The sequence below is a fragment of the Haemophilus sp. HN_Hi10 genome (assembly GCF_049821985.1).
Taxonomy (GTDB): Bacteria; Pseudomonadota; Gammaproteobacteria; order Enterobacterales; family Pasteurellaceae; genus Haemophilus; species Haemophilus influenzae_D.
Genome location: NZ_CP187495.1, coordinates 574,815 through 689,474 on the forward strand (window position 1 = coordinate 574,815; position 114,660 = coordinate 689,474).

At 37.8% G+C, this 114,660-nt stretch carries 114 protein-coding genes, 8 tRNA genes and 1 other annotated feature (2 of these 123 running past the window's edge); of the genes, 57 read left to right on the top strand and 65 right to left on the bottom strand.

The window, feature by feature from the left end; all coding sequences use genetic code 11:
- The 12 genes from glmS to ACPT8Q_RS02915 all read right to left on the bottom strand — a co-directional run.
- On the bottom strand, nt 1-1,246 hold the 5' portion of the coding sequence (glmS, locus tag ACPT8Q_RS02860) for a glutamine--fructose-6-phosphate transaminase (isomerizing) (RefSeq protein WP_021034388.1). It extends 587 nt beyond the left edge of the window; the window shows 1,246 of its 1,833 coding nt (coding positions 1-1,246); the start codon lies at nt 1,244-1,246; the stop codon falls past the left edge of the window.
- A gap of 108 nt (nt 1,247-1,354) precedes the next feature.
- Nucleotides 1,355-1,627: an HU family DNA-binding protein gene (locus ACPT8Q_RS02865; protein WP_005630954.1), complete on the bottom strand. Its 273-nt coding sequence runs from the start codon at nt 1,625-1,627 to the stop codon at nt 1,355-1,357.
- A gap of 138 nt (nt 1,628-1,765) precedes the next feature.
- Nucleotides 1,766-2,356 (bottom strand): YjaG family protein, encoded by a 591-nt coding sequence (locus ACPT8Q_RS02870; RefSeq protein WP_021034387.1) that lies wholly within the window; start codon nt 2,354-2,356, stop codon nt 1,766-1,768.
- Nucleotides 2,357-2,391: 35 nt separating this feature from the next.
- A complete protein-coding gene (nudC, locus tag ACPT8Q_RS02875; protein ID WP_021034386.1) occupies nt 2,392-3,186 on the bottom strand; it encodes an NAD(+) diphosphatase in 795 nt (264 codons plus the stop codon).
- A gap of 67 nt (nt 3,187-3,253) precedes the next feature.
- Entirely contained in the window at nt 3,254-3,850 is a 597-nt protein-coding gene (nfuA, locus tag ACPT8Q_RS02880; protein WP_021034385.1) for a Fe-S biogenesis protein NfuA, read from the bottom strand.
- Between the two features lie 75 nt (nt 3,851-3,925).
- Nucleotides 3,926-4,612: a ComF family protein gene (locus tag ACPT8Q_RS02885; protein WP_050948865.1), complete on the bottom strand. Its 687-nt coding sequence runs from the start codon at nt 4,610-4,612 to the stop codon at nt 3,926-3,928.
- Between the two features lie 358 nt (nt 4,613-4,970).
- Nucleotides 4,971-5,426: an IS200/IS605 family transposase gene (gene tnpA / locus ACPT8Q_RS02890; protein WP_050948866.1), complete on the bottom strand. Its 456-nt coding sequence runs from the start codon at nt 5,424-5,426 to the stop codon at nt 4,971-4,973.
- Nucleotides 5,423-6,766 (bottom strand): type IV pilus secretin PilQ, encoded by a 1,344-nt coding sequence (pilQ, locus tag ACPT8Q_RS02895; RefSeq protein WP_050948867.1) that lies wholly within the window; start codon nt 6,764-6,766, stop codon nt 5,423-5,425. Before pilQ ends, tnpA begins: the two co-directional genes overlap by 4 nt.
- Nucleotides 6,767-6,775: 9 nt before the next feature.
- Nucleotides 6,776-7,189 (bottom strand): pilus assembly protein PilP, encoded by a 414-nt coding sequence (locus tag ACPT8Q_RS02900; RefSeq protein ID WP_050948868.1) that lies wholly within the window; start codon nt 7,187-7,189, stop codon nt 6,776-6,778.
- Nucleotides 7,186-7,707, bottom strand: coding sequence for a competence protein ComC (gene comC, locus ACPT8Q_RS02905; protein WP_050948869.1), 522 nt, complete (start codon nt 7,705-7,707; stop codon nt 7,186-7,188). The genes ACPT8Q_RS02900 and comC overlap by 4 nt, the downstream gene beginning before the upstream one ends.
- The gene (locus tag ACPT8Q_RS02910) at nt 7,704-8,213 is read right to left on the bottom strand and encodes a hypothetical protein (RefSeq protein ID WP_050948870.1); all 510 of its coding nucleotides are present in this window, start codon (nt 8,211-8,213) and stop codon (nt 7,704-7,706) included. The genes comC and ACPT8Q_RS02910 overlap by 4 nt, the downstream gene beginning before the upstream one ends.
- Complete coding sequence (locus tag ACPT8Q_RS02915; protein ID WP_050948871.1) at nt 8,214-9,011, bottom strand: pilus assembly protein PilM; 798 nt, start codon at nt 9,009-9,011, stop codon at nt 8,214-8,216.
- Nucleotides 9,012-9,109: 98 nt separating this feature from the next.
- Here ACPT8Q_RS02915 and ACPT8Q_RS02920 point away from each other — a divergent pair, with 98 nt between their 5' ends.
- The 9 genes from ACPT8Q_RS02920 to ACPT8Q_RS02960 all read left to right on the top strand — a co-directional run bounded on the left by ACPT8Q_RS02920 (nt 9,110) and on the right by ACPT8Q_RS02960 (nt 16,890).
- Nucleotides 9,110-11,710 carry a penicillin-binding protein 1A gene (locus ACPT8Q_RS02920; protein WP_050948872.1) on the top strand — a complete coding sequence of 867 codons (2,601 nt, stop codon included), beginning with the start codon at nt 9,110-9,112 and terminating at the stop codon, nt 11,708-11,710.
- A gap of 76 nt (nt 11,711-11,786) precedes the next feature.
- The gene (locus ACPT8Q_RS02925; RefSeq protein WP_005652116.1) at nt 11,787-12,632 is read left to right on the top strand and encodes a 23S rRNA (adenine(2030)-N(6))-methyltransferase RlmJ; all 846 of its coding nucleotides are present in this window, start codon (nt 11,787-11,789) and stop codon (nt 12,630-12,632) included.
- 152 nt (nt 12,633-12,784) lie between these two features.
- On the top strand, nt 12,785-13,114 hold the full coding sequence (locus ACPT8Q_RS02930) for a YbaB/EbfC family nucleoid-associated protein (RefSeq protein WP_005629464.1): 330 nt from the start codon (nt 12,785-12,787) through the stop codon (nt 13,112-13,114).
- A 132-nt stretch (nt 13,115-13,246) separates the two neighbouring features.
- Complete coding sequence (gene recR / locus ACPT8Q_RS02935) at nt 13,247-13,849, top strand: recombination mediator RecR (protein WP_005641249.1); 603 nt, start codon at nt 13,247-13,249, stop codon at nt 13,847-13,849.
- A gap of 15 nt (nt 13,850-13,864) precedes the next feature.
- Complete coding sequence (locus ACPT8Q_RS02940) at nt 13,865-15,820, top strand: DNA topoisomerase III (RefSeq protein WP_050948873.1); 1,956 nt, start codon at nt 13,865-13,867, stop codon at nt 15,818-15,820.
- Between the two features lie 108 nt (nt 15,821-15,928).
- Nucleotides 15,929-16,270 carry a preprotein translocase subunit SecG gene (gene secG, locus ACPT8Q_RS02945; RefSeq protein WP_005691381.1) on the top strand — a complete coding sequence of 114 codons (342 nt, stop codon included), beginning with the start codon at nt 15,929-15,931 and terminating at the stop codon, nt 16,268-16,270.
- Nucleotides 16,271-16,294: 24 nt separating this feature from the next.
- Nucleotides 16,295-16,380, top strand: a tRNA-Leu gene (locus ACPT8Q_RS02950).
- Between the two features lie 153 nt (nt 16,381-16,533).
- Nucleotides 16,534-16,641 (top strand): integrase arm-type DNA-binding domain-containing protein, encoded by a 108-nt coding sequence (locus tag ACPT8Q_RS02955; protein ID WP_374955603.1) that lies wholly within the window; start codon nt 16,534-16,536, stop codon nt 16,639-16,641.
- A gap of 57 nt (nt 16,642-16,698) precedes the next feature.
- Nucleotides 16,699-16,890 carry a phage integrase central domain-containing protein gene (locus ACPT8Q_RS02960; protein WP_230304891.1) on the top strand — a complete coding sequence of 64 codons (192 nt, stop codon included), beginning with the start codon at nt 16,699-16,701 and terminating at the stop codon, nt 16,888-16,890.
- Nucleotides 16,891-17,104: 214 nt separating this feature from the next.
- Here ACPT8Q_RS02960 and ACPT8Q_RS02965 read toward each other — a convergent pair whose 3' ends face one another.
- The 7 genes from ACPT8Q_RS02965 to uvrA all read right to left on the bottom strand — a co-directional run bounded on the left by ACPT8Q_RS02965 (nt 17,105) and on the right by uvrA (nt 28,642).
- The gene (locus ACPT8Q_RS02965; protein ID WP_006996233.1) at nt 17,105-17,326 is read right to left on the bottom strand and encodes a sulfurtransferase TusA family protein; all 222 of its coding nucleotides are present in this window, start codon (nt 17,324-17,326) and stop codon (nt 17,105-17,107) included.
- Nucleotides 17,323-17,841 (bottom strand): hemerythrin domain-containing protein, encoded by a 519-nt coding sequence (locus tag ACPT8Q_RS02970; RefSeq protein WP_050948874.1) that lies wholly within the window; start codon nt 17,839-17,841, stop codon nt 17,323-17,325. The genes ACPT8Q_RS02965 and ACPT8Q_RS02970 overlap by 4 nt, the downstream gene beginning before the upstream one ends.
- A gap of 64 nt (nt 17,842-17,905) precedes the next feature.
- Nucleotides 17,906-19,054, bottom strand: coding sequence for a tRNA guanosine(34) transglycosylase Tgt (gene tgt, locus ACPT8Q_RS02975; protein ID WP_050948875.1), 1,149 nt, complete (start codon nt 19,052-19,054; stop codon nt 17,906-17,908).
- A 344-nt stretch (nt 19,055-19,398) separates the two neighbouring features.
- Complete coding sequence (queA, locus tag ACPT8Q_RS02980) at nt 19,399-20,490, bottom strand: tRNA preQ1(34) S-adenosylmethionine ribosyltransferase-isomerase QueA (RefSeq protein WP_050948876.1); 1,092 nt, start codon at nt 20,488-20,490, stop codon at nt 19,399-19,401.
- A gap of 124 nt (nt 20,491-20,614) precedes the next feature.
- Nucleotides 20,615-21,061, bottom strand: a complete 447-nt coding sequence (locus ACPT8Q_RS02985) for a hypothetical protein (protein WP_050948877.1) — start codon at nt 21,059-21,061, stop codon at nt 20,615-20,617.
- Nucleotides 21,062-21,154: 93 nt separating this feature from the next.
- Nucleotides 21,155-25,492, bottom strand: a complete 4,338-nt coding sequence (gene hap / locus ACPT8Q_RS02990) for an adhesion and penetration autotransporter Hap (protein WP_050948878.1) — start codon at nt 25,490-25,492, stop codon at nt 21,155-21,157.
- Nucleotides 25,493-25,810: 318 nt separating this feature from the next.
- Nucleotides 25,811-28,642 (bottom strand): excinuclease ABC subunit UvrA, encoded by a 2,832-nt coding sequence (gene uvrA / locus ACPT8Q_RS02995; protein ID WP_050948879.1) that lies wholly within the window; start codon nt 28,640-28,642, stop codon nt 25,811-25,813.
- Nucleotides 28,643-28,794: 152 nt separating this feature from the next.
- Here uvrA and ACPT8Q_RS03000 point away from each other — a divergent pair, with 152 nt between their 5' ends.
- Entirely contained in the window at nt 28,795-29,316 is a 522-nt protein-coding gene (locus tag ACPT8Q_RS03000; RefSeq protein WP_050948880.1) for a single-stranded DNA-binding protein, read from the top strand.
- Nucleotides 29,317-29,500: 184 nt separating this feature from the next.
- Here ACPT8Q_RS03000 and ACPT8Q_RS03005 read toward each other — a convergent pair whose 3' ends face one another.
- The 4 genes from ACPT8Q_RS03005 to bcp form a co-directional block, all read right to left on the bottom strand.
- The gene (locus ACPT8Q_RS03005) at nt 29,501-30,298 is read right to left on the bottom strand and encodes a TonB family protein (RefSeq protein ID WP_116967526.1); all 798 of its coding nucleotides are present in this window, start codon (nt 30,296-30,298) and stop codon (nt 29,501-29,503) included.
- Between the two features lie 9 nt (nt 30,299-30,307).
- A complete protein-coding gene (gene exbD / locus ACPT8Q_RS03010; RefSeq protein ID WP_005656183.1) occupies nt 30,308-30,751 on the bottom strand; it encodes a TonB system transport protein ExbD in 444 nt (147 codons plus the stop codon).
- A gap of 3 nt (nt 30,752-30,754) precedes the next feature.
- Nucleotides 30,755-31,207 carry a TonB-system energizer ExbB gene (exbB, locus tag ACPT8Q_RS03015; RefSeq protein ID WP_042594194.1) on the bottom strand — a complete coding sequence of 151 codons (453 nt, stop codon included), beginning with the start codon at nt 31,205-31,207 and terminating at the stop codon, nt 30,755-30,757.
- Nucleotides 31,208-31,349: 142 nt separating this feature from the next.
- Nucleotides 31,350-31,817: a thioredoxin-dependent thiol peroxidase gene (gene bcp / locus ACPT8Q_RS03020; RefSeq protein WP_042594196.1), complete on the bottom strand. Its 468-nt coding sequence runs from the start codon at nt 31,815-31,817 to the stop codon at nt 31,350-31,352.
- A gap of 100 nt (nt 31,818-31,917) precedes the next feature.
- Here bcp and dapA point away from each other — a divergent pair, with 100 nt between their 5' ends.
- The 3 genes from dapA (at nt 31,918) to hpf (ending at nt 34,069) form a co-directional block, all read left to right on the top strand.
- Nucleotides 31,918-32,814 (top strand): 4-hydroxy-tetrahydrodipicolinate synthase, encoded by an 897-nt coding sequence (gene dapA / locus ACPT8Q_RS03025; protein WP_050948882.1) that lies wholly within the window; start codon nt 31,918-31,920, stop codon nt 32,812-32,814.
- Nucleotides 32,815-32,925: 111 nt separating this feature from the next.
- Nucleotides 32,926-33,573 carry an outer membrane protein assembly factor BamC gene (gene bamC / locus ACPT8Q_RS03030; RefSeq protein ID WP_050948883.1) on the top strand — a complete coding sequence of 216 codons (648 nt, stop codon included), beginning with the start codon at nt 32,926-32,928 and terminating at the stop codon, nt 33,571-33,573.
- Nucleotides 33,574-33,745: 172 nt separating this feature from the next.
- The gene (gene hpf / locus ACPT8Q_RS03035; protein WP_005648863.1) at nt 33,746-34,069 is read left to right on the top strand and encodes a ribosome hibernation-promoting factor, HPF/YfiA family; all 324 of its coding nucleotides are present in this window, start codon (nt 33,746-33,748) and stop codon (nt 34,067-34,069) included.
- Nucleotides 34,070-34,231: 162 nt separating this feature from the next.
- Here hpf and ACPT8Q_RS03040 read toward each other — a convergent pair.
- The 4 genes from ACPT8Q_RS03040 to ACPT8Q_RS03055 all read right to left on the bottom strand — a co-directional run bounded on the left by ACPT8Q_RS03040 (nt 34,232) and on the right by ACPT8Q_RS03055 (nt 36,875).
- A tRNA-Ser gene (locus tag ACPT8Q_RS03040) sits at nt 34,232-34,321 on the bottom strand.
- A gap of 158 nt (nt 34,322-34,479) precedes the next feature.
- Nucleotides 34,480-35,376 (bottom strand): glycosyltransferase family 8 protein, encoded by an 897-nt coding sequence (locus tag ACPT8Q_RS03045; protein WP_032821899.1) that lies wholly within the window; start codon nt 35,374-35,376, stop codon nt 34,480-34,482.
- A gap of 174 nt (nt 35,377-35,550) precedes the next feature.
- Nucleotides 35,551-36,138 carry an RdgB/HAM1 family non-canonical purine NTP pyrophosphatase gene (gene rdgB, locus ACPT8Q_RS03050; RefSeq protein ID WP_042594202.1) on the bottom strand — a complete coding sequence of 196 codons (588 nt, stop codon included), beginning with the start codon at nt 36,136-36,138 and terminating at the stop codon, nt 35,551-35,553.
- An 11-nt stretch (nt 36,139-36,149) separates the two neighbouring features.
- Nucleotides 36,150-36,875, bottom strand: a complete 726-nt coding sequence (locus tag ACPT8Q_RS03055) for a 3-deoxy-D-manno-octulosonic acid kinase (protein ID WP_050948884.1) — start codon at nt 36,873-36,875, stop codon at nt 36,150-36,152.
- A gap of 76 nt (nt 36,876-36,951) precedes the next feature.
- Between ACPT8Q_RS03055 and ACPT8Q_RS03060 the strand changes: the two genes are divergently transcribed.
- From ACPT8Q_RS03060 to ACPT8Q_RS03075, 4 genes are all read left to right on the top strand, one after another.
- Nucleotides 36,952-37,995, top strand: a complete 1,044-nt coding sequence (locus ACPT8Q_RS03060; RefSeq protein WP_050948885.1) for a glycosyltransferase family 9 protein — start codon at nt 36,952-36,954, stop codon at nt 37,993-37,995.
- Between the two features lie 334 nt (nt 37,996-38,329).
- Entirely contained in the window at nt 38,330-40,480 is a 2,151-nt protein-coding gene (locus tag ACPT8Q_RS03065; protein ID WP_425622305.1) for a TonB-dependent hemoglobin/transferrin/lactoferrin family receptor, read from the top strand.
- A 75-nt stretch (nt 40,481-40,555) separates the two neighbouring features.
- The gene (gene hxuB / locus ACPT8Q_RS03070; protein WP_061671310.1) at nt 40,556-42,250 is read left to right on the top strand and encodes a heme/hemopexin-binding protein HxuB; all 1,695 of its coding nucleotides are present in this window, start codon (nt 40,556-40,558) and stop codon (nt 42,248-42,250) included.
- An 11-nt stretch (nt 42,251-42,261) separates the two neighbouring features.
- Nucleotides 42,262-45,018, top strand: a complete 2,757-nt coding sequence (locus ACPT8Q_RS03075) for a filamentous hemagglutinin N-terminal domain-containing protein (protein ID WP_061671309.1) — start codon at nt 42,262-42,264, stop codon at nt 45,016-45,018.
- 95 nt (nt 45,019-45,113) lie between these two features.
- Here the strand turns inward: ACPT8Q_RS03075 and folB are convergent, their stop codons facing one another.
- Nucleotides 45,114-45,470, bottom strand: a complete 357-nt coding sequence (gene folB, locus ACPT8Q_RS03080; RefSeq protein WP_005689448.1) for a dihydroneopterin aldolase — start codon at nt 45,468-45,470, stop codon at nt 45,114-45,116.
- An 81-nt stretch (nt 45,471-45,551) separates the two neighbouring features.
- On the opposite strand from folB, the gene plsY reads away from it, so the two are divergent.
- From plsY to rpoH, 5 genes are all read left to right on the top strand, one after another.
- Nucleotides 45,552-46,151 (top strand): glycerol-3-phosphate 1-O-acyltransferase PlsY, encoded by a 600-nt coding sequence (gene plsY, locus ACPT8Q_RS03085; RefSeq protein ID WP_061671308.1) that lies wholly within the window; start codon nt 45,552-45,554, stop codon nt 46,149-46,151.
- Nucleotides 46,152-46,191: 40 nt separating this feature from the next.
- Entirely contained in the window at nt 46,192-47,895 is a 1,704-nt protein-coding gene (gene narQ, locus ACPT8Q_RS03090) for a nitrate/nitrite two-component system sensor histidine kinase NarQ (RefSeq protein WP_005668889.1), read from the top strand.
- A 9-nt stretch (nt 47,896-47,904) separates the two neighbouring features.
- On the top strand, nt 47,905-48,930 hold the full coding sequence (murB, locus tag ACPT8Q_RS03095; protein ID WP_061671307.1) for a UDP-N-acetylmuramate dehydrogenase: 1,026 nt from the start codon (nt 47,905-47,907) through the stop codon (nt 48,928-48,930).
- Between the two features lie 23 nt (nt 48,931-48,953).
- On the top strand, nt 48,954-49,265 hold the full coding sequence (locus ACPT8Q_RS03100) for a DUF2322 family protein (protein WP_061671306.1): 312 nt from the start codon (nt 48,954-48,956) through the stop codon (nt 49,263-49,265).
- 147 nt (nt 49,266-49,412) lie between these two features.
- A complete protein-coding gene (gene rpoH / locus ACPT8Q_RS03105; protein ID WP_061671305.1) occupies nt 49,413-50,258 on the top strand; it encodes an RNA polymerase sigma factor RpoH in 846 nt (281 codons plus the stop codon).
- Between the two features lie 39 nt (nt 50,259-50,297).
- On the opposite strand, the gene dusC is transcribed toward rpoH, so the two are convergent.
- The 6 genes from dusC to gltX all read right to left on the bottom strand — a co-directional run bounded on the left by dusC (nt 50,298) and on the right by gltX (nt 55,300).
- Nucleotides 50,298-51,230, bottom strand: coding sequence for a tRNA dihydrouridine(16) synthase DusC (gene dusC, locus ACPT8Q_RS03110; RefSeq protein WP_061671304.1), 933 nt, complete (start codon nt 51,228-51,230; stop codon nt 50,298-50,300).
- On the bottom strand, nt 51,230-52,096 hold the full coding sequence (djlA, locus tag ACPT8Q_RS03115; RefSeq protein ID WP_061671303.1) for a co-chaperone DjlA: 867 nt from the start codon (nt 52,094-52,096) through the stop codon (nt 51,230-51,232). Before djlA ends, dusC begins: the two co-directional genes overlap by 1 nt.
- A 78-nt stretch (nt 52,097-52,174) precedes the next feature.
- Nucleotides 52,175-52,816 (bottom strand): orotate phosphoribosyltransferase, encoded by a 642-nt coding sequence (gene pyrE, locus ACPT8Q_RS03120; protein WP_061671302.1) that lies wholly within the window; start codon nt 52,814-52,816, stop codon nt 52,175-52,177.
- A 24-nt stretch (nt 52,817-52,840) separates the two neighbouring features.
- Entirely contained in the window at nt 52,841-53,557 is a 717-nt protein-coding gene (rph, locus tag ACPT8Q_RS03125) for a ribonuclease PH (protein WP_015701492.1), read from the bottom strand.
- A gap of 144 nt (nt 53,558-53,701) precedes the next feature.
- Nucleotides 53,702-53,777 (bottom strand) — tRNA-Ala (locus tag ACPT8Q_RS03130).
- An 80-nt stretch (nt 53,778-53,857) separates the two neighbouring features.
- On the bottom strand, nt 53,858-55,300 hold the full coding sequence (gene gltX, locus ACPT8Q_RS03135; protein ID WP_005668173.1) for a glutamate--tRNA ligase: 1,443 nt from the start codon (nt 55,298-55,300) through the stop codon (nt 53,858-53,860).
- 170 nt (nt 55,301-55,470) lie between these two features.
- Between gltX and ACPT8Q_RS03140 the strand changes: the two genes are divergently transcribed.
- From ACPT8Q_RS03140 to lpt6, 5 genes are all read left to right on the top strand, one after another.
- A tRNA-Val gene (locus ACPT8Q_RS03140) sits at nt 55,471-55,546 on the top strand.
- Nucleotides 55,547-55,589: 43 nt separating this feature from the next.
- Nucleotides 55,590-55,665 (top strand) — tRNA-Val (locus ACPT8Q_RS03145).
- Between the two features lie 58 nt (nt 55,666-55,723).
- Nucleotides 55,724-55,799, top strand: a tRNA-Val gene (locus ACPT8Q_RS03150).
- 52 nt (nt 55,800-55,851) lie between these two features.
- Nucleotides 55,852-55,927, top strand: a tRNA-Val gene (locus ACPT8Q_RS03155).
- A gap of 122 nt (nt 55,928-56,049) precedes the next feature.
- Entirely contained in the window at nt 56,050-57,705 is a 1,656-nt protein-coding gene (gene lpt6, locus ACPT8Q_RS03160; RefSeq protein ID WP_005694030.1) for a phosphoethanolamine transferase Lpt6, read from the top strand.
- Nucleotides 57,706-57,724: 19 nt separating this feature from the next.
- Here lpt6 and ACPT8Q_RS03165 read toward each other — a convergent pair whose 3' ends face one another.
- Genes ACPT8Q_RS03165 through ACPT8Q_RS03175 form a run of 3 tightly spaced genes read right to left on the bottom strand, consistent with a single transcriptional unit; the run spans nt 57,725 to nt 59,681 of the window.
- Nucleotides 57,725-58,534: a virulence factor BrkB family protein gene (locus tag ACPT8Q_RS03165; protein WP_050948897.1), complete on the bottom strand. Its 810-nt coding sequence runs from the start codon at nt 58,532-58,534 to the stop codon at nt 57,725-57,727.
- A complete protein-coding gene (locus ACPT8Q_RS03170) occupies nt 58,531-59,016 on the bottom strand; it encodes a YchJ family protein (protein ID WP_050948898.1) in 486 nt (161 codons plus the stop codon). Before ACPT8Q_RS03170 ends, ACPT8Q_RS03165 begins: the two co-directional genes overlap by 4 nt.
- Before the next feature lie 2 nt (nt 59,017-59,018).
- Nucleotides 59,019-59,681 (bottom strand): MOSC domain-containing protein, encoded by a 663-nt coding sequence (locus ACPT8Q_RS03175; protein ID WP_050948900.1) that lies wholly within the window; start codon nt 59,679-59,681, stop codon nt 59,019-59,021.
- Nucleotides 59,682-59,918: 237 nt separating this feature from the next.
- Between ACPT8Q_RS03175 and udp the strand changes: the two genes are divergently transcribed.
- Entirely contained in the window at nt 59,919-60,677 is a 759-nt protein-coding gene (gene udp, locus ACPT8Q_RS03180) for a uridine phosphorylase (RefSeq protein ID WP_048946731.1), read from the top strand.
- A gap of 224 nt (nt 60,678-60,901) precedes the next feature.
- On the opposite strand, the gene ACPT8Q_RS03185 is transcribed toward udp, so the two are convergent.
- The 4 genes from ACPT8Q_RS03185 to ACPT8Q_RS03200 are packed head-to-tail and all read right to left on the bottom strand — an operon-like array spanning nt 60,902 to nt 66,070.
- Nucleotides 60,902-62,218 (bottom strand): MFS transporter, encoded by a 1,317-nt coding sequence (locus ACPT8Q_RS03185; protein WP_005689473.1) that lies wholly within the window; start codon nt 62,216-62,218, stop codon nt 60,902-60,904.
- A gap of 55 nt (nt 62,219-62,273) precedes the next feature.
- The gene (gene menH / locus ACPT8Q_RS03190) at nt 62,274-63,017 is read right to left on the bottom strand and encodes a 2-succinyl-6-hydroxy-2,4-cyclohexadiene-1-carboxylate synthase (RefSeq protein ID WP_048946730.1); all 744 of its coding nucleotides are present in this window, start codon (nt 63,015-63,017) and stop codon (nt 62,274-62,276) included.
- 60 nt (nt 63,018-63,077) lie between these two features.
- Nucleotides 63,078-64,784, bottom strand: a complete 1,707-nt coding sequence (gene menD / locus ACPT8Q_RS03195; RefSeq protein ID WP_050948902.1) for a 2-succinyl-5-enolpyruvyl-6-hydroxy-3-cyclohexene-1-carboxylic-acid synthase — start codon at nt 64,782-64,784, stop codon at nt 63,078-63,080.
- Between the two features lie 14 nt (nt 64,785-64,798).
- Entirely contained in the window at nt 64,799-66,070 is a 1,272-nt protein-coding gene (locus ACPT8Q_RS03200) for an isochorismate synthase (protein ID WP_050948904.1), read from the bottom strand.
- Nucleotides 66,071-66,226: 156 nt separating this feature from the next.
- Here ACPT8Q_RS03200 and ACPT8Q_RS03205 point away from each other — a divergent pair, with 156 nt between their 5' ends.
- Together ACPT8Q_RS03205 and mtr are read left to right on the top strand one after the other, a co-directional pair.
- Nucleotides 66,227-67,441 carry a pyridoxal phosphate-dependent aminotransferase gene (locus ACPT8Q_RS03205; RefSeq protein WP_050948905.1) on the top strand — a complete coding sequence of 405 codons (1,215 nt, stop codon included), beginning with the start codon at nt 66,227-66,229 and terminating at the stop codon, nt 67,439-67,441.
- Nucleotides 67,442-67,559: 118 nt separating this feature from the next.
- Nucleotides 67,560-68,816, top strand: coding sequence for a tryptophan permease (mtr, locus tag ACPT8Q_RS03210; protein ID WP_074040246.1), 1,257 nt, complete (start codon nt 67,560-67,562; stop codon nt 68,814-68,816).
- A 125-nt stretch (nt 68,817-68,941) separates the two neighbouring features.
- Here mtr and ACPT8Q_RS03215 read toward each other — a convergent pair whose 3' ends face one another.
- The 7 genes from ACPT8Q_RS03215 to ACPT8Q_RS03245 form a co-directional block, all read right to left on the bottom strand.
- On the bottom strand, nt 68,942-70,309 hold the full coding sequence (locus ACPT8Q_RS03215) for an L-serine ammonia-lyase (RefSeq protein ID WP_021035711.1): 1,368 nt from the start codon (nt 70,307-70,309) through the stop codon (nt 68,942-68,944).
- Nucleotides 70,310-70,343: 34 nt separating this feature from the next.
- Nucleotides 70,344-71,582, bottom strand: a complete 1,239-nt coding sequence (locus ACPT8Q_RS03220; RefSeq protein WP_005660694.1) for an HAAAP family serine/threonine permease — start codon at nt 71,580-71,582, stop codon at nt 70,344-70,346.
- A gap of 222 nt (nt 71,583-71,804) precedes the next feature.
- A complete protein-coding gene (locus ACPT8Q_RS03225; protein WP_425622306.1) occupies nt 71,805-73,973 on the bottom strand; it encodes a heavy metal translocating P-type ATPase in 2,169 nt (722 codons plus the stop codon).
- A complete protein-coding gene (locus ACPT8Q_RS03230) occupies nt 73,948-74,154 on the bottom strand; it encodes a heavy-metal-associated domain-containing protein (protein WP_005666693.1) in 207 nt (68 codons plus the stop codon). The genes ACPT8Q_RS03225 and ACPT8Q_RS03230 overlap by 26 nt, the downstream gene beginning before the upstream one ends.
- An 85-nt stretch (nt 74,155-74,239) precedes the next feature.
- The gene (locus ACPT8Q_RS03235) at nt 74,240-74,446 is read right to left on the bottom strand and encodes a heavy-metal-associated domain-containing protein (protein WP_005666693.1); all 207 of its coding nucleotides are present in this window, start codon (nt 74,444-74,446) and stop codon (nt 74,240-74,242) included.
- Nucleotides 74,447-74,519: 73 nt separating this feature from the next.
- Nucleotides 74,520-74,726 carry a heavy-metal-associated domain-containing protein gene (locus ACPT8Q_RS03240; protein WP_005666693.1) on the bottom strand — a complete coding sequence of 69 codons (207 nt, stop codon included), beginning with the start codon at nt 74,724-74,726 and terminating at the stop codon, nt 74,520-74,522.
- An 85-nt stretch (nt 74,727-74,811) separates the two neighbouring features.
- Entirely contained in the window at nt 74,812-75,018 is a 207-nt protein-coding gene (locus ACPT8Q_RS03245) for a heavy-metal-associated domain-containing protein (RefSeq protein ID WP_012054944.1), read from the bottom strand.
- A 76-nt stretch (nt 75,019-75,094) separates the two neighbouring features.
- Here ACPT8Q_RS03245 and cueR point away from each other — a divergent pair, with 76 nt between their 5' ends.
- On the top strand, nt 75,095-75,481 hold the full coding sequence (gene cueR / locus ACPT8Q_RS03250) for a Cu(I)-responsive transcriptional regulator (RefSeq protein ID WP_005648963.1): 387 nt from the start codon (nt 75,095-75,097) through the stop codon (nt 75,479-75,481).
- 13 nt (nt 75,482-75,494) lie between these two features.
- Here cueR and metJ read toward each other — a convergent pair whose 3' ends face one another.
- The gene (gene metJ / locus ACPT8Q_RS03255) at nt 75,495-75,812 is read right to left on the bottom strand and encodes a met regulon transcriptional regulator MetJ (RefSeq protein ID WP_005631186.1); all 318 of its coding nucleotides are present in this window, start codon (nt 75,810-75,812) and stop codon (nt 75,495-75,497) included.
- Between the two features lie 247 nt (nt 75,813-76,059).
- On the opposite strand from metJ, the gene rho reads away from it, so the two are divergent.
- Nucleotides 76,060-77,322 (top strand): transcription termination factor Rho, encoded by a 1,263-nt coding sequence (gene rho / locus ACPT8Q_RS03260; protein WP_005629550.1) that lies wholly within the window; start codon nt 76,060-76,062, stop codon nt 77,320-77,322.
- A 53-nt stretch (nt 77,323-77,375) separates the two neighbouring features.
- On the opposite strand, the gene ACPT8Q_RS03265 is transcribed toward rho, so the two are convergent.
- Genes ACPT8Q_RS03265 through ACPT8Q_RS03280 form a run of 4 tightly spaced genes read right to left on the bottom strand, consistent with a single transcriptional unit; the run spans nt 77,376 to nt 81,122 of the window.
- Nucleotides 77,376-78,068 carry a prepilin peptidase gene (locus tag ACPT8Q_RS03265; protein WP_050948983.1) on the bottom strand — a complete coding sequence of 231 codons (693 nt, stop codon included), beginning with the start codon at nt 78,066-78,068 and terminating at the stop codon, nt 77,376-77,378.
- Nucleotides 78,065-79,285 (bottom strand): type II secretion system F family protein, encoded by a 1,221-nt coding sequence (locus ACPT8Q_RS03270; RefSeq protein ID WP_050948984.1) that lies wholly within the window; start codon nt 79,283-79,285, stop codon nt 78,065-78,067. Before ACPT8Q_RS03270 ends, ACPT8Q_RS03265 begins: the two co-directional genes overlap by 4 nt.
- Nucleotides 79,282-80,676, bottom strand: a complete 1,395-nt coding sequence (locus tag ACPT8Q_RS03275) for a GspE/PulE family protein (protein WP_005691826.1) — start codon at nt 80,674-80,676, stop codon at nt 79,282-79,284. The genes ACPT8Q_RS03270 and ACPT8Q_RS03275 overlap by 4 nt, the downstream gene beginning before the upstream one ends.
- Nucleotides 80,673-81,122, bottom strand: a complete 450-nt coding sequence (locus ACPT8Q_RS03280; protein ID WP_005691824.1) for a prepilin-type N-terminal cleavage/methylation domain-containing protein — start codon at nt 81,120-81,122, stop codon at nt 80,673-80,675. The genes ACPT8Q_RS03275 and ACPT8Q_RS03280 overlap by 4 nt, the downstream gene beginning before the upstream one ends.
- A 114-nt stretch (nt 81,123-81,236) precedes the next feature.
- Between ACPT8Q_RS03280 and ampD the strand changes: the two genes are divergently transcribed.
- The 6 genes from ampD (at nt 81,237) to ruvX (ending at nt 86,637) form a co-directional block, all read left to right on the top strand.
- Nucleotides 81,237-81,791, top strand: coding sequence for a 1,6-anhydro-N-acetylmuramyl-L-alanine amidase AmpD (gene ampD / locus ACPT8Q_RS03285; RefSeq protein ID WP_005691822.1), 555 nt, complete (start codon nt 81,237-81,239; stop codon nt 81,789-81,791).
- 631 nt (nt 81,792-82,422) lie between these two features.
- Nucleotides 82,423-83,322: a CNNM family magnesium/cobalt transport protein CorC gene (gene corC / locus ACPT8Q_RS03290; protein ID WP_050948985.1), complete on the top strand. Its 900-nt coding sequence runs from the start codon at nt 82,423-82,425 to the stop codon at nt 83,320-83,322.
- 22 nt (nt 83,323-83,344) lie between these two features.
- Nucleotides 83,345-84,874, top strand: a complete 1,530-nt coding sequence (gene lnt / locus ACPT8Q_RS03295; protein WP_076773244.1) for an apolipoprotein N-acyltransferase — start codon at nt 83,345-83,347, stop codon at nt 84,872-84,874.
- A 49-nt stretch (nt 84,875-84,923) separates the two neighbouring features.
- Nucleotides 84,924-85,661, top strand: a complete 738-nt coding sequence (rsmE, locus tag ACPT8Q_RS03300) for a 16S rRNA (uracil(1498)-N(3))-methyltransferase (protein ID WP_005691816.1) — start codon at nt 84,924-84,926, stop codon at nt 85,659-85,661.
- A complete protein-coding gene (locus ACPT8Q_RS03305) occupies nt 85,658-86,218 on the top strand; it encodes a YqgE/AlgH family protein (protein ID WP_005654097.1) in 561 nt (186 codons plus the stop codon). The genes rsmE and ACPT8Q_RS03305 overlap by 4 nt, the downstream gene beginning before the upstream one ends.
- The gene (ruvX, locus tag ACPT8Q_RS03310; RefSeq protein ID WP_050948987.1) at nt 86,218-86,637 is read left to right on the top strand and encodes a Holliday junction resolvase RuvX; all 420 of its coding nucleotides are present in this window, start codon (nt 86,218-86,220) and stop codon (nt 86,635-86,637) included. The genes ACPT8Q_RS03305 and ruvX overlap by 1 nt, the downstream gene beginning before the upstream one ends.
- 49 nt (nt 86,638-86,686) lie before the next feature.
- Here ruvX and rdgC read toward each other — a convergent pair whose 3' ends face one another.
- Nucleotides 86,687-87,595: a recombination-associated protein RdgC gene (rdgC, locus tag ACPT8Q_RS03315; RefSeq protein WP_050948988.1), complete on the bottom strand. Its 909-nt coding sequence runs from the start codon at nt 87,593-87,595 to the stop codon at nt 86,687-86,689.
- 65 nt (nt 87,596-87,660) lie between these two features.
- Between rdgC and proC the strand changes: the two genes are divergently transcribed.
- From proC to ACPT8Q_RS03335, 4 genes are all read left to right on the top strand, one after another.
- The gene (proC, locus tag ACPT8Q_RS03320; RefSeq protein WP_050948989.1) at nt 87,661-88,476 is read left to right on the top strand and encodes a pyrroline-5-carboxylate reductase; all 816 of its coding nucleotides are present in this window, start codon (nt 87,661-87,663) and stop codon (nt 88,474-88,476) included.
- Entirely contained in the window at nt 88,476-89,642 is a 1,167-nt protein-coding gene (locus ACPT8Q_RS03325) for a 3-phenylpropionate MFS transporter (RefSeq protein WP_005660002.1), read from the top strand. The genes proC and ACPT8Q_RS03325 overlap by 1 nt, the downstream gene beginning before the upstream one ends.
- 29 nt (nt 89,643-89,671) lie before the next feature.
- The gene (gene xerD, locus ACPT8Q_RS03330) at nt 89,672-90,565 is read left to right on the top strand and encodes a site-specific tyrosine recombinase XerD (RefSeq protein WP_050948990.1); all 894 of its coding nucleotides are present in this window, start codon (nt 89,672-89,674) and stop codon (nt 90,563-90,565) included.
- 171 nt (nt 90,566-90,736) lie between these two features.
- Nucleotides 90,737-91,024: a DUF5339 domain-containing protein gene (locus ACPT8Q_RS03335; protein ID WP_005656308.1), complete on the top strand. Its 288-nt coding sequence runs from the start codon at nt 90,737-90,739 to the stop codon at nt 91,022-91,024.
- A 51-nt stretch (nt 91,025-91,075) separates the two neighbouring features.
- On the opposite strand, the gene ruvB is transcribed toward ACPT8Q_RS03335, so the two are convergent.
- From ruvB to aspS, 6 genes are all read right to left on the bottom strand, one after another.
- A complete protein-coding gene (gene ruvB / locus ACPT8Q_RS03340; protein WP_011961739.1) occupies nt 91,076-92,083 on the bottom strand; it encodes a Holliday junction branch migration DNA helicase RuvB in 1,008 nt (335 codons plus the stop codon).
- Between the two features lie 7 nt (nt 92,084-92,090).
- Nucleotides 92,091-92,705, bottom strand: coding sequence for a Holliday junction branch migration protein RuvA (gene ruvA / locus ACPT8Q_RS03345; RefSeq protein ID WP_050948991.1), 615 nt, complete (start codon nt 92,703-92,705; stop codon nt 92,091-92,093).
- A 62-nt stretch (nt 92,706-92,767) separates the two neighbouring features.
- A complete protein-coding gene (gene ruvC, locus ACPT8Q_RS03350) occupies nt 92,768-93,340 on the bottom strand; it encodes a crossover junction endodeoxyribonuclease RuvC (protein ID WP_050847307.1) in 573 nt (190 codons plus the stop codon).
- 46 nt (nt 93,341-93,386) lie between these two features.
- The gene (locus ACPT8Q_RS03355; RefSeq protein WP_005662961.1) at nt 93,387-94,127 is read right to left on the bottom strand and encodes a YebC/PmpR family DNA-binding transcriptional regulator; all 741 of its coding nucleotides are present in this window, start codon (nt 94,125-94,127) and stop codon (nt 93,387-93,389) included.
- Between the two features lie 12 nt (nt 94,128-94,139).
- On the bottom strand, nt 94,140-94,613 hold the full coding sequence (nudB, locus tag ACPT8Q_RS03360) for a dihydroneopterin triphosphate diphosphatase (protein ID WP_050948992.1): 474 nt from the start codon (nt 94,611-94,613) through the stop codon (nt 94,140-94,142).
- Between the two features lie 21 nt (nt 94,614-94,634).
- A complete protein-coding gene (gene aspS, locus ACPT8Q_RS03365) occupies nt 94,635-96,401 on the bottom strand; it encodes an aspartate--tRNA ligase (protein ID WP_050948993.1) in 1,767 nt (588 codons plus the stop codon).
- A 218-nt stretch (nt 96,402-96,619) separates the two neighbouring features.
- Between aspS and ACPT8Q_RS03370 the strand changes: the two genes are divergently transcribed.
- The 8 genes from ACPT8Q_RS03370 (at nt 96,620) to priC (ending at nt 102,166) form a co-directional block, all read left to right on the top strand.
- Nucleotides 96,620-97,138, top strand: a complete 519-nt coding sequence (locus ACPT8Q_RS03370; protein ID WP_005688985.1) for an isoprenylcysteine carboxyl methyltransferase family protein — start codon at nt 96,620-96,622, stop codon at nt 97,136-97,138.
- 53 nt (nt 97,139-97,191) lie between these two features.
- Complete coding sequence (gene cmoA / locus ACPT8Q_RS03375) at nt 97,192-97,917, top strand: carboxy-S-adenosyl-L-methionine synthase CmoA (RefSeq protein WP_021035687.1); 726 nt, start codon at nt 97,192-97,194, stop codon at nt 97,915-97,917.
- A gap of 92 nt (nt 97,918-98,009) precedes the next feature.
- A complete protein-coding gene (locus ACPT8Q_RS03380) occupies nt 98,010-98,246 on the top strand; it encodes an antitoxin (protein WP_005656316.1) in 237 nt (78 codons plus the stop codon).
- Nucleotides 98,243-98,647: a type II toxin-antitoxin system VapC family toxin gene (locus ACPT8Q_RS03385; RefSeq protein WP_050948994.1), complete on the top strand. Its 405-nt coding sequence runs from the start codon at nt 98,243-98,245 to the stop codon at nt 98,645-98,647. The genes ACPT8Q_RS03380 and ACPT8Q_RS03385 overlap by 4 nt, the downstream gene beginning before the upstream one ends.
- Before the next feature lie 66 nt (nt 98,648-98,713).
- Complete coding sequence (gene gloA / locus ACPT8Q_RS03390) at nt 98,714-99,121, top strand: lactoylglutathione lyase (protein WP_005688980.1); 408 nt, start codon at nt 98,714-98,716, stop codon at nt 99,119-99,121.
- 73 nt (nt 99,122-99,194) lie between these two features.
- Entirely contained in the window at nt 99,195-99,884 is a 690-nt protein-coding gene (rnt, locus tag ACPT8Q_RS03395) for a ribonuclease T (RefSeq protein WP_021035684.1), read from the top strand.
- Between the two features lie 94 nt (nt 99,885-99,978).
- Nucleotides 99,979-100,100 (top strand) — a sequence feature (His leader region).
- A 97-nt stretch (nt 100,101-100,197) separates the two neighbouring features.
- Nucleotides 100,198-101,550, top strand: coding sequence for a Na+/H+ antiporter family protein (locus ACPT8Q_RS03400; RefSeq protein WP_050948995.1), 1,353 nt, complete (start codon nt 100,198-100,200; stop codon nt 101,548-101,550).
- A gap of 31 nt (nt 101,551-101,581) precedes the next feature.
- Nucleotides 101,582-102,166 (top strand): primosomal replication protein PriC, encoded by a 585-nt coding sequence (priC, locus tag ACPT8Q_RS03405; RefSeq protein WP_050948996.1) that lies wholly within the window; start codon nt 101,582-101,584, stop codon nt 102,164-102,166.
- Nucleotides 102,167-102,216: 50 nt separating this feature from the next.
- On the opposite strand, the gene ACPT8Q_RS03410 is transcribed toward priC, so the two are convergent.
- Both ACPT8Q_RS03410 and rne read right to left on the bottom strand, forming a co-directional pair.
- Nucleotides 102,217-102,306, bottom strand: a tRNA-Ser gene (locus ACPT8Q_RS03410).
- Nucleotides 102,307-102,461: 155 nt separating this feature from the next.
- Nucleotides 102,462-105,260 (bottom strand): ribonuclease E, encoded by a 2,799-nt coding sequence (gene rne, locus ACPT8Q_RS03415; protein ID WP_050948997.1) that lies wholly within the window; start codon nt 105,258-105,260, stop codon nt 102,462-102,464.
- Nucleotides 105,261-105,690: 430 nt separating this feature from the next.
- Here rne and rluC point away from each other — a divergent pair, with 430 nt between their 5' ends.
- The gene (gene rluC, locus ACPT8Q_RS03420) at nt 105,691-106,659 is read left to right on the top strand and encodes a 23S rRNA pseudouridine(955/2504/2580) synthase RluC (protein ID WP_050948998.1); all 969 of its coding nucleotides are present in this window, start codon (nt 105,691-105,693) and stop codon (nt 106,657-106,659) included.
- Nucleotides 106,660-106,749: 90 nt separating this feature from the next.
- The gene (gene hfq, locus ACPT8Q_RS03425) at nt 106,750-107,025 is read left to right on the top strand and encodes an RNA chaperone Hfq (RefSeq protein ID WP_005649254.1); all 276 of its coding nucleotides are present in this window, start codon (nt 106,750-106,752) and stop codon (nt 107,023-107,025) included.
- A gap of 95 nt (nt 107,026-107,120) precedes the next feature.
- On the opposite strand, the gene ACPT8Q_RS03430 is transcribed toward hfq, so the two are convergent.
- Entirely contained in the window at nt 107,121-108,077 is a 957-nt protein-coding gene (locus ACPT8Q_RS03430) for a sigma 54-interacting transcriptional regulator (protein WP_050948999.1), read from the bottom strand.
- Nucleotides 108,078-108,191: 114 nt separating this feature from the next.
- A complete protein-coding gene (gene mepM, locus ACPT8Q_RS03435) occupies nt 108,192-109,619 on the bottom strand; it encodes a murein DD-endopeptidase MepM (protein WP_076773247.1) in 1,428 nt (475 codons plus the stop codon).
- Nucleotides 109,620-109,789: 170 nt separating this feature from the next.
- Between mepM and znuC the strand changes: the two genes are divergently transcribed.
- The 5 genes from znuC to tilS all read left to right on the top strand — a co-directional run bounded on the left by znuC (nt 109,790) and on the right by tilS (nt 114,648).
- Nucleotides 109,790-110,596, top strand: a complete 807-nt coding sequence (gene znuC, locus ACPT8Q_RS03440) for a zinc ABC transporter ATP-binding protein ZnuC (RefSeq protein WP_050949036.1) — start codon at nt 109,790-109,792, stop codon at nt 110,594-110,596.
- The gene (znuB, locus tag ACPT8Q_RS03445) at nt 110,596-111,381 is read left to right on the top strand and encodes a zinc ABC transporter permease subunit ZnuB (RefSeq protein WP_005693761.1); all 786 of its coding nucleotides are present in this window, start codon (nt 110,596-110,598) and stop codon (nt 111,379-111,381) included. The genes znuC and znuB overlap by 1 nt, the downstream gene beginning before the upstream one ends.
- A gap of 88 nt (nt 111,382-111,469) precedes the next feature.
- The gene (gene accA / locus ACPT8Q_RS03450) at nt 111,470-112,417 is read left to right on the top strand and encodes an acetyl-CoA carboxylase carboxyl transferase subunit alpha (protein ID WP_050949001.1); all 948 of its coding nucleotides are present in this window, start codon (nt 111,470-111,472) and stop codon (nt 112,415-112,417) included.
- Between the two features lie 72 nt (nt 112,418-112,489).
- Complete coding sequence (gene pdxY, locus ACPT8Q_RS03455; protein WP_005630043.1) at nt 112,490-113,356, top strand: pyridoxal kinase; 867 nt, start codon at nt 112,490-112,492, stop codon at nt 113,354-113,356.
- The gene (tilS, locus tag ACPT8Q_RS03460) at nt 113,356-114,648 is read left to right on the top strand and encodes a tRNA lysidine(34) synthetase TilS (RefSeq protein ID WP_059358423.1); all 1,293 of its coding nucleotides are present in this window, start codon (nt 113,356-113,358) and stop codon (nt 114,646-114,648) included. Before pdxY ends, tilS begins: the two co-directional genes overlap by 1 nt.
- Here tilS and mutH read toward each other — a convergent pair.
- A protein-coding gene (gene mutH, locus ACPT8Q_RS03465) for a DNA mismatch repair endonuclease MutH (protein ID WP_059358425.1) crosses the window boundary here: on the bottom strand, nt 114,645-114,660 show its final stretch. The gene runs 656 nt beyond the window's last position; only the last 16 of its 672 coding nucleotides appear in the window; its start codon lies beyond the right edge, outside the window; its stop codon occupies nt 114,645-114,647. The two genes, tilS and mutH, sit on opposite strands and share 4 nt — an antisense overlap.

Genomic DNA, 114,660 nt, shown 5'->3' on the forward strand with positions numbered 1-114,660 from the left:
ACATTAATAACGCAGCTAGCTGTGTCGTAAATGCTTTTGTTGATGCCACCCCGACTTCAACACCGGCACGCGTCATAAATGCAAGATCTGATTCGCGTACGAGCGAAGATCCAGCAACATTACAAATTGTTAATGCTGCCATATAGCCCTTTTCTTTCGCTAAACGAAGTGCGGCTAAAGTATCTGCTGTTTCGCCAGATTGAGAAAGGGTAATCAATAAGCTATTTGGACGGGTAACAAATTTGCGATAACGAAACTCTGATGCAATTTCAACATCACAGCTCACGCCAGCCAAAGATTCAAACCAATAACGCGCCACCATACCTGCATTATAAGATGTGCCACAAGCAACAATTTGAATATGCTCAACTTTTTCTAAAATGTCTTTTGCACCATTTCCGATTGAATCGACAATCACATTTTCGTGATTGATACGCCCTTCCATTGTATTAATAAGTGCGGTTGGCTGTTCGTAAATTTCTTTCTGCATAAAATGGCGGAATTTACCTTTCTCTGCCGCGTCATTTTCAAGATTAGACTCGTGAATTTCACGTTTAGCCTTATTACCGTGAGTATCATAAATATCAACTGTACGACGTGTAATTTCTGCAATATCCCCTTCTTCTAAAAAGATAAAACGGCGAGTAACACTTAATAGCGCAAGTTGATCTGAAGCTAAGAAATTTTCGCCAATACCTAAACCAATCACAAGCGGACTACCAGAACGAGCTGCGACTAAATGTTCAGGATTACGACTATCCATTACCACCATCCCGTATGCGCCCGTGAGTTGTTTTACCGATTTCTGCACAGCCTCTAAAAGGGAATCCGTGCTACGCATTTCCCATTCAACCAAATGTGCGATCACTTCAGTATCTGTTTGCGATAAAAAGACATAGCCACGAGATTTTAATAATTCTCGAAGTTCTTCATGGTTTTCAATAATACCGTTATGTACTACAGCAAAAGTACCTGACGCATGGGGGTGCGCATTAGTTTCTGATGGTTCGCCGTGAGTTGCCCAGCGAGTATGTGCAATTCCCGTTCCACCAATCAATGGTTTTTCTGATACGGCTTCATCTAATGCTTTAACTTTACCTAAACAACGAATACGTTGTAATTCATTTTGTTTATTGATTACTGCAACACCAGCTGAATCGTAACCACGATATTCCAAACGATGTAAACCATTAATTAAGATTTCCGCTACATCTCGTTGCGCTACTGCGCCGACAATACCACACATAAGTCTTCCTTATTCATTCTATTACTAAGTTTGTTTTTACATTTGCCACGCTATACAATAAAAAAACCCTGCGTAATCGACAGGGCTTCATTTCATTGATGTTATCAATTATTTAATTGCATCTTTTAATGCTTTACCAGATACAAATGCTGGCACTTTAGATGCTGCGATTTGGATTTCAGCACCAGTTTGTGGGTTACGGCCAGTACGAGCAGCACGTTCATTTACTTTAAATGTACCGAAACCGATTAATTGTACAGGCTCACCTTCTTTTAGGCTTGCAGTAATTGCATCTAAAGTCGCTTCTAACGCTGCTTTAGCTTGTTTTTTGTTTAACTCTGCAGCGTTTGCAATTGCATCAATTAAATCTGTTTTGTTCATAAATTTGTACCTTCTGTTAAATAAAAATTTGATTCTTTAAAAGTATCTTTGCGAACTCGTCGCAAAAGCTGTGCAAAGGATAATCTAACTTGAGATGAATTAAAAGCATGATTTATAAAAATTGTGACAAATCTCACGTTATTGATGAAATTCTATACCAATGTTAGATATGCCCTCAGTCCGAATTTCATTTTTTAAAGCTAAAATTAATTCAATATCACGTTTTTCACATTCTTTAAGCAAACGATAAACTTGCCATTGCACATCAAGTTCTGTTTGAATATCTTCATTTTCTTTTAGCTCACTTTCTGACCAATCTCGTCCAGTTTCTGTTTCCAATAACGCTCTTATTGTTCCCAACGAAATTAAGCTTATTTCCACCGCCCTTTCTAAGGTTTCTCCCGCAATAATAGCGTGTAAAATTTCAGCTAAAGCCTGACAGGCATCTAATGCAGGCACAACACCAAAACTATCATAATCATTCACATCGGGAATAATGCTTTCTAATTTCTCCAACTGATTTTCAAAGTTGATTTTGACATCTTTAATTGTTAAATATTCCCACACCAAATTGAGAATATTTTGATACGTTTTAGCTTCAACGCTAAGCTCGTTCATTTGACAGAACAATTTAAAATTTGGTGCCATACGTTCACATAAAGCAGCCATAAAAGTAAGATGTTGCCAACTTTCTAAGTTTTCTAAGCGTTTATGAATCGGATTTCGCATCTTATTTCCTTAATTTATAAGAGTTGGAATATTTATTAATCGCGTTTATTTTCCGCTTTACAGAGTTCAAGCGTTGCGTGAATTAATTTACGAGCGATAGTACCTGTTGGCGGTAATTCTGGCAAGGGTTGATCATAAGAAAACCATTGTGCGTCATAAATTTCACTTTCCTGCAATGTTATTTCTCCGCTTTCATAATCAGCAAGAAAACCGACCATTTGAGAGTTTGGAAATGCCCAAGGCTGGCTACCAAAATAACGAAGATTTTTTATTGAAATCCCCGTTTCTTCAAAAACCTCTCTATTCACCGCTTGTTCAAATGTTTCCCCTACTTCGACAAAACCTGCAAGCGTCGTATATATTCCTCCGTTGGGACTATAATGTCGCTTATGATTTGCCAATAGAATTTCGTGACCACGACGAACCGCAACAATAATTGATGGGCAAATCACAGGATAAGTTCGATACCCACAGTGAGTACATTGCACTGCAAGTTCATCTTGAGTTTGTTGTGTTTTATGACCGCACTTTCCACAGAATTTATGGGTTTTCAGAAAATGATTAATTTCCACTCCTCGACTTAATATATAAAATTCATCCTCTGGCAGTGAAAGTAATTTACGCAAACTCACATATTCTCGTTCGTCATTTATTTGCTCTGCAACAAGCCACAAGGGATGATTTTTCCATTCTCCAATTTGCATTGCTTTCAATCCTTCCAAATCAATATCTTTAGCGATACCAAAAGGCAATTCATTATTCACTAAATACAGATTAGAACCTTGTGTAAGCAACCAATAACCAAAATCATCTTGTTGAAGTATTTTCATTTTTTCTCCATAAAAATAACCGCACTTTCAAAAGTGCGGTTATTATAAATCTTCTTTTTATAACTCACTAATAATAAGAATGTTCGCCACGTTGATGCTCGGTTATATCTTTTGCACCTTTTAATTCATTCGGGAATAGGCTAATAAGTTGTTTTTCTACGCCATCTTTTAATGTAACGTCCACCATTGAACAACCATTACAACCACCACCGAATTGTAAAATTGCGTAACCATCTTCAGTAATTTCAATTAAGGTTATGCGTCCACCGTGATTTGCAAGCTGTGGATTAATTTGAGTTTGAATGACATATTCAACACGTTCAATTAATGGCGCGTCATCAGCCACCTTACGCATTTTGGCATTTGGTGCTTTTAAGGTAAGTTGCGCACCAAGTTCTTCGGTAACATAATCAATTTCTGCTTCTTCTAAGAAAGGCAGGCTGACCTCATCAATAAATGCAGAAAAAGTGTCATATTTCATTTCAACATCACTTTCTTCCACGGCATTCGGTGGGCAATAAGATACGCCACATTCCGCATTAGGCATACCCGGATTAACGACGAAAATACGAATATTGGTTCCTTCTTCTTGGGTGTCTAAAAGTTTTCTAAAATGCGCTTGTGCGGCATCAGAAATAGCGATTTGCTGGGTTGCTTGTTCCATAATTATGTCCTAAATACTTGAGAGAAAGTATCGGAAATAATACGCTCATCGCGTTTTTTTTTCCAGTGCTTTATATTAAGCCCGTGCCAGTCCCCACACTTGGATCTCCTCCACACCTAATTTTCGCAACAATTTTGAGATTTCATTGAGTGTAGAGCCTGTAGTAATTACATCATCCACCAGCGCGACTCGATGATAAGGAAATTCATTTTTCAAAACAGCAAGAGAAAAGGCATTTTTTAAATTCTGACGACGATCTTTTGCACTCAAACCACGTTGAGTATGCGTATGTTTCACACGTTTTACGATATTGTTCAAATTAGGAATATCCAGCCAACGACTTAATTGCCGAGATAATAAATCAGCCTGATTATAACCCCGTCGCCACTGACGAAAATGATATAAAGGCACAGGAATGATTGCTTCTGGCAATTTAAGTTGATGCGTTCGCTTAGCATTACGCACCGCAAGATATAAAAGCCGAGCTAAAGTGCGGTCAATCCAAAATTGATTTTGAAATTTAAAACGATGAATTAACACTGAAAGTGGCTCAACATAATGCCCTATAATGACCATCTTATCCCAACTAGGTTCTTGTTTAAGACAATTTCCACAATGCTGCGCATAATATTGCAATTCCGCACCACAATGACCGCAATAAGGAAAAGATTTAATTTGTTTTTGGCAACCTGAACATAACCCATTTTTTGCGATATGAAGATTGCCACGACAGTGGATACAGCGAAAATTTAAAAAATTCATTTGAACCTTATTAGTGATTACTGCAACCTAGGGTAGGTACAAGTGCTACAGTGACCTAGGGTAGGTATACCCTAGGCTAATTGTAATGCTACCCCGTTGGGGTAGATATAAGCGTTCCCCAAAGGGGAACCACGATTACCATCACTAACCGTGGGTATACTTACCCACGGCTTACAAACCGAGGGTAGATATAAGCGTTCCCCAAAGGGTAACCACGATTACTATCACTAACTGTGGGTATACTTACCCACGGCTTACAAACCGAGGGCAGATATAAGCGTTCCCCAAAGGGGAACTACGATTACTATCACTAACCGTGGGTATACTTACCCACAGCTTACAACATTCCCAAAAACAACTAAACATTTCTCTCAAACCATTCTACGTTAAAATCTATTCCTTCACGTTGAAATAGGCTCTTCATTTCATCATTGAAATGGGTTTCTTTGTGATGCTGTTTTTGATTCTTAATATAATTAATAAGTTGATATTTATCACTGTCGCTATAAGTTAATGCGCAATATCCTACTGACCAAGCCGTAAATTCTGGAAATAATGGTTTATTTTCATCTAAAAAACGGTGTGTCGATTTTTTTAATTTACGAACAAATTCAGCTACTGAAATCGTTTGGTGTAATTCAACAAATAAATGTAGATGATCTGGCATACCATTAATTCGATGAAGTATAGAATGGTGTGATTTAACAAATCCCCAAATGTAATCATAGAGAATTTTCTCATTTTCTTCATTAATGGCATAAACACTGTCTTTTGTCCTAAAAACAATGTGATAAAACAAACGGCAGTAACTCATTGTAACTTTTTCCCCGCACTTTTTTGCTTCAACGCCTCTAACGTTTCTCCTGCTTTTAAAATATGCGGCGTGACAAAAATCACTAACTCACGTTTTTGATGTCGTTCGCTTTCTTTGCTGAATAATCGTTTAATAACGGGTATATCGCCAAGCAATGGCACCTTATCTTCGCTTTTCGTAATTGTGTCGTGAAACACGCCGCCAAGCACAATGGTTTCCCCATCTTTGGCAAAAACCTGAGTATTAATTTCTTGCTTATCAATAGAAACCACCTCATTTTGTCCATAAGAAACACGAGAACCTGGTGAGTTTTGGCTCACTAATAAATCAAGTAAAATATTGTTATCTTTAGAAATATGTGGTGTGACTTCCAAACCAAGCACCGCCTCGCGAAATTCCACAGATTGCGTATCGTTACGAGTATTGCTCACAATATAAGGAATTTCTGTCCCCTGTTTAATGCTTGCACTTTTCTTATTTGTGGTTAGTAAGCGAGGGCTTGCGATAATTTCCACATTATTTTCACGCTCTAACGCGCTTAATTCTAAATCGAGCAATCGACCATTAATTTTCGCGACTTGTAATGCTATCGAGCCAGCAGGTGTCGTCGTTGTCGCAAAATTTACATTAAGATTATCCGCAATATTTTCAAAGCTATTGCCGGATAAGCTGCCCGCTACACGCGCAGCATTTTCCGTTGGATTAAAAATCCCCCACCGAACGCCAAGTTCTTTCAAACTTTCGTCCGTAATTGTCACAATACGCGCTTCAATAGCGATCTGCTCAATAGGTTTATCCATTTCAGCAATTAGTTTTTTAATATTTTGCACAGAACGAGGTTCATCTTGAATCACGAGCAAATTACTACGATCATCAAAGGTAATGCTCCCAGCTGATGAAAGCAAAGAGCCACTTCCTGTCGTTAAGGACTTCATTAATTCAGAGGCTTTAGCAAAATGGAGTTTTACCGTGTGACTCATTAAGTGCGGTTCATTTGTAGTAAGATTTCCTGCAACTTGCCCTTTGCCTGATTGCCCTCCATTCAGATAGTAAATACCCTCATCTTTATTCAAAGTAAGCTTCTTACTTTTAGCGATTATTTGTAGTAAACGTGGCATATCAATATTATCTAATCTCAATGAAATATTACTTTCTAATGCTTCATCCATCACTAAATTCACATCTTGTTGAAAAGCCAACTGTTCCAATGTTTGGGCTAAAGGTGCTTGCGATAAACGAATAAAAAAACGTTCGTTATCAGTTTTGGGATTAGCAAAAACGATTAATGGCAAACAAAAACAGACTAAAAAATAACCGCACTTTAAAAAATATTTCTTCATAATCTTCCTTTAAAAACTTAATTTTTTCCATTCACTACTATCACATTGCTCTCCGAGCTTGCGCATAAATTGAACATTGTTTTGGTCGATTTTTTCTACAATATAGCCCTCTTGAGCCACATCAACACCCTCTAAAATGCTGTAAACTTGCAAACCTTGATCTTGCAATAATGCAAAGGCTTTATCTTTAGAAATCACTACCCCCACCAATTTTAAAGCATTCAAGGGAATTTCAGCCGCTTGGCGATTTTCATCCGCTCCGCATAGATTATTAGGTACATCTGAGGAAATTATTTCTGTCTGTTCCATTACTGTTTGTGCGTTATCAAACTGAGAACGGTTACGTTGTGTTTTATCGAAAGGATCCTGCCCCCAACTGCAATTTATAAAAAGCAATACAGTTAGGAAAAACCAATACTTCATTTTGTCTCCTTCTCTAGCTGAAAAATAATCTCGGTTTGCAATGGGCTGTCTTCGGGTTTCATAAATTGCAGCCGACTTACTGAAAGCTGTGACGTATTAGCTAAAAGTGCGGTTAAAAATGTCTTCGTTTTTTCAAAATGCCCAATAAGCTGTAAATGCAAAATGGGCTGTTGCCCCATTTCCCAACGTAAATGCTGAGATAATCCGTTGCGCGCAGCTAAACGTTGAATTTGTTTATTCAAAGGAATAATTTGTGCAGCCAGTTCTGGAGAAAGTTTTCGACTTTCCGATTGCTGCTGTAAAGAAGTTAAAATTTTCTGTTGATGTAGCAATTCCGAACTTTTTTTTGCTAATTCATATTCAGTTTCAGCAAAATGTTCACTAGCCTCGATATAATCTAAAACAGGGCGAAAAATCACCGCACTTAATAACAACAAAAAGGTTAAACTCTGTATATAAACAGGCTGACTTAGCCATTTGCCAAAAGGAGTAAAAGGATCGTTAAAAAAGGTTTTCACTTATCTTCTCCAACTTGTTCCACATCAAAGAGAAAATACAATGACTGTTGTTCAGGTTGAAACTGGCTTAATTTCACATTGGGAAAATGTTTCTTTAAAAATTGATGAATCAGTTCAAATTCTCTTTGATCTTGTGCGAGACCTTCCAAACTTAAGTTATGAGCATCTTGTTTAAATTTATTCAGTTCTCCTTGCTGAAAAGGTAATTCACTTAGCCGCTGTAAACTCTTTTTTACTTGCTCTTTAGGAATAGATGTCAAAATTTCGCCAACCTGCACTGCACTACGCAACTGTTCAATTTTCTTGGCGGTTTTATAAAGTTGCTGATTAAGTTGTTCAAAAGATGTTTGCTGCGCTTGCAGATCTTGTTTTTGTTGTTCAATTAAATTACTAAAAGCCAAAGTTAAATTAATAGCAAGCAAGATAAATAAAGCGATATAAAAAGCTAAACGACGTAAACGGTTTTGATGTTGATAAGTACGCCAAGGCAATAAATTCATCGACATTTAGTTATCTACTTTTTGTTGATATAAATCTTTTTGCCATAGTGCGTTGCCCAGTGCAATAAAAGGGAGTTCTGTTTCTACTCGCTGCCAGTGTTCTGGTAATGGCGTATGACTTGAGGGAATTTGATACACAAAAACTTGTTCAAGTTGCCCTTCAAAACGTTCGGTAAATTGTTCATAAAGTGCGGTCAAATTTTCGTGAGATTGTAAAATTTGCGATTGCTGCGATCTTTCACAAATCGCCAAACAATAGTCATCTTCTTGAAATAAAAATAAGCTATTTTCTGACCGCACTTGTTCATTCAACAAATACTGAAATGCACGCAAAATAGCATTTGACGCAACATCCAATACATTAATTTTAAATGGCTGAAAATCTTGCAAATAAGTTTGAGCAGTACTTTTACGAATTGCAGTAACGTCTAATCGAAAACCTTGCTTTAACGGGGTAGAACGATAATCAAACCATAATTCATCTAAAGAAATAGGCAGCTCTTTTTCAAGCACAAATTTACATTGTTGATGACATTCTTGCGCATTTAACACTTGTGGCAACATTAATACTTTCGACCAAGTTAAGTGAGCGGGAATGCTTGCCACAAACTGTAAAGGAAAGGTTTTCCCTTGATATTGTGTTTTTAGTTGTTGTAAAAAACGATTTTTAAAATCACGATCATTAACAAAAATTTGATAACTTTGTGGCTGTTCAAGATCATCAAACCACACAAAATCAAAATAACTCTGCTTACGATGAATGCCGATTTGTAAAGTGAGGTAATTTTTCAGGGAGAATTGCATATTCTTTCCTATTCTTTAAAGGCTGAATCTTTTATACTTAACAACTAAATCATAGGTCTCTTGACAAGAATATTCATTAACCAAGCGAGAATTTTACGATGCGGATCGCAAAATTAATATTAAGCACCCTATTAACTTTATGTATTTTAGGTTTAGTGGCTGGTGGAATGCTGTATTTCTACCTAAAATCGGAATTGCCCTCAGTAGAAACATTAAAAACCGTTGAATTACAACAACCAATGCAGATTTATACGGCTGACGGTAAATTAATTGGCGAAGTGGGCGAGCAACGCCGTATTCCAGTGAAATTAGCTGATGTACCGCAACGCTTAATTGACGCATTTTTAGCAACGGAAGACAGTCGTTTTTACGAACATCACGGATTAGACCCTATCGGCATTGCCCGTGCATTATTTGTCGTAGTGAGTAATGGCGGTGCATCACAAGGTGCAAGTACGATTACTCAACAATTAGCGCGTAACTTTTTCTTAACCCCAGAAAAAACTATTATTCGTAAAGCTCGTGAAGCGGTGCTTGCGGTAGAAATCGAAAATACCCTCAACAAACAAGAAATCTTAGAGCTTTATTTAAACAAAATCTTTTTAGGCTATCGTTCTTATGGTGTTGCAGCAGCGGCACAAACCTATTTCGGTAAAGCATTGAATGAATTGACCTTATCTGAAATGGCGATTATTGCTGGTTTACCTAAAGCACCTTCAACAATGAATCCGCTTTATTCGCTAAAACGTTCAGAAGAACGTCGCAATGTGGTGCTAAGCCGAATGTTAGATGAAAAATACATCAGCAAAGAAGAATATGATGCTGCATTGAAAGAGCCGATTGTGGCGAGTTATCACGGCGCAAAATTTGAATTTCGTGCTGATTATGTCACTGAAATGGTGCGTCAAGAAATGGTTCGCCGTTTTGGAGAAGAAAATGCCTACACCAGTGGTTATAAAGTATTTACCACTGTACTTTCAAAAGACCAAGATGAAGCACAAAAAGCTGTGCGTAATAACTTGATTGATTATGATATGCGTCACGGTTATCGCGGTGGTGCGCCATTATGGCAAAAAAATGAAGCCGCTTGGGACAATGATCGCATTGTCGGTTTTCTACGCAAATTGCCAGATTCAGAGCCATTTATTCCTGCTGCAGTGATTGGAATCGTGAAAGGCGGTGCTGATATATTGCTTGCCTCTGGGGAAAAAATGACCTTATCAACCAATGCAATGCGTTGGACAGGCAGAAGTAATCCTGTGAAAGTCGGCGAGCAAATTTGGATTCGTCAGCGTGCTAATGGGGAATGGCAATTAGGACAAATTCCCTCAGCAAATTCAGCATTAGTTTCTCTTAATTCAGATAATGGCGCGATTGAAGCCATTGTTGGTGGCTTTAGCTATGAACAAAGCAAATTCAACCGTGCGACACAATCCTTGGTTCAAGTAGGTTCTTCTATTAAACCATTTATTTACGCGGCGGCATTAGAAAAAGGCTTAACGCTTTCAAGCGTATTACAAGACAGCCCGATTTCTATTCAAAAACCAGGACAAAAACTGTGGCAACCGAAAAACTCGCCTGATCGTTATGATGGGCCGATGCGTTTACGCGTAGGATTAGGTCAATCCAAAAATATGATTGCTATTCGTGCGATCCAAACGGCAGGTATTGATTTCACTGCAGAATTTTTACAACGTTTTGGCTTTAAACGTGATCAATATTTTGCTAGCGAAGCCTTGGCTCTTGGTGCAGCCTCTTTCACGCCATTAGAAATGGCTAGAGCTTATTCGGTGTTTGATAATGGCGGTTTCCTTATTGAACCTTATATCATCGAAAAAATTCAAGATAACACAGGAAAAGAATTATTTGCCGCAAACCCTAAAATTGCTTGTATTGAATGTAATGATATACCTGTGATTTATGGCGAAACTAAAGACAAAATCAACGGCTTTGCCAATATTCCTTTAGGCGAGAATGCCTTAAAACCAACAGATGACAGCACCAATGGCGAAGAATTAGATCAACAACCTGAAACCGTGCCTGAATTGCCAGAATTACAATCAAATTTCACCGCACTTAAAGAAGATGCGATTGATTTAATGGCTGCAGCAAAAAATGCTTCGTCGAAAATAGAATATGCACCACGAGTCATTAGTGGCGAACTTGCTTTTCTCATTCGTAGTGCCTTAAATACGGCGATTTATGGCGAACAAGGTTTAGACTGGAAAGGCACAAGTTGGCGTATTGCACAAAGCATTAAACGTAGCGATATAGGCGGTAAAACAGGTACCACCAACAGTTCAAAAGTGGCTTGGTATGCGGGATTTGGTGCAAACTTAGTCACTACAACTTATGTTGGATTTGATGACAACAAACGTGTACTTGGGCGTGGAGAAGCGGGTGCAAAAACAGCAATGCCTGCTTGGATCACTTATATGAAAACGGCTTTAAGTGATAAGCCAGAACGTAAATTGACACTGCCGCCAAAAATTGTGGAAAAAAGCATTGATACTTTTACAGGTTTGCTTTCTCCAAACGGTGGACGCAAAGAATACTTTATTGTAGGTACTGAACCGACACGTACCTATCTTTCGGAAATGCAAGAGCGTGGTTATTACGTTCCTACAGAGTTACAGCAACGCTTGAACAATGAAGGCAATACGCCAACGCCTGCTGCACAACCAGAAGAACTCTTCTAAAAATAACCGCACTTTAGTGTGTAATAGGGCGAGTCTATTGGCTCGCCTTCGTTATTAAACAAATAAGGAATATATTATGCTAAGTTATCGTCACTCATTTCACGCAGGCAATCACGCCGATGTCTTAAAACATATCGTCTTAATGCTTATTTTGGAAAATCTTAAACTCAAAGAAAAAGGCTTTTTTTACTTAGATACGCACTCTGGCGTGGGGCGTTATCGTTTATCCTCAAACGAATCAGAAAAAACGGGGGAATATAAAGAAGGTATTGGACGCTTGTGGGATCAAACCGACTTACCCGAAGATGTTGCACGTTATGTAAAAATGATCAAAAAACTCAATTATGGTGGCAAAGAACTACGTTATTACGCGGGTTCTCCATTAATTGCTGCGGAATTGTTGCGCCCACAAGATCGTGCACTATTGACCGAGCTTCATCCTAGCGATTATCCAATTCTTCGCAATAATTTTAGCGACGACAAAAATGTCACCGTAAAATGTGACAATGGCTTTCAACAAGTCAAAGCAACGCTACCTCCAAAAGAACGCCGTGGCTTAGTGCTAATCGATCCGCCTTATGAATTAAAAGAAGATTATGATCTTGTCGTCAAAGCTATTGAAGAAGGCTATAAGCGTTTTGCCACTGGCACCTATGCGATTTGGTATCCCGTTGTATTACGCCAACAAACTAAACGTATTTTTAAGGGCTTAGAAGCAACGGGAATTAGAAAAATTCTAAAAATTGAGCTCGCTATTCGCCCTGATAGCGATCAACGAGGAATGACCGCAAGCGGTATGGTGGTAATTAATCCACCTTGGACATTAGAAACCCAAATGAAAGAAATTTTGCCTTATCTGACAAAAACATTAGTTCCAGAAGGTACAGGAAGTTGGACGGTCGAATGGATTACACCAGAGTAATTCCTCATTATAAACGCCACTAAATTTCACCGCACTTTATAGCTTAAAAGTGCGGTGAAATTTTCTGAGATTTTAAATAAATCCCACAGTTCCCAAAAGCCTATTTTTTCGCTAGAATGCACGCAATTTTTGACTTAATAAAGGATAACATTATGTTTGGAAAAGGCGGTTTAGGCGGCTTAATGAAACAAGCCCAACAAATGCAAGAAAAAATGCAAAAAATGCAGGAAGAAATCGCGCAACTAGAAGTAACGGGTGAATCTGGTGCAGGTTTAGTGAAAATCACAATTAATGGTGCACATAACTGCCGTCGCATTGACATTGATCCGTCTTTAATGGAAGACGATAAGGAAATGTTAGAAGATTTAATCGCAGCTGCTTTTAATGATGCGGTACGTCGTGCAGAAGAATTACAAAAAGAAAAAATGGCATCGGTTACCGCTGGAATGCCATTACCTCCAGGAATGAAGTTTCCGTTTTAATCGAACACTTGTCTTCCCCTGCTTGCGGGGGAAGGTGTCGCAAAGCGACGGAAGGGGGTTCCCCCTAAGCCTTCGGTAGCTTCCTCCGTAAATAGAGGGAGCGGAAAGTAGCCTTATATTTCATCTCAAATTATGCAAAGCAGTCCACTTTTAGAACACCTTATTGAAAACTTACGTTGTCTTCCAGGCGTAGGGCCTAAATCTGCGCAACGTATGGCTTATCATCTTTTACAACGTAATCGTAGCGGTGGAATGAATTTAGCTCAAGCACTCACAGAAGCCATGTCTAAAATTGGTCATTGCTCACAATGTCGAGACTTTACGGAAGAAGACACTTGCAACATTTGCAATAATCCACGCCGTCAAAATTCAGGTTTGCTTTGTGTCGTTGAAATGCCAGCAGATATTCAAGCGATTGAGCAAACGGGGCAATTTTCAGGACGTTATTTTGTTTTAATGGGACACTTATCACCACTTGATGGTATTGGACCTCGTGAAATTGGCTTAGATTTACTGCAAAAACGCTTAGTAGAAGAATCTTTCCACGAAGTGATTCTTGCAACAAATCCAACGGTGGAAGGCGATGCGACGGCAAATTATATCGCTGAAATGTGCCGCCAACACAATATCAAAGTGAGTCGTATCGCTCACGGTATCCCTGTGGGTGGGGAACTAGAAACTGTAGACGGCACAACGCTTACCCACTCATTTCTAGGTCGTCGTCAAATCGACTAATCTTCTCATACCATTATGCGTTTATTTATCGCCGAAAAACCAAGCTTAGCTCGCGCTATTGCAGATGTGCTACCCAAACCCCATCAACGTGGAGATGGTTTTATTAAATGTGGCGATAATGATGTGGTAACTTGGTGTGTGGGGCATTTGCTTGAGCAAGCAGAACCCGATGCCTATGACCCTAAATTCAAACAATGGCGTTTAGAACATCTCCCTATTATTCCTGAAAAATGGCAACTTTTACCGCGAAAAGAAGTAAAAAAACAGCTTTCTGTGGTGGAAAAACTGATCCATCAAGCGGATACACTTGTTAATGCAGGAGACCCTGATAGAGAAGGGCAATTGCTGGTAGATGAAGTGTTTAGCTATGCTAATTTAGCTACCGAAAAACGCGATAAAATTTTACGCTGCTTGATTAGCGACCTAAATCCAAGTGCGGTAGAAAAAGCAGTAAAAAAATTACAACCCAACCGTAACTTTATTCCTCTTGCCACCTCTGCACTCGCACGAGCCCGCGCAGATTGGCTTTATGGCATTAATATGACCAGAGCCTATACCATTCGTGGCAGACAAACTGGCTATGATGGCGTGCTTTCTGTTGGCCGAGTGCAAACCCCAGTGCTAGGTTTAATTGTACGTCGAGATTTGGAAATTGAACATTTCCAGCCCAAAGATTTCTTTGAAGTACAGGCTTGGGTTAATCCAGAGACTAAAGAAGAAAAAACTCAGGAGAAATCAACCGCACTTTTTAGTGCCTTATGGCAACCTAGCAAAGCTTGTGAAGATTACCAAGATGATGACGGCAGGGTGCTCTCTAAAGGCTTGGCAGAAAACGTTGTAAAACGTATTACAAATCAACCTGCGGAAGTAACCGAATACAAAGACGTTCGTGAAAAAGAAACCGCCCCTTTGCCTTATTCCCTTTCTGCATTACAAATTGATGCGGCAAAACGATTCGGTATGTCCGCTCAGGCCGTATTAGATACGTGCCAACGCCTGTATGAAACTCATCGTTTGATTACTTATCCGCGTTCTGATTGTCGCTATTTACCCGAAGAACATTTTGCCGAACGACACAATGTACTAAATGCAATTTCAACCCATTGTGAAACTTATCAACGCTTACCAACTGTTATTTCAACTGAACAGAGAAATCGTTGTTGGAATGATAAAAAAGTAGAGGCTCATCACGCAATCATTCCGACTGCCAAAAATCGTCCAGTAAATCTAACACAAGAAGAACGTAATATTTACAGTCTTATCGCTCGCCAATATTTAATGCAATTTTGTCCTGACGCAGAATATCGTAAAAGCAAAATCACATTAAACATTGCTGGCGGTACTTTTATCGCTCAAGCGCGAAATTTACAAACCGCTGGGTGGAAAGAATTATTAGGCAAAGAAGACGACACAGAAAATCAAGAACCCTTATTACCAATAGTAAAGAAAGGACAAATTTTGTATTGTGAACACGGAGAGGTAATTAGTAAAAAAACTCAACCGCCAAAGCCTTTCACAGATGCAACCTTGCTTTCAGCAATGACGGGTATTGCACGATTTGTACAGGATAAAGAACTCAAAAAAATTCTGCGAGAAACGGATGGATTGGGCACAGAGGCTACTCGCGCAGGCATCATTGAGTTACTTTTTAAACGCGGTTTTTTAACGAAAAAAGGGCGAAATATTCATAGTACAGAAACAGGAAGAATTTTAATTCAGGCATTACCAGATATTGCCACCCAACCAGATATGACGGCTCATTGGGAATCGCAACTCACAGACATTAGTCAAAAACAAGCCACTTATCAGCAATTTATGTATAACCTAAATAAAATGCTACCTGATTTAGTCCGTTTTGTAGATCTTAATGCATTAAGACAATTAAGTCGCATTAAAATGATTAAATCTGATAGAGCAAAACCTAAAAGTGCGGTAAAAAAATCGAGTAAATCAAACGGTGAAACTGATTAAAGTTAAACCAATTAATATTTTTTTTATGCAAAGCACTTGCGAGAAAATTGAATTTTCTATAACATTCACGACCAGTTTTCTTGCAAAATTGCAAATTAGAGAGAAAAAATGTATCAAGTTCTTTTATTTATTTATGTTGTTGTCGCGATTGCCTTGATCGGGTTTATTCTCGTTCAACAAGGTAAAGGAGCGAACGCTGGTGCATCTTTTGGTGGTGGCGCATCAGGTACAATGTTTGGCTCTGCTGGTGCAGGTAACTTTTTAACACGTACTAGTGCGATTTTAGCAACCGCATTTTTTGTTATTGCCCTTGTTTTAGGTAACATGAATTCACATAAAGGCAATATTCAAAAAGGTGCTTTTGACGATTTATCACAAGCTGCAGAGCAAGTTCAGCAACAACAAGCAGCTCCAGCGAAAGACAATAAAAATAGCGACATCCCACAATAAAATAGGATTAGCATAAAAATTAACGCTCTGGTGGTGGAATTGGTAGACACGCTATCTTGAGGGGGTAGTGACCACAGGTCGTGCGAGTTCAAGTCTCGCCCAGAGCACCATTTGACTAAACAAAGCCCCGCAAAACTAATCGCGGGGTTTTGTTTTATCCAGGTTTCACAAGGGTTTATAGCACTTTCACCCCTCATATCTAATCGTCTTTAATTGTCTTTAATCGCTGTTTTTAGTAACACTATTAGTAACACCAACTTATTATGTTACTATATCCATTATTAGATGCTCGCGCTAAACGTGAAGAATATCGTGCGTCACTTACGAAAGGTATCGATCCACAAGAAGAAAAAATACGCATTCAACAATAATATGAAAACTGCTTAAAATATACTTTTCATTCTGTTGCAGAAAGTTATTTTTATGGCATTTATAAAGAAAAGGCTAAAAATTCAGAAACACGAGAAAAGAATTGGGAACGATTGAAAAATCATATCTTCCCTTATATTGGTGATAAGCATCTATCAGAAATAAAAGTAAAAGAGTTAGTTAGCATTTGTGAAAAAATAGCAGATAGAAGTAACACGCTCAAAAAATACACCAGATTATCGGTGCAATAATGGATCGTGCGATAACACAAGGTATCATAGAAAGTCATAATTGCAGATTGGTCTTGAAAAACTATTAATTTGCTGCTCTTTCTTAACGACATTACGATTAAAAGAGACAGTAAGTGCGTAATAGTCAGAAATTGGTTTTAAAATGCTTGAATTTACTGACTTCGATTACATCTATAAGCAAATAGTTTTTGAGTTATTATCTAGTACATTAATTTTATTTTTTCAAGATAACAATAAATTCTTTTTCCGAAGTGTAATATTGCTCGACCAAAGCAACAGAATTTTCTTCTGCAAAAATAGAAAAATTTTCTACCGCACTTTCAAGGTTTAAAATCAACATTAGCTCATCATTTTTATCTAAATTTTTTAAGGCTTTTTTGGCACTTAAAAGAGGAATTGGGCATCGAAGTGCGGTTAAATTGAGCTGATATTTCATTCTGGAACTTGACGACGAATGCTCATATTTTTACCCATTTCAGACAACACATCATCAGCTAAAAATTCTCGCCCCATTTCAAATAAAGGTTCTTCTAACGTAATATGACGCTCATAACCTTGAATAAAGCGTTCAATTAAATGCTCATCAATATTTTGACGTTGTTCAGAAATAAGCTCTTCTAACTGCGCAGATAACGCATTCCAATTTTTATGCAAATTTTTGTGCTGTTGTTCCAATTCATCAATGGTGCTTTGTGCTTGCGGAGCCACTTTGACTAATTGAGGGAAAAAATCTAATTCTTCATCATCGTGATGTAAAGGCGCGGCACGATTAAAATAGCTTAAAATCTGCTCAACATCATTTAATACAGCCTGAGTATAGCCGTGTTTTTCTAGATAATCAGGCAAAATGCTTAACTGACGACAAAAACGTTTTACCTTGCTATGGCAGGCATAAAGCATTTCAATAGGTTCATTCCATGTAGCGAATTGTTGGGGTTCAAGAATTTGCATAAGATTTCCTTTGTTAAAAAGTGCGGTCAAAAAACGTTTCATTTTTCTACCGCACTTTCATCAATTATGATTTATCTGCTAATTGTAATGGCGGAACAGGTTTGCCCATACGAGCATAAAATTCTACTACAAAATCATCAAAACGATCATCTTCTATTGCTTGACGAATTTCTGCCATTAAACGTTGATAATAGCGTAAATTGTGAATGGTATTTAAGCGTGCACCTAAAATTTCACCACACTTATCTAAATGATATAAATAAGCTTTGGTGTAGTTTTTGCAGGTGTAGCAATCACATTCAGGATCTAACAGACTGGTATCATCACGATATTTTGCATTACGGATTTTAACAATACCATTAGTCACGAATAAATGACCGTTACGGGCGTTACGGGTTGGCATTACGCAGTCAAACATATCAATACCACGGCGAACACCTTCCACTAAATCTTCTGGCTTACCCACGCCCATTAAATAACGTGGTTTATCCGCAGGAATTTGTGGGCAAATATATTCTAAAATGCGGTGCATATCTTCTTTTGGTTCGCCGACAGCTAAACCGCCCACCGCATAACCGTCAAAGCCAATATTCACTAAGCCTTCTAGTGATACTTTGCGTAATTCTTCAAATACGCCGCCTTGAATAATACCGAATAGCGCATTTTTATTGCCTAATTCATCAAAGCGATCACGGCTACGTTTTGCCCAACGAAGTGACATTTCCATAGATTTTTTCGCATAATCGAAAGTCGCTGGATAAGGCGTACATTCATCGAAAATCATCACGATGTCAGAACCCAAATCATATTGAATTTCCATGGATTTTTCAGGCGAAAGGAAGATCCGCTCGCCGTTAATTGGGTTTTGGAATTTCACGCCTTCTTCAGTAATTTTACGTAATTTACCTAAACTGAATACTTGGAAACCGCCACTGTCAGTCAAAATCGGGCGAGGCCATTGCATAAAGTTGTGCAAATCGCCGTGTTTACGCATAATTTCTTGCCCTGGACGTAACCATAAATGGAAAGTGTTACCCAAAAGAATTTCTGCACCTGTCGCACGCACTTCTTCTGGCGTCATGCCTTTTACGGTGCCATAAGTACCTACTGGCATAAATGCAGGGGTTTCTACGCTGAACGTGCCTTGTGGACGCTCAAATACTAAACGACCACGACGGGCATTGCCGCTTGTTTTATCTAATTCATACTTCATTTTTGCTCCAACGAATAAACAGTTCGAAGATTTTTGTGAATAAAAAAGCCTGTTCAAAGTTACAGGCTTTATGCTATCATATTTTTAATGCTCTTTGAGCAGAGGCGGATCTGCTAAGATAGTCCGCCAGTTGCCGCTGTCGGGCTATTTCGTAGATCCTGAGTGTGTTAATCATACTAAGGATAAAAATATGACTAAATTTATGATTAAGTTGGTCATCATTATTCTACTTTGCCTGTTATTGAAAAGTAGCACTGGCCATTAGTAGTTGATGCCGACAAGGGATGGTAACCGCCATCTGTTGTTCTTTATTGTAAGTGCTGACTAATTACAAGTCAAACAACTTATTCTAATCCTTTTACATTTGGATTTTTAGTGATGAACATCGCATCGCCATAACTGAAAAAACGATAGTGATTCTCGACCGCACTTTTATAAGCATTCATTGTATTTTTATAACCAGCAAAAGCTGAAACTAACATAATCAATGTGCTTTCAGGTAAGTGGAAATTAGTAATTAAGCAATCCACCACTCGGAATTTTTTCCCTGGATAAATAAAAATAGAGGTATCAGAAAAATAAGGCTCAATTAAATCTGGATTGCCAAATTCTTCTGCAGAAAGCGCCGCACTTTCAATAGAACGAACAGAAGTGGTTCCCACTGCAATTACACGTTTGCCCGCTTTTTTTGTTGCAATAATCGCATTGCAAACTTCTTGGGAAACTTCCACGTACTCCGCGTGCATTACGTGATCTTCAATATTTTCCACACGAACAGGCTGGAATGTTCCCGCGCCGACATGCAATGTAACAAATTCAAAATTCACACCTTTTGCTTTGAGTTTTTCAAGTAAATTTTCATCAAAATGTAAGCCCGCTGTTGGTGCCGCTACAGCACCTGGGACTTTACTATAAACGGTTTGATAACATTCTTGATCGGCTTCTTCATCTGGACGATCAATATAAGGTGGCAATGGCATATGTCCAATGGCTTGTAATATATCTAAAAGAGCGGTTGATTTATCACTTAATTCCACTTCAAACAATGCACCATGACGCGCTTTCATTACCGCTTTAATGCCATTATTTTCGCCTAATTTATCTTCCCCTAAAAATAATTCAGTCCCTTCTTTAGGGGATTTCGATGAACGAATATGCGCTAAGAAACGATGTTCATCTAACATTCTCTCAACTAAAACTTCAATTTTGCCACCACTGGCTTTACGCCCAAACATTCTTGCAGGAATAACGTGCGTATTATTAAAAATCAACAAATCGCCTTCATCAATTAAATCTAATACATCAGAAAAAGTGCGGTGAGAAATTTCCCCGTTTTCGCCATTTAACTGTAATAAACGACAAGAAACACGATCAATTTTAGGATAACGAGCAATTAATTCATCGGGTAAATCAAAATTAAAGTCTGAAACACGCATAATAAAATTTAGGTTAAATAAAATAGGCGATAAGTCTAGTTTGAATTGAAAATGATCTCAAGAAAAAATCTTTTCTACAGGAAAGATAAAATAACCAGCAATTATGCTGGTCATTTGGGATTAATTATGAATTTGCTTTTTTAGTTGCTTTTACGTTTACATCACAATTTTTGACGATGATATTATCGCTAGATTTACCTTTTTGAATTAAATTTACAGGCACAACAGAATCAAATTTATCTAACGTTAAGCCACTATCTACATTCCAAACATAATCCCCAGAAACGAAACTTGTAAAGTCATTTTGTGATTTATCACGAGTAAAATCTTTCGCAATAATGCCATCGCCCACACTTACCATTGCAGCAACTGGTTCTTGGTTTTCAAATTGATACACCGCAGTCACAGTTTGTTTATTGCAAGAATATACAGCTGTTTTATCAGTGATTGTTGGAATTGTTTGCATTTCAGCCATTTGTGCAGATGATTTTGTCATTTCAGGTGCATCCTTTGCACAAGCAGATAATACGACGGCAGCAGCAAATGCTGGTAAAAGTTTAGTTAAATTCATTATTAAATCCTCTTAATTAATCCCCTATAGGGTGCTACTTAGATACTTTTAATTAAATAAAGTTCCATTATTAGAATAAAATTATGTTGATTTTTACCAACGATATCCTAATTTCACGCCCATATTTCGCTGTTTACCGAGTTGCGAACCTTGAGATTTAGAAATAAAAGCAGAAAGTTGGAAATGTAAAATTTCCGCTTTTAATCCCACTTCTTTTTGCCAATAACGTCCAAATGGTTGTTGCAACACCGTGAGATTTACCGTGGTTTGTACGTTGGCGTTTGAAACATCAACATAATTGACGAAGAAATAAGGCTTAACGCTGATATTATCCGTCGGGGTAAACGTATAATCGACCCGTACTCCAGCATTATAGCGATTAAATGCAAGGCTCGGTGTTTGCACTTTCACTTCCTCAGATTGATAATTTTCACGTTCAATAAAATAGCGATTAACTCCAAAATAAGGCTGAATACCCAATTGCCCTAAATGGAACGAATAACTTGCATTCACGCCATAATTTATCGCTTTTCGATGAATTTTTCGGCTTTGTTCTTCAGCCATTTTACTCGCACTGATTCCCGTTCCCACGTTTACACCAAATTGTAAATCGCCCCATTGATATTGGGCAAAACCCGACATCATCGTTAATGTCGCGTGATTTTTAACCTGTTCATCAAAGGTATTATCTGAACGGCTATGCGAGAAAACTGCCCCAATTCGTCCATTAGCTAAGGCTTTTTGCACCCCAATTTGACGTAAGTTCGTTTTCTGCTGATAAGCACGGAACGCATCAGAATCATAGCGTCTTTTATCCTGTGCGATATTTGTCCACACGGCAGATTGTGCTTGATCTACAAAAAGACGATCTAATTCATCTTGAACGGAAAGCATACTATTTACTGTCGCAGACAACTCCGATAACGCACTATTTGAATAACGGCTGATCAAGTCTTTTTGTTTGCGTTGTCTTTCCGCTTCTTCTTGAGCTAGACGTTCTTTTTCTGCTTGCTCAGCCACTGCTAAGGCTTTTTCTAGTTGTTGTGTTAAATTCAACTTAGCTAATTTTGCATTAGCAAAATCAATCTGAGCGGTTTCTTTTTCCACCAATGCAGTTGCCAAGGCTAAATTTGCGTTATCTAACGCTTTCGCTGTTTGTAAATTTGGTGTGGTTTGATAATCAGCTTTGGCAGTTTGTGCTTTTTCTTGAGAGGTTTTAACTTGCTCGTTCTTTTGGTTAAGTGCAGTTACTTTCTGATTTTGCACCGCTTGTGCCATTTGCTGTTGGGCATTAATCACCTCAAGCCCGGCTTGTAATACGTTTAACTGGCTTTGATCAGGCGGAGGCAGGGTATCAGAAAACGCCGCTCTTCTTGACCGCACTTTTGCTTTAGAGCTTTGTGTTGTTGGCACCAGCTCAGCTTGTTTTGCTTCTAATGTTCGTTCTGCTTGCTCTGATCTTACTAAGTCATTGCGCAATTCCTGCTCTTTTATTGGGTTATGCAAGCGGAATTCGCCATTATTCTTCACTAATTTATAACGTAATGCACCTGCATCAACGTGGTCATTTTCTAAAGTAAATTTGAGCTTATCTGATAACGGTTTATTATCTTTGCTTTCAACCAAAGTTAATTGCTCAAGGGTCACGGGTTCTGTGCCTGTGTTGCGAACAGATAATGTGTAATCGCCCTCAGCGTCATAGGATAATTTTAATTTATCGCTTTTATAGCCAAATAAAGATGAAGTAAATTGGAATGTGCCTTGCCCGCTCAATTTACCATTTACTGTCAATGTGTTGAAACGATGTTCTGCCGATTTTGGTGTCATTTCCGTCTCTAATGAACGGCGGCGACGGCGTGGTGCATTATTTGAGCTAGCTGAATAAGCTGAATTTAACGTAACAGTACTATTATTTAGCGTTAAATTATGCAATGTGGTATCACTAGGCATTGTCCAAGTCGCATTTTCCAACATCACTGTTGTGCCTTTGTCGCCCTGAATTTGGTGCGAAAAATGGCTGTTTTTTAAAGAAAATTGAGCTGAATCCGTTAAATGCACATTACCCATTAAAGTAGCATTATCCACCGTTGCATTTGCATTATCAAAAAGTTGAATATTGCCTGTTTGGGTGGCATTGTTGCTTAATGTAAATTGGCTGTGATTTGTTAAAGTGACATTGCCATTAAGTTTTGCTAAACCTTTAACATTCGCCGTTGCATTATCAGTTAAATTAATAGAGCCATTAATTTGTGTTGTCGGTATGGAATTAATAACTTTTGTGTCGGTTAAATTCTCTGTTTTACAAGTCGTTAATCCTGTCCAATCCGAACGTGTACAAATGGTATTTTTCTGATTTGGCACAACACCAAATGTGGCATTTGCATTATTGCTGACTGTCCAATTTCCCTCAATTGAAGAAACATTGCGAGAAACCACCGCACTTCCGCCTTGAATATAAAAGTTTTCAGCTTTAAATGTACGGTTGATCCAATCGTGATCCCACACAATTTCGCCTTGTGGTATATTTTCCATTTTTGACCAACGTTCGTTCAAATGATTGTAGGCGTGCGGTGTCGGTCTACCGCTGAAAAATAGTTTGCCTTTTGTTTGGGTAATATCGCCGTTTAAGTTTGTACCGCCTGAAAGTAGTAAAGTACTATCTTCTGCAGTGGGTTGATAAATAAGGTTTAATCGCCCATTGTGTTTATTTTCATCTGTTTCGCCAAACCAACCGTTAAATGCAATATCTCGCTTATTAGTTAATTGTTTTAAATCATCATTTATGGTGTCATAACCTGTAATAGTAATATTAGCGGCTTGAGTTGTATTATGGTTCACAATCATCGCCCCCTCGTCCGTATTTTGGATACGTTTAAAGGTTAATGAATGTCCGTTAAGATCTAAGCGACCACCACGAAAGCCGAAATAAAATTTATCGGTATCAAATTGCTTGTCATCGTTTAATTGGACAGTCCCTCTACCGCTAACCAATCCGATTTCACTAAAGGCTTGTTTTTTGCCTTGCTCGTCTGCCTGCTGATCCAAAATGACTGTACCATCGCCTACACTGATGGAACCTTTATTTTCGCCTTTCCCCTGAACGTGTAATGTTCCTTTACCGATTTTAGAAAGGCGATCATTTTCTACGCCATTGACTTTCCAAATTACGGTACTTTCATCACTGATCGATATACCCGCCCCTTTCCACGTTTCATTATGGGTAGGCGAAACTATAAAATCTCCCTCAAAATACAAACCGCCTGCACCTTGATCAATATCGCTTGTTAAAGTAATTGTTCCATTTCCTTTATCAATAAAAGCAATATTTTTACCATTACTTAGTGCTGGAGAATAATAATTATTCCCATCATATGTATAAATTGGCTCTTTTTTACGATTGGGCAAATTATAATTCGCTATCTGTACTCTATACTTTTTATTATCTTGTGCTGTAACAGAAGCAGAACCATCTTTATTATCAGTAAAAGTATAATGGCGATCCTTAGGTGTTCTAGGATTAAATATGGTATGAATATCCTTAGCATAAACTTCATCGTAAAACCATTCTTCACGCACTAACTGAAATCCATTACCTCTTCCCACAAAAGGATTTCCGCTTTGTAATACACCATTTATAAGCCATTTTTCTTTTTTTGCATCATAAATAAACATTGGCGAACCACTATCGCCTTTAGAACCACCCGTTGGTAATGGGCCATAATGATTAGGGCTAACTACATTACCACTAAAATTGACTGTACCATTACCATTTCCACTCTGAGTATGAGTATTTCCTGCAGTAAGATAATGATATGCACCTGAGACATAATATGAACTATCTAAATTCTTTTCTTCATCTTTATCTGTACGCCAATACTGACGTCCTGAGCCTATACGCACACGCTCAGGATAATCCTCTTTATTAGCATATACCTTTCCATCCACAAGCGGTGTCATACCTATCGGTTCAATTTCAGTTACAAATTTATGTAAACGAGGCATATGGTAATCCCCATCATAATGATTACGTCCCTGATCAGGCTTATAATTGTTACGCTTAGCTATTTGATAAGTAAAACGATGTTGATCGGGATTTACTCCTTCCGCACCAAAATCAGCATCAGTGTACCCTCCATTGTGAGCAACACTTACAATATATTGCTCTCCCACTAATGTTGCATAGCCACCTCGCGACACCACAGAAAAATCAATCATCGGGGCTTTTGTCATTGATGTGCCAACTAATTGCCCTTGTTTGTTATAAACCTCAATATTTTTAGCCCCAACTGTGAACTTCCCTTTATTCTCGGCAAAATCACGATAATATTGGTAGTCAATCCCAAAATAAGTGTGACCTGCCCACGCTTGCGATACTATCCCTAATGAAATGCAAGCGGTTAAAAAATTCAGACGAAATACAGTTTTTTTCATAATGTTTATTTAATTAAGTAATTTTTCGTATTAAAAAATACGTGGTTAAACGACTATTGAACAATAAAAGTGCGGTGATTTTCTAAGGGATTTCAGCTAAAAAAACGAACTAAAAGGCACAAAAGAAAATAAATGAGTAAAACTATATAGTAATTAAGCCAAAATTTCTAGGTTTTTGCTTAATACTTAGTGGGTAATCTAATCTTGCGATGTGGTAATATTGTATATAATTTACATAGGCAACTAAAGTTAAAACAATATCACTAATAAAATAACCGCACTTTATGTGAGTTTTCTCTGAAAGTGCGGTCATTTTTTCTAAGGTTTTTCTAAAATCGGTTTAAGGAAGCGAGCGGTGTGGGAGCTTTTTACTTTAGCAACTTGCTCTGGTGTACCCGTCGCAATAATTTGTCCGCCGCCACTGCCTCCCTCTGGGCCAAGATCGACAATCCAGTCTGCGGTTTTAATCACATCAAGATTGTGTTCAATGACGACGATAGTATTTCCTTGGTCGCGTAATCGATGCAGTACTTCAAGTAATTGCTTAATGTCAGCGAAATGCAAACCAGTCGTCGGTTCATCTAGAATATACAAAGTTTTACCCGTATCACGTTTAGAAAGCTCGGTCGCTAGCTTAACGCGTTGTGCTTCGCCGCCTGAAAGTGTTGTGGAAGATTGACCTAATCGAATATAGGATAATCCCACATCCATCAAGGTTTGTAATTTTCTTGCAATCATTGGAATCGCATCAAAAAACTCGCGAGCTTCTTCCACTGTCATATCTAAAACTTGATGAATTGTTTTGCCTTTATAACGAATTTCTAAGGTTTCGCGATTATAGCGTTTGCCTTTACATTGGTCGCAAGGAACATAAACATCGGGTAAAAAGTGCATTTCAACTTTGAGTACACCATCGCCCTGACAGGCTTCACAGCGTCCACCTCGTACGTTAAAGCTAAAACGCCCAGGATTATAACCACGCGCACGGGCTTCTGGCACGCCAGCAAAAAGCTCACGAATCGGGGTAAATAAGCCTGTATAAGTGGCTGGATTTGAACGTGGCGTGCGTCCAATCGGGCTTTGGTTAATATCAATAACTTTATCGAAATGTTCTAACCCCTCAATGGATTGATAAGGTGCGTAATCTGTCTTTTCCGCTCGATTTAACGCATTTTGCGCAAGGGGAAATAAGGTGTCATTAATAAGCGTGGATTTTCCCGAACCTGACACACCAGTCACGCAAGTAAACAAACCAACGGGAATCTCTAAATTCACATTTTTTAAGTTATTCCCCGATGCCCCTTTAAGTTTTAGCCATTTTTTCTTATCAAGTGCGGTGCGTTTTTTCGGAATTTCGATTTTATCTGCGCCCGATAAAAATTTTCCTGTAATGGAATTTGGATTGAGCATAATTTCATCGGCATTTCCTTGCGCAATAACTTGACCGCCGTGTACGCCAGCACCAGGCCCAATATCAATAATATGGTCAGCCGCACGAATTGCATCTTCATCGTGTTCCACAACAATTACCGTATTACCAAGATTACGCAGATGAATTAATGTGTTAAGTAAGCGTTCATTATCACGTTGGTGCAAACCAATAGAGGGTTCATCTAATACATACATCACACCAACAAGTCCCGCACCGATTTGACTCGCAAGGCGAATACGTTGCGCCTCCCCACCTGAAAGGGTTTCCGCAGAACGAGAAAGAGAAAGATAATTCAAACCAACATTGACTAAAAACTGCAAACGCTCGCGGATTTCTTTAAGAATTTTTTCCGCAATTTGGGCTTTTTGACCTGTTAAAGAAAGTGCGGTAAAAAATTCAAGGGTTTCGCCAATGCTTTTTTCCGCAATTATCGGCAAATTGGTTTTTCCAATATACACATTACGCGCTTCGGGTCGCAAACGAGAACCGCCACAATCTATACAAGGTCGATTGCTAATATTTTTTGCCAATTCTTCACGCACCGACATTGATTCCGTTTCTTTATATCGGCGAGCCATATTATTCAAAATCCCTTCAAAAGGGTGCTTGCGAATAACCACATCGCCACGATCATTCATATATTGGAATTCAATTTCCTCTTTGCCTGAACCCTGCATAATGATATGTTGAATTTTCTTTGGCAAAGATTCATAAGGGGCTTCAACATCAAAATCATAATGTTTCGCTAATGATGTAAGCATTTGATAATAATAGAAATTACGACGATCCCAACCTTTCACTGCACCGCCTGCAAGGGAAATCGTTGGATTTTGCACCACACGATCTTCATCAAAATATTGCTGCACACCCAAGCCATCACAAGTTGGGCAAGCACCTGCAGGATTGTTAAAGGAAAACAAACGAGGCTCTAATTCTGGCACAGAATAACCACAATGCGGACAAGCAAAATTTGCCGAAAAAACTAATTCTTCCGCTTTCGGATTATCCATTTCTGCCACAATTGCAGTGCCACCAGAAAGCTCTAATGCGGTTTCAAAAGATTCGGCTAAACGTGTTGCCAAATCTGACCGCACTTTAAAGCGATCCACCACCACTTCAATTGTATGTTTTTTCTGTAAAGCTAATTTTGGCGGATCAGATAAATCGCAAATTTCGCCATCAATACGCGCACGAATATAACCTTGCGCAGCAATATTTTCTAAAATCTTGAGATGTTCGCCTTTGCGATTTTTGACCACTGGCGCAAGTAACATCATTTTGCTGTCTTCTGGCAAACTTAATACTTTATCCACCATTTGACTAATCGTTTGTGCCGTTAAGGGAACATTATGATCGGGACAACGAGGTTCTCCCACTCGAGCAAACAATAAACGTAAATAATCGTAAATTTCCGTAATGGTTCCCACTGTAGAACGTGGATTGTGTGAGGTTGATTTTTGTTCAATGGAAATTGCAGGGGAAAGCCCCTCAATAGAATCCACATCAGGCTTTTCCATTAAAGATAAAAACTGACGGGCATAAGCGGAAAGGGATTCAACATAACGGCGTTGCCCTTCCGCATAAAGCGTATCAAAGGCTAAAGAAGATTTCCCCGAACCTGAAAGCCCTGTGATCACCACAAGTTTATTGCGTGGAATGGTTAAATTAATATTTTTCAGATTATGGGTTCTAGCCCCGCGAATATCAATATTTTCCATAAAATAACTCAAAAGTATGAAATAAGTGTAAATTTTGCGATCATTATCGCATATTTTAATATCTGTGCAAATATCCAGTTAAAATATATAGATCTTTTAAAAAATTTCAGGCAAAATAACCGCACTTTTTTAGATAAAAAATGAGGTTTTTTATGGCTGGAGTTAATAAAGTCATTATTGTAGGTCATTTAGGTAATGATCCTGAAATTCGTACTATGCCAAACGGCGATGCCGTTGCAAATATCAGCGTAGCAACCAGTGAAAGCTGGAACGATCGTAATACGGGCGAACGCCGTGAAGTAACAGAATGGCACCGCATTGTATTTTATCGTCGTCAAGCGGAGATTTGCGGCGAATACTTGCGCAAAGGTTCTCAAGTTTATGTGGAAGGTCGTTTAAAAACACGTAAATGGCAAGATCAAAATGGTCAAGATCGCTACACCACAGAAATTCAAGGCGATGTAATGCAAATGCTTGGTGGACGTAATCAAAACGCAGGTGGTTATGGTAATGATATGGGGGGCGCACCACAATCCTCTTACCAAGCTCGTCAAACTAACAATGGTGGTAGTTATCAATCATCTCGTTCTGCGCCACAATCAGCCACATCACAACCAGCAACACCACAGGCTGAGCCACCAATGGACGGATTCGATGACGATATTCCGTTCTAAATGACATAGATTGAAAAGTAAATGATAAAAATCTGAGAGAAGTTGAATAAAAAAGAGCTTCTCTTTTTTTATTTTAATTTTTAAATTAAAAGGACTAAGCCTATGATTATAGACTTAGTCCTTGATTTTACAGCTTCACTTTTGAGGAAGATTAATCGCTATTACTTATCTTCTGCATTACATTTTATTGAAGCGTAAAACTAATTTGCACATTTAAACTCGAAGGAAAGCCTGCTGGTCTTGCTCCCACAGAACGAGAAACGTTAATAGCGTCTAATGCCGCCTTATCTAAACTTTCGTCGCCTGAGGATTTTGTAACTCTAGCTCCACTTAGCGAACCATCAGCTCCCACATTAAAAGATACACTCACTTTTCCTTGTTTACGCATTATCTTCGCTCGAGTTGGATAACGTTTATGACTTTCAATTTCACGGCGAATTGCAGAACGGTAAGCCGCTATTTCACTCGTATCCGTTCCACTTCCTGCTACCTGTGCATTGCTATTAGCAGCGCTTGTTGTGCTTGCTTTATCATTTACGTTAGCACTTGAATCAATATTTTTATCGCCTTTTGGTAGATCTTTATTGATTGGTTTCTGTTGTGGTTTAACCTCTTTTTTAGGTTTATTCTTTGGCTTTTCTTTCGGTTTTTCTTTGGGCTTTGGCTTTTCCTTTTCGGGTTCTTTGATTTTTTTCGGTTCAGGTTTTATTGTTGGATCTTCTACAATTTCTTGTTTTTCTGGCTCTGGCTCTGGCTCTGGCTCTGGCTCAGGCTCTTTTTGTACATTTTCAGGCTCTGGAGCAGGTTCTTCCAACACCATACCTTGCAAAAGCTCCATAGAAATACTTGTAGATATATCGCCTTGTGCACTATTTGCGCTATCACTTGGCTTATTCCAATTCCACAAGATAAATCCTATAACAATACCGTGTACGATCAAAGAAATAAGCAAACCCAATAGCGAACGTTTTGTTTGCTGCATAATTATTCCTTACGGCGTAGTTGGTACAGATTGGGAGGGAGTAGATTCTTGAGAATTTTTACCCGCACTTTTTCCCTTATCTTTCATAGAAACAATTGCCACATTTTTGATTTCATTTTTAGAAAGCATATCTGTAATAGTCACAAAATCTTGGAAGGAGGCTTCGGCATCAATTTTTAAAGTGACTTTCTGATCTTTATTCCATTGAGCAATTTCTGCTTCAAGAGCTTCTTGCGTAATAGGTCTATCATTGAAATAGAGCTGTTTATCCGCTGTCACTGTTAATAATTTAGCGAGCTCGTCAGATTTAAATGCGACTGCTGTACTGGCTTTTGGTACATTTACTTGAATTTTACCTTGAGAGATAAAAGATGCAGTAATAAGCACCACAGTAAGCAATACCAACATAATATCAATGAAAGGGATAATGTTGATTTCATCAAATTTTTTCACTGATTATTCCTTATCTTTTTGTTCGTTTAATACTTTCCATTTCAAACGATTAACTTCCACTTTACGACCTAAACCGTTATAAAACACCATAGATGGAATAGCCACTAGAATACCTAATGCTGTTGCTTTTAATGCTAAAGATAAGTGCAACATAATTTCACTTGGATCAATGTCGCCACCGCCGTGACCGATTTGATAGAAAGTTAATAAAATCCCGATAACTGTACCAAGTAATCCAACATAAGGTGCATTGGCACCGATGGTAGAAATCACTGTCATATTACGGTTTAAATCAATTTCTAATGCGTGAATAGTAGAATAATGTGCCACATTTACCTTTCTTAAAAAAAGGTAACGTTCAATTACCATCGCAAGCATAATAACGCTCATCAGTAATAATAAACCGATGATAAAATAATCACTGTACTGTTGTAAAAAATCAAAAAGTTGTAGCATTTTTTTTCCTTGTTATTTGAGAATGAATTTCAATCAGGCGAGGAATTCTAACAAAGGCTGAATAATGCGTAAACCTTGAATTGAAAAATTTATGAATTTTTACCGCACTTTATGTGGAAAAGTGCGGTTATTTTTTGAAAAATTATAAGGAGCGAAGATAATCAATGATCATTTGATGATGGTCTTTTGTCTTAAATTTATCAAATACTTGCATAATATTTCCGCTTTCATTAATTAAAAAACTAATTCGATGAATACCGTCGTAAGTTCTCCCCATAAATTTTTTTTCGCCCCATACGCCAAATTGTGCCGCAACTTGATGATCAGGATCAGAAAGCAATGTGAAATTAAGTTCTTTTTTCTCAATAAATTGAGCTAATTTTTTCGGAGCGTCAGGGCTAATGCCAAGTACAACTAAACCTAGTGCATCTAATTCGGATTTACTGTCACGCAATCCGCAGGCTTGTGTGGTACAGCCTGGCGTGAGTGCCTTTGGATAAAAATAAATTAAAACTTTTTTACCACGAAAATCATTTAAAGAAACAGGTTTTTCCTGTTGATTTAATAAGGTAAAAGCAGGTGCTTGATTACCAACAGATAATGGATTCATAAAAAAACTCCTTTAATGAAAAAAATTTGCAAATCAAAGTTATTTTAGCGACTATAACAAGTGAAACCAAATAATAAAATTAAAAACCGATGGAGGTTATATGTCAGCACAAAATCCTTTATTTTCGGGTAGTATTGTTGCCCTTGTTACGCCAATGAATCATTATGGCGAAGTCGATTTTTCCTGTTTAGAAAAATTAGTAGAACACCACATTGAAGCAGGTTCTAATGCGCTTGTTTCTGTAGGTACAACGGGAGAATCTGCCACGCTAAGTATTGAGGAAAATGTAAAAGTCATTGAAAAGACCGTTGAATTTGCCAAAGGACGTATTCCTATTATTGCGGGAGCGGGCGCAAATGCGACGAGTGAAGCAATTACAATGACTAAATTATTACGAGACAGTGGCGTAGCAGGATGTTTATCTGTTGTGCCTTATTATAATAAACCAACCCAAGAGGGAATATATCAACACTTTAAAGCCATTGCGGAATGTACTAATTTACCACAGATTCTTTATAACGTTCCTAGTCGCACAGGCAGTGATATGAAGCCAGAAACGGTTGCTCGTTTAGCTAAAATTGAAAATATTGTAGGTATTAAAGAAGCAACGGGAGATGTGAGCCGAATAGTTAAAATTAAGCAGCTTGCGGGTAAAAATTTTATTGTTTTAAGTGGTGATGATGCAACAGGCTTAGAAGCAATAAAATTAGGTGCTGAGGGAGTAATATCAGTAACAAATAACATTGCAGCAAAAGATATGGCTGATATGTGCCGTTATGCACTCGTGGGAGATTTTGATAAAGCGGAAGAAATTAATGCTCGTTTAATGCGTTTACATCACGACCTATTCATTGAATCCAATCCAATTCCAGTGAAGTGGGCAGCTTATCGATTAGGCTTAATTAAATCGCCACATTTACGCTTGCCACTTACGACACTTAGTGAAGAAATTCAACCAAAAGTAGAAGATGCACTAAAAATTGCAGGATTGTTATAAAAATAAAAGGGTAAGTAATTACCCCTCACTTTTATGTATTATAGATCAGTAAAATGATCAGAAAAGTGCGGTCAGAATTTATCAAATTTTCAATTTAGTTAAGGTTAGTATATGAAAAAAATAATATTGAGTTTAATAACGGCTATTATTCTAGCTGGTTGTTCGTCTAATCCCGAAACCTTAAAAGCAAGCAACGATTCATTTCAAAAATCTGAGGCGAGCATTCCCCATTTTTCCCCTTTGGCTACTGGAGGTGTACAATTACCAAAAGCTGATGATGCTTATTCGTTACCTAATATTGAAGTGAAAAAAAGGGGAGATATTGATATTCGTCCACCATTAATCCCTCTTGCTATTATTCAAAATTCAATAACAAAATTTGATGGAGAACGCTCGTTGATTGTCTATCCAAAACAAGAGGCAAAACTATATAATCTTCAGCAAGTTAAGCGTTTGTTGAAAGAAGAGGGTATTTCATCAACAACAAATGGTTCGATTTTAACGACCGATTGGACAAAAACAGAACGAATTGGCGATAAGTCTATAGAAATAAAATATCAAATAGAACAAGTTATGACACCTGATGTGAGTGCGATTACCGTATCTATTTTGCATATGCGCCGAGATGGTATTATTTTTACACCAAATGTATCAGATAAACAATATTATACTTCGGAACGTTTAAATCGCATTGTTTTAACACTCACTACCGCATACAACAAACAATTACAGGATTTATCAAGCACTTCAATTCAATAGGGTTTCGTCACATAATAATTTTTCGAATATAATAAATGTTTAAAAATGAGACATAGATCATCCTTTTGAAAATTATTCTGATATTTATCTTTAAAGCACTTGAAAATCTAAAATAAGAACACTATTTTGTTATTAACTAGAATTTAAATCACGCAACAAAGAGGTAAATGCTATGACACTTAATATTACCAGTAAACAAATGGACATCACCCCTGCAATTCGTGAACACTTGGAGGAAAGACTTGCGAAGTTAGGTAAGTGGCAAACGCAGTTAATTAGCCCACATTTTGTTTTAAACAAAGTACCTAATGGATTTACTGTCGAAGCCTCTATTGGCACACCTTTAGGCAATTTATTAGCCAGTGCAACTTCAGATGATATGTATAAAGCAATTAATGAAGTGGAAGAAAAATTAGAACGTCAGCTTAATAAACTTCAACATAAAAGTGAATCTCGCCGAGCGAATGAACGTTTAAAAGATTCTTTTGAAAACTAAATACTGTAAAAGATAAAATCTAATCTGGCAGTCTTATTGTAAAATAATATGTCTGTCAGATTAATTTTTTCTTAAATTGGTTTTAATAGAAATAAAGACTAATGAAAGATACAGATTGTATTTATATTTTTTAACGAGATAGATATTATTTGACGGGATTAATGGCGGTGAGAAAGGGATTTGAACCCTTGATGCAGTTTCCCACATACACGCTTTCCAGGCGTGCTCCTTCAACCACTCGGACATCTCACCGTAAAAGGTTCGCAAACTATAAAGATTTACTCTGGTTTAGTCAAGTTTTTTACTATAAAAAATAAAAATCTTTAGAAGATTAGTTAAAAAATAGGCAATAAAGCTATTGATCTAATCCAGAGTTAGAAGAAATTAATAATTATTAAAACAGTTGATTTTTAATAGATGCCATATATTAATTTATCTTTTATTCTCTTTCTTAACCTTTTTATTTTAATTAAAAAAGGGATTTTCTCAAAATGATCATACCAAGATGATGGTATATCAATAATTTTATCCATTTCTTTTAAAAGTAAATTTCCTATATGACAATTTAAGTGACCGCATTTTTTGTGCCAAAATTTATATGGACCACAATAATGAGAAATAATTATTGGCATTTTTACGTGTAATAAATTTTTATTTTTAATCAAACCTCGATCTGTTGGTGTAAAATTAAATCTATTATTAATAAATTTTACTTTTCCTTTACAGATACCATTTAGAATATCTTGATCTTGGTATTTCATAACATTATTGTATTTATTCATCCAGTTTATTGATTTTTGGAAAATATTTTCTTCTTTCCATTTATTTAAATTAATTAATAATATACCTGCATTAAAATAAGAATATCCTTCTAAACCAATGGATTTTTTATAAGCTTCATTTTTTACGTCAATAAAAGTATCTCGACATGCTGCCAAATAATAATTCGTTATATCTATATCCCAAAGTTCTTGAAGTGAAGAGTTTGTTAATGTATCTACATCGATATAAATAGCTTTTTCTATATTCTTTATATATTTAGTTAAATTTAGTCTAGCGTAAGTCGCTAAAGATATGTAATCTATTGTTTTTGGAAAATTTTGAAAATCTGCCTCACAAACAGGCAAGAAAAATACTTTACAGGAGTATGAGCTTGCTAAATTATTTATTATGGTCTTATTTTCCTGATTTATTTTCATATCAAGAATATAAAAATTTATTTTTTCAGGTGTATTTTTAATAATGCTAAAAATACTTATAGCTAAATAAGTTGCATAATAGTTGTCAGATGAAAATATAATATTTATTATCTGTCTGTCTGTCTGTCTGTCTGTCTGTCTGTCTGTCTGTCTGTCTGTCTGTCTGTCTGTCTGTCTGTCTGTCTGTCTGTCTGTCTGTCTGTCTGTCTGTCTGTCATAAAATTATCTTCTGATTAACGTGTCAATTATTTTTTATTAATAGATTAAATACTTTTATTAACTTTATAATTTATTTTTTAAAACGCTCAATGCCTTTGCACGATGAGAAATTTTTTTCTTCTCAGCTGTTTCTAATTCAGCAAATGTGCAACCTTGTTCTGGACTAAAGAATAAACTGTCATAACCAAAACCATTTTCGCCTTTTTCTTCAAAACCAATCACACCACAACACTCGCCTTCGGCAATAATTGGCGATGGATCTGTTGGATGCTGTAAAAACACGATACAACTCACAAATTTGGCTTGGCGTTGATCTTGTGCAACATGAGCAAGCTCTGCCAATAATTTCTCACGGTTTTTAGCATCATTACCCTCTTCGCCAGCATAACGTGCAGAATACAAACCTGGCGCGCCATTAAGTGCGGAAACTACTAAGCCAGAATCATCCGCAATAGCAGGTAAACCTGATTTCTCTGAGGCATAGCGTGCTTTTAATAAGGCATTCTCAACGAAAGTTAAGCCAGTTTCTTCTGGGCTTTCAATGCCTAAATCTGTTTGTGCAATCACTTCAAAGCCAAAATCAGATAGGACATCAGCCATTTCTTTTACTTTTCCTTTATTGCCTGTAGCAAGTACGATTTTTTGTTTCATAATCAATCCTTTTATTGATGATAAGCTGACGTTAAATCAGCCCAGTTTTGCTCGGTAAATTGAATATTCATTCGTCCAACTTCTTTTTCGAAGGAACGTTTTAAACGGTTCAGATTCTGCACTTTCCAAAAATCTCCAGATTTTTCGCCGCACTTATCAAAATCCAGTAACCAACATTTTTGCCCTTGTTCAGCTTGTTGAAGCAAAATATTGTGTGCATTCAAGTCTGTATGGCAAATCTGTAAATCATGTAGTTTTCGAATCAAACGACCAATTTGCCTCCAAGTTTCTTTTGGCAATGTTTGTGTTTGTAAAAGTGCGGTTAAATCCTGCGCGTTTTCGATTTTTTCCGTCAAAATATCCGCTTGATAGCAAATACCTAACTTGCCTTTTTGAATACGTGCAGCAATGGGTTTAGGCACAGGTAACCCCGCTTCATACAAACGTTGCAACAAATGAAACTCAGCAAAACTACGGGTAGTTTCAAGAGCAGAAAAACGATAACGATCTTTGTTCAGTTTACCCCAAAGTCCACCGCGATAATAATGACGCAACGCACAATTTACACCAAACCAATCTTCGGTTTGCAAGAAATAAGTGGTGCCTCGACCTTTTGCACTCCCTATCACTCGTTCTTGTTTTTGCCAAAATTCTGCTTGGAAAAACTCGGTTGCTTGGTCAAAAGTGCGGTCAAAATTAAAGATAAAATATTGGTTATCTTGTTGGAATTGGTGCATTAGAACGTTGTTATGAATAGAAAATGGGGTCATTCTACTTTAAAATAGGCACAAATTAAATGATAAAGGAACGTCAATGCCACTTTTTACCGAAGCTCCAAAATCCCTTTGTATTCTCCGATTATCAGCGGTAGGCGATGTCTGCCATGCCTTAGCGGTGGTTCAGCACATTCAAGAATATTATCCCCAAACAGAAATGACTTGGATTGTAGGAAAAACCGAAATGGGCTTGCTTTCGGGCATTCCTAATATCACGCTCATTCCTTACGATAAAAAAGCGGGATGGAAAGGTGTATTGTCTTTATGGAAACAACTAAAAAATAAACAATTTGATGCGCTATTAAATATGCAAACAGCATTTCGTGCATCAATCCTTTCTTTAGGAATTAAAGCAAAATTCAAAATTGGATTTGGAGAAAAACGTTCTCGAGAAGGGCAATGGCTATTTGTAAATCGTCGCATCAGAGATCCTTTTTCCCCTCACGTATTAGATGGATTTATGGCTTTCGCTGAATATATTGGCGTACCGAAAGCAGAACCAAAATGGGAATTAGCTATCTCACAAGATGATTATAAATTTGCCGATCAATTTATTGATTTTTCTCGTAAAAATTTATTGATTTCCCCTTGCTCTAGCAAAGCAGAAAAAGATTGGCTAATTGAACGTTATGCAGAAATTGCCAATATTGCCCATCAGCATAATATCAATGTGATTTTCTGCAGTTCGCCAGCGAAACGTGAATTAGAAATAGTTGAAAAAATTACCGCACTTTGCCATTTCACGCCAACCAATATTGCAGGAAAAACAAACCTAAAACAGCTTACCGCTTTAATTTCTAAGGTTGATCTAGTACTTTCGCCAGATTCTGGCCCTGCCCATATTGCGACAACACAAGGTACACCCGTTATTGGCTTGTATGCCTATCACAATCCTTTGCGTACTGCACCTTATAATAATTTAGATAACGTGGTATCTGTATATGAAGAAAATGCCCAAAAAGAATTTGGCAAACCGTCTTCTGAACTACCTTGGGCAACCAAACTAAAAGGGAAAAATTTGATGGCAGAGATTCAAGTCGAACCCGTTATTGAACAAATGAAAAAATTAGGATTATTTTGAAAAAATGATCTGCATCTCAAAAGTTAGATGGTTAAGTTAAACGTTTTAATATAGCCAACTTGAAAGTTGTTTTTGGAAAGTAAGAGTTTTATTTTTTAAGTTAAAAATCAATAACTTGTTGTTAAATTAGTTTATATTTAGTCATAAAAATCTATACCTTAATCTCTTGCTTATTTAGTCCAATTTTTGCAGGTACAGATTGAAATCCAAAATTAGTTTAAATTTTACGCTACTAAATGCAAATGATTATAAATAAATCAATTGATTATTATTGTAATTATCATTATTATCATCGCCATTCTCCTATTTTTAATTATTACAATAAGGAAAACAGATGCGATTTTCTAAACTTTCCCTTGCAATTACAACAACCTTAGTGACAGCAAATGCACTAGCGCAATCCGTTGAATTAGACTCTATCAACGTTATTGCGACACGAGATCCAAGTAGGTTTGCTTATACGCCAGAAAAACAATCTAAAGATAGTCTTCTTTCTAAGCAAGCGACTAGTGTTGCAGCAGCGTTAGAAGACATTCCCAATGTTGATATTAGAGGCGGTTCGAGAAGCATTGCTCAAAAACCTAATATTCGAGGGTTAAGTGATAATCGTGTTGTGCAAGTCATTGATGGCGTAAGACAAAATTTTGATTTAGCACATAGAGGTTCTTATTTTCTTCCGATGTCACTTATTCAAGAAATTGAAGTAATCAAAGGGCCAAGTAGCTCCTTATGGGGTAGCGGTGCATTGGGTGGTGTTGTGGCAATGCGTACGCCAAATGCTTTAGACTTATTGAAAAATAATGACAAATTCGGGGTTAAAATTCGCCAAGGTTATCAAACTGCTAATAATTTATCGGAAAAGGATGCTTCTGTATTTGCGGCAAATGACAAATTCGATGTTCTTATTAGTGCTTTCTATAATAATGCGGATAATTTACGCATTGGTAAAGGCAACAAGCTGAATAATACAGCCTATAAACAGTTTGGGGGGCTTACAAAATTCGGTTGGCAAATCAATGATGCGAACCGTGTGGAATTATCCCACCGCGAAACTCGTTTTAAACAAACAGCACCAAGCAATAATGAGGTGGAAAACGAACTTACTAATGAACAAATTACAGATCAAATCAGAGAGTTCCACGGATCAAACAAAAGTTTTCCTCCTAAAGCACAACCATCACCATCAGAAACATCAAAGTTTTACTCTGGCGTGAAAACACGTTTAGGTAGTGTCAGTTATTTAACTGATCAACAAATTCCTGATCAAAGCACGGTATTTAACTATTATTTAACGCCAGATAATCCTTATCTAAATACGCATATCGCACTGTATAACAATAAAACTATTGAGAAAGAACAGCGTAAAGTCAGTGGTGTGAAAGATCAGACTAAATTAACTACCCGAGGTATAAATTTACGTAATTCTTCCGAATTATCTCACATTTCCTTTGTTTATGGGGTGGATTATATGCGAGATAAAATTAGTACAGAACGCGGCACAAACAGTAATGATGCGAAGTTTCGAGCGGACCCCTATAATGCGAATTCAAACACTACAGGCGTTTATTTAATCGCCCATATTCCACTATTTGGGGAAAAATTGCTAGTTTCGCCAAGTGTACGTTATGACCACTACGATACCTCAAGTAAAACTGTAAAATATAAGGATAATCATTTATCGCCTGCCACAAAATTAACTTGGAAAGTGACCAATTGGTTAGATTTTTCTGCTAAATATAATGAAGCTTTCCGAGCCCCATCTATGCAAGAACGGTTTGTGAGTGGATCTCACTTTGGAGCAGACCTAGCTGGGCGAACTGAAACCAATAGATTTGTGGCAAACCCAAATTTGCGCCCTGAAACAGCGAAAAATAAAGAAATTACCGCAAATCTACATTTTGATAGTCTGTTTAAACAGGGCGATAAATTCAAAATTGAAGCGACTTATTTCCGTAATGATGTGAAAGATTTTATTAACTTAAAAATATTTAATGATGCAAATGCAAAGACAAATACAAATGGAGCATTGTTGCCAACAAAATCCCAGTATCAAAACATAACTAATGCCCGTTTAAGCGGTATTGAATTGCAAGCTCAATACCAAACAGAACGTTTAACGCTGTTTACTAATTATGGCAGCACCAAAGGTAAAGATAAAGATAGTGGCGAAGCTTTATCAAACATTGCCGCAAGCAAAATCGGCGTAGGGGTAAATTATGCTTTAGTAAAAGACAAATTCACGGTGGGAGCGACAATAACCCATTACGCTGCCCAACATCGAGTGCCTAAAGATCACGCTGTTACCTACCCAAGTTATATACTGACCGATCTTCGTGCTACCTATGCGCCATTAAAAGGCGAATGGAAAAACCTGCGTTTAGATTTTGCGCTGGAAAACTTGTTTGATAGAAAATATCAACCAGCGTTTAGTTTAATGGAAGGCACAGGTCGCAATGCGAAAATTAGTGCAGTTTATAGCTTCTAAATTTACTTTGGAAAAACGCCCTAAAGCTGTTTTCCCTCAATTTTTGTAATTTTATCAATTAATAGGACATAAGGAATGAAAATGAGACCTCGTTATTCTGTTATTGCAAGTGCGGTCAGTTTAGGCTTTGTTTTGAGTAATTCAGTGATGGCATTAGTGCCAAATGCTGGATCATTGAACCGTGAACTAGAACAGCGTCAAATTCAACCAGAAGCCAAACCTAGTGGCGAATTATTTAATCAAGCGGCAAAATCGCCTTATACTGCACAGTATAAACAAGGACTGAAATTTCCACTTACGCAAGTACAGATTTTAGATCGAAACAATCAGGAAGTAGTCACAGACGAGCTTGCACATATTTTGAAAAATTATGTAGGAAAAGAGGTATCGCTGTCAGATTTAAGTAATTTGGCAAATGAGATCAGCGAATTTTATCGCAATAATAATTATTTAGTGGCAAAAGCGATTTTACCACCGCAGGAAATTGAGCAAGGTACGGTAAAAATTCTGTTACTCAAAGGTAATGTGGGCGAAATACGCTTGCAAAATCACAGCGCATTAAGCAATAAATTTGTATCCCGTCTCTCTAATACAACAGTAAATACGTCCGAATTTATTTTGAAAGATGAGTTAGAAAAATTTGCTTTAACAATAAATGATGTTCCAGGGGTAAATGCAGGTTTGCAACTCTCCGCAGGCAAAAAAGTCGGCGAAGCGAATTTACTGATTAAGATTAACGATGCAAAACGTTTTTCTGGTTATGTTTCAGTAGATAACCAAGGCAACAAATATACAGGGCGTTACCGTTTGGCTGCGGGGACAAAAGTCAGTAATTTGAATGGCTGGGGCGATGAATTGAAACTGGATTTACTGAGTTCTAATCAGGCTAATTTAAAAAATGCTCGTATAGATTATTCCTCTTTAATTGATGGTTATTCTACGCGTTTTGGTGTAACTGCTAACTATCTCGACTACAAATTAGGTGGTAATTTTAAATCATTACAATCTCAAGGGCATTCCCATACCTTAGGGGCTTATTTGTTGCACCCAACAATCCGTACACCAAATTTTCGTTTAAGTACTAAAGTGAGCTTTAATCATCAAAACCTTACGGATGAACAACAAGCGGCTACAGCGAAACAAAAACGGAAAATAAATAGTTTAACTGCAGGGATTGACGGTTCTTGGAATCTTATTAAAGATGGGACAACTTATTTTTCATTATCTACCTTGTTCGGTAATTTAGCGAATCAAACTAATGAAAGCAAACATTATGCGACAGAGGATTTTCAACCAAAATCGCATTTTACGGTATATAACTACCGCTTGTCTCACGAGCAAATTTTACCAAAATCTTTTGCTTTCAATATTGGTATAAACGGTCAGTTTGCTGATAAAAACCTTGAAAGCTCACAGAAAATGTTGCTTGGTGGTCTGTCTGGCGTGCGTGGACATCAAGCTGGTGCGGCTTCTGTGGATGAAGGGCATGTGATACAAACAGAATTCAAACATTATTTACCAGTCTTTTCCCAAAGTGTGCTAGTAAGCTCATTGTTCTATGACTATGGTTTTGGGAAATCTTATAAACATAGCCAATTTCTCGCACAAAGCGTGAAAAATAACGTGAAATTACAAAGCGTTGGTGCAGGACTTTCTCTTTCAGATGCTGGCAGCTATGCCATCAATGTCAGTGTTGCCAAACCGCTTGATAACAATATTGATAATGCCGATAAACACCAATTTTGGCTTTCTATGATTAAAACTTTCTAAGGAGGTATGCTATGTATAAATTAAATGTAATTTCTCTTATCATTTTGACCACTTACACTGGTGCGACATATGCCTCTACACCGGATTTGCCACAACAGGGTTTGCCACAACAGGATAAAGTCGTTTCTGGGAATGTCACTTTTACTACAACTGCAGATAAAATGACGATTAAGCAAGAGACCAATAAAGCTCAAATAAACTGGAAGAGTTTTGACATCGGCAAAAATAAAGAAGTGGAATTTAAACAACCTGATGCTAATTCTGTGGCATATAACCGTGTAACTGGCGGAAATGCTAGCCAAATCCAAGGGAAATTGACGGCAAACGGTAAGGTTTATTTAGCAAACCCTAATGGGGTTATTATTACCGAAGGGGCAGAAATCAATGTAGCTGGTTTACTTGCAACAACCAAAGATTTAGAGAGAATCAGTGAAAATGGCAATAGCAATAAATTTACCCGTAAAGCAAAAGAAGGTAAGGAGCTAACAGAAGGTCAAGTTCTCAATGAAGGGAAAATTACGGCGAAAGATTTCGTGGTACTTAATGGCGATGAAGTTATCAATAAAGGGAACATTAACGTTGAAAAAAACTCTACAATCAATGGCGAGGTATATTTATCCTCAAGCAATAATTTTACATTTACCTTATCAGATAGCGGTATAAGTGTGGCATTAGAAGATAATACAGTACGGGGTATTGTTAAAAATGAAGGGATTATTAAAGCAGAGGACATTACGCTAAATGCAAAAGGGCGTAAAGAAGCATTAGATAGCTTGGTTGTGAATAATGGTGTGTTGGAAGCAACTAAAGTTAGCAGTAAAAACGGCAAGGTTGTGTTATCTGCTGACAATGTTGAGTTGAATAATGAAAGTGATATTAAAGGGGAGATAGTTAGTTTTGGGGCTGATGTTACCTCAAATAACGAACTTCAAAACAAGATAAAAATCACTTCTCAAACTGGATCAAAAGTTACCTCGCCTAAAATCAACTTTAAAGGCAAAAGCGTTAATATCAACGGTAACTTTGGACGTGAAGATAGTACTAAATACTATAGTGATGAGCATAAAACATTAAATACAGAAGTTAATATTGACGTGCCAAACACTGAAAATATTCAGATTGCAGATAAAGATAATGCAGGGACGGATTCATTTATACAAACAGGGGCGTTAAGTTCATTACTGGCTAATAATGGAAAAGTGAATCTTAAAGGAAATGAGGTTAATATTTCAGGCAATATCAATATAGATTCCTTTAAAGGCTCTGATTCGCTATTAAAGCTAACTAACCAAGGTCATATTAATATTGATCATGCGGATATTCACTCAAAAGGTCGTTTATTTGTTGTGACGAGTTTGCAGAATGATGTAGATTTTAAATCAAATATTACAATTACTGACAGCAAAATAAATCTTGGTAACGGAGCGATGGGATTGGGGCGTAGTGCTAGGGATGAATATTATGATAACAAATATCGTAAAACAGAAGAGTCACAACGTAAGAAGTTTAATGTAAATATGCGTAATGTAGTATTTGATCAGGTTGATGAAGTGATTTTAGTGGGTGGATTTAAAAATGTTAATTTAGATAACATCACCGCCACAGGACAGACGAATTTTTACATTGATGGGGGTATATCCCGTAATAGAAATGGTGTGAGTTCGAAATATGAATACGGAGTGTTAGATTTAGACCATCGTACACAGTTGTCAGAGTTAGATCAAGGCAGACGCCGTTGGAAATATTACCGTAAGTCATATACAGAAGATTTAGAGTTAGATATGAACAGAGCCTATTGGTATCGTTTTGATATGTTTGCTACCAAAAATACGGGGCGATCAACGATTAAAGACACGGAAATTAATATTTCTAACAGTAATATCAACCTAAAAAATGGATTTGTGCATTTACTAGCAGAAAAAATTAAGTTAGATAATAGCAAGATTGATATTACCTTTGATAAACAAGATATTGCAACTCAAATTAACCGTTTAGGAATGAATGGTAAAGTCTCAATGGTAAACTCACATATCAAAATCGTGGGCGATGAGAAAAGCGATATATCTCCAAAAGCACCTTATGCTACGATGTTTTTAATCGGGGAATTAATAGGGGAAAAAAGTTCTATTTTTGTGAAATCTCATCAGGGTTACACCTTTAGAACTGATGGCGATACAAAAATTGCAGGTAAATACAGCAAAGATGACTTGAAAATTACCGCAATTAACACTGGAGGAAGAACTGGGGAAGAAGTGATCATTAATGGTGCGCCAGGCTCAATTGATAATGATGCTAATATTGCCAATATGGCATTTACTATCGGTGATAACGCAGATACTAAAACAACCATTGAAAATGCCGACATCACTGCCTTAGCACCTAACGGTGGAACAGCTTATTTAAGCTCCAAAGGGGTAGAAATTGAGGTAAAATCAAATTCAAATTTCACATTCTTTGAACTTCCTCGTGAGAAAAACTTTAATCAAACAAAAATTAACGGCGCTTCTACCAAACTCAGTGAACGTAGTTTTGCTAGACTTTATGACAAAATTAACGGTGTGCGAGCCACCAACTTGTCTGCTGAGCAATTGAATGTTACGGACTCAAGCGAAAAAATCATTAATACAAATTTAGTGAGTAGCTTAGATGTTGAAAAACTTGTTTCTGTTGCAGTTTGTGATGCAGGTAAAGGTTGCGAAGAACAACAATTCGGCGATAAAGGTAATAATACTAAAGTGAGTGTTGGAGAGTTAGAAGCTGAACAATAACTATTCAGAACACAAGGTAAAAGCATAAAGCCAATCTGACAGACACCAATTAAATTGCGTGCCTGTCAGATTTTTTAATAGCCATTGTCGCTACATTATTTTAAACATCCACGTATAATCAATACGCCAACATTTCGAGCTTGTGCGACAGCTTTTGGTTTACTCAGTTTAATTTTTAATCCTTGAAGTTGATAACGTGATTCAAGCAACTCTGCCACTTCATAAGCCACTCGCTCAATCAACAAGAAAGGTTTACTTTCCACATAATCAATTATCACTTGGCTCACTTCAGCGTAATTTAAACAATAGGCAACATCATCCGTTTCCGCCGCTTGTTTGCAATCCCAAGCCATTTCCAAATCAAACACAAGTTTTTGCTTTATTTGCTGTTCCCAATCATATACACCGATTTGTGCAAAAACAGTCAATTCTTCAATAAAAATACGATCCATAAGGTTTCCTCTAAAATTATTGTAGGCGTATGCTATCAACTTTGGGTAAAATAACGAACAGTTTTTTTGCTGGAGTACAAAATGAGCCTTTTCGCCCTTTTTTATATGCTTTTTGCCTATCTTTTAGGCTCTATTTCCAGTGCGATTTTAATTTGTCGCCTTACTGGATTGCCTGATCCTCGTCAAAATGGTTCACACAATCCTGGTGCGACGAATGTATTACGTATTGGAAATCGTAAGTCTGCCTTGGCGGTGCTTATTTTTGATATGTTAAAAGGGATGATTCCTGTATGGGCAGGTTATTATTTAGGTTTAACCCAATTTGAATTAGGGATGGTTGCACTTGGTGCTTGTTTAGGGCATATTTTCCCCATTTTTTTTCAATTTAAAGGTGGCAAAGGTGTTGCAACTGCCTTTGGAGCAATCGCACCAATTTCTTGGGCTGTTGCAGGTTCAATGTTTGGTACGTGGATCTTTGTTTTTCTTGTTAGTGGCTATTCTTCGTTAAGTGCAGTACTTACGGCGTTACTCGTGCCTTTTTATGTGTGGTGGTTTAAACCAGAATTTACTTTTCCTGTTGCCTTGGTATGTTGCCTATTAATTTATCGTCATCACGATAACATTCAACGCTTATGGCGTGGTCAAGAAGATAAAGTTTGGGCTAAATTTAAAAAGAAATAAAAATTCTACCGCACTTTTTTAATTTCCACTGGAGTTTTCTGTGCATACCAAGCGTTCTGTTTCAACTCGTATTGCTAAATATTTATTTATTATTTTAATTGTTGCTGGCGTGATTAGTTCTCTGAGTTTAGCGATTATAAGTAGTAATAAATATGATGCGAAAGCTATTAATATTTCTGGTTCATTACGAATGCAAAGTTATCGTTTGCTTTACGAAATGCGGACACAACCAGAAAGTATAGAAAATAATTTGCGTCGTTATCAGGTTAGCTTACATTCTTCTGCATTACTGGAAACGCAAAATCAATTTTTTACACCTAAAGCAGTGAAATTATCTTATCAAACCATTTTGCGACGTTGGGCGATAATGGAAAAATATGCACGTCAGTATGATGTGAAAAATTATAGTGAACAGCTCACAGATTATGTTGCAGATGTTGATCATTTTGTGTTTGAATTACAACGTTTTAGCGAGCAGAAATGGATTTTAGGCGTATCGGTGCTTTTTTTCGCTATGTTGTTAATTTTAGCTATGGTGTCTTATGTGATTTGGTACACACAGCGAGAAGTTGTGAAACCTTTGCATTTAATGACAAAAGCCAGTATGCAAGTGCAAATGCGTCAATTCAATCATATTCCGCTTGACACAAGGAAACAAAACGAACTTGGCACGCTGGCACGTGTATTTACACAAATGTCCACAGAACTAGGACAACTTTATTCACGTTTAGAAGAAGCTGTAAACGAAAAAACGCAAAAGTTACGCCAAACTAACCGCACTTTAAGCACACTTTATCAAAGTGCTCAACTTCTGAATACAAACACAATTAACGATAAAATTTTAAATCAAGTTTTGAATTACATTTTTATTAGCGAGCATTTGAACTTCGTTAAAGTGGAAGTGATGGGAGCTGAGCATTGGGATATTACATTGGGTGAGCGAGAAACCGATAGTGCATTACAAATCGAACCCCTTTCTGTGGATAACGAAGAATTAGGTGTACTCTCTTGGCAAGCGGGACTACCTTGTCCAGATCCCCGCATTATGCAAAATTTAGCACAAATGCTTGCTCGTGCGCTTTATTTCCATAAAAATTTACGCCAGAAAGAACAGCTTTTATTAATGGAAGAACGCTCAATTATCGCACGAGAATTGCACGATTCCTTAGCACAAGTCTTATCATTTTTACAAATTCAACTTACTTTGCTCAAACATAACCTGAAGAAAGAAGACGAACAATCAAAAGAAAAGAGTTTGGCAATTATTGCCGATTTTGAACAAGCCCTTTCTGGTGGTTACGCACAGTTACGCGAGCTTTTAGCCACTTTCCGTTTAACCATACAAGAAGCGAATTTACAACTCGCTTTAGAACAGGTAATTAATTCTTTACGCACTCAAACTTCAATGCAAATGAATGTAAAAAGTCAATTACCCTCACAAAGTTTAAATCCTCAACAGTTAGTGCATATACTTCAAATTGTGCGTGAGGCAACAACCAATGCAATCAAACATTCTCAAGGCACAGCAATTGAAATAAGTGCAAGAATTAATGCAGAAGGCGAATATGAAATTTTAGTTGAAGATGATGGGGTTGGCATTCCAAATCTTGAAGAACCAGAAGGGCATTACGGCTTAAATATTATGGCGGAACGCTGTCGTCAGCTTAATGCACAATTGCATATTCATCGCCGTGAGCAAGGTGGTACGCAGGTAAAAATCACTTTGCCGCATACATTATTTTAGGACATCAAAATGCAAAATTTACAGCCTTTTCATACTTTCCACATTCAATCTAATGCACGTGAAATTATTGAAGCACATAGCATCGAACAGTTACAACAAGTGTGGGCGTATTCTAAATCAGAAAATTTACCCGTACTTTTTTTAGGTCAAGGCAGTAATGTTCTGTTTCTGGATGATTTTAATGGCGTGGTGGTTTTAAATCGTTTAATGGGGATTACGCACGAACAAAACGCAAATTTTCACTATCTTCACGTCAATGGCGGCGAAAATTGGCATAAATTGGTGGAATGGTCTATTAATAATGGTATTTATGGCTTAGAAAATCTGGCTTTAATTCCTGGCTGTGCAGGATCTGCGCCTATTCAAAATATCGGTGCTTATGGCGTTGAATTTAAAGATGTGTGCGATTATGTGGATGTACTTAATTTAAACACGAATGAAACCTTTAGACTCGATACAGAACAATGCGAATTTGGTTATCGTGAAAGTACTTTTAAACATCGTTATCAGCAAGGTTACGTGATTACAGCGGTTGGATTAAAGCTTAAAAAAGATTGGCAGCCTATTCTAAAATATGGTTCGCTTGTAGCGTTCGATCCGAAAACGGTCACTGCTAAACAAATTTTTGATGAAGTCTGTCATATCCGTCAAAGCAAATTACCTGATCCAAATGAAACGGGTAATGCAGGGAGTTTCTTTAAAAATCCCGTTGTCAGTTCAGAACATTTTGAGGAAATCAAAAAACATCACAAAAATCTACCGCACTTTCCACAAGCAGATGGCTCAGTGAAATTAGCGGCAGGCTGGCTGATTGATCAATGTAATCTTAAAGGTTTTCAAATAGGAGGGGCTGCGGTTCATAAAAAACAAGCATTAGTGTTAATTAACAAAAGTGGGGCAACAGGACAAGACGTAGTCAAACTTGCCCATCACGTTCGCCAAACTGTTGCAGAAAAATTCGGTGTATATTTGCAACCTGAAGTAAGATTTATCAGTGCAACTGGCGAAGTAAATAGCGAGCAAACTATCACATAATTTTATAAACTAAGGATAACACTATGAACTTTAAAGAAATTTTAGAAACCTTGCCCAACATCGATCATCTAACGGGTTTAAATGTGATGAATGGAGAAACTATTATCCATAACATTCCTGCGATACAAGGTAAATTAGGATCGCTTCGCCTTTATAATGCGTTGGCTGAAAAATTTAACGGGAAATTAAACCGCACTTCCGCACAAGAAGGTGCTGAATGGTTTGCAGAACACGTCGAAGATGCAAAAGCGAATCCAGGCAAACATCCAAACATTGATTTACTATTTAAAGTGGTTGATGAAAATCTTAATTTAACCCTCATTCCACTTTGCTAATTAATCAGAGTTATTTAGAATAATTTAGAATAATTGAACTTTTGATTGATAAACCCTGTCTTATTAACAAATTGGTTCAATAAGATAGCTTATTGTGCTATAACTAAGTACATTGATTGGCAAAAGCCAAAATAAAGAAGGGAAACGATGGATAAAGAAACACAAATGATGTTAGTTCCTCAAGGCAGTATCGAAGGTTATATTCGTGCGGCAAATGAATATCCGATGCTGACCGCAGAGGAAGAAAAGGAATTGGCAGAACGTTTGTATTATCACGAGGATTTAGATGCTGCGAAAAAACTCATTTTGTCGCATCTTCGTTTCGTGATCCATGTTGCGCGTGGCTATTCTGGCTATGGCTTGCCTCAAGCTGACCTAATCCAAGAAGGCAATATCGGCTTAATGAAAGCGGTAAAACGTTTTAACCCTGAAGTTGGTGTGCGTTTGGTGTCATTCGCCGTACATTGGATTAAAGCGGAAATCCACGAATATGTGCTTCGTAACTGGCGTATCGTAAAAGTAGCGACCACGAAAGCTCAACGTAAATTATTTTTCAACCTACGCAAAACTAAACAACGTTTAGGCTGGTTCAACGAAAATGAAGTTGATATGGTGGCAAATGAATTGGGTGTTTCCAAAGAAGATGTGATCGAAATGGAGTCTCGAATGAGCGGTGCCGATGTAGGTTTTGATTTACCTACTGATGATGCAGAAACAGAGATCTATTCTCCGTCCCTTTATTTGGAAGATAAAAGTTCTAATTTCGCTGCAGAGCTTGAAAATGAAAACTTTGAAAGCCAAGCCACTGAGCAACTAAGCACGGCATTACAAAGTTTGGATGCGCGCAGCCAAGATATTATCAAAGCTCGTTGGTTAGATGATAACAAAGCAACATTACACGACTTAGCAGCAAAATATAATGTATCTGCGGAACGTATTCGTCAATTAGAAACCAATGCACTGAAAAAATTAAAAAGTGCGGTGAATTTTTAAATAATTTATAAAAAGAAAACCTGCTGATTAGCAGGTTTTTTATTTATCATTTAAACGTAATTTCAAATCTTCAGAAGTTTGGCAAGTCTTAATCTTATCAAACTCTTGGTTCGCCTCATCATATTCCTTATTCAAATAACGTAACCATTGTTTAATTCGTGCCACATGGTAAAAACCGCTGCCATATTCATTTTCAACATTCGCATATTTTTGCAAGATTTTTTGAATCTCATTCCAAGGCATTTTTTCTGCATTTGATTTCAGAACATGGCTTAAGTTCGGAATATTCAATGCACCTCGTCCCACCATTAAATCCTGACAACCTGTTTGAGATAAGCAATCTTGACCATCTTGCCAATGCCAAATTTCTCCGTTAGCAATAACAGGAATGGATAAACGCTCTCGGACTTTACCAATTTTTTTCCAATTAATTCTATCAGCACGATAACCATCAGATTTTGTGCGTCCATGCACTGTAATTTCGGTTGCTCCCCCTTGCTCAACCGCATCAGCGATTTCAAAAGCTTGAGAAATATCATCCCAGCCTAACCGCACTTTTACACTAACGGGGAATTCACTTGGCACGGCTCTGCGTAAGGCTTGAGTTGCACGATAAATCAATTCAGGCTGTTTCAATAATGCCGCACCGCCATTGCTGCCATTCACTGTTTTAGAAGGGCAACCACAATTTAAATCAATGCCATGAGAGCCAAGCTCGATTGCACGAATTGCATTTTCAGCAAGGTATTCTGGATGCTGCCCTAGCAACTGCACTCGCACAGGCGTGCCTGAAGAAGTAAAGCCCTGATTTTTTAATTCAGGGCATAAACGATAAAATACTTTTTCAGGAAGAAGTTGATCAACCACGCGGACAAATTCTGTTATACATAAATCGTAGTCATTCACTTCGGTGAGAAGTTGGCGTACAAAGGGATCTAGAACCCCTTGCATAGGTGCAAGAATAACACGCACTATTTCCAGCCTTTTGCTTTACAAATTAAATCGTAAGCGGCTTGAATCTGTTGAGTTTTTTCTTTTGCCATTTCCATCATTTCTGGCGGTAAACCTTTCGCCACGAGTTTATCTGGATGGTGTTCATTCATTAAACGACGATAAGCGCGTTTTACTGCTTGTTGCTCGTCGGACTCAGTCACACCCAATACTTTATAGGCATCGTTTAAAGTTGGACCTGAAGCATGTTGGTAACCATCACTATTTTGTTGCTGATATTGGTAGCCACCTTGATATGCACCTTGTTGATATTGCTGATAGAAACCGCCTTGAGTAAAAGCTCGAGCAGCCATTTCCATTGCAATCATTTGTTCAAATTGCATACGAGAAAGACCAAGTTCTTCAGCAATCACATAAAGCACTTCTTTCTCATTTTCGTGAAGTTCTGAATCGGCAAAAGCCGCTTGAACTTGCACTTGTAAGAACATTCGCAATAAATCAGCACGTTGCCCACAACCAATGCGAAATTCACGGATCACTTGACGAATTGGGAAATCAGATTCTTTACCGCGACGAAACGCATCCTGCGCTAATTTACGCCCCGCATCATCCAGTTTAAGCTGAATCATTAATTGATTAGCTAATTGGATATCTTCTTCTGTTACACGCCCTTTCGATTTGCTTAAATGGCCTAACACCGCAAAGGTAGTTTGCATAAACAAGTCTTGACGCGTTGTTTTCTTTTTAAAGAAACTAGAACTTACCGAGCCAAGTTCATACAATTTTTTATCTGCGATGGAACCTAAGATTAGCCCAGCAATCGCACCAAAAAATCCACCAACTTTCCAACCTAAAAATACGCCTATAATTTTTCCAATAAAATTCATTCTTTCCTCTGTTAAGTCAAAGTGCGGTTATTTTTATAATGTTATTTATAATGATAACAAAAATTTATTTCTCAAGTTTTATACGCCAAATTCGGCACGATAAGCACGCATTTCTGGCAAATGGCTACTGTATCGAGGATCTTGTTCAATAAATTGCATCAAATCATCTAAATCAATGATTGATAGCACTTGGCATTGATAATCACGTTCTACTTCTTGAATTGCTGAAAGCTCGCCTTTTCCTCGTTCTTTACGGTTTAAGGCGATTAATACTGCCGCAAGCTCTGCCTGATTTGCACTGATTAATTCCATAGATTCACGAATTGCAGTACCCGCCGTAATCACGTCATCCACAAGCAAAATTTTTCCTTGCAATGGACTACCAATTAAATTGCCGCCTTCTCCGTGATCTTTCACTTCTTTGCGATTGAAACACACGGCTTTATCAATACCATAACGATTAAATAGTGCCACCGAAACTGAAGTGCCAATTGGAATACCTTTGTAAGCGGGGCCAAAAACCACATCAAAATCTACCGCACTTGCCTGAATTGCCGCAGCATAAAACTCGCCTAAACGTGCTAAATCTGCCCCCGTATTGAACAAACCCGCATTGAAGAAATACGGACTTCTACGCCCCGATTTCAAAGTAAACTCGCCGAATTTCAATACATTTCTGCTTAAAGCAAATTCGATAAAATCGCGTTTATATTGTTCCATTTTTTTAATCCCTATAAACTGTGTTTATAAGCCTAGTGCTTTGCGTTGAGCGATGAAAATTTGATTACAGCCTTGTTTCGCTAAATCTAATAATGTTAATAATTCTTCATGGCTAAATGGCTCGCCTTCTGCGGTGCCTTGCACCTCAATCATTCGACCATCTTCCATCATCACAACATTCATATCGGTTTCCGCTGCAGAATCTTCCACATATTCCAAATCACAAACAGCTTGACCATCAACAATCCCCACAGAAATTGCCGAAACTAAACCTTTAATTGGGTTAGTTTTTAACGTACCATTCTCAATTAAACCATTGATCGCATCACATAATGCGACTGCTGCACCAGTAATGGATGCAGTTCGTGTGCCGCCATCTGCTTGAATAACATCACAATCTAAAGTAATCGCACGTTCACCCAGTGCTTTAAGATCCACCATCGCGCGCAAAGAGCGGGCAATTAAGCGTTGAATTTCCATTGTGCGTCCGCCTTGTTTACCTTTAGCCGCTTCACGCTGCATACGACTATGTGTTGAACGTGGCAACATTCCATATTCAGCCGTGACCCAGCCTTGCCCTTGTCCTTTTAAGAAACGTGGTACAGCATCTTCAACTGTTGCAGTACAAAGCACTTTGGTGTCTCCAAATTCAACAAGCACGGAACCTTCAGCGTGCTTGGTGTAATTACGGGTAATTTTAATTTGGCGGGGTTGATTATTTTCTCGATTATTTGGACGCATAATTATTCCTTGATATGGTTTAGAGCGATGTAATAAAAAAGCGCACTATTCTAGCACGCTTTGATTTTTATTTTTGTTAAAATTCACTAAGATATTGATTATTGATAATAAAAAAGCAAGGTAAGTAACCTTGCTTTATTAATTTGGTGGAGATAATCGGGATCGAACCGACGACCTCTTGAATGCCATTCAAGCGCTCTCCCAACTGAGCTATATCCCCATAAAAGACAGCAACATAATAAAATTTGACTATGTGGCTGTCAATACGATTTTATTATGTGTTTGTTATCCGATTAAATATTAAGCGTTTTGTGCATGAATAAAATCAATAGCACGCTGAATACGCGCAAGTACGCGATCTCTGCCGATACCGACTAGGGTAACATCCATTGATGGCGATTGACCAGAACCTGTCACCGCGACACGTAATGGCATGCCAACTTTACCCATGCCCACTTCTAGTTCAGCAGCTGTTTGCTCAATGGCTTCGTGAATAGAATGTAAATCCCAGCTAGAAAGTGCGGTTAATTTTTCTTTCACTTTTGCAAGCGCTTCAGCAGCATTGCCTTTGAAATGTTTTTTCGCTGCGGCTTCATCAAAGGTTTCAAACTCTTCAAAGAAGTAGCGGCTTGACCTTGCCATTTCTTTTAAGGTTTTGCAACGTTCCGCAAGCATGGTGACTATTTCAGTTAATGCAGGGCCATTGCTTGTATCAATGCCTTGATCTTTGTAATGCCATTCAAGGTGTTTAGCCACATATTCTGGCGGTAATTCACGGATATAATGTTGATTCAACCATTGTAATTTTTCGGTATTAAATGCGCTAGCTGATTTGCTAACATGATCTAATTCGAAATAGTTGATCATTTCTTCGCGACTAAAAATTTCTTGGTCGCCATGTCCCCAGCCTAAACGAACAAGATAGTTAATTAAAGCTTCTGGTAAGTAACCATCATCACGATATTGCATTACGCTTACTGCGCCATGTCGTTTAGAGAGTTTTTGACCATCATCGCCATTAATCATAGAAACGTGTGCATAGGTTGGAATTGGGGCACCAATCGCTTTTAAAATGTTAATTTGACGAGGCGTGTTGTTGATATGATCTTCCCCACGCACAACATGTGTGATACCCATGTCCCAGTCATCTACAACTACACAGAAGTTATAAGTTGGAGAACCGTCTGTGCGGCGAATAATAAGATCATCAAGCTCACTGTTGCTGATTTCAATACGGCCACGTACGGCATCATCAAATACCACCGAGCCTTCAGTTGGATTTTTAAAACGTACAACGTGGGGTTCATCAGGTGAATGGTTGTGATCGTGTAAGCAGTGACGGTCATAACGTGGTTTTTCTTTATTTTGTTCTTGAGTATGACGAAGTTCTTCTAAGTGTTCTTTAGTACAATAACAACGATATGCTAGGCCTTGTTCAATCATTTCATCGATCACTTGGTTATAACGATCAAAGCGTTTAGTTTGGTAATAAGGGCCATGCTCCCACGGAAGATTTAACCATTCCATGCCTTCAATAATGGCAGCAGTGGCTTCAGGTGTTGAACGCTCTAAATCAGTGTCTTCAATTCGTAATACAAATTCGCCGTTATTATGTTTTGCGTATAACCAAGAATAAAGTGCGGTACGTGCGCCACCTACATGTAAATAACCTGTAGGGCTAGGAGCAAAACGAGTACGCACTTTTACATTTGGATCTAAATTAAAAGGAGCATCTAGTTTCATTTTTATAACCTATCTTCAATAAAATATTAGTCGTTATTCTACTACGACTTGTTTGACTTCTAAATAAAAAAGCGGATTTTATGCTTATTTTTACGACAATTAAACAAAATTTAATAAAAAGGTATTGACTGAAAATGCATTCTCCCTATAATGCCAACCCACAACATTAAGGGCGATTAGCTCAGTTGGGAGAGCACCTCCCTTACAAGGAGGGGGTCACTGGTTCGAGACCGGTATCGCCCACCACTTCTCTAAAAAGTGTTCTTAATGTTACTAAGTTTGACCAAGCGGGCGATTAGCTCAGTTGGGAGAGCACCTCCCTTACAAGGAGGGGGTCACTGGTTCGAGACCGGTATCGCCCACCACTTTTCTAAAGTGTCCTTTCCGCTCAAACTTTCCCTTTATATTTAAACGCTTTCTAGTGGGCGATTAGCTCAGTTGGGAGAGCACCTCCCTTACAAGGAGGGGGTCACTGGTTCGAGACCGGTATCGCCCACCACTTAAAAGTGTTTAAATAAACCGAAAATTTAGGGTTTTGCCTTAATATTATCGGGCGATTAGCTCAGTTGGGAGAGCACCTCCCTTACAAGGAGGGGGTCACTGGTTCGAGACCGGTATCGCCCACCACTTTATTTTCAAATTATCCAAATAATTTCCTTTTCCCGTTCAATCTATTACGTTTACGTGATAAAGTGCGCAGGCATTGTCATATCTAATTTTAAACTGTTTATATATCATAGGGAAAATTTATGATCGCTTATATTTTCTTAGCTTTATTCACGATTGCGGCAGTGATTTTTATCGTAAACTCCCATTATCGTTGGACTTATTTCTTTGCTATTACGCTTTTTACTTTTTTATTTGGTGGCATGCTTATGGTTTCCAGCCAATGGCAACGTGCTTTAAATTTTTCATCTGTGCTTTTTGTGGTACTGATGTTATTTCACCGTTTAAAAATTCATTATTACAAACAACCTTTGTTAATTTCAGATTTCTTTCTTGTGGTAGATTGGCGAAATTGGGAAACCTTAATTCATTATAAAGGTGCATTGTTTGGCGTTATTGGGCTACTGGCGTTATTAGGTTATGCGATTTTTGGTTTTAATGATGTCGAGTCTTTAGGGGTATTGGGTAACAGCATTGGTGCTTTATTGTTTATCGTTAGCTTTAGCTTGATGTGGCATTATTCTAAAAATCCAAGTGCGGTGCAAGTTTGGTTAGATTCTTTGCCTGATGATGGTCGTGATGTGTTTTTAAATTTACCAATGTCTTGTCGCGGTATTTTTTTCAAAGTGCCAAATTTTGATGGCAATAGCCAAAATTTTATTGAAAAAATGACCGCACTTTCATCTGATGCAAACAACCTATCTGAAACAAAACCCGATATTGTTGTAACATTAATGGAATCCACGCTGAACCCTCATCAATTTGCTTTTAGTCAGCAATCTATTCCACCACTTTCCATGTTTGAACCCCAAAATGATACAGTATTTGCTTCGCCGTTGCGTGTACATACTTTTGCTGGCGCAACATGGAAATCAGAATTTGCTTTTTTAGCCGGTGTGCCTTCAACCGATTTTGGGGCGTTAGCAAGTGGAGTTTTTTATTCTGTTGTACCGCACTTGCAATCAGGTTTAGTGAAAAATCTAAAAGCTCAAGGATATTTTTGTGTTGCCTTGTCGCCTTTTACAAAAGGTAATTACAATGCAAAATCCGCTTATGATCATTTCGGGTTTGATTTGATGTTACAGCCGCAAGATCTTGGTTATCCTGCACCTATCAGTAAAAATCTTTGGGATATTAGTAGTGAAGAAATGATGAAATACACCCGAATGATTTTGGAAAAACAGCATCCAGCGTTAGAAAATGTAGATCAGCCAATGTTTGTTTATGTATTGACTATGCGTGAACATGGTCCATACGAATTAGGCATGGAAAATACATTTAATCTTCAAATGCCTAATTTAGGAGCTAAAAGTATTTCTGCATTGAATGACTATACTCAACGTATTGTTGCATTGAATGATGCGATTGAAGGAATAAATAACTATTTACATGAACGTAAAAAGCCTTTTGTTCTAGGTTATTTCGGTGATCACCAAGTGGCATTTGATAATGCGATCCCTCCGAAGAAAGGGGATTATGCACAGCCTGATTATGTGACACAATTTGTTGTAAGAAGTAATTGTGCAAGTCAATTTAAGCAAGAACAAAAGTTTTTAGATCTTGCTTTTGCTGGAGGTGTTTTGATGAATGTAGCTGGATTATCAGCAGAAGATGAATTTATGAAAGCGAATATGGCAATGTGTAAATTGAGTGATGGCAAATTAGAAGATTCTTCTGATATTCAGCTACTCAATAATTATCGCCATTATTTATACCAAACATTGGCGATTGCCAGATAATTTTCTTATAGATCGAGCATTATTGCTCGATCTGCTCGCCAATTTCATCCAAGGTTGAAGCTAATTGCGCACCAACTAGCACCACAAGCCAACTTATTTGAATCCACAATAACATAATTGGTAAAGTTGCCATTGCACCGTAAATTAATTGATAAGAGGGAAAAGTGACGATATACCAAGTAAATGCTTGTTTACCAAGAGTGAAAAAAATCGCGGCAAGAAATGCACCGTAAGCTGAATGCTTAATTTTCACTTTTTTATTCGGTACAACCGTATAAATAAGCGTAAAAATAAACCAAGTAAATAAAAAAGGCACAAAACTGAGCAATTTTAAGCCTAATGATAAATGTTCCGATTGCTCAAACATTATTTTAATATACGAACTAATCCCAATGCTCACGCCAATAATAAGTGGGCCAAGTGTCAAAATCATCCAATAAATCGCAAAAGAAGAAAGCGGAGAGCGAGATTGACTATTGTGCCAAATACTATTTAATGTTCGGTCGATATTATTAATCAACATCAAGGCTACCGCAATCAAGCTAATAATACCAACAGCACTCATTTTTTTTGAATTTAAGACAAATTGATCGATATATTCGCCCACCATATCACTCGCTGATGGTGCAAAATTAGTGAAAATCATTTCTTTCAATTCTCCCGTCACTTCATTGAATACAGGAAAAGCAGAGAAAATAGAAAAAATAACCATAACCAAAGGAACCATTGCTAACATTGTGCTATAAGTCAATGCGCCAGCTACTTGATTAAGTTTATTTTCTGAAAAACGTTTCCAAAAGAGCAGGCTAAATTGTTTCAATGAAATCATAAAAATCCCCCACAGCAATGTTTAAATTTTTTACTAGAACCGCAGACACAAGGTTGTTTCATTGTCGGTAATGATACCGTTGGATCTACAAAATACCAACGATCTTCAATTTTCACAAAAATTGACCGTTCTTGATGGACTTGTTCACAATCTTCGCCTTGAAAAATCGCCTTAAATTCCACCGCACTTTGAGTTTTTGTAAGGCTTTCCGTTTTTAGAATTTCTAATCCTAGCCACACGGTGTTGTCCGCCCATTCTTGTAATAAACTAGTTTCTAATAAAGTTTGTTGGCTTGGTACAGTTGTTGCAACAATATAAGGTATATTTTTTAACACATAAGCCGTATAACGTGAACGCATAAGTTGCTCTGCCGTTTCGGGAAATGCTTGTTTTAAATGAAATTTGCCACAACAATCTGCATAATGATGACCAGATTGACACGGACAATTTTCTAAAGAAAGTGCGGTTGAAATTTCTGACATATTTATCTCTGTTGTTTGAATTTCGATACTTGCGATCGAATTGAGCGTTTAAAGGCTTCGGCTAATACTTCAATATCTAATGCTGCTTCTAGTTCAGCTTCATTTTCAGGTGAGGATAACAAGCGATTTAAATGACGAATTGTTATTTGCGGATAAGGACGGGCGAGCAATTTTAGTTCATCGTTTTGCTTAATTATTCCTGTTTCAATAATACGAACATACCATCCACTAAGCCCCGTTTGATAAATAATATCACGTGTATTTTCGTTTTCTGTATTTTTTGATAAACGTTCGCAAGGTTTGCGTGGCTGGGATACTTCTAAAATGGTTGAACCGATTTGATAACGATCGCCAATACACACATTGTCTTCATTCAAGCCTGATACGACAAAATTTTCTCCGTATGTCGCAGTATCCATATAAGAAAAATCTTTATTTAATAAAGCATTTAATTTATTAAAAGAATCTGCCGACATAAAAAAGAGAGATTTATCTACACCACCATGATGTTTTTTCAAACCAACATCGTTTCCTTCCGCACCAAGAGAATGAATTTTTACCGATGGCACAACTTTTTTACGAATCGCGCTTTCATACTGGCTTCCATCGGAAAAGGTTAGGGTTTCAACTTGTCCCACTTTTATAACTAAAATTTTTGCATTCATTTTATTTTTCGCTTGTTCTAGAAAAAATTTACGTGGAATTATAACCGAAAACGTTTAACTTTTTGACCGCACTTTTTTTTTTACTTATTATTCGTTATCAGAAAAATGAAAAGGAAATAATGAAAATGTTTGAAAGAGAAAACAAAATTTTCTAAAAATGTTTTATTTCTTTTCTTTACAATAAGATTTTTCCTAAGGGCGAAATCATCACGTTCAATGATAATAAGGAGATTTATTATGTCAGACGTATTTCACTTAAACCTCACTAAAGCACAACTTAAAGGCGCAACACTCGCTATTGTTCCAGGCGATCCTGCGCGCAGTGAGCGTATTGCGAAACAACTTGATAACCCAGAGTTTCTTGCAAGCACGCGTGAATTTACATCGTGGTTAGGTTATGTCAATGGTCAGCCTATTGTTGTATGTTCTACGGGTATTGGTGGCCCTTCAACATCAATTTGTGTGGAAGAACTGGCTCAACTTGGTGTACGTACTTTCTTACGTATTGGTACAACGGGTGCAATTCAACCGCACATTAATGTAGGCGATGTTCTTATCACAACCGCTTCTGTTCGCTTAGATGGTGCAAGCTGTCATTTCGCACCTTTAGAATATCCCGCTGTGGCAAACTTTGAATGTACAACCGCACTTTATAATGCAGCGAAAGCAAAAGGTATCGAGCCTTATGTAGGCGTAACTGCATCATCTGATACATTCTATCCTGGTCAAGAACGTTATGATACCTATAGCGGTAAAGTATATCGTGATTACCAAGGGCTACTTAAACAATGGCAAGATTTGAATGTAATGAACTACGAAATGGAATCCTCAACATTGTTCACTATGTGTAGTGCATTGGGTTTACGTGCAGGAATGGTTGCAGGCGTGATTGTAAACCGTACTCAACAAGAAATTCCAAATGAAGCAACAATAAAGCAAACGGAAGAAAAAGCTGTGTCTGTTGTGATCGCAGCTGCACAAGCGTTGTTAAGTTAAATTAATATTTATTTGAAGCAATAAAACCTTATTTTATTCTGCACCTTAATTAGATTTATTTTCTAACGAAGTAAGGTGCAGATTTTTTATTAACAAACTGCGATCTTCTGATCAATTTAATCAAAGTAGTCTATTTGCTCGTTGGCATTAAAACCTAAACTTGATATAAGTTCTAAATAAACTATTTCTAAAGGCTAAATAACCTGAAATATTGACGACTAAAATTAGATTTCTGTTAAATCTACATTTTTAGTCTCTTTTGAGGCTAATAATGCCAAGAGAGTCATTAATACATTGATTGCTAAATAAATCCCTACGCCCATTACACCAAATGACGCATTAATTTTTAAAGAAATCATCGCCGCAATTGTTGCACCAATAATTGATGCCAAATTATAGGCAAGAGAGGCACCTGAATAACGTACTTCCGTTGGAAATAACTCTGGCAATAGCGCAGCCATTGGACCAAATGTCATTCCCATAATCGCCATACCAATCACTAAAAATGCAAATACGCTAACTGGTGTGCCATTTTCTAAGAATAACGGCATTGCTAAACCAAGCACACCGATAGCAATAGTTACCCAAATCAACCATTTACGACGACCGATTTTATCGGCATAAACACCAGAAATACTGATAAAAATACCAAATACAATGGCACTAATTAATAACAAGCCAGTAAATGTATTTGCTGGGATACCTAAGCCAAGCGCATAACCTGCCTCAGAAAGCTTTGGCGCTGTTCGAGAATATGCCTGTGCAAAAGCCGTCATAATGTAAAACAGAGAATAAGTTGCCACCATAATAAATGTACCAATGATCATTGGTTTTAAGTGTTTGGTAAACACAACACTCACTGGTGCATTCAATTTTTTGCCTTTTTGCTCTGCTTCCACAAATACGTGGCTTTCGTGTAAAGTTAAGCGAACATATAAGCCAACTGCAACTAATAAAATGGAAGAGACAAACGGAATACGCCACGCCCATTCAACAAGTGCATTATGACCAAGTAAATAGCTAACTAAGAAGAACGTTCCATTAGCGACAAATAAACCAATTGGTGCGCCTAATTGAGGGAAAGTACCGTACCAAGCTCGTTTTCCTTCTGGCGCATTTTCTGTTGCAACTAAAGCAGCACCACCCCATTCGCCACCAAGTCCAATACCTTGACCGACACGGCATACGCAAAGCAAAATCGGCGCCCAAATACCAATTTGAGCATAGTTAGGAAGTAAACCAATTACTACCGTTGAACCACCCATTAAAACAAGGGAGGCGACCAAGGTTTTTTTACGACCGATTTTATCGCCGAAGTGACCAAATAATGCCGAACCAATAGGACGTGCAAAAAATGCAAGTGCAAGCGTAGAAAGAGAAAGTAAGTCATTAGAAAGCGGATCATCGCTTTGGAAGAATTGCGTATTAAAAACTAATACAGCGGCAGCCGCATAGATATAATAATCAAAAAATTCGATTGCTGTACCGACCATCGAGGCTAACGCCACTTTCATCGGATTATTGCGAAGTTGTGTAGACATTGTGTTTTCCTAGAAGTTTATTATAAAAAGAAAGGGGTAAATCCTAGCATTTTAACTAAGGTCTAGCAATTTTTAATATGCAATTTTCTATTTTTTTAGAGAAATATTTTGAATTTTCTAAATGTGAGTTATGTCCAGCGCAGGGAATTGTCACTAAATTAATTTGATTTTCTTTCGCAATAGTTTGAAATTTATGATCTCGTTCGCCACAAAAATAAAAAAATGGCAAAGAACTTAACCGCACTTTTTCACTAAAATCAGGTTGCTTGGATAGACTTGTCGCCAACAACATTTTGCCAATATTTTCTCCACAATTTGATTTTCGTTTTTCAACTAACTGCAGTCTTTCTTCTGCAGTCAAATGGGAAAACACGGGCTGTTGATACCAATCATTTAACACATTTTCTGGCAATTCTTGTATAAAACGTTGCGACCAAGCAAAATCTTGCTGGAAACGAGCCTGTTTTTCTTCGTCGGTTTTTAAACCTAGATTCGCCCCTTCTAAAATAACGCCTTGCAAATTAGATCGTTCCACCTGAGCTTGCAGCGCATAATACAAAGCGATCCGTCCGCCTAGAGAATACCCAACAAGAAAATAGGGTTCATTTTTTACCGCACTTTTAATTTGCTGAGATAAATACTCCGCCGTTTCTTCAAAATTTGTAACTTCAACGCCTTTGGCTTGTCCATGAAAAGGTAAATCTAGCGGAATACAATTAAAGTGCGGTAAATTTTTAATGACTTTTTGCCAGTCGTTTTTTGTACCAAGAAGTCCGTGAAGAAAAATGATGTTTATCATTGAAGGGATTATTGATAGAAGTAATAAAATATGGCGGACCAAAGCCCGCCTACAGAATACTTAAGCACCAATCACGGCGTGACTAATTTGCTCGATTAAGCGTTTATACAAACTACTACCATCACTCGGATTCGTTTTAATTTCAATTAACGTTGCCTTACGACGGCTATAAGCCTGTTTAACAATGGAATTAAGATCTGCCCAAGTATAAGGATGAGCGTATTTGAGATCGAACATTGCCGCGATTTGAGAAAAATCGCCATTATGCGGTAATCGATAGAACTGATCTTTGACTTGTTCATCCACAGGTAACATATCAAAAATCGCGCCACCATTATTATTGATCACAAAAATTACCGTTGGTTGCGTAACGTTTTTGAATAATGAGACAGAATTCAAATCATATAAAGTGGAGGTATCGCCAATCACCGCAACAACAGGTTTATTTGAACCGATACTAATTCCCGCAGCAGTAGCCAATAAACCATCAATTCCACTCGCGCCACGATTAGTATAAACGGGATAACTTTCTGGTAATTGCGTTAGTGCATCAACCAGACGAACAAGTAAACTATTACCTAAAAATAAAACACCGTTATAAGGTAAAAGTGTTGGTAAACGTAATGCGAGCGAGGCTTCCGTTAAATTTCCGCCTACTTGCTGTTCAATAAAGGTCGCACAGAACTTAGATAAAGCTAATGGCTCAAGCAACCAAGGCTTTTGGCGTAAAGGTGGATGTGCACGCAACCAATGATGTGCTTTAGCATTGAATCTTGTCAGCGAATGATGATAAGGATCTAATGCCTTACCGCTTTGTTCAACCAACCAAAATTCCCCTTTAAACGCCTGTAAGAATTGATTAATGCGTTTACTAATAAAGCGTGCACCAAATTGAATCACAATATCAGCTTGCAGAAGTTTTTCACGAACAGTTTGGTTTGCTAGCCAAATATCTTCATAAGGCGTCGTTGGAACAACACCAGATTGAATATCCGTCAGTAACACCCAGCCCATAGCACTTGCCCAAGCATTAATGCCCATCGCTTGTTCTGCAGGTAATTGACCAACCACAACGACACCACGTTTGGTACGCCAATAATCCCAGTTTTCATGCATTAATACTTCGTTCTGTTGCGCTTCTACATTCATCCAAGGCTTGGTTTGAATTAACCAGCGTTGCAACGGCAGCAGCCAAGAGTGAGAATCTACAGCCTCATCAGTTGCATCATAAAGTGGCTCGGCAAATGGCACATTAATATGAACAACGCCACCTTGTTGTTTTTGTTGAAAGGCTGCCTGTTCAAGTAGAGAAATTAACCACTGCGCAGAATAATCAGCGTTCGGTTTGGGTAAATTAACATTTGCAACCGGATACTGACCAAACATATTTTGCTGCAAAATAGCCTGATTTGCACCGCACTCCCAAAGTTCTGGTGGACGATCCGCAGTTAAAACAAATAAATTCACACCCGTTTGGCGTGCTTCAATAATGGCAGGATAAAGGTTTGCTGTTGCTGTGCCTGATGTCACAATAATTGCGACAGGGGATTGAGTTGCCTTAGCAATACCCAAGGCAAAAAAACCTAAACCACGTTCATCAAAATGCGTATGACAAGTGACTGAACCCGCATTTTGCAAACGTACGGCTTCTAGAGTTAAAGGTGTCGAACGCGAACCTGGCGCGATACAAACGTGAGAAACGCCTTGACGCATCAAGGTTTCTAAAATCACTTTCGACCAACAACGATTAAACACGCTTACCGACATTTTTTTCTCCGTTATCATTTTTCTTCTGCAAACAAGGAAATCAACCCTGCTGCTTTACGTTCAATTTCTTTCCATTCTTCCAATGGCTGCGAGCCTGCCACAATGCCCGCGCCAGCAAATACACGAATCCGATGACCCTCAATAAAGGCGGAACGAATCGCCACACAAAACTCTGAACATGCATCGCTCATCACGCCCAATGTTCCCGCATACCAGCCTCGATCAAAGGTTTCAATTTCTGACAAAATCATTTTGGCTTGTTGCTGTGGCAAACCAGATACTGCAGCTGTAGGATGAATCGCTTTTAATATATTTACATCTGCATAATGTGCGGTCAAATTTGCACGAATTTTACGAATCAAATGTTGTACTTTACGTAACGGTTTCAACTCCACATTGCTTACATCAAAACTTTCTACTTGCTTACGTAAATTCTGCGAAATATCTTCTACGACCAACCAATTTTCTTTTAAATTTTTCTCGTCATTTAACAACCAATTGGCTTGAGATTGCGTTTCTTCCTCACTTTCAGAAACCGATGCTGTCCCCGCCAAAGCTTCAGTTAGCAACAAGTTATACTCACGAGCAAATAGGCGTTCTGGCGTAGAACCAACAAAAACCGAATAAGGATTTTCAGCCCACAAAAAATGATAACAACCTTGATTTTGTTTTTCGCTTTCTGCTAAAAAATCGTACGCATTAATCGCTTGCTTTAAATGAAAAGTGGTTTCATTGGCTAATACAATTTTTGTCAGCTCTCCACTTTTAATTTCTACCAAAGCCTGATTTACCCAATCGCACCAAGTTCTTTCGTTAGCTCGAGGCTCTGTATGCAAAGGAATTTGTTTTGGCAAAGCAGAAAGTGCGGTGATATTTTCAAAAGTTTTTAGGTGGGCTAAAGTATCATTCGCACTTTGCTCATCTTTCACAAAAAATGATACCAATGCACCTTTCTCATCCTGTTCAACAAGAATTTTTGGCAATACAAATTGTGCGGTACCTTGAAATTGCAAACCACCTACCAGTGGGAAACCACTTTCTTCAATAAACTCTTGCGCTAAATTTAATTGTGAAAATGACTGCACTTCGCCAAGCGCAGCCAATGCTTTTTCTTCATCACGAAAATGTAAATAAAATTGTGGATACGCAGATTGACTTTTCAGCCAAGCCAATAAATCGACCTTGTCCAGTTTCACCTGAAAACGGACAAGTTCATTCGTTGATTGCTGTAAATATGCGTGAATTTTCGATTTTAACTCGCCTATTGCCTGCGCTAAATAACTCATTAGATTTTGTTTTAAATACACAAAAAATTAGCCGTATTCTACCGCAGATTGTTAATGACAAAAAATTTTTTTACAAAATCTTTTCAATATTGAAAATTCAGCGTAAATTAACCGCACTTTTCTCGAAAAATTTATTAGAAACAAAAGGATTTCACTATGCGATTATTCCCAAAATCCGACAAATTAGAACACGTATGTTATGACATTCGTGGGCCAGTGCATAAAGAAGCACTACGCTTAGAAGAAGAAGGCAATAAAATTTTAAAACTTAATATCGGCAACCCCGCCCCTTTCGGCTTTGAAGCACCCGATGAAATTTTAGTGGACGTGCTACGTAATTTACCATCGGCTCAAGGCTATTGTGATTCAAAAGGGTTATATTCTGCTCGTAAGGCGATTGTGCAATATTATCAATCAAAAGGGATTCACGGCGCGACCGTCAATGATGTGTATATTGGTAACGGCGTATCTGAGCTTATCACAATGGCAATGCAAGCATTACTTAATGATGGCGATGAAGTGCTTGTGCCGATGCCTGATTATCCGCTTTGGACTGCAGCGGTAACACTTTCTGGCGGTAAAGCTGTTCATTACCTTTGTGATGAAGAAGCAAATTGGTTCCCTGCTATTGATGATATTAAAGCGAAAGTGAATGCTAAAACTAAAGCCATTGTTATCATCAACCCGAATAACCCAACGGGTGCTGTATATAGCAAAGAATTATTACAAGAAATTGTGGAAATCGCTCGCCAAAATAATTTGATTATCTTCGCTGACGAAATCTACGACAAAATTCTATACGATGGTGCGGTGCATCATCACATTTCCGCACTTGCCCCTGATTTATTAACCGTTACACTGAATGGGCTATCAAAAGCTTATCGAGTTGCGGGCTTCCGCCAAGGCTGGATGATTTTGAACGGCCCAAAACATAATGCGAAAGGTTATATTGAAGGTTTAGATATGCTGGCATCTATGCGTTTATGTGCTAACGTACCAATGCAACATGCAATTCAAACCGCACTTGGTGGCTACCAAAGTATTAATGAATTTATTTTACCGGGCGGCCGATTACTTGAGCAACGAAACAAAGCCTATGATCTTATTACTCAAATACCCGGCATTACTTGCGTAAAACCAATGGGTGCGATGTATATGTTCCCGAAAATTGATGTGAAAAAATTCAATATTCACAGTGATGAAAAAATGGTGCTTGATTTACTCCGCCAAGAAAAAGTGTTACTTGTGCACGGTAAAGGATTTAATTGGCATTCGCCAGATCACTTCCGTGTTGTTACTCTTCCTTATGTAAATCAACTTGAAGAAGCCATTACAAAATTAGCAAGATTTTTGTCTGATTACCGTCAATAATGAATGCTTTGACAACATTACAAAGGGGACTGAATGTCCCCTTTTTATCGATATAAATATATTGCACTTTTCTTTTGCACTACTATAATAGTGCAAATTTATTTTTTAGAGGCATTTTATGACACAACAAAAATCCCCTTCTCTCTTAGGCGGTGCGATGATCATCGCTGGTACAGCTATTGGTGCAGGCATGCTGGCTAACCCAACTTCAACGGCTGGTGTATGGTTTATTGGTTCGATTCTCGCTTTAATTTATACTTGGTTTTGTATGACGACATCAGGATTAATGATCCTAGAAGCTAATCTGCATTATCCAACAGGTTCAAGTTTTGACACCATCGTTAAAGATTTATTAGGAAAAAGTTGGAATATTATCAACGGCCTTTCTGTTGCTTTCGTCTTATATGTTTTGACTTATGCCTACATAACCTCAGGCGGAGGCATTACACAAAATCTGCTCAGCCAAGCATTCAGTTCTGCTGAAAGTGCGGTAGATATTGGAAGAACTTCAGGATCTTTAATTTTCTGCCTTATCCTTGCAGCCTTCGTGTGGCTTTCAACCAAAGCGGTGGACCGTTTCACAACTGTGTTAATTGTCGGGATGGTGGTCGCTTTTTTCCTTTCTACCATTGGTTTATTAAGCTCTGTAAAACCAGAAGTTTTATTCAATACGGTCTCTCAAAGCGAACAAACATATTTACCTTATTTATTGACTGCACTTCCAGTTTGTCTCGTGTCCTTTGGTTTCCACGGGAATGTTCCAAGTCTCGTCAAATATTACGATCGTGATGGTCGTCGTGTGATGAAATCGATCTTTATTGGTACGGGATTAGCACTCGTAATTTATATTTTATGGCAGCTTGCTGTGCAAGGTAATTTACCACGCACTGAATTTGCCCCAGTCATTGAAAAAGGCGGCGATGTTTCTGCATTATTAGAGGCTTTACATAAATATATTGAAGTAGAATACCTTGCCGTCGTATTAAATTTCTTTGCTTATATGGCAATTTCTACGTCATTCTTAGGTGTAACTTTAGGCTTATTTGACTATATCGCCGATCTGTTTAAATTTGACGATAGCTTATTAGGCAGAACAAAAACAACACTTGTTACTTTTTTACCACCATTATTGCTAAGCCTGCAATTTCCTTATGGATTTGTGATTGCCATTGGTTACGCTGGATTGGCGGCAACAATTTGGGCTGCAATTGTCCCTGCACTTCTTGCCAAAGCAAGTCGCCAAAAATTCCCAAATGCGACTTATAAAGTGTACGGAGGAAGTTTTATGATTGGGTTTATAATGTTATTTGGCATATTAAATATTGTGGCGCAAATTGGGGCAAACTTAGGTTGGTTTGCAAGTTTTACTGGGTAAGTTTTAAAGAATGGATTTAAATTTTCAAGATATTTAAATGATTAAATAGTGATCTGCACCTTATAGGTGGGTTATGTAGTCCAACTAATTCATGCAGATCAGCTCCTTAATTATTTTACTTTTTATTAGTTACAAACAATCTTCACTGCCAGTCCGCCTTGCGATGTTTCGCGATACTTAGCGTTCATATCTTTGCCTGTTTCGTACATTGTTTCAATCACTTTATCCAAGCTTACTCTTGGATTAGTGGTACGGCGTAAAGCCATACGTGATGCATTGATTGCTTTAACTGAAGCAATCGCATTGCGTTCGATGCAAGGTACTTGAACTTGACCGCCGACAGGGTCGCAAGTTAATCCTAAATTATGCTCCATTGCAATTTCAGCTGCGATGCACACTTGTAGTGGATTGCCACCCAGAATTTCAGCAAGTCCTGCAGCCGCCATTGAACAAGCTACACCGACTTCACCTTGACAACCCACTTCTGCGCCAGAAATCGAAGCGTTCATTTTATAAAGTGAACCAATCATACCTGCTGCTAATAAATAGCGTTCAATGATTTCAGGTGTTAATGGCGAGATAAATTTTTCGTAGTAAGCTAATACTGCTGGAATAATCCCACACGCACCGTTAGTTGGAGCTGTGACTACACGTCCACCCGCTGCATTTTCTTCATTGACAGCAAGCGCAAACATATTGACCCAGTCGATCACACGCATTGGATCGTTAGATAAATTCGTATTAGCTTGCAACATACGATAAAGTGAAGCCGCACGACGTGGTACTTTTAATGGGCCGGGTAAAATACCCTCTGTGTGAATGCCGTGTTCAATACAAGCCTGCATCGTTTTCCAAACATTCTCTAGATGAGCACTGACAGCCTCTTTGCCATTCAATGCGATTTCATTTTCCAACATCACAGTGGAAAGCATTAAACCGTTATCACTGCAATGTTTCAAAATATCTTCGGCATTTTTGTAAGGATAAGGCACTTGAACTGTGGTTTTTTCTTCTTTGCCAAAATGGGCTTCATCGACAATAAAACCACCACCGATCGAATAATAGGTTTGGCGATAAAGCTCTGTTCGATTTTCATCAAGTGCGGTAATTGTCATGCCATTTTCGTGCAATTTTAAAAAAGTGCGGTGGAAAATGAGATTATTTTCAAAATCAAATTTTACCGTTTTTTGATCAATATTAATGGGTAAAAGCGCAGTTTGTTTCACTTTCTCGATGAAACCTGAAATCATATCGATGTCCACATTATGTGGTAAATAACCCGCTAATCCCATAATGATGGCGATATCTGTACTGTGACCTCTCCCTGTCATCGAAAGAGAACCATACACATCCACATGAATTTCAGCTGTTTGTTCAAACTGATTTCGTTTAATTAAGTCGTCTATAAATTGTTTACCCGCTTTCATCGGACCGACCGTGTGGGAACTGGATGGCCCAATTCCCACTTTAAACATATCAAATACGCTAATCATAAATTTCTCAAAATTCGTTAAAAATTAAAAGCGATTATAATAATCCATAAACAACTGCAGAAATAGCAATTAGTCCCATAATTGTTACAAATACATTACTGAAATGTCCGCTGTAGCGTTTCATTGCTGGGATTTTGCGAATCGCATACATTGGCATAATGAATAAAATCATCGCAATGATTGGGCCGCCAAGAGATTCAATTAAGCCTAAGATACTTGGATTAATAATCGCAACGCCCCATAAGGTTAATAAGAAGAAAAGTGCGGTCGCATAATTGAGTTTTTTACGATTTACAGATTCGCCTTTCATTTTCAAATATAAGCCTTCTAATCCTTCACGTGCCCCCATATAGTGACCGAAGAATGAACTTGTAATTGCTAAGAATGCAACAAGCGGGCCAAAATAAGAGATATATGGATTATCAAATTTATTTGCTAAGAAAGACAAGATACTAATATTCTGTTCTTTTGCTGCCACTAATTCTTCAGGTGTTAGTGTTAATACACAGCTAAATACGAAGAACATTACGAAGAATAATAAAATCGTTGAAGCGCCTTTTTCTGTATGGCTGATATGGCGTTCTGCGCCCTCAAACGTTTTGTATTCACGGAATTGTGAGCAAGTGAACGATGAAGTCGCTGGCGAATGGTTAAATGAAAATACTAATACGGGAATGGTTAGCCATAAAGTGGTTAAGAAACCACCTGCTGTTGGAAATTCATATAATACGGCACTATTCCATTCAGGAATTAAGTAAATAGAAAGAACAAATAAAATTAAGACTAACGGATAAACAAGCCATTCTGTGATTTTTAACATCACTTTTTCATTAAATAACATCACGGAAATCAATACCGCAATTAATACAAAAGAGAGAATAACTCGATTTGGCGATGCCATACCAAGTTGATTTACAATGAAAGAATCTACGGTGTTCGTGATACCGTTACCGTAAATTAACAGAATAGGGAAAATTGCGAAAAAATAAAGTAAGGTAATAAGTTTACCAGCGGTTTTACCAAAGTGTTCTTCCACTACTTCAGTAATATCGCTGCCAGGCTTTTTAGATGAAAGCACAAAATAAGCTAAGCCACGATGAGCAAAATAAGTCATGGGCCCGACGATAATTGCCATTAAAACTAACGGCCAAAATCCCCCCATCCCTGCGTTAATCGGCAAGAACAATACGCCCGCGCCAACCGCCGTACCGAAAAGGTTTAACATCCACGTTGCATCAAATTTGTTCCATTTGAGTTTTTCTGTTGATTTCATAGTTTGCTCCAAAGCATAAATTACTTAAATTTGTCAATTTGTAGAGCAAAATCCGCTCCAACTAAATTTGAGTATTATGTTATGCCAATAAATAGAGAATCTCAAAGAGCAAATTCTAAAATTGTGATCAAGTTAAAATTTTTTTATAAAAAGTGCGGTAATTTTCAGCGACAAAAAAATCGGTGCGATGACGACACCGATTGCGTATAAAAATAAATGAAATTAGAACCGCACTTTTTTCAATCTTAAGGCGTTCATCAATACGGAAATTGAGCTCAACGCCATAGCAGCACCAGCGATTATAGGGCTAAGAAAACCGAAAGCTGCAAGGGGTATGCCGAGAATATTGTAAATCAAAGCAAAAAATAGATTTTGTTTGATATTTTTCAAGGTTGCTCTTGCAATAAAAAGCGCATCCACAAGTTGATTCACCGAATGTTGCATAAGCGTTGCAGAGGCTGTTTGTTCTGCAATATCTGAACCTGATTTCATCGCAAAACTGACGTTTGCCGCGGCTAAAGCAGGCGCATCATTTATTCCATCGCCTACCATTGCGACAATATGACCTTGAGCTTTCAGCTTTTGGATTTGTTCCGCCTTATCTCTAGGACTGAGTCCACCAAAGGCTTTCTTAATGCCGAGCTGTTTTGCTATGTAATCAACGACAGATTGTTGATCGCCACTCATAATTACGACATCAATATTTTGCTGTTGTAAGCGTTGAATGGCGTGCAAGCTATCGTTTTTTAAAGTATCCGTCAGCGCAAATGCACCGATGGGTTCATCATTTATGGATACTGCGACAATGCTCGCAATTTGCCAAATATCCTCTAAATTTTTAGGCAAGATTAAACCGCAATAATCAGGTTTACCGACTTTTATTGTTCCCACTTGTTCTAATTCGGCTTGAATGCCTTGACCCACTTCCATCTTTGAAAAAAGTGCGGTGGGAATTTCTAACATTTTTTGTTCTGCTGCTTGCACAATAGCTTTTGCAATTGGGTGGTTAGCTTGTCGTTCAACTGCTGCTGCAAAACGATACAAATCGTCTTCAGAATACACCGCACTTTGTGGCTGCCATAAAGCAGAGATTTCAAGCTCTCCTTTTGTTAATGTGCCAGTTTTATCAAGTACAACGGTATCCACGTGGGCGGTTTCCTCCATTGCAGCCGCATCTTTAAACCATACGCCAGCATTGACTGCTTTACCTAAACCAACCATTATGGCTGCTGGTGTGGCTAATCCCAAGGCACAAGGGCAAGCAATCACAAGCACGGATACCGCGTGAATTAGTGAAGACACACTATCATTCGTCAGAATATAAGTGAGTGCGAAAGTAACAAGTGAAATCACTAAAACGACAGGAACAAACACGGAAGCAACTTTGTCAGCAAATCGAGCAATGGGTGCTTTTGAACCTTGTGCATCTGATAATGCATTCATCATATCGCCAAGTAAGGTTTGGCTACCAAGCTGATTTGCTCGATAGATAATAGAACCTTCTGTTACCATCGCCCCCGCTAATACTTTTCCACCTTTCTGTTTTTCTTCTGGACGAGACTCGCCCGTTAAATGGCTTTCATCACACCAACCATTTCCACTTTCAATTACGCCATCTGCCGCAATACGCTCGCCTTGATTCGCACGAATGATTTCGCCGATATTGACTTGGTCAAGAGCAATTTCAATCCATTTTTCATTACGTAAAACAGTGACTTTTTTCGGTGTCAGTTGCAAGAGCATACTTAAGCTATTTAGGCTGTGCTTTTTAGTGCGATCTTCAAGAAATTTTCCAAGACTGACAAAACCAATTACCATAACAGAAGCTTCAAAGTACACATGTCCCATTGCATGATTGGCGTGGTAAAACAACATGAAAGCAGAATAAAGATAAATAGTGAGCGTTCCTGTGCTGACCAGTACATCCATATTGGTAAGTCCACCACGAATACTACCGATTGCTCCGCGATAAAATGGAATGGCTAACCAAAGTTGCACAATGCTCGCTAATGCAAATTGCCAAATCGGCGGTAACATTAAGTTATGGGAGCCACCTATCATACCAAGCATTCCAATCAGAAATGGAATATTGATTATCCAAAGTACGATTAATCGCCAAGGGATTGATGTATTTTCTTCTATTGGTAATTCGTTGGCTTGTTTGATATGGGCAGAGAAACCTGTTTTATGGATAATCTCTATAATTTGAGCTTCGCTTGCTTGCGTAGCGTCAAATACAACTTGTGCTTCTTCGGCAGCAAAATTTACGCCTGCTTGTTGCACAAATGGTTTTTTATTTAAAACTTTTTCAATGCGATTGGCACAAGATTGGCAGGTCATCCCACCAATCTGAATTGAAATTTTTTTACTCTGTGGCGTCAAATCCAGCATCTTCAATGACCTCAATCAACTGTGCAACATTGACTCGATTTTCATCAAAAGTAATATTTACTTTACCCTCTAATTGCACATCAGCAGATTGTACACCATCTAATTCAGTTAAAACTTGAGTAAGACTTTTTACGCAACAGCCGCAATGTATGCCTTTTATGTTTAATGTGATAGTTTTCATTTTTACTCCTTGTTAGTTGTTTTATTGATGAATGCGATTGGCACAAGATTGGCAGGTCATCCCACCAATCTGAATCGAAATTTTTTTACTCTGTGGCGTCAAATCCAGCATCTTCAATGACCTCAATCAGCTGTGCAACATTGACTCGATTTTCATCAAAAGTAATATTTACTTTACCCTCTAATTGCACATCAGCAGATTGTACACCATCTAATTCAGTTAAAACTTGAGTAAGACTTTTTACGCAACAGCCGCAATGTATGCCTTTTATGTTTAATGTGATAGTTTTCATTTTTACTCCTTGTTAGTTGTTTTATTGATGAATGCGATTGGCAGGCCATCCCACCAATCTGAATTGAAATTTTTTACTCTGTGGCGTCAAATCCAGCATCTTCAATGACCTCAATCAGCTGTGCAACATTGACTCGATTTTCATCAAAAGTAATATTTACTTTACCCTCTAATTGCACATCAGCAGATTGTACACCATCTAATTCAGTTAAAACTTGAGTAAGACTTTTTACGCAACAGCCGCAATGTATGCCTTTTATGTTTAATGTGATAGTTTTCATTTTTACTCCTTGTTAGTTGTTTTATTGATGAATGCGATTGGCACAAGATTGGCAGGTCATCCCACCAATCTGAATCGAAATTTTTTTACTCTGTGGCGTCAAATCCAGCATCTTCAATGACCTCAATCAACTGTGCAATATTGACTCGATTTTCATCAAAAGTAATATTTGCTTTACCCTCTAATTGCACATCAGCAGATTGTACACCATCTAATTCAGTTAAAACTTGAGTAAGACTTTTTACGCAACAGCCGCAATGTATGCCTTTTATGTTTAATGTGATAGTTTTCATTTTTACTCCTTGTTAGTTGTTTTATTGATGGTTAAACTATAAACCTTTACATAAGGTTAAGGTCAAGAAGTTTTTTATGAATATTAGTGAAGCCGCAAAATTAGTAGGTTTATCTACAAAACAAATCCGTGATTATGAAAAAATAGGGTTAATTAAACCCGCTGTTCGCAGTTTGTCAGGCTATCGAAATTATGGAGAAAGTGATTTAGAAAGGTTGCATTTTATTCGACACTCACGCAATGTTGGGTTTTCGTTACATCAAATCGCACAATTATTAGCACTACAAGATAATCCTAAGCGTAGCTGCCGAGAAGTGAAAGTGCTAACTGCTCAACATATTGCGACATTAAATCAACAAATAGAACAGTTACAAAAAATGGTACAAAAATTGCAGCACTGGCACGACAGTTGTCAGGGCAATGACAACCCTGAATGTTTAATTTTGAATGGCTTGAACGGATAAGTGAAAAGTGCGGTTAATATTCCCAGCTTTCTGGATCGACACCTAATTCACGCATAAGCACTTTGGCATCTTCAGGGATTTCATCATTACGCTCTTTCATTAAATCTGCATCGGTGGGTAAAGGTTGTCCTGTGAATGCGTGTAAGAATGCTTCACAAAGCAATTCACTGTTAGTTGCGTGACGTAAACTTTTTAATTGGCGGCGAGTGCGTTCATTCGTCAAAATTTCCAGTACTTTAATGGGAATAGATACTGTAATTTTTTTTACTTGCTCACTTTTTTTGCCGTGTTCTGCATAAGGGCTGATATATTTTCCGTCCCAATTCGCCATAATTTCCCTTAAGTGCTTATTGATAACCTTACAAATTGTCCGTATTCTAATTAAAAATCAAATAAATAACAATCTAGACGGCTAAACTTCCAAAATAAGTTCTTAAAAAAAGTGCGGTAATTTTTTATATTAAATGCTAATAAAAGCTAGACAGCGTAGGGTTTTAGTGGTAATTTACGCGCCATTCAAAGGGTGCAAGCCCACCATTCGAATAATCAATTCTTATTAATTCCAACATTTATTCATTATGCATTTAACAGAACTTAAAAATACGCCTGTTTCTGATCTTGTGAAACTCGGTGAGGAGCAAATGGGCTTAGAAAATTTAGCTCGTTTGCGTAAACAAGATATTGTCTTTGCAATCTTAAAACAGCACGCCAAAAGTGGCGAAGATATTTTCGGCGGTGGTGTGTTAGAAATTTTACCAGATGGTTTTGGTTTCCTTCGTTCTGCCGACAGTTCCTATCTTGCAGGCCCTGATGATATTTATGTTTCCCCAAGTCAAATCCGTCGTTTTAATCTTCAAACTGGTGATAAAATCGAAGGTAAAATTCGCCCACCAAAAGAAGGCGAACGTTATTTCGCACTTTTAAAAGTTGATCAAGTTAATGATGACAAACCTGAAGTTTCTCGTAGCAAAATCTTATTTGAAAACTTAACGCCATTGCACGCTAATTCGCGTTTAAGAATGGAGCGAGGCAATGGCTCAACAGAAGATTTAACCGCACGTATTTTGGATTTAGCATCCCCAATTGGTAAAGGTCAACGTGGTTTGATCGTAGCTCCGCCAAAAGCGGGTAAAACAATGTTGTTGCAAAATATTGCGCAAAGTATCACGCATAATTACCCCGATGTGGAACTTATCGTATTATTGATTGATGAACGCCCAGAAGAAGTGACAGAAATGCAACGTTCAGTAAAAGGCGAAGTCATTGCTTCTACTTTTGATGAACCCGCAACTCGTCACGTTCAAGTGGCTGAAATGGTAATCGAAAAAGCGAAACGTTCAGTAGAGCATAAAAAAGATGTGGTCATTTTGCTTGATTCTATTACTCGTTTAGCGCGCGCTTACAATACGGTAACCCCAGCTTCAGGTAAAATTTTGTCTGGTGGTGTGGATGCTAATGCGTTGCATCGTCCAAAACGTTTCTTTGGAGCTGCACGTAATGTGGAAGAAGGCGGCAGTTTAACGATTATTGCCACAGCACTAGTTGATACAGGTTCGAAAATGGATGAAGTTATTTTCGAAGAATTTAAAGGTACAGGTAATATGGAATTACACCTTTCTCGTAAAATTGCAGAAAGACGCGTATTCCCAGCCATTGACTTTAAACGCTCTGGTACTCGTAAAGAAGACTTACTCACAACATCTGATGAATTACAAAAAATGTGGATTCTTCGTAAGATTCTTAATCCAATGGATGAAGTGGATGCAATGGAATTCTTGATTGATAAGCTGATGATGGCGAAAACCAACGAAGAGTTTTTTGAAGTGATGAAACGTTCGTAAAAGCAACCGCACTTCTATGAAGAACAAGGGGAAAATATTATGTTTTCCCCTTTTTAATATCCGTAATATTTGACGAAATAAATGATGATAGCCGATAAGTTCATAAAAGGGGCAAAAGGTATAAATTCTTTTTTCTTTTTATGAATAAGCGAAAAACATATTCCAAGCACTGAGGCTAATAATAAAAAGTGCGGTAAGGTTTCTAAATGAATAAAACTTCCTAATGCCATTGCTAGCCAATAATCTCCCCGTCCAAAGGCTTCTTTGCAGTAATAACATTTTGCAATCCAATAGATTGCGTAGAAAACAATAAAAAAACTAGCTGCACTTTTTATGCTTTCAGATAACGTTAGCAATGAAAAGTTATTGTCTGCTCCAAATAATCCTAGAGTAAGTAACCATAAACAGGGTGTCGTAGAAATAAGTTGATAGTGCCAATCAAGATAACTGATTGTCCAAAGAATAATAAGTGTGAGTCCGATCCATACAGTAAAAATAGAATCTTTGAAGGCAATTTGTAAAAATATAAATCCAACCCCAATACTAAAAAAATACCTCAAAATATGACCGCACTTTTTTTGTTGAATAGAGGCAAAGTGCGGTTGAAATGGAGAACGGTTTTGTGGAAATAATTCAACGTAAGTCGCATAAATCTCTTGCTGCAAATGCGTAATAAAACCAGATAGATAGAACCACAATGCGATCCCTAAGATGCCGCCTAATAAAAACATTGTGAAGTAAATCATTGAATAACTGATCCCATATTAAAGATAGGTAAATACATTCCCATCATAATAATCCCAATCAGACTGCCGATGATTACCATCATTAATGGTTCTAGCATTTGTGAGAGTAAGTCAATTTGATGATTAAGTTTTTCTTGGTAATTTTCCGCAATATGTTCTAGCATCAAAGCGAGTTTTCCGCTTTGCTCGCCAATTTGTAGCATTTGTTGTGCTTCCATCGGGAAAAGATCGCTACTTACGCTATTAGAAAACGCATAGCCTTGAGAAACCCATTGCAAAATTGACCGCACTTCTTTATCTAATACCATATCGTTTACAAGCGTTTTCTTGGTTTGCCAAGTTTGTGTGCGAGGAAGAAAACTGTCTAGTGCCTGATTAAGCGGTACGCCGGCCTGCAACATAATTTGTAAACTTTGACTAAAGTTCACTAAACGTGAAAGCTTTTGAATTGTGCCAAAAATAGGCGTGATAGAAATAAGTTGATTTTTCTTTTGATGAAACCAAGTCTGGCGTTTTAAATAGAAATAATAAAATAGAAAAAAACTCAAAACGAAAAATAGCAAAATGCCAATATTTTGCTTAAGAAAATTGGATATAGAGAGCAATATTGCAGTTATTGTTGGTAACTCAGCATTATTGCCACTGTACATTTCAGCAAATTGAGGCACGATAAAAAGCAGTAATGCGAGTGTCAATAATAGAGAAATTCCTAACACCATTGAGGGGTACAACATGATTTTCTGTAATTTACGTTGTAATGCTAAAGATTGGCTGCGATGTGTGGCTATTTTTTTACAAACTACGGCTAGTTTGCCTGTCATTTCTCCCACTTGAATCAGTTGAATTTCTTGTTGTGTGAGATATTTCCCTTGTTGTTCAATGGCTTGTGAAAATGCTAAACCAGCTTCAATAGATTGAAGTAGTCGTTCAAGCCATTCATTGAGTACAATTTGAGTACAATTTTGTTGCAAAATTTGCAGACTGTTTTTTAACGGAATAGCGGACTGTAGCAACGTGGCTAATTGATTGAGTAATTCGCTAATTTCTGAATTTTTGGGCTTTGCCCCAAATTGCCAGTTTTGTTGTAATTTGATGTGAGTAATCCCGCGGCTTATTAATTGAAAGTGTGCTTGTTGTTTTGTATCCGCAATAATTGAGCCTTTTTGTTTCTGATTTAATGCGTTACTACCTTGATAATAAAAGAGTTTTTTAGTCATGAGTTTTTACCTAGCACACGTTCAAGTTCTTTTTCATCTGTTATTCCTTGATTAACTTTTTCTAAACCACTCGCACGTAAATTTTTAAAATCCGTTTGATAGCCATTCTGCTGCCAATGTAGAAATTGATACACGCCGATTCGACCTCGATAACCTTGATGGCAATCACAAGAATTTGCTAAATTTCCACCGCACTTTGAACAAAGCTTTCGTACAAGACGCTGTGCAATGACGAGTAGTAAACTGTTTTCAATTTCATGTTGCTGAATACCGAGTTGTTGTAAGCGAGAAATGGCAGAAATTGCATCATTGGTATGTAAAGTTGAAAGCACCAAATGCCCAGTTTGTGCCGCACGTAATGCAATCCTTGCACTTTCTTCATCGCGAATTTCGCCTAACATAATAATATCGGGATCTTGGCGTAAGAAAGTGCGCAATAGGCGGTTAAAATCTAGTCCAATCTGTGGATTAATTTGGCTTTGAACAATGCCATCCAGCTCAATTTCAATGGGATCTTCCGCTGTCATAATATGTTTATCAGGCGTATTTAGCCACTGAAGTGCGGTGTAAAGTGAGATACTTTTTCCACTTCCTGTTGGACCAGTGACTAAAATTAATCCTTGTGGCTGGCTAAGTGCGCGTTGAAATGCTTGTTGCTGATTTTCTGTCATACCTAATTCAGAAAAGCTAAGTTCTACTGGTTTATTTTGTTGCGCTCGCAACACGATTTTTTCGCCCCAATGGGTTGGTAAGGTTGAAAGGCGAAAATCAAGAATATCGGAAAAAGTCGTTTTAAATTGAAACCGCCCATCTTGTGGAAGTCGATTTTCACTAATATCTAATTTAGCCAGTAATTTTAAGCGTGAAATAATACGATTGGCGAATATTTTGCTTATTAAGGGTTGTGGTTGTAAAACACCATCAATTCTAAACCGCACTTGAAACTGATCAGCCAAGGTTTCTAAATGAATATCAGAGGCATTTTTTTGTAAGGCAGATTCAAAAATCTGATTAAGTAAGCGGATAACAGGTTCATCATTTTCTTGTTCAAAATGGGTTTCTTGATGTTGATAGAATTTAACTTGTTCTTCCACTTGCATTTGACGCGGAGTAAGTTGTTGTAACAGTTCTTTGAGTTGGCTGCTTTCTAACAAAATTGGTTCGACAGGTTTTCCCGTTATAAACGCAATGGTTTCACAGGCTGAAAGATTGGAGAGAGAATCAACCCCTAGCCAAAGACGATTATTTTCTTCTTTAAGTAGCAAAGCAAAATAACGTAAGAGCAAGGATTGTTGTTGCTGATTGCGTTCCCATAAATCTGGCGAGATCGTAAATACTTCGCCATTTTGAGCAATTACACGCTGAGTATGAAGTAAAGCATAGCTCGTCATTTTGTGACACTTCCGCAAAAATTTGCTGGAAATAAAGAGGCATCCGTTCCTTTGCAGGTTGTTGTCCAAGTTACACCTGCTGTAGCATTACCTTTAGCTTGCAAAATATATTCCATATTTGCCAATGTGCCATTCCCTTTTACTGTAATACCACCTGATTGAGTTTTCACTGAGGCTACATAGCCTTTTGCTGTTGTAATATCAGCTGCAATTCCATTGCTTCCTCCTGAGCAAGTAGAAGGTTTGCCTGTGCTATAAACGCATAATTCCACATCAGCCTTATAAGGCGCAGAAGCTTGCAGTAATTCGGATACCGCAGCTTTTTTGGTATAATTTTGATAAGAAGGAATTGCGATAGTGGCTAAAATAGCAATAATTGCAATCACAATCATTAGCTCGATTAATGTAAACCCTTTTTTCAAGGTTTGCAGTGTTGTTAATTTCATTCATTTTCCTTTTATTAAGCCTTTGTTGGCAACGACATTGTGAAAAGGAAAAATTTGTTTGTAAAATTGACCGCACTTTTTCTGCGATCCTGATCGCAAAAAAAGGAAAAATGTATGCAAAAACTAAAAGATATTGAACAAGGTATATTGACCGATTGTCGGCAAATTCCATCTCCGCATTTTGATAAACGCCCAAATCCGCAGGATATTTCCTTATTAGTTATTCATTATATTAGTCTGCCGCCAGAACAATTTGGTGGCGGATATGTGGATGATTTTTTTCAAGGGAAATTAGATCCTAAGATCCATCCTTATTTTGCAGAAATTTATCAAATGCGTGTTTCTGCCCATTGTTTGATCGAACGAAATGGGCGAATTACGCAATATGTCAATTTTAATGATCGTGCTTGGCACGCAGGCGTATCGAGTTTTCAAGGACGAGAAAAATGTAATGATTTTGCCATTGGAATTGAGTTGGAGGGGAGTAATGAACAGCCTTTTACCGACGCTCAATATTTTTCATTGCAAGAACTTACCAATGTAATAATGAAAAGTTACCCGAAGATTACGAAAGATCGAATTGTTGGACATTGTGATATTTCGCCAGGACGTAAGATCGATCCTGGTCAATATTTTGATTGGGAACGTTATTTATCCAGTGTGAAATAATCTGTATAAAAATTAAACATCAAATTTTGGGTATTCTGTGTATTCTAAATGCGTTCATTCTTTTACTTCTAACCAGTTGAATTAAAAGGAATAAATTTAAAGCTGAAATTTTATTAAAAAAGTTAATTTGAGTTATACAACATTACAGATTTTCTCAACCACAATTTTATCCACAGAAATATTGAATAACTCAAAGAGATGGTAAAAAGATCTTTTGTGAATAAAGCCATTTTAAAAATTGTATTTTTTTACCGCATTTTCTTCCATTTTTGTATGTAAAAAGTGCGGTTTATTTTTATTTAAGATCTTTTGGTTACAAATAACCCGATTTATTTTGAAGTTTGATGTGATAAGGATCTTTGCCCTCTTTTTACGAGATCAATTCACAATCAAAAATCCATTATTCACAAGTTATCCACAACATAGATACTTTTCGTCATATAAACAAAATAAGAATATTTTGTTGTCTAGAATTTTCCCCTCTCCGTAAAAATTGTGTATTTTTAACCGCACTTTAGGTTTAAACCCAATGTACGGTTATTTTTATTGATTTTCGTCTTTTCGATTTTTGCGATTTTTTCCAAAATATGATACTTTTTCGCCGTCAATAAGACATCAAACACAAATCAATATGAACGACGAACAGCAAAATTCAAACCAATCTGAAAATACAAAAAAACCTTTTTTCCAATCTTTATTTGGTTGCTTTTTTCAAGGCGAATTAAAAAATCGTGAAGAACTTGTGGAAGTGATTCGCGATTCAGAACAAAATGATTTAATTGATCAAAATACGCGTGAAATGATTGAAGGCGTGATGGAAATTGCGGAACTTCGTGTTCGCGATATTATGATTCCTCGTTCACAAATTATTTTTATTGAAGATCAACAAGATTTAAATACTTGTTTAAACACAATTATTGAATCCGCTCATTCTCGTTTTCCTGTGATTGCCGATGCGGATGATCGCGATAATATAGTGGGCATTTTGCACGCAAAAGATTTATTAAAATTTTTACGTGAAGATGCGGAAGTCTTTGATTTATCTTCATTATTGCGCCCCGTCGTGATTGTGCCAGAAAGCAAAAGAGTGGATCGTATGTTGAAAGATTTCCGCTCAGAGCGTTTTCATATGGCCATTGTGGTGGATGAATTTGGTGCGGTATCAGGTCTTGTTACCATTGAAGATATTTTGGAACAAATTGTTGGCGATATTGAAGATGAATTTGATGAAGAAGAGGTTGCGGATATTCGTCAGCTTTCTCGTCATACCTATGCAGTGCGTGCGCTCACCGATATTGATGATTTCAATGGGCAATTTAATACGGATTTTGATGATGAAGAAGTGGATACCATTGGCGGTCTGATTATGCAGACTTTTGGTTATTTACCAAAACGTGGGGAAGAAATTATTTTGAAAAATCTTCAATTTAAAGTGACTTCTGCAGATAGTCGTCGATTAATTCAACTTCGAGTCACAGTGCCAGATGAACATTTGGCAGAAATGAATAATGTAGATGAAAAATCTGAATAGGGTTTTATTATCAATTAAATTTATGAATAAATATTTTACTTATCTTATTGCGATTATATCAGGTTTACTCGGTGTTTTTGCCTTTTCGCCATTTGATTATTGGCCTTTGGCTTATGTTTCTTTACTCGGTTTACTTTATGTCGCTAAAAATCCTAAAAAATCCACCGCACTTTTATCCACTTTCTTGTGGGCGATGGGATTTTTCTGCTTTGGAGTAAGTTGGCTTAATGTCAGCATTCATCAATTTGGTGGTGCGTCTTTAGGGGTAAGTTATTTCCTTGTCGGTTTACTTGCGGCTTATCTTGCACTATATCCAATGCTATTTACCTATTTGGTTCAGCGTTTCAAAGTGCAAAGTGCGGTAATTTTTGCCGTGATTTGGACATTGACAGAATTTTTACGGGGTTGGATTTTTACTGGTTTTCCTTGGCTTCAATTTGGTTATACACAAATTGACAGCCCATTTTATGGCATTGCCCCTATTTTTGGCGTAACAGGATTAACGTTCTTTACTGTTTGGGCAAGTGCGGTCATTTTTAATCTCGTTTCTTCTTTGTTTAAAACGAAAAACCTTAAATTAGTTTTAGCGAATGCTTTGTTATTGATTATCATGGGGGGATTAAGTGCTTATTCATCGCAAATTCACTTTGTAAAATCTGTTGAAGATAAGGCAATTTCAGTCACGCTTGCACAAGGTAATATTGAACAAAATCTTAAATGGGATCCTAATTATTTCTATTCTACTTTGGCGATTTATCAAAAATTAATCACAGAAAATCTTGGTAAAACTGATTTAATTATTTTGCCTGAATCAGCTTTGCCAACGCTTGAAAATGCGATTACGCCATTTTTTGAGGGATTAGAGCGTGCAGCTAAAGAAACGAAAACGGAAATTATGGTTGGAACTGTATTCCAAGATACGAAATCTAGTAAGTTATTAAATTCAATTATGACTGCAGGAAACCCAGATTTTCCTTATCAACCAGATACGCCAAATCGTTATAATAAACATCATCTTGTGCCTTTCGGGGAATATGTTCCGCTAGAAAGTATTTTGCGACCACTTAATTCAGTGTTTAATTTACCAATGTCAGCATTTCAAAGTGGGGAGGCAGTTCAACCCTCTTTAATCGCAAAAAAACGTGCTTTTTCGCCAGCAATTTGTTATGAAATTATTTTCGGCGAGCAAGTGCGACAAAATTTGAAACAAGATACGGATTATTTGCTCACGTTATCTAATGATGCATGGTTTGGCGATTCTATCGGGCCTTGGCAACATTTACAGATGGCAAGAATGCGTGCTTTAGAATTAGGCAAACCGCTTATTCGTGCAACGAATACAGGAATTTCAGTTTTTGTTGATGCGCAAGGTAAGGTATTAGCGCAGGCACCACAATTTATTGAAACAACTTTGACTTATAAAATTGCACCTGCGGAAGGCAAAACCCCTTATTCTGTATTAGGAAATATGCCTTTGTATGCTTTGTCTTTATTGTTTTTACTCTTGCATAGTATGATGGCGTTTATTCGTCGCAAGATGAATATCCGATAAAAACACCAGTTAAAATGACCGCACTTTTTCACTCATATAAATAAACATTATGCGCATACCAAGAATTTATCATCCAATATCCCTTGAAAATCAAACTCAATGTTATCTTTCAGAAGACGCAGCAAATCACGTTGCTCGAGTATTAAGAATGACAGAAGGCGAACAGCTTGAACTCTTTGATGATTCTAATCATATTTATCCAGCAAAAATTATTGAGTCAAATAAAAAGTCCGTAAAAGTAGAAATTTTAGGGCGTGAGCTTGCGGATAAAGAATCCAATTTAAAAATCCATTTAGGACAAGTGATTTCTCGCGGAGAACGAATGGAATTTACCATTCAAAAATCCGTAGAATTGGGGGTAAATGTGATTACTCCATTATGGTCAGAACGCTGTGGCGTAAAACTTGATGCAGAGCGAATGGATAAAAAAATCCAACAATGGCAAAAAATTGCGATTGCAGCTTGCGAACAGTGCGGTCGTAATAGCGTGCCAGAAATTCGTCCATTGATGAAATTGCAAGATTGGTGTGCAGAAAATGATGGTGCATTGAAATTGAATTTACATCCACGCGCGCACTATTCTATTAAAACCTTACCGAGTATTCCATCTGAGGGTGTTCGTTTATTAATTGGCTCGGAAGGTGGATTATCTGCACAAGAAATTGCACAAACTGAACAGCAAGGATTTACAGAAATTTTATTAGGAAAACGTGTTTTACGTACTGAAACTGCATCACTTGCAGCGATAACTGCATTACAAATTTGTTTTGGGGATTTAGGCGAATGATGGAATTACAAGGAAAATTTTTGATCGCAATGCCACATTTAGACGATTATTTTAATCGCACGGTAGTATTTATGTGTGAGCATAATGAACAGGGTTCAATGGGTTTGGTCATTAATCAGCCGACAGATTTAAGCATTGCGGAACTTTATTCAAAACTCAATTTTATGATGAAAAATGACCGCACTTTTGGTAACGAAATGGTGGTCGCAGGCGGGCCTGTGCATACAGAAAGAGGGTTTATTTTACATAAGAATACGCTTAATGCCTTTCAGCATACTTATAAAGTCACAGAGGAACTTTCAATGACAACCTCCGCTGATGTAGTGGAAACGCTCGGTTCAACTTTTGCACCTGAAAAATATCTTGTTGCACTAGGATGTTCAAGCTGGGGGGCTGGTCAGTTAGAAAAAGAAATCAGCGATAATGCGTGGTTGGTGGCGTCATCTAAGGATCAAATTTTATTTGATATGCCCTATGAAGATCGTTATATGGCAGCCAATCAGTTACTTGGTATTCATCCTTATAATTTTGCCTTAGCGCAAGTGGGGCATAGTTAATGGGAATTACCGCTCTAGCTTTTGATTTTGGCACTAAAAGTATCGGTTGTGCCATAGGGCAAAGTATTACAGGTACAGCACAAGCCTTGCCCGCTTTTAAGGCACAAGATGGTATGCCAAATTGGGAAGCGATCGAAAAATGCTTGCAAGAATGGAAGCCAGATGTTGTCATTGTTGGTCTTCCTTTAAATATGGACGGAACAGAACAAAATTTGACTTTGCTGGCTCGTAAATTTGCGAATCGTTTACAAGGTCGTTTTGGGGTTAATGTCCATTTACAAGATGAACGACTAACCACCACGCAAGCTCGTAGTGAGATTTTTGAACGTGGTGGTTTTAAAGCATTAAAAAAAGGCAAAGTCGATGGTATTTCAGCCTGTTTAATTTTAGAGAGCTGGTTTGAATACGCTGAATATTAGGTTTACATTGTAAAAATAAACTTCATTTCAGAATGATTAAAGCGCGATTTTATAATCTCGTTTTTTCGCCACCAAATTCATCTAATAAATTTTCGGTGAGTTTGGCTAAAATACCAGTCATCAGTACAAAATCTGCATCGAAACGCTGTGCAAAATCTTCTTTCAGAATATCATCATTTTTTTCACGTATACTATCTGCAAATTTTAAACGTTTGAGGGTGCAATCCTCGTTAAAAACGAAAGTTAAGGTATCTTCCCATTCTAAGGCTAATTTACTTACTACTTTTTTGCCATCTTGCAGAAGTGCGAGAATTTCTTCATTTTCTAAGGGTTGTTTTTTACAACGAATAACGCTGTCTTCCTGATTGCCGCGAAGCTCGGCTTCTTCTAATGCAAGTAACCAATGCGGTAAGCTATCTTGAAGGATCCAATTGGTTAAAATCGTGCTGGGTTCATTAGCAAAGGCTAAAGGCACGACAGGAAGCGAGCCTAGGGATTTACGCAGTAATGCAAGTGCATCTTCTGCGCGTTTACTCGATGCGGCATCAATATGAATAAGATTATTTTCCGTATCAATCCACAGTGCCGTATGCTGATTTTTACTAAATGCACGAGGTAATAAATTCATCACAACATCGTCTTTTAATGTCTGTTTTTCTACCTTTTTAAGTTTGCGATTTTCTTTTTGTTCAAGGTTTTCAATGCGTTCATCAAGTTCACGTTTGACCACATTTGCTGGCAAGATTTTTTCTTCTTTTTTGGCGATTAATAGAATTTGTTTTCCAACAGAAAAATAGAGTAAATCACTTCCTCGTAATGGAGCAGACCATCCAAATTTACTTTGATCTTGAGCACCGCAAGGATGAAATTGACAATCTTCCAGTTGAGTTTGTAGCTGTGCAAGATCCCAATCTAGCGGTTTAGTCAGTCTATAAGTCATTAAATTTTTGAACCACATCGTAACACTTCCTTAAATATAGGGTAAAATGTGTAGCATTATAGCCCATAACAATAGGAAAAACGATGCAACACAAATTGATTGCCTTTATTGGCGGCGGTAATATGGCACAGGCTATTATTCTTGGCTTGTTGAAACAAGGTTATCCTGCCGAGCAAATTATTGTGAATGATCCGAATGAGGAAAAAAGAGCATTTTTTGCCAATCTTGGCGTGACAACTTCTGAAAATAATGTGGAAAGCGTAATCAAAGCGGAAGTTGTATTGCTTGCGGTAAAACCTCAAATGATGGCTGAAGTTTGTTCGCCACTAAGTGCGGTGGATTTTTCCGATAAATTATTAATTTCCATTGCTGCGGGGATTTCAACTGAACGCTTGAACGCATTAATTCCAAGTGCGAACGCAGTAGTGCGTGTTATGCCAAATACGCCCGCATTGGTGGGCGAAGGCATGGCAGGTTTATTTGCACCGAAAAATATGAGCGAAAATCACCGCACTTTTGCAAAAGATTTATTGGGGGCAGTGGGAAGAACGGTTTGGGTGGATGATGAAACTCAAATGCACGCAGTAACTGCCGCTTCAGGAAGTAGCCCAGCTTATTTCTTTTTAATGCTAGAAGCAATGCAGAAAGCCTTAATTAAAATGAATATTGATGAAAAAACTGCCCGTGAATTAGTGCAGCAATCAATGCTCGGTGCAGCAAAAATGGTAGCAGAAAATCCGCAAATTGCACTTTCAACTTTGCGTGAAAATGTTACTTCAAAAGGCGGCACCACCGCGGCAGCGTTAGCCGTATTTGACGCACAACATTTTAATCAAATAATAGAGCAAGCTATGCAGGCTTGTTTATCTCGTTCACAAGAAATGGAAACTTTATTCTGATGCAACTTCGTCCTTTTTATTGGCTCGCACTGAGCTTTCTAGGTTACTACTGCGCTTATGGCGTATTTTTGCCGTTCTTCCCCGCATGGTTGAAATCACAACAATATGGCGAAGAAATGATTGGCTTAGTTATCGGGAGTGCTTATATTTTCCGATTTGCGGGCGGATTATTTTTTTCATCGCTGATTAAAAAAGCCAATCATATTATTAATTCCTTACGCCTATTGGCGTTAGCATCGGCCATTATTATGGCGGCAATGAGTTTAGTTGCACATAATTTTTGGTTGTTATTTATTGCTATTGGTTTATATGCCTCTGTGAATTCAGCAGGAATGCCAATTGGGGATTCGTTGGCATCCACTTGGCAACGCCAAATCGGCTTAGATTACGGCAAAGTACGTTTAATTGGCTCTGCTGCCTTTATCCTTGGCGTAGTGGTGTTTGGTGGCATGATTGGCTGGGTTGGCGAGCAAAATATCGTGTGGATTTTAACCGCACTTTTATCTTTCTATACCATCATTCAGCTTTTAAAACCGACCATTCCCCCAAAAGATGAAATACCTGAAGGCAGCGATCAAAATCATATTGGTTTTATTGCTTTACTGAAAAATCCAATGACATTGCGAGTAATGATTGCAGTGGGACTCATTCAAGGCTCTCATGCGGCTTATTATGTTTATAGCACGATTTATTGGACAAGTATTGGGATCTCCATTTCTCAAACTAGCTTACTTTGGGGCATTGGCGTATTAGCAGAAATTGTATTATTTTTCTTCTCTCGTCGCTTATTTCAAAATATTTCTATCAGCGTGCTGCTTTATATTTCTGCGATTGCGTGCGTTGGACGCTGGGCTGTAATGGGATATATTGAAGATTTTTGGTTGATATTCTTATTGCAACTTATGCATAGTTTGACTTATGCCGTGTGCCATTATGCGATTGTTCGCTATATCACTACGCAACCGCAAAGCCATATTGCGAAATTACAAGGTTTGTATAATGGTTTATCCAATGGTGTGTTAATTGCCATTTTTACCGCGATTGCGGGAACGATTTATCCAACGTCGCCAGCGATGACATTTGTATTGATGAGTATCATCGCGGCTGCTGCATTTTTTGTGATTCCACGCAAGTTAAATGCCTTTTTGATTGTTCAGCATAAATAGGACGCATCGCTTCCTTGTAGAAAAGTAATATGAAAAATCTTGCGCTTATTGATTTGTTTCTTAATGAATATTGGATTGAAAAAGGGCTTTCAGAAAATACCGTTCAATCTTATCGTTTGGATTTAACCGCACTTTGTGATTGGTTGGATAAAAATGACTTGTCTTTGGAAACTTTAGATGCTGTAGATTTGCAAGGTTTTCTGGGTGAACGTTTGGAGAAAGGTTACAAAGCCACTAGCACCGCGCGAATGTTAAGTGCAATGCGTAAACTTTTCCAATATTTATATCGGGAAAAATACCGAGTGGATGATCCAAGTGCGGTGCTAAGTTCGCCTAAATTACCCAGTTGTCTGCCAAAATATTTAACTGAGCAACAAGTGTCAGATTTGCTCAATACGCCAGATGTGGACGTGCCTTTGGAGTTACGAGATAAAGCAATGTTAGAGTTGCTCTATGCAACGGGGCTTCGTGTAACGGAGTTAGTTTCGCTTACGATTGAAAATATGAGCGTACAACAAGGCGTGGTGCGCGTGATTGGTAAAGGGAACAAGGAACGTATTGTACCAATGGGGGAAGAAGCTGCCTATTGGGTTCGTCAATTTATACTTTATGGTCGTCCTGTTCTCTTAAATGGGCAGAGTTCTGATGTTGTGTTTCCAAGTCAGCGCGCACAGCAAATGACTCGTCAAACTTTCTGGCATCGTGTAAAACATTATGCCATTCTCGCGGATATTGATGCGGATACACTTTCCCCTCACGTTCTTCGCCATGCTTTTGCTACGCATTTAGTGAATCATGGTGCGGATTTACGTGTGGTGCAAATGTTGCTAGGACATAAAGATTTATCCACAACACAGATTTATACTCATGTGGCAAAAGAGAGATTGAAACGATTGCATGAAAGATTTCATCCTAGAGGATAATTTCGGGGTAAATTTTTATAGTTTAAAGATTGATTGTGGATTTCTTATTGATTAATTAATTTGACACACATCACAAATTTTGAATAAAAAATTAGACAGTTCAAGCATATTTTGCTATCTTTCGAAAAATTTCGACATTTATTCTATCGAAAAGTAATTTTGGATTCTAAAATGAAAAAAATCACGCTTTTTTTTACCGCACTTTTATGCTTATTTTCAACTTCTGTTTTAGCCGAATCTAATTTAATACCTAAACAATGTGAGCAATTATTTAAAGAAACAGAAAATTTGATTGCCCAAGCAGAAAAACAACCTGGAACCCACATTCAAGTAAATAAAATCAAAAGTAAACTAAACCAAAGCAAACAACAAATTCTTCAAATGGAATTAGCGACTCAGTTAAAAAGTTGTGAAGTGGGTTTAGCAAAATTAAGTAATTTGAAAAGTTATAGTGAGTAATTAAAAAAGCCTTATTGAGTACAATAAGGCTTTTTTAGTAGTTAAATTTATCTAGTCTGATAATTTCTGCAGACCGAAATGGCGATAAGTTTTCGATGTTGCAATACGTCCACGTGGCGTTCTTTGTAAAAAACCCTGTTGAATCAAATAAGGCTCTAAAACATCTTCAATGGTATCACGTTCTTCGCCAATAGCAGCAGCAAGATTATCCAGCCCTACAGGTCCACCATCAAAACGCTCAATAACTGCAGACAACAATTTTCTATCTAAATAATCAAATCCAGCATCGTCTACATCCAACATTGAAAGCGCTTGTTTTGCCACATCTACCGAAATTACTCCCCCATTGCGTACATCTGCATAATCACGCACGCGTCGTAATAAACGGTTTGCAATTCGAGGTGTGCCTCGTGAACGACGAGCTACCTCGAAAGCGGCCTGCTGTTCTAATTCAAGATTTAAACAGCCAGCACTTCGTGCCACGATAGAGGTTAAATCTTCTACAGAATAAAACTCCAAACGTTGCACAATACCAAAACGATCACGCAATGGCGAAGTCAAAGAACCCGCTCTAGTGGTCGCACCAACCAAAGTAAAAGGTGGCAAATCTAATTTAATAGAACGAGCAGCTGGCCCTTCGCCAATCATAATATCTAATTGATAGTCTTCCATTGCTGGATAAAGGACTTCTTCAATCGCAGGGGAAAGTCGATGGATTTCATCAATAAATAATACATCGTGCGGTTCAAGATTAGTTAGCATTGCAGCCAAATCGCCCGCTTTTTCTAATACTGGCCCCGATGTCGTACGAATATTCACGCCCATTTCATTTGCCACAATATTAGCAAGGGTTGTTTTTCCCAAACCGGGAGGGCCAAAAATCAACAAATGATCTAAGGCATCTTGACGGAGTTTGGCAGCCTTGATGAAAATATCCATTTGCTCGCGTACTTGCGGCTGCCCAACATAATCTGCTAATAGTTTAGGGCGAATAGCGCGGTCAATAACATCTTCATCAACCTTAGCTTGCCCACTAATAATTCTATCTGCTTCAATCATATCTTTCCTACAGTGCGGCTTTTAACGCTTCGCGGATAACTTGTTCACTGGTTAATTCTGGCTTAGCAACTCGTTTCACCATTTTTTCTGCTTCTGAAGGTTTATAACCTAAAGCAATCAAGGCTGAAATAGCTTCATCAGATGAATTTTCTGTATGCGGTTCAATAGATGGAACTGACGGAATATGAGTACTTTCTACAAAGAAATCACTTTGTTTTACACCTTTAAATTTACCTTTAAGTTCAACTAACAAACGTTCAGCAGTTTTTTTGCCAACCCCTGGGATTTTAGTGAGTTTAGAAAGTTCTTCTCTCTCTATCGCATAGGCAAATTGTTCGACCGACATGGCGGATAAAATCGCTAAGGCTAATTTAGGCCCCACCCCATTTGTTTTAATTAATTCACGAAATAAAGTGCGGTCTGTTTTTTGGGCAAATCCAAAGAGTAAGTGAGCATCTTCCCGAACAACAAAATGGGTGAATAAAGTCGTTTCTTGACCAATTTCTGGTAAATCATAGAAACTCGTCATAGGCAAAAGCAATTCATAGCCTACGCCTTGCACATTAAGTAAAATTTCTGGAGGTTGTTTTTCTAAAAGAATGCCTTGTAAGCGACCGATCATAATTCTTCCGAATGATAAAAAATTTAACGCATAGAATAAAATAAAACTGGACGAACATCCAGTTAAATTTTTAATCTAAAGCGTCCTCGGCTATATCTGGTCTTTAAAAGTGCGGTCATTTTTTCTTGCGTTTCTGTCACTTTCACAGAATTGGCAATATGTAAAGAATGTTGAATAGAATGCGCGTGTGTAATCGCGATAGCCAAGGCATCCGCAGCATCGGCTTGAGGTTTATCTGACAACTTCAAAATACGAGTTATCATTTCTTGCACTTGCACTTTATCAGCGGAACCAATGCCCACAACCGTTTGTTTTACTAAACGTGCGGCATATTCAAAAACAGGTAAATCATGATTTACTGCCGCCACAATCGCCGTACCTCGAGCCTGCCCTAGTTTTAAAGCTGAATCCGCATTCTTCGCCATAAACACTTGTTCAACCGCAAACATATCAGGTTGAAATTGCGTGATAATTTCAGCCACTCCAGCATAAATCCGTTTCAATCGGGTGGGTAAATCTTCAACTTGAGTGCGAATTGCACCACTGCCGAGATATTCCAAATGTCTTCCTGTTTGACGAATCACACCATAACCCGTTACGCGAGAGCCGGGGTCAATACCTAAAATAATGCTCATAATTTCTATAAAAAATGGGTAATTAAATTACCCATTTATTGCATCATTAAAGTTGAGATGCCACTTCGTCACTGATTTCACCGTTGTGATATACGTTTTGTACGTCATCACAATCTTCCAACATATCAATTAAACGAAGTAATTTTGGTGCGGTTTCAATATCAAGATCAACGGTTGTTGATGGAATCATCGTTACTTCAGCTTCTTGTACTTTAAAGCCAGCTGCTTCAATGCCATCACGCACTGAACCTAAATCTTCCCAAGCAGTATAGATTTCAAATGAACCATCATCTTGTGGTTGAATATCATCAGCACCTGCTTCGATAGCCGCTTCAGTTAAGGCATCTTCGTCCGCTTCTGCGATTAAGATTAAACCTTTTTTGCTAAATAAATAACCAACAGAGCCTTCTGTTCCTAAGTTACCACCACATTTAGTAAAACTTGGGCGAACCTGTGAAATGGTGCGGTTTGCATTATCACTTAAACATTCAACCATAACCGCTGTACCACCTGGGCCATAACCTTCATAGATTTTGGTTTCCATATTGGTGTCATCGCCACCGCCTACACCACGATCAATAGCGCGGTTGATAGTATCGCGCGTCATATTGTTGCTAAGTGCTTTATCTACTGCTGTGCGTAAACGCGGGTTAGCACTCACATCACCACCACCAATTTTAGCTGCGGTAACAAGTTCACGAATTAATTTAGTAAAAATTTTACCGCGTTGTGCATCTTGTGCTGCTTTGCGGTGTTTAATATTAGCCCACTTACTATGGCCTGCCATGTTGTTTTCCTTCTATTTATCTTTAAGAATATATTTTCTAATTGCTTCCGCATTATTGGAAGATTTTGTCATTTGGATTGCTTGTTCAGGGGAAACCCATTGATATGCCAAATGTTCACTTAATACTGGTTCGAATTCTTGCTCCATTGCCAATAAAAACCAATGTTCACGGCAATGCGTCACATTCGGTGCGTATTTATATCGGAAATGTGGAAAAATTTCAAATTCTATGCTCTCTTTGCAATCGAAAAGTGCGGTGGAATTTTCCGAAATTTCTAACCGCACTTCTTCCCATAGCTCACGAATTGCTGTGTTTTTTGGTGTTTCACCACTTTCAATGGTGCCAGTAACAGACTGCCAAAAATCAGGATCATCTTGGCGTTGGAGCATTAAAACTAGATTTGTATCTTTAGCGTAAATTACAACGAGAACAGATTGATTATTTTTGTATTGCATCATTAAAAATGCGGTCAAATCTGACCGCACTTCATTCCTAATATTTCAAACTTATTCTGCTTTAACGACAGAAATTGCCAACTCTTCCAACGCTTGCGGATTCGCAAAACTAGGCGCTTCTGTCATTAAACAAGCTGCAGCCGTAGTTTTCGGGAAAGCAATTACATCACGAATGTTTTCCGTGCCTGTTAAAAGCATAGTTAAACGGTCTAAACCAAATGCTAAACCTGCATGTGGCGGTGTGCCAAATTTTAACGCATCTAATAAGAAACCGAATTTTTCGCGTTGTTGTTCTTCGTCAATGCCAAGAATACGGAATACGGTTTGTTGCATTTTCGGATCGAAAATACGTACTGAACCACCGCCTACTTCATAGCCATTGATCACCATATCGTAAGCATTTGCTACCGCACTTGTTGGATCGGCTTCTAATTGCTCTGGGCTAAAATCTTTTGGCGACGTAAATGGATGGTGCATTGCGGCAAGATTGCCTTCATCATCACGTTCAAACATTGGGAAATCAATCACCCAAAGTGGTTGCCATTCGTCTAAACGAGTTAAACCTAAATCGCGACCTAATTTCAAACGCAATGCACCCATTGCATCCGTCGTAGTTTGCCATTTGTCTGCACCGAAAAATAAAATATCGCCAGTTTGTGCTTTCATACGTTCTGCTAATGCTTTCCATACCTCTTCATTTAAGAATTTCGCAATCGGGCTTTGTACGCCTTCAAGGCCAGCATTGATATCATTTACTTTCGCCCAAGCCAAACCTTTTGCACCGTAAATTCCAACAAATTGTGTATATTCATCAATTTGTTTACGAGTGATTTCTGTACCATTTGGTACACGAATGACTGCCACACGGCCGTTTGGATTGTTTGCAGGCTCATTAAATACTTTAAATTCAACATCTTTGACGATATCAGCTACATCAACCATTTCTAATGGGTTACGCAAATCTGGCTTATCAGAACCAAAACGACGCATTGCTTCTTGCCAAGTCATCACTGGGAACTTACCTAAATCTACACCAATGGTATCAAGCCATAAGCCGTGTACCATACGTTCCATAATTTCACGTACTTCTGGCGCAGTTAAGAAAGAGGTTTCCACATCGATTTGAGTAAATTCAGGCTGACGATCTGCACGTAAATCTTCATCACGGAAACATTTTACGATTTGATAATAACGGTCAAAACCAGACATCATTAAAAGCTGTTTGAAAAGCTGTGGTGATTGTGGCAACGCATAGAATTTGCCTTTATGTACACGGCTTGGCACTAAATAGTCACGCGCACCTTCTGGCGTTGCTTTGGTAAGCATTGGGGTTTCAATATCAAGGAAACCATTGTCATCCATAAAACGACGCACAAAGCTGGTAATTTTCGCACGGGTTTTCAAACGTTGTGCCATTTCAGGGCGACGTAAATCTAAATAACGATATTTTAAACGTTGTTCTTCCGTATTGTTTTGGTTAAAGTCGAGAGGTAACACATCAGAAGCATTGTAAACACGCAATTCTTTCGCTAACACTTCCACTTCGCCTGTCGCCATATTTTTATTGATTTGGTTTTCAGGACGCGCGATCACTTCACCCTTAATTTGGATACAAAATTCGTTACGTAAACCCGCAGCCGCTGTCAATGCTTCTTGATATTTCGGATCAAAACAAACTTGCACAACGCCATCACGATCACGCATATCAATAAAAATTAAACCACCTAAATCACGACGGCGATGAACCCAACCGTTTAATGTTACGTCTTGTCCGATATTGTTACGGTTTAATGCTCCGCAATAATGTGTACGCATCATTTCAAAATCCTTTGTACTCTTTTAATTATGCTCAAAAATCTGCCACAATTATAGCGGAAAACCAAGAGAGATAAAAAGGTTATTTATGCTGACAAATCAATCAAAAAAGCAAAGAAAAGTAATAAATGTTCAAAATAAAGGCTTTTTTGTGCCATATCATCAGATTTTTTGTTATATTGTGTGGCTTGTTGAGATTAAATTACGTTAAGGATAACCACATGCTATTTATCAATATTACTTTTGCCTGTATTTTAGCGATCCGTTTTTACAGTCTGTCTATTTCAATTCGTCATGAAAAAGCACTCATTGCAAAGGGTGCAATACAGTATGGTAAACGCAATTCCACACTGTTGTCCATTGCCCATGTTGTATTTTATTTTGCGGCGATCATTGAGGCTAATAACCAAAACTTGTCATTTAATAGCACTTCACAAATAGGGTTAGCGATTTTAATTTTTGCTATTGCAATGCTATTTTATGTGATTTATGAGCTAAAAGAGATTTGGACAGTAAAACTTTACATTTTACCGGAACATCACATTAACCGCTCTTTCTTGTTTAAATATGTACGTCACCCGAATTATTTCTTAAACATTATTCCCGAGTTAATTGGTTTATCGCTTTTCTGCCAAGCAAAATATACCGCATTGATTGGATTACCCATTTATTTGCTTATCCTAGGCGTGCGTATTAAACAAGAAGAAAGTGCCATGGCGCATTTATTTCCTAAATCATAATTTATTAAATTTCTTCTAAAATAATGCCCCTTTCTCTCTGCCTTTAACACATTATGGTAAAAGATACTCTATTTTCTACCCCCATTGCTAAATTGGGGGATTTCATCTTTGACGAAAACGTTGCTGAAGTCTTTCCAGATATGATTCAACGCTCCGTGCCGGGCTATTCCAACATTATTACTGCAATCGGTATGCTGGCGGAACGTTTCGTCACGGCTGATAGTAATGTTTATGATCTTGGTTGCTCGCGAGGTGCCGCCACACTTTCTGCACGTCGAAATATTCATCAACCAAACGTAAAAATTATTGGTATCGATAATTCTCAACCGATGGTTGAACGTTGTCGCCAACATATTGCGGCATATCATAGTGAGATACCAGTAGAAATTCTCTGTAATGATATTCGCTACATTGAGATTAAAAATGCCTCAATGGTCATTCTCAACTTTACCTTGCAATTTTTACCGCCTGAAGATCGTATCGCATTGCTTACCAAAATCTATAAAGGCTTAAATCCAAATGGCGTATTAGTACTTTCTGAAAAATTCCGTTTTGAAGATACCAATGTTAATAATTTGCTTATTGACTTGCACCACCAATTCAAACGTGCCAATGGTTATAGCGAACTTGAAGTGAGCCAGAAACGCACTGCACTTGAAAATGTGATGCGTACAGACTCTATTGAGACACACAAAGTGCGGTTAAAAAACGTAGGATTTTCACAAGTAGAGCTTTGGTTCCAATGCTTTAATTTTGGCTCGATGATTGCGGTTAAATAAAACAACAGCGATTTAATCTTCTTACTTGCATACAGCAATTGAAATGATTAGTATATACTTATTAAATACATAGTATATACAGGAGGGTAAATATGCTTGCTAAAGTGTTTCAAAGTGGTAACAGCCAAGCTGTTCGGATCCCGATGGACTTTCGTTTTGATGTCGATACCGTAGAAATTTTCCGAAAGGAAAATGGGGATGTGGTATTACGCCCAGTTTCTAAAAAAACAGATGATTTTCTTGCGTTATTTGAAGGATTTGATGAGACCTTTATTCAAGCACTTGAAGCGCGTGATGATTTACCGCCTCAGGAGCGAGAAAATTTATGATTTATATGTTAGACACCAATATCATTATTTATTTAATGAAAAATCGCCCCAAAATTGTTGCCGAACGAGTATCACAATTATTGCCTAATGATCGCTTAGTTATCAGCTTTATTACTTATGCTGAACTTATTAAAGGCGCCTTTAGTAGTCAAAATTATGAGCAATCAATACGAGCAATAGAATTACTTACTGAACGAGTAAATGTACTATATCCCAATGAACAAATCTGTTTACATTATGGCAAATGGGCAAATACACTCAAAAAACAAGGGAGACCTATCGGAAATAATGATCTATGGATTGCTTGTCACGCATTGAGTTTAAATGCTGTTCTTATTACACATAATGTAAAAGAATTTCAGCGTGTTACAGATCTTCAGTGGCAAGATTGGACAAAATAGATAATTCTGATTTTTTATTTTACTTATGACATAATCTGTTTAACTCAACTAAAAAAGGACAAACCGATGCAAATTTTACACACTATGTTACGCGTGGGTGATTTAGATCGTTCAATCAAATTTTATCAAGATGTTTTAGGTATGCGTTTATTACGCACCAGTGAAAACCCTGAATACAAATATACACTGGCTTTTTTAGGTTACGAAGATGGCGAAAGTGCGGCAGAAATTGAATTAACATACAACTGGGGTGTAGATAAATATGAACACGGCACAGCATATGGACATATCGCTATCGGCGTAGATGATATTTATGCGACTTGTGAAGCTGTTCGTGCAAGCGGTGGTAACGTTACTCGCGAAGCAGGGCCAGTTAAAGGTGGCTCAACCGTCATTGCTTTTGTTGAAGATCCAGATGGTTATAAAATTGAATTTATCGAAAACAAAAGTACTAAATCTGGTTTAGGCAACTAAAGTGCGGTCAATTTTTATTGTATTTTTAATAACGTAGGGATTCCTACGTTATTTTATTTTTAAGAGATAGATTATGTCCGATTCTCAAGAAATCCCTTATCACAACCAATTAAAAAATCGCTTTCGTGGCTATTTCCCCGTCATTATTGATGTTGAAACTGCAGGTTTTGATGCAAAAAAAGATGCGTTACTCGAACTAGCCGCCATCACATTAAAAATGGATGAAAACGGTTATTTGCATCCTGATCAGAAATGCCATTTTCATATCGAGCCTTTTGAAGGAGCAAATATTAATCCTGAGTCCTTGAAATTTAATGGCATTGATATTCACAATCCATTACGTGGTGCAGTATCTGAACTTGATGCAATCACGGGGTTATTTCAAATGGTGCGTCGAGGACAAAAAGATACGGATTGCCAACGTTCTATCATTGTGGCGCACAATGCTGCTTTTGACCAAAGTTTTGTGATGGCTGCTGCTGAACGTACCGGCGTAAAGCGTAATCCCTTCCACCCTTTTGGCATGTTTGACACGGCAAGTTTAGCAGGCTTAATGTTTGGTCAAACTGTTCTTGTTAAAGCCTGTCTTGCTGCTAAAATCCCCTTTGATGGGAAACAAGCCCATTCAGCGCTATATGATACCGAACGCACGGCGGAATTATTCTGTTATATGGTCAATCATTTAAAAGATTTAGGTGGCTTTCCCCATATTTCTCAAATAGATGAAACAGAAAACACAGCAGAAAATCAGACCGCACTTTAAAAAAACTAAAAAAGTGGTTGCAATCGTTTGATTTTTCCAGTAGTTTAAAAGCAATTCTTATTTGGAGATAAAAAATGAACATTATCCGTCGTCACCATCATCACCATTCAACTGAATAATCTTTCAGGTTTTTGGTGTGCTTGGAAGATTTCTTCCGAGCTGACTGGATAATAAAAATCTTACCCCTCGGAAGGCTACTTTCGAGGGGTTTTGTTTTATTTATGATATAGGAGGCATTAATTTAGCGTTATTATTTATTCAATAAAAATTTTAAAGTAAAGTATTTATCATTTAATTTACAAGGAAAAACACAATGTTATCAAACCCCGTTGTTATCTCGATCATCGTTTTGCTGGCACTTAGTTTGCTACGCATCAACGTTATTATCGCACTGGTGATTGCTGCACTTACCGCAGGATTTATCGGTGATTTAGGTTTAACTAAAACCATCGAAACCTTTACAGGCGGCTTAGGTGGCGGTGCTGAAGTCGCAATGAACTATGCAATGCTTGGTGCGTTCGCTATTGCTATTTCTAAATCAGGTATTACCGATTTAATCGCTTATAAAATCATCACAAAAATGAATAAAACACCAACTGCTGGCAATTTAACTTGGTTCAAATATTTCATTTTTGCGGTGTTGGCATTGTTTGCCATATCTTCTCAAAACTTACTTCCAGTGCACATTGCCTTTATTCCAATCGTTGTACCACCGCTGCTTTCAATCTTTAACCGTTTAAAAATTGATCGCCGTGCAGTAGCTTGCGTACTTACATTTGGTTTAACTGCTACCTATATGTTATTACCAGTGGGCTTTGGAAAAATCTTTATCGAAAGTATTTTAGTTAAAAACATTAATCAAGTAGGTGCGACCTTAGGTTTACAAACAAATATAGCGCAAGTTTCTTTAGCAATGTTGTTACCTGTTATTGGAATGATTTTAGGCTTACTCACAGCCGTATTTATTACCTACCGTAAACCACGTGAATACAATATCAATGTTGAAGAACCGACAACCAAAGATATTGAAGCTCACATTGCTAATATTAAACCAAAACAAATTACTGTAAGTTTAATCGCAATTGTTGCGACCTTCGCGACACAATTAGTCACAAGCTCAACTATCATTGGCGGTTTAATTGGCTTAATTATTTTCGCACTATGTGGCATTTTCAAACTAAAAGAAAGCAACGATATTTTTCAACAAGGCTTGCGCTTAATGGCAATGATTGGCTTTGTAATGATTGCAGCTTCAGGTTTTGCAAATGTGATTAATGCTACCACTGGCGTAACAGATTTAGTACAAAGCCTAAGTTCTGGTGTTGTGCAAAGTAAAGGTGTTGCCGCATTATTAATGCTTGTTGTTGGTTTATTAATTACAATGGGTATTGGCTCATCATTCTCTACAGTACCGATTATTACATCAATTTACGTACCTCTCTGTTTATCTTTTGGTTTTTCTCCATTAGCGACAATTTCTATTGTAGGCGTAGCAGCGGCTTTAGGAGATGCAGGTTCGCCCGCATCAGACTCAACATTAGGCCCAACATCTGGCTTGAATATGGATGGCAAACACGATCACATTTGGGATTCTGTTGTACCTACCTTTATTCACTATAATATTCCATTATTGGTATTCGGCTGGATTGCAGCAATGTATCTTTAACGATTATAATCCCCCACTTGGGGGATTCTTTATGACTGTTCAACAACTTATCCAACGCTTAGATCAAAAAGTTCAACAACTTTATCAGAGCAACTTGCCGCAAGAAGAAAAAATCTTCGCCAAATTTGACCGCACTTTATTTAGTGAAAACGGACAAACTGTTGCCTTTTATCTAAAGGAAATTAATCAAATCCTTGATAAAATAAAATCCCTACAATCAGAAAATCCTGATCATTACATCTTCATTACCAAACGCTTACTTGCCCAATGTACTGCGCTATCAGAAGCACTCACGCATAAAAATAAGCCTTTTATCATTAATACGAACCCCACTCCGCAGCCGCAAAAAAAATCTCAACATAACATTCATAAATTACCGCCAAGAGAACGCCTAGAAAAATATTACGAGGCACGAGAGCAGTTGAATAATCTTTATCGACAACATAAAGATTTAGCACAAGCTGAAAAAAATAATGATGAAAAAATACGTTATACGCAACTTGCGGAAAGTTATAAAAAACGCTTACAGAAATGCCAAGATGCAATCGATCTTTTAGAAGAATATTTGGTATTTAAAGAAGAATTAGAAAACCGTGAAAATACGGAAAATAGATGATGAGAAATAAAAAACTAATTCTTCCGAATTAGTTAGCTCGTAAAAATCGATGGCGGAGGAATAGGGATTCGAACCCTAGGAGGGCGTAAACCCTCGCCGGTTTTCAAGACCGGTGCCTTCAACCACTCGACCATTCCTCCGTGATTTAATGCGCGTGAATAATACGTTCTCTAATAAAAACCGTCAAGTAGAAATAATCATATTTATTCTAAATGATTATTTTTACTACAGCTTATAAAATAAAAAGAATTGACGTAATTTTGGTTACGCCAATTCTTTCTATTTTTATTTTTGATTATTCTGCTTTTGCACGAGTAGGTTCAGAATAAACGTGGCTAATTGCACAATGATGTCCCGCCGCACCTTTTCCATAGAAATAATAACGAGAATCCTGCCAAGCTCTAATTGGGAAAGCCTCTGGCATTTCATCACTCGCTTTCGCCAAAGTCATCTCAGCTTTAGTATGAATCACCGAAGAAATAGTACCTAAACGTCCATTAAATTCATAAGTGCGGACAAATTTTGATACGTTCTCGACCGTTTCAGGTTCATTTACATTAATTGCTGGCTCGATAGATTCAACAACTTCTTGAGGTTTATATGAATTTAAACGCTCTAAAGATTCTTGCACCTTTTTCTGTACCGATTCATTAGCTGGTTGAGTAATAAAATCTAATGCAGGTTTTACATCAAGGGATTTTTCTTCAACGACAATTCCCATTGCTGGCGTGATAAACCCTTTTTTAGTTTTCTCTTGCTCAAGCAATTCATCGACAGATAAGAAATGATTTTCTTTTGGCAGATTTACCGTTGAATAATCAATCCAAGCCTTGCCACTTGCCAATTCAGGTGAAGCCACCGCAGCAAACAATGGCATTGGCGATTTTGGCTCTTGATTACGGCGACGACGCTGATTATTCGCTGTACGCAAATGACGTGGAGTACGACGCTGACGCTCTTGATGTTCAGAACGTTGGTTCTGATGAACGGGTTTTTCATCATTTTGAACTACATCCACTTCTGGCATTTTTTCAGTCGTGTTCAAATTATTTTCAACAACTGTTTCATTATCTTCAACGCGCACGCGTTTACGTAAATCACGACGTTGGCGACGTTGAGTTACAGGCTCAGTTCTTTCTTCTTTAGTCTCAAAAACAGGTGTAGAATTTACCGCACTTTCAGCGATACTTTCTTCCACTAAGTTACGGCGTGGACGGCGTTGATTTCGCTCACGGACATTGCGAACCTGTTCTTCAGTTCTTTCCGCCTCGTTATTTTCAGAACGTGGACGACGAGAAGTGCGACGATCCTGCGAACGGCGTTGATTACGATTAGAATTGCGTGAAGTGCGGTTATTTTTTGGTTTGTTTTCTTCAGATTTAGCAGTAAATAAACCTTTAATCTTCGCAATAATTTTGGCTAACAAAGAGGGTTCATTTGATTTACGCTCAACTGGCGTTGGCGCAGCTTCTGAAATAGAAAGCGCAACTGCTGCACTTTCAACCGCAGGCTGTTCAATAACAGCTGTTGTTTCTATATTACGAGAAACCAGTGATTCTTCAGTATTTTCATCTTTCTCACAGTGAATTTTCGCTAAGTTATAGCTTAATTCATTTACTTCTTCGCCATCGCGTAAGCGGAAAACGCTAAAGTGCGGTGTTTCCATTGCTTCATTTGGTGCAACAATAATATCGACATTATGACGCTTTTCAATATTGCTGATTGCTTTGCGTTTTTCATTAAGAAGATAAGAGGCAATTTGTACTGGCACAATGGTATGCACTTGCTTAGTGTTTTCTTTTAATGCTTCTTCTTCCAGCAAACGCAAAATAGATAAAGAAAGAGATTCATTATCACGCACTTTGCCTGTTCCTTGACAACGAGGGCAAATATGGTGCGAAGATTCGCCCAATGATGGGCTTAAACGCTGACGTGACATTTCTAACAAACCAAAACGAGAAATTCGGCTAATTTGAATACGGGCGCGATCTGGACGAACCGCATCACGAATACGATTTTCTACTTCACGTTGATGGCGGATTGGTGTCATATCAATGAAATCGATAACAACTAAACCACCTAAGTCACGTAAACGTAATTGACGCGCGATTTCATCTGCCGCTTCAAGGTTGGTATTTAATGCCGTTTCTTCAATATCGCCACCACGAGTAGAACGTGCGGAGTTAATATCAATGGCGGTTAATGCTTCGGTGACATCAATAACAATTGAACCACCAGAAGGTAAACGCACTTCACGTTGGAATGCGGATTCAATTTGAGATTCAATTTGATAGTGACTGAAAAGTGGCACTTCGCCTTGATAAAGTTTCACGCGATTGATGAAATCAGGACGCACAAGTTTGATATGTTCTTTCGCTTTCTCAAAAATTTTTGGGCTATCAATAAGGATCTCGCCAATATCACGACGTAAATAATCACGAATAGCACGTACAATCACATCGCTTTCTTGATGAATTAAGAATGGAGCTGGACGGCTTTGTGAAGCTTGTTTGATCGCTTCCCAATGATGTAATAATACTTTTAAATCCCATTGTAATTCTTCTGGCGATTTTCCCACACCAGCAGTACGGACGATTAAGCCTACACCGTCAGGCACATCTAATGAACTTAATGCTTCTTTTAGTTCAGTACGTTCATCGCCTTCAATACGGCGAGAAATTCCCCCTGCCCGTGGATTATTCGGCATAAGTACCAAATAACTGCCAGCAAGAGAAACAAAAGTGGTTAATGCAGCCCCTTTATTACCACGTTCTTCTTTATTAACTTGAACGATAACTTCCTGTCCTTCAACCAAAATATCGCGTATATTCGGACGACCTTGGAAAACATAATCATCGGGAAAATATTCACGGGCAATTTCTTTTAAAGGTAAAAAACCGTGACGTTCTGCACCATAATCTACAAAAGCCGCTTCTAAACTCGGCTCAACGCGAGTAATTTTTCCTTTGTAGATATTCGCTTTTTTTTGTTCGTGTCCTGGACTTTCAATGTCCAAGTCAAAAAGGCGTTGTCCATCGACAAGCGCAACACGCAACTCTTCTTTTTGAGTCGCATTGATTAACATTCTTTTCATTGTCAATTCTCTTATTAAATATTTAAAAAACCTCAAAATAAACCGCACTTTGCTTCGTTATCGACCTCGTGTTTCTCGCGCCAGTCAATCTCACGACTGTATGTTGCTGGGTGCATTGATAAGGTTATTAAGCACAAATGTTTGCTTGATAAAACAACGCGATATTCCGCACGCGTTGCAAGCGGCTAATTTATTTTAAGAAAAATGTTGATTATCAATGTCTTATGCCGAGTGCTGCATTGAGTTTTTACCAACAAAACTTATCCTTTTTACGCAAATTCTTAGGAGCAAAAAGACGTTCTATTATCCATAGAAAACGATTAATTGGCAAGGCGAATTTACGTTCTAGCGTTACGTTCATATTACGTTCCATATTACGTTCATAGTACCTTTGTGATATGATTTGCAGCGATTTTCAAAAGGGAACAAAATGACAAAACAAAATGAAAACATCATTAATTCATCCGTAAAAATGCTGACAATTAGTGAAGATGAAAGTGGACAACGAATTGATAATTATTTATTAGCAAAACTCAAAGGCGTACCTAAAAGTTTAATTTATCGCATTGTGCGTAAAGGCGAAGTGCGAGTAAACAAAGGCAGAATTAAACCAGAATATAAACTGCAAACAGGCGATGTTGTACGCATTCCACCCGTTCGTGTCGCAGAAAAAAATGATGCGTCAATTTCAAAAAATCTCAATAAAGTCGCCGCACTTGAAAACCAAATTTTGTTTGAAGATGATTGTTTGATTATGTTAAATAAACCTTCAGGAATTGCGGTACACGGTGGCAGTGGTTTAAATTTTGGTGTGATTGAAGCCTTACGAGCATTACGCCCAGAAGCTCGCTTTTTAGAGCTGGTTCATCGTTTGGATCGCGATACATCAGGCATTTTATTAATTGCGAAAAAACGTTCAGCATTACGCAATTTGCACGAACAACTTCGCGTAAAAACCGTTCAAAAAGATTATTTAGCGTTAGTACGTGGACAATGGCAATCCCATATAAAAGTTATTCAAGCCCCTCTTTTGAAAAATGAATTATCCAGCGGCGAACGTATTGTGCGTGTCAGCGAGCAAGGCAAACCATCTGAAACTCGCTTTAGTATTGAAGAACGCTATACAAACGCTACACTTGTAAAAGCATCGCCAGTCACAGGGCGAACACATCAAATTCGCGTGCATACACAATATGCTGGGCATCCTATTGCATTAGATGATAAATACGGCGATAAAGATTTTGATAAACAAATGAATGAATTAGGATTAAACCGTTTATTTTTACACGCTTTTTCAATTCGATTTGAACACCCTAAAAATGGCGAAACGCTACGCTTTAATGCGCCACTAGATCATCAAATGAAAGCAATTTTGCAAAAGTTGCGGGAAAGCAAATAGACAATATTTCTGTTTATTGCTACACTTGCACACGGAGACAACTCGTTTCTATCAACAAATTTCATAATAACGACAACAAAGGATAGCAAAATGGCAAAAGGACAATCTTTACAAGATCCTTATTTAAATGCGCTTCGTCGTGAACGCATTCCTGTATCAATTTACCTTGTAAACGGAATTAAACTTCAAGGTCAAATTGAATCATTCGATCAATTCGTGATTTTATTAAAAAACACAGTGAACCAAATGGTATATAAACACGCAATTTCAACGGTTGTGCCTGCTCGTTCAGTTTCGCATCACAATAATAACCATCATACCGCTCCAACAGAAGCAGTTGAAAGCGTGGAAACTCAAGCAGAGTAATCACAATACCATTAATGGGTAATCAATATTTATTAAGTGCGGTTGAAAATTCTCAGGAAATTTCAACCGCACTTTTTCCATTTCAAATCGGAAAATTATTTTCCAATTCCATATTGTTTCAATTTATTCGCAATCGCAGTATGGGAAACGCCTAAACGTTGAGCCAATTTTCTCGTGCTTGGATATTCTGCATAAAATAATTTTAGAACTTGTGCCTCATAAGAACCGATGATTTCATCTAAGGTTTTATTTCCAAATTTATCCAAAGAAATTACCGCACTTTGTGGCGGAGCAAGATTTAAACTTTCGATAGTCAAATGATTATCTTGTACCAGAGAGCAGGCACGATAAAGAGTGTTATAAAGTTCACGAACATTCCCTTTCCAATCATATTTCTGCAAATAAAGAAGAAAATCTTTATCGAAAGTTGGTTTTGCAATTTTTAATTCTTCGCTGATTTCCTGTAAAAAACCTTGTGCCAGTGGCTCAATATCAGCCATGCGTTCGCGTAATGGCGGCACATTAAGAGTAAGAACATTTAAGCGATGAAATAAATCAGCACGAACTTTACCTTGCTCAACAAGCAAATGAAGTGGAATTTGTGATGTGCAAATTACGCGTACATTTGCATAATGCTCCTTTTCTTCGCCTACTCGACGAAAAGATCCATCCGTTAAAAAACGCAATAATTTAGCCTGTAAACTCAATGAAAGTTCAGCAATACCATCGAGTAAAACTGTACCCTCATTTGCGTATTCAAAAAAACCAATGGTTTCGCTGTCGCCAACTTTTCGACCAAACATTTCACTTTCGGCATCTTCATCCGGCAACCCCGCACAATTTACTGCGATAAATTTCTTATCACGACGTAAACTCTGATAATGGCAGGCTTTCGCTAACAAATCCTTTCCTGTCCCCGTTTCGCCTTGAATTAACAAAGGCACATCAAACATAGCAAAACGTTTCGCGTTTTCTACCGCACTTTTCATCGCTTCACTTTGCACAATAAAACAATCGAAAGGATTTTGAGGATCAAATTTAGAAATCGTCATATTCAGGGAATGGAGATAATTAAGATATGGCTATGATAATTTCTTTACAACAAAGTGTAAATATTATTTTACATAAGGTAAAAATGCGACCATTTTTGACCGCACTTTATATAGCTAAGGTTTTAACATTCTTTCAGCTTCACGAACACGAACAAGGAATTGTTTACGTTCAGTTGAACTCATACCGCTGCTAGTACCCGGTAATTTTACGGTAAGAGGATTAACAGCTCGACCGTTAATATGAAATTCATAATGTAAATGCGGCCCCGTAGAAATGCCCGTGTTACCAGAAAGTGCAATACGTTCGCCTTTTTTAACGGTTTGCCCTGCTTTTACTAAGGATTTGCTCAAGTGCATATAAACAGTTTGATATTCACGCCCGTGACGCAACATAACATAACGCCCAGCACCGCCAGCCTGATAAGCGACCTTTTCAACTGTACCATCTGCTGGTGCAATAACTGGTGTGCCTTGAGAAACAGAGAAATCCACGCCTTTATGGGGACGAACACGTCCTGTTACTGGATGGCGACGATTTGGATTAAAAGGGGAGGAAACGCGTGCTTGTCGCTGCAATGGATAACGAGCAAAACCTTTGCCTAAAGTTTCTCCTTGCTGATTATAATAACGACCATTTGCCGCTTGCACTGCATAATAATTTTTACCACCAGATGAAATACGTAACGCCTCAACATTACCTTGACCTGTAAGTTTATCGCCTAAATATTCACGAGAAACTAAAATGGCAAATTGAGTGCCTTTTTTTAGTTTTCTCAAACTCACTTGCCATTGTAAGGTGTTACTAAGTTGGCTAATTTGACGCGTATTAAGACCTTGTTCTCTTAAACTACTATTTAAAGAATTTTGAATCTCGCCTTTTAATACTTCTTTTCGCCAAATACTTTTCTTTTCAATAACTTGGCGTTTAAATTTCCCATCTTCGAGACGTTCATAAATACGTTCTTCTTTTTCAGAAACCAGCCAATTTAAATATTCCAAGTTATCATTTTTATTTAAAATCCAGTAAAATTGCTGACCTGCTTTTAAGTGGGCTAATTCGGGATCAAGCGCAATCAACGGTTGTACTGATGAATCATCTAAACCGGATAAAACTAAAACATCTTTTAAAGTATCCCCTTCGGTTACCGTATAGCTAAATTGATCAGTAATTCTTATGGCTTGATCGGCTGCGTCTAATAAACCATTGAGTGCATCTTGTGCGTGTTGAGGTAAAGTACCGAGATCATCTGAAGATAGTTTTACTTCATCAACTTCATCATCTTTTGCTTGCAGTTCATCATCATAAGAGGTGGCATCTTCATCAGGTTGAAGTGCGGTGGAATTTTTATTTGGCGATGTATTTAACTCGTGATATTCCCCACTGTCAGAGGTGGAAAATATGGGATTTTCTTCAGATTTGTCTTTTATTGTAAGTAAAATGCCTGTCAAAATAAGCAGAATAGCAACAAAAAACACGCCTACTTTTATATATGCGCGTTTTTTTCGTCTATCTCGAGCTAATTTTACGTGTTGCACTGGCATCCCTAAAATAAAAAAGTTTTCAGCATTCAGACTACAGATTATAAAGAAAATTCATTCCTATGGAAAAAGCATTATTCAAATGCTTAAATATTCGACATTGGATAGAAAATCTTGAGAAATCTGCCAAAATGCGTTATTTTCCCCCACCACTTTTGATAAGAGATGATTTAATGAACATCACAGGTATCCATCGCGAGCAAAACCCACAACCGCTCATTCAATTAAAAAATATCAATGTGGTTTTCGCACAAAAAACCGCTCTGCAAGATATTAATTTAAATATCTATCCCAATTCTATTATTACCATTGTGGGGCCAAATGGTGGTGGCAAATCTACGTTGTTAAAAACCTTATTAAAACTACAAATGCCCACTTCTGGCGAAGTCATTTATAGTAAAAATGTTCGCATTGGTTATGTACCACAAAAAATCCATTTGGATCATAGTTTGCCTATTACGGTTGAGCGATTTCTTTCGCTAAAAAAAGGTATTAAAACCCAAGAAATATCCACCGCACTTGAGCAACTTTCGATTTCACATTTACGCAAAAGCAATATGCAAAAACTTTCTGGTGGCGAAATGCAACGCGTATTATTGACACGTGCAATTTTAAATAAACCGAATTTACTTGTGCTAGACGAACCCACTCAAGGCGTAGACATTACTGGTCAAGCTGAGCTTTATCAGCTAATTCATCAAACCCAACAAAAATTAAATTGTGCCGTATTGATGGTATCACACGATTTACACATTGTGATGGCAGACAGTAAAGAAGTATTGTGTATTAACCAACATATTTGTTGTGCAGGTACGCCCGATGTTCTCTCAAATGATCCAACATTTATGCGTTTATGGGGAAATCAGCTCGCACAAAATGTTGGATTTTATACCCATCATCACAATCATCATCACACCTTGCACGGCGATGTGTGCGGTTGTAATTCATCAGCAGTGCATTGTCAAAATAAGGATAAATAATGTTTGAAATTTTATTTCCTGCCCTTTTAACAGGCATTGTGCTTTCGCTTATTACCGCGCCACTTGGCGTATTTGTGGTGTGGCGGAAAATGGCTTATTTTGGTGACACTCTTTCTCATTCTGCCTTGCTCGGCGTGGCGTTAGGTATTTTCTTACAAGTCAATCCTTACATTGCGATTGTGGTGCTTACCTTAATTCTTGCTATCGCAATGGTGTGGTTAGAAAGCAATACGCAATTTTCCATTGATACCTTGCTCGGTATTATCGCTCATAGCTGTTTATCTCTTGGCGTTGTGACAGTAGGATTATTACGGAATGTACGGGTAGATTTAATGAATTATTTATTTGGGGATTTACTCGCGATTAATTATACGGATTTAATTTATATCGGCATTGGCGTGATAATTGTGCTTTCAACATTAATTTATTTTTGGCAATCCTTACTTTCCACCACCGTATCGCCAGAACTCGCGCAAGTTGAAGGCATTAATATCAAAAAAATGCGTTTTATTTTAATGATATTAACCGCATTGACTATTGCCTTGAGTATGAAATTTGTCGGTGCATTAATTATCACATCCTTATTAATAATCCCTGCGGCAACCGCTCGTCGCTTTGCGAGAACGCCAGAATCTATGGTGGGCTGGGCGATTATTATGAGTATGTTATCGATTATAGGTGGATTAATATTATCAGCCTTTTATGATACTGCTGCTGGGCCTTCTGTTGTGATTTGTTCCGCGTTTTTATTTGTCTTATCGCTCTTTAAAAGAGAGCGATTATAAGCTTGCCCAACCAGTGAAAACCATTTGCGCCACAGTTTAATTCTTGATAAAGTGCGGTCAATTTTTACGGTCTTTTTAGGATAACAAAATGAACCAAGAATATTTAGATTTTGAATTGCCGATTGCTGAATTAGAAGCAAAAATTGAAGCATTACGAGCAGCATCAGATGATAAAGTTGATTTAACTGATGAAATCAAACGCTTACAAAAGAAAAGTAACGAACTCACTAAAAAAACCTTTGCCAACCTCGATGCTTGGCAAGTTTCACGTATGGCGCGTCATCCAAACCGCCCTTATACATTAGATTATATTGAACATATTTTTACTGAATTTGAAGAACTTGCAGGGGATCGTGCTTTTGCTGATGATAAAGCCATTGTTGGTGGCTTGGCGCGTTTAGATGGTCGTCCAGTGATGGTTATCGGTCATCAAAAAGGTCGTTCTGTAAAAGAAAAAGTACAACGCAATTTTGGTATGCCCGCACCTGAAGGCTATCGTAAAGCGTTACGTTTAATGGAAATGGCTGAACGTTTTAAATTGCCAATTATCACATTTATTGACACACCAGGGGCTTATCCAGGTATTGGCGCAGAAGAACGTGGTCAAGCGGAAGCTATCGCTCGCAACTTACGCGAAATGGCACAACTTACCGTTCCTGTTATTTGTACCGTTATCGGCGAAGGCGGTTCGGGCGGTGCGTTAGCTATTGGCGTGGGCGATAAAGTGAATATGTTACAGTATTCCACTTATTCTGTTATCTCGCCTGAAGGCTGCGCTTCTATTCTTTGGAAAAGTGCGGAAAAGGCATCTACGGCAGCAGAAGTAATGGGATTAACCGCAAGCCGTTTAAAAGAATTAAATCTTATCGACAGCATTGTGCAAGAACCTTTGGGTGGCGCACATCGCAATTATGCGAAAATAGCTGAAAACTTAAAACTTCGTTTAAAAGAAGATTTAGCTGAACTCAATGAACTAAGCAAAGAAGAATTATTAAATAGACGCTATGAACGTTTAATGTCTTACGGTTATTGCTAACTAACATTCTAAAAGAGCGGTGATTTTTACCGCTCTTTTTTGATCTAAATATACAACAAAGGAGAAAATATAATGAAAAACGTACTTTCGATCCAATCCCACGTAGTCTATGGTTTTGCAGGTAACAAATCCGCGACTTTTCCAATGCAGTTGTTAGGCGTCGATGTGTGGGCATTAAATACCGTTCAATTTTCTAATCACACCCAATACGGAAAATGGACAGGCATGGTAATTCCACAAGAACAAATCCGAGAAATTGTAACTGGACTTGATAATATTGAAAAACTACAAGAATGTGATGCCTTGTTATCTGGTTACTTAGGTTCTGCGGAACAAGTCGATCAAATTCTTTTTGCCTTAGAACAAATCAAACTGCGTAATCCAAATGCACTTTATTTATGTGACCCAGTTATGCCACATCCGAAAAAAATCTGCGTGGTTGCCAATGGTGTTCGCGAAGCACTTATTGAAAAAGCCATTCCAGTGGCGGATATTATGACGCCAAACTTACACGAATTGCGTCAGCTAACCGAATTTCCAATTAATACCTTTGACGATGTATTAAAAGCAGTGAATGCGTTGATTGCAAAAGGCGTGAAGAAAGTTCTTGTTAAACATTTAGGTAGTGCGGGTAAAATCAACGATCCTGATACATTTGAAATTATTATGGCAACCCCAGAGGGGGTTTGGCATTTAAGCCGTCCGCTTTATCAATTCAACTTTGAACCAGTGGGCGTGGGCGATTTAATTGCGGGTACATTCTTAGCAAATTTACTCAATGGAAAATCTGATGTTGAAGCTTTTGAAGCAATGAATAATGAAGTAGCAGGCGTAATGAAAACCACCTTTGAACTAGGTTCTTACGAATTACAAACCATTGCCGCACGTTTTGAAATTCTCAATCCAAGCAGCAATTATAAAGCTGAAAAAGTTGCCTAATGGACTTACTTTCAGACATTGAAAAACAACTCAAACAAACCACCGCTCAAGCATTTCTTATTGCCTTGAGTGGTGGTTTAGATTCCACTGTACTTCTTTCTTTATTTGCAAAACTTTGTCAAAAACAACCGCACTTACCGCCTTTATCAGTACGAGCAATCCACATTCATCACGGCTTAAGCCCCAATGCAGACAGTTGGGCTAAACATTGCCAAGACTTATGCGATCAATTGCAAATTCCGTTGATTATCGAGCGAGTACAAGTAGATAAAACTAATGGCATTGAGGCTGGCGCACGGGAAGCACGCTATCAAGCCATAAAAAAACATCTTCAAACACAAGAAATGCTGGTCACGGCACATCATCTAAACGATCAAACAGAAACCTTTTTCTTAGCCCTAAAACGTGGCAGTGGGCTACAAGGCTTGGGCGCAATGCAACAACAAAGTGTATTATTCGGCATGCCAATTTTACGCCCTTTGTTAGGCTTTACTCGCACCCAGTTAGAAAATTACGTGCAAAAAGAAAAACTCAACTGGATTACAGACGAAAGTAATGAAGATAATCAATACGATCGTAATTTCTTACGCAATGAAATTTTGCCAGAATTACGTGAACGCTGGGCTCATTTTGATTTAGCCGTGCAACGTTCAGCACAACATTGTTTTGAACAGCAACAATTAATCAATGATTTATTGAGCGAAACCTTTGCAAAACATTGTCAAATAAAAAACCAATTTAAACTGTGCCAGTTCCGCCAATATTCTCTCGCAAAACAAACCGCACTTTTGCGTATGTGGCTTGCCGAAAACCAACTTGAAATGCCAAGTAAACGCCAGCTTACACAGCTTATTAATGATGTCGTTTTTGCAAAAGAGGAGGCAAATCCTCAATTTCAGCTTGTAAATAAAGTCATTCGACGTTATCAAGATAGTTTATATTTAACTAAGCCGTTTTCTGATCTAACCAAATACTGCCTAAAATTAGAACAAAATACGCTAAATTTACCTGATAATTTAGGCAATCTCACTGTTCAAGAAAATGAACACAATCTGATTTTCTACTGGCAGGATTACTCTGTTACGCTGGAAAAAACGGACTTGCCTATTTCTATTCGTTTTGGCTATTCGGGCAAAGTGAAACATCATCCGAAACGCCCAAGAGAAGATATAAAAAAAATCTGGCAAGAATTAAGCGTACCACCTTGGGAACGAAATCGAATCCCCTTAATTTTTTATGGCAACGAGCTAAAAAGTGCGGTCGGTTTTTTTCGTGTTTTAAAATCAAGTTAAAGCGGCTTTGTT

What these genes read in the sequence shown, in the direction of transcription:
- ACPT8Q_RS02865 (WP_005630954.1), bottom strand. Translation starts at nt 1,627, where the DNA reads ATGAACAAAACAGATTTAATTGATGCAATTGCAAACGCTGCAGAGTTA.
- ACPT8Q_RS02870 (WP_021034387.1), bottom strand. Translation starts at nt 2,356, where the DNA reads ATGCGAAATCCGATTCATAAACGCTTAGAAAACTTAGAAAGTTGGCAA.
- nudC (WP_021034386.1), bottom strand. Translation starts at nt 3,186, where the DNA reads ATGAAAATACTTCAACAAGATGATTTTGGTTATTGGTTGCTTACACAA.
- nfuA (WP_021034385.1), bottom strand. Translation starts at nt 3,850, where the DNA reads ATGGAACAAGCAACCCAGCAAATCGCTATTTCTGATGCCGCACAAGCG.
- ACPT8Q_RS02885 (WP_050948865.1), bottom strand. Translation starts at nt 4,612, where the DNA reads ATGAATTTTTTAAATTTTCGCTGTATCCACTGTCGTGGCAATCTTCAT.
- tnpA (WP_050948866.1), bottom strand. Translation starts at nt 5,426, where the DNA reads ATGAGTTACTGCCGTTTGTTTTATCACATTGTTTTTAGGACAAAAGAC.
- pilQ (WP_050948867.1), bottom strand. Translation starts at nt 6,766, where the DNA reads ATGAAGAAATATTTTTTAAAGTGCGGTTATTTTTTAGTCTGTTTTTGT.
- ACPT8Q_RS02900 (WP_050948868.1), bottom strand. Translation starts at nt 7,189, where the DNA reads ATGAAGTATTGGTTTTTCCTAACTGTATTGCTTTTTATAAATTGCAGT.
- ACPT8Q_RS02910 (WP_050948870.1), bottom strand. Translation starts at nt 8,213, where the DNA reads ATGTCGATGAATTTATTGCCTTGGCGTACTTATCAACATCAAAACCGT.
- ACPT8Q_RS02915 (WP_050948871.1), bottom strand. Translation starts at nt 9,011, where the DNA reads ATGCAATTCTCCCTGAAAAATTACCTCACTTTACAAATCGGCATTCAT.
- ACPT8Q_RS02920 (WP_050948872.1), top strand. Translation starts at nt 9,110, where the DNA reads ATGCGGATCGCAAAATTAATATTAAGCACCCTATTAACTTTATGTATT.
- ACPT8Q_RS02925 (WP_005652116.1), top strand. Translation starts at nt 11,787, where the DNA reads ATGCTAAGTTATCGTCACTCATTTCACGCAGGCAATCACGCCGATGTC.
- ACPT8Q_RS02930 (WP_005629464.1), top strand. Translation starts at nt 12,785, where the DNA reads ATGTTTGGAAAAGGCGGTTTAGGCGGCTTAATGAAACAAGCCCAACAA.
- recR (WP_005641249.1), top strand. Translation starts at nt 13,247, where the DNA reads ATGCAAAGCAGTCCACTTTTAGAACACCTTATTGAAAACTTACGTTGT.
- ACPT8Q_RS02940 (WP_050948873.1), top strand. Translation starts at nt 13,865, where the DNA reads ATGCGTTTATTTATCGCCGAAAAACCAAGCTTAGCTCGCGCTATTGCA.
- secG (WP_005691381.1), top strand. Translation starts at nt 15,929, where the DNA reads ATGTATCAAGTTCTTTTATTTATTTATGTTGTTGTCGCGATTGCCTTG.
- ACPT8Q_RS02955 (WP_374955603.1), top strand. Translation starts at nt 16,534, where the DNA reads ATGTTACTATATCCATTATTAGATGCTCGCGCTAAACGTGAAGAATAT.
- ACPT8Q_RS02965 (WP_006996233.1), bottom strand. Translation starts at nt 17,326, where the DNA reads ATGAAATATCAGCTCAATTTAACCGCACTTCGATGCCCAATTCCTCTT.
- ACPT8Q_RS02970 (WP_050948874.1), bottom strand. Translation starts at nt 17,841, where the DNA reads ATGCAAATTCTTGAACCCCAACAATTCGCTACATGGAATGAACCTATT.
- tgt (WP_050948875.1), bottom strand. Translation starts at nt 19,054, where the DNA reads ATGAAGTATGAATTAGATAAAACAAGCGGCAATGCCCGTCGTGGTCGT.
- queA (WP_050948876.1), bottom strand. Translation starts at nt 20,490, where the DNA reads ATGCGTGTTTCAGACTTTAATTTTGATTTACCCGATGAATTAATTGCT.
- ACPT8Q_RS02985 (WP_050948877.1), bottom strand. Translation starts at nt 21,061, where the DNA reads ATGAATTTAACTAAACTTTTACCAGCATTTGCTGCTGCCGTCGTATTA.
- hap (WP_050948878.1), bottom strand. Translation starts at nt 25,492, where the DNA reads ATGAAAAAAACTGTATTTCGTCTGAATTTTTTAACCGCTTGCATTTCA.
- uvrA (WP_050948879.1), bottom strand. Translation starts at nt 28,642, where the DNA reads ATGGAAAATATTGATATTCGCGGGGCTAGAACCCATAATCTGAAAAAT.
- ACPT8Q_RS03000 (WP_050948880.1), top strand. Translation starts at nt 28,795, where the DNA reads ATGGCTGGAGTTAATAAAGTCATTATTGTAGGTCATTTAGGTAATGAT.
- ACPT8Q_RS03005 (WP_116967526.1), bottom strand. Translation starts at nt 30,298, where the DNA reads ATGCAGCAAACAAAACGTTCGCTATTGGGTTTGCTTATTTCTTTGATC.
- exbB (WP_042594194.1), bottom strand. Translation starts at nt 31,207, where the DNA reads ATGCTACAACTTTTTGATTTTTTACAACAGTACAGTGATTATTTTATC.
- bcp (WP_042594196.1), bottom strand. Translation starts at nt 31,817, where the DNA reads ATGAATCCATTATCTGTTGGTAATCAAGCACCTGCTTTTACCTTATTA.
- dapA (WP_050948882.1), top strand. Translation starts at nt 31,918, where the DNA reads ATGTCAGCACAAAATCCTTTATTTTCGGGTAGTATTGTTGCCCTTGTT.
- bamC (WP_050948883.1), top strand. Translation starts at nt 32,926, where the DNA reads ATGAAAAAAATAATATTGAGTTTAATAACGGCTATTATTCTAGCTGGT.
- hpf (WP_005648863.1), top strand. Translation starts at nt 33,746, where the DNA reads ATGACACTTAATATTACCAGTAAACAAATGGACATCACCCCTGCAATT.
- rdgB (WP_042594202.1), bottom strand. Translation starts at nt 36,138, where the DNA reads ATGAAACAAAAAATCGTACTTGCTACAGGCAATAAAGGAAAAGTAAAA.
- ACPT8Q_RS03055 (WP_050948884.1), bottom strand. Translation starts at nt 36,875, where the DNA reads ATGCACCAATTCCAACAAGATAACCAATATTTTATCTTTAATTTTGAC.
- ACPT8Q_RS03060 (WP_050948885.1), top strand. Translation starts at nt 36,952, where the DNA reads ATGCCACTTTTTACCGAAGCTCCAAAATCCCTTTGTATTCTCCGATTA.
- ACPT8Q_RS03065 (WP_425622305.1), top strand. Translation starts at nt 38,330, where the DNA reads ATGCGATTTTCTAAACTTTCCCTTGCAATTACAACAACCTTAGTGACA.
- hxuB (WP_061671310.1), top strand. Translation starts at nt 40,556, where the DNA reads ATGAAAATGAGACCTCGTTATTCTGTTATTGCAAGTGCGGTCAGTTTA.
- ACPT8Q_RS03075 (WP_061671309.1), top strand. Translation starts at nt 42,262, where the DNA reads ATGTATAAATTAAATGTAATTTCTCTTATCATTTTGACCACTTACACT.
- folB (WP_005689448.1), bottom strand. Translation starts at nt 45,470, where the DNA reads ATGGATCGTATTTTTATTGAAGAATTGACTGTTTTTGCACAAATCGGT.
- plsY (WP_061671308.1), top strand. Translation starts at nt 45,552, where the DNA reads ATGAGCCTTTTCGCCCTTTTTTATATGCTTTTTGCCTATCTTTTAGGC.
- murB (WP_061671307.1), top strand. Translation starts at nt 47,905, where the DNA reads ATGCAAAATTTACAGCCTTTTCATACTTTCCACATTCAATCTAATGCA.
- ACPT8Q_RS03100 (WP_061671306.1), top strand. Translation starts at nt 48,954, where the DNA reads ATGAACTTTAAAGAAATTTTAGAAACCTTGCCCAACATCGATCATCTA.
- rpoH (WP_061671305.1), top strand. Translation starts at nt 49,413, where the DNA reads ATGGATAAAGAAACACAAATGATGTTAGTTCCTCAAGGCAGTATCGAA.
- djlA (WP_061671303.1), bottom strand. Translation starts at nt 52,096, where the DNA reads ATGAATTTTATTGGAAAAATTATAGGCGTATTTTTAGGTTGGAAAGTT.
- pyrE (WP_061671302.1), bottom strand. Translation starts at nt 52,816, where the DNA reads ATGGAACAATATAAACGCGATTTTATCGAATTTGCTTTAAGCAGAAAT.
- rph (WP_015701492.1), bottom strand. Translation starts at nt 53,557, where the DNA reads ATGCGTCCAAATAATCGAGAAAATAATCAACCCCGCCAAATTAAAATT.
- gltX (WP_005668173.1), bottom strand. Translation starts at nt 55,300, where the DNA reads ATGAAACTAGATGCTCCTTTTAATTTAGATCCAAATGTAAAAGTGCGT.
- lpt6 (WP_005694030.1), top strand. Translation starts at nt 56,050, where the DNA reads ATGATCGCTTATATTTTCTTAGCTTTATTCACGATTGCGGCAGTGATT.
- ACPT8Q_RS03165 (WP_050948897.1), bottom strand. Translation starts at nt 58,534, where the DNA reads ATGATTTCATTGAAACAATTTAGCCTGCTCTTTTGGAAACGTTTTTCA.
- ACPT8Q_RS03170 (WP_050948898.1), bottom strand. Translation starts at nt 59,016, where the DNA reads ATGTCAGAAATTTCAACCGCACTTTCTTTAGAAAATTGTCCGTGTCAA.
- ACPT8Q_RS03175 (WP_050948900.1), bottom strand. Translation starts at nt 59,681, where the DNA reads ATGAATGCAAAAATTTTAGTTATAAAAGTGGGACAAGTTGAAACCCTA.
- udp (WP_048946731.1), top strand. Translation starts at nt 59,919, where the DNA reads ATGTCAGACGTATTTCACTTAAACCTCACTAAAGCACAACTTAAAGGC.
- ACPT8Q_RS03185 (WP_005689473.1), bottom strand. Translation starts at nt 62,218, where the DNA reads ATGTCTACACAACTTCGCAATAATCCGATGAAAGTGGCGTTAGCCTCG.
- menH (WP_048946730.1), bottom strand. Translation starts at nt 63,017, where the DNA reads ATGATAAACATCATTTTTCTTCACGGACTTCTTGGTACAAAAAACGAC.
- menD (WP_050948902.1), bottom strand. Translation starts at nt 64,784, where the DNA reads ATGTCGGTAAGCGTGTTTAATCGTTGTTGGTCGAAAGTGATTTTAGAA.
- ACPT8Q_RS03200 (WP_050948904.1), bottom strand. Translation starts at nt 66,070, where the DNA reads ATGAGTTATTTAGCGCAGGCAATAGGCGAGTTAAAATCGAAAATTCAC.
- ACPT8Q_RS03205 (WP_050948905.1), top strand. Translation starts at nt 66,227, where the DNA reads ATGCGATTATTCCCAAAATCCGACAAATTAGAACACGTATGTTATGAC.
- mtr (WP_074040246.1), top strand. Translation starts at nt 67,560, where the DNA reads ATGACACAACAAAAATCCCCTTCTCTCTTAGGCGGTGCGATGATCATC.
- ACPT8Q_RS03215 (WP_021035711.1), bottom strand. Translation starts at nt 70,309, where the DNA reads ATGATTAGCGTATTTGATATGTTTAAAGTGGGAATTGGGCCATCCAGT.
- ACPT8Q_RS03220 (WP_005660694.1), bottom strand. Translation starts at nt 71,582, where the DNA reads ATGAAATCAACAGAAAAACTCAAATGGAACAAATTTGATGCAACGTGG.
- ACPT8Q_RS03225 (WP_425622306.1), bottom strand. Translation starts at nt 73,973, where the DNA reads ATGCTGGATTTGACGCCACAGAGTAAAAAAATTTCAATTCAGATTGGT.
- ACPT8Q_RS03230 (WP_005666693.1), bottom strand. Translation starts at nt 74,154, where the DNA reads ATGAAAACTATCACATTAAACATAAAAGGCATACATTGCGGCTGTTGC.
- ACPT8Q_RS03235 (WP_005666693.1), bottom strand. Translation starts at nt 74,446, where the DNA reads ATGAAAACTATCACATTAAACATAAAAGGCATACATTGCGGCTGTTGC.
- ACPT8Q_RS03240 (WP_005666693.1), bottom strand. Translation starts at nt 74,726, where the DNA reads ATGAAAACTATCACATTAAACATAAAAGGCATACATTGCGGCTGTTGC.
- ACPT8Q_RS03245 (WP_012054944.1), bottom strand. Translation starts at nt 75,018, where the DNA reads ATGAAAACTATCACATTAAACATAAAAGGCATACATTGCGGCTGTTGC.
- cueR (WP_005648963.1), top strand. Translation starts at nt 75,095, where the DNA reads ATGAATATTAGTGAAGCCGCAAAATTAGTAGGTTTATCTACAAAACAA.
- metJ (WP_005631186.1), bottom strand. Translation starts at nt 75,812, where the DNA reads ATGGCGAATTGGGACGGAAAATATATCAGCCCTTATGCAGAACACGGC.
- rho (WP_005629550.1), top strand. Translation starts at nt 76,060, where the DNA reads ATGCATTTAACAGAACTTAAAAATACGCCTGTTTCTGATCTTGTGAAA.
- ACPT8Q_RS03265 (WP_050948983.1), bottom strand. Translation starts at nt 78,068, where the DNA reads ATGATTTACTTCACAATGTTTTTATTAGGCGGCATCTTAGGGATCGCA.
- ACPT8Q_RS03270 (WP_050948984.1), bottom strand. Translation starts at nt 79,285, where the DNA reads ATGACTAAAAAACTCTTTTATTATCAAGGTAGTAACGCATTAAATCAG.
- ACPT8Q_RS03275 (WP_005691826.1), bottom strand. Translation starts at nt 80,676, where the DNA reads ATGACGAGCTATGCTTTACTTCATACTCAGCGTGTAATTGCTCAAAAT.
- ACPT8Q_RS03280 (WP_005691824.1), bottom strand. Translation starts at nt 81,122, where the DNA reads ATGAAATTAACAACACTGCAAACCTTGAAAAAAGGGTTTACATTAATC.
- ampD (WP_005691822.1), top strand. Translation starts at nt 81,237, where the DNA reads ATGCAAAAACTAAAAGATATTGAACAAGGTATATTGACCGATTGTCGG.
- corC (WP_050948985.1), top strand. Translation starts at nt 82,423, where the DNA reads ATGAACGACGAACAGCAAAATTCAAACCAATCTGAAAATACAAAAAAA.
- lnt (WP_076773244.1), top strand. Translation starts at nt 83,345, where the DNA reads ATGAATAAATATTTTACTTATCTTATTGCGATTATATCAGGTTTACTC.
- rsmE (WP_005691816.1), top strand. Translation starts at nt 84,924, where the DNA reads ATGCGCATACCAAGAATTTATCATCCAATATCCCTTGAAAATCAAACT.
- ACPT8Q_RS03305 (WP_005654097.1), top strand. Translation starts at nt 85,658, where the DNA reads ATGATGGAATTACAAGGAAAATTTTTGATCGCAATGCCACATTTAGAC.
- ruvX (WP_050948987.1), top strand. Translation starts at nt 86,218, where the DNA reads ATGGGAATTACCGCTCTAGCTTTTGATTTTGGCACTAAAAGTATCGGT.
- rdgC (WP_050948988.1), bottom strand. Translation starts at nt 87,595, where the DNA reads ATGTGGTTCAAAAATTTAATGACTTATAGACTGACTAAACCGCTAGAT.
- proC (WP_050948989.1), top strand. Translation starts at nt 87,661, where the DNA reads ATGCAACACAAATTGATTGCCTTTATTGGCGGCGGTAATATGGCACAG.
- ACPT8Q_RS03325 (WP_005660002.1), top strand. Translation starts at nt 88,476, where the DNA reads ATGCAACTTCGTCCTTTTTATTGGCTCGCACTGAGCTTTCTAGGTTAC.
- xerD (WP_050948990.1), top strand. Translation starts at nt 89,672, where the DNA reads ATGAAAAATCTTGCGCTTATTGATTTGTTTCTTAATGAATATTGGATT.
- ACPT8Q_RS03335 (WP_005656308.1), top strand. Translation starts at nt 90,737, where the DNA reads ATGAAAAAAATCACGCTTTTTTTTACCGCACTTTTATGCTTATTTTCA.
- ruvB (WP_011961739.1), bottom strand. Translation starts at nt 92,083, where the DNA reads ATGATTGAAGCAGATAGAATTATTAGTGGGCAAGCTAAGGTTGATGAA.
- ruvA (WP_050948991.1), bottom strand. Translation starts at nt 92,705, where the DNA reads ATGATCGGTCGCTTACAAGGCATTCTTTTAGAAAAACAACCTCCAGAA.
- ruvC (WP_050847307.1), bottom strand. Translation starts at nt 93,340, where the DNA reads ATGAGCATTATTTTAGGTATTGACCCCGGCTCTCGCGTAACGGGTTAT.
- ACPT8Q_RS03355 (WP_005662961.1), bottom strand. Translation starts at nt 94,127, where the DNA reads ATGGCAGGCCATAGTAAGTGGGCTAATATTAAACACCGCAAAGCAGCA.
- aspS (WP_050948993.1), bottom strand. Translation starts at nt 96,401, where the DNA reads ATGATGCGTACACATTATTGCGGAGCATTAAACCGTAACAATATCGGA.
- ACPT8Q_RS03370 (WP_005688985.1), top strand. Translation starts at nt 96,620, where the DNA reads ATGCTATTTATCAATATTACTTTTGCCTGTATTTTAGCGATCCGTTTT.
- cmoA (WP_021035687.1), top strand. Translation starts at nt 97,192, where the DNA reads ATGGTAAAAGATACTCTATTTTCTACCCCCATTGCTAAATTGGGGGAT.
- ACPT8Q_RS03380 (WP_005656316.1), top strand. Translation starts at nt 98,010, where the DNA reads ATGCTTGCTAAAGTGTTTCAAAGTGGTAACAGCCAAGCTGTTCGGATC.
- ACPT8Q_RS03385 (WP_050948994.1), top strand. Translation starts at nt 98,243, where the DNA reads ATGATTTATATGTTAGACACCAATATCATTATTTATTTAATGAAAAAT.
- gloA (WP_005688980.1), top strand. Translation starts at nt 98,714, where the DNA reads ATGCAAATTTTACACACTATGTTACGCGTGGGTGATTTAGATCGTTCA.
- rnt (WP_021035684.1), top strand. Translation starts at nt 99,195, where the DNA reads ATGTCCGATTCTCAAGAAATCCCTTATCACAACCAATTAAAAAATCGC.
- ACPT8Q_RS03400 (WP_050948995.1), top strand. Translation starts at nt 100,198, where the DNA reads ATGTTATCAAACCCCGTTGTTATCTCGATCATCGTTTTGCTGGCACTT.
- priC (WP_050948996.1), top strand. Translation starts at nt 101,582, where the DNA reads ATGACTGTTCAACAACTTATCCAACGCTTAGATCAAAAAGTTCAACAA.
- rne (WP_050948997.1), bottom strand. Translation starts at nt 105,260, where the DNA reads ATGAAAAGAATGTTAATCAATGCGACTCAAAAAGAAGAGTTGCGTGTT.
- rluC (WP_050948998.1), top strand. Translation starts at nt 105,691, where the DNA reads ATGACAAAACAAAATGAAAACATCATTAATTCATCCGTAAAAATGCTG.
- hfq (WP_005649254.1), top strand. Translation starts at nt 106,750, where the DNA reads ATGGCAAAAGGACAATCTTTACAAGATCCTTATTTAAATGCGCTTCGT.
- ACPT8Q_RS03430 (WP_050948999.1), bottom strand. Translation starts at nt 108,077, where the DNA reads ATGACGATTTCTAAATTTGATCCTCAAAATCCTTTCGATTGTTTTATT.
- mepM (WP_076773247.1), bottom strand. Translation starts at nt 109,619, where the DNA reads ATGCCAGTGCAACACGTAAAATTAGCTCGAGATAGACGAAAAAAACGC.
- znuC (WP_050949036.1), top strand. Translation starts at nt 109,790, where the DNA reads ATGAACATCACAGGTATCCATCGCGAGCAAAACCCACAACCGCTCATT.
- znuB (WP_005693761.1), top strand. Translation starts at nt 110,596, where the DNA reads ATGTTTGAAATTTTATTTCCTGCCCTTTTAACAGGCATTGTGCTTTCG.
- accA (WP_050949001.1), top strand. Translation starts at nt 111,470, where the DNA reads ATGAACCAAGAATATTTAGATTTTGAATTGCCGATTGCTGAATTAGAA.
- pdxY (WP_005630043.1), top strand. Translation starts at nt 112,490, where the DNA reads ATGAAAAACGTACTTTCGATCCAATCCCACGTAGTCTATGGTTTTGCA.
- tilS (WP_059358423.1), top strand. Translation starts at nt 113,356, where the DNA reads ATGGACTTACTTTCAGACATTGAAAAACAACTCAAACAAACCACCGCT.